Annotated in this window: 105 protein-coding genes (2 of these 105 running past the window's edge); 61 read left to right on the top strand and 44 right to left on the bottom strand. The window is 33.0% G+C overall.

The genetic code is table 11. The features are described from left to right. On the bottom strand, positions 1–473 hold the 5' portion of the coding sequence (gene katG, locus JOOMADRAFT_RS18285) for a catalase/peroxidase HPI (protein ID WP_008616058.1). It extends 1735 nt beyond the left edge of the window; the window shows 473 of its 2208 coding nt (coding positions 1–473); the start codon lies at positions 471–473; its stop codon lies off the left edge, out of view. A gap of 234 nt (positions 474–707) precedes the next feature. Between katG and JOOMADRAFT_RS18280 the strand changes: the two genes are divergently transcribed. After that, the gene (locus JOOMADRAFT_RS18280) at positions 708–1871 is read left to right on the top strand and encodes a PepSY-associated TM helix domain-containing protein (protein WP_008616057.1); all 1164 of its coding nucleotides are present in this window, start codon (positions 708–710) and stop codon (positions 1869–1871) included. A 281-nt stretch (positions 1872–2152) separates the two neighbouring features. Here the strand turns inward: JOOMADRAFT_RS18280 and JOOMADRAFT_RS18275 are convergent, their stop codons facing one another. Both JOOMADRAFT_RS18275 and JOOMADRAFT_RS18270 read right to left on the bottom strand, forming a co-directional pair. After that, complete coding sequence (locus tag JOOMADRAFT_RS18275; RefSeq protein WP_008616056.1) at positions 2153–3367, bottom strand: efflux RND transporter periplasmic adaptor subunit; 1215 nt, start codon at positions 3365–3367, stop codon at positions 2153–2155. Between the two features lie 50 nt (positions 3368–3417). Further along, on the bottom strand, positions 3418–7824 hold the full coding sequence (locus JOOMADRAFT_RS18270) for a CusA/CzcA family heavy metal efflux RND transporter (protein WP_008616055.1): 4407 nt from the start codon (positions 7822–7824) through the stop codon (positions 3418–3420). Between the two features lie 76 nt (positions 7825–7900). Between JOOMADRAFT_RS18270 and JOOMADRAFT_RS18265 the strand changes: the two genes are divergently transcribed. After that, on the top strand, positions 7901–8779 hold the full coding sequence (locus tag JOOMADRAFT_RS18265) for an IS982 family transposase (RefSeq protein WP_008610872.1): 879 nt from the start codon (positions 7901–7903) through the stop codon (positions 8777–8779). A 172-nt stretch (positions 8780–8951) separates the two neighbouring features. Here JOOMADRAFT_RS18265 and JOOMADRAFT_RS20245 read toward each other — a convergent pair whose 3' ends face one another. Next, the gene (locus JOOMADRAFT_RS20245; protein WP_008616053.1) at positions 8952–9260 is read right to left on the bottom strand and encodes a DUF6660 family protein; all 309 of its coding nucleotides are present in this window, start codon (positions 9258–9260) and stop codon (positions 8952–8954) included. A gap of 120 nt (positions 9261–9380) precedes the next feature. On the opposite strand from JOOMADRAFT_RS20245, the gene JOOMADRAFT_RS18260 reads away from it, so the two are divergent. From JOOMADRAFT_RS18260 to JOOMADRAFT_RS18220, 10 genes are all read left to right on the top strand, one after another. Further along, entirely contained in the window at positions 9381–9794 is a 414-nt protein-coding gene (locus JOOMADRAFT_RS18260) for an HYC_CC_PP family protein (RefSeq protein ID WP_008616052.1), read from the top strand. 101 nt (positions 9795–9895) lie between these two features. Next, positions 9896–10378: an efflux RND transporter permease subunit gene (locus JOOMADRAFT_RS20780; RefSeq protein WP_394359005.1), complete on the top strand. Its 483-nt coding sequence runs from the start codon at positions 9896–9898 to the stop codon at positions 10376–10378. Positions 10379–10424: 46 nt separating this feature from the next. Then, entirely contained in the window at positions 10425–13583 is a 3159-nt protein-coding gene (locus JOOMADRAFT_RS20635) for an efflux RND transporter permease subunit (RefSeq protein ID WP_394359007.1), read from the top strand. 275 nt (positions 13584–13858) lie between these two features. Continuing rightward, a complete protein-coding gene (locus JOOMADRAFT_RS18250) occupies positions 13859–15085 on the top strand; it encodes a TolC family protein (RefSeq protein WP_008616050.1) in 1227 nt (408 codons plus the stop codon). Positions 15086–15095: 10 nt separating this feature from the next. Beyond that, entirely contained in the window at positions 15096–15602 is a 507-nt protein-coding gene (locus JOOMADRAFT_RS18245; protein WP_008616041.1) for a DUF3347 domain-containing protein, read from the top strand. A gap of 392 nt (positions 15603–15994) precedes the next feature. Then, positions 15995–16873: an IS982 family transposase gene (locus JOOMADRAFT_RS18240; protein ID WP_008610872.1), complete on the top strand. Its 879-nt coding sequence runs from the start codon at positions 15995–15997 to the stop codon at positions 16871–16873. A 53-nt stretch (positions 16874–16926) separates the two neighbouring features. Further along, positions 16927–18228 (top strand): metal-dependent hydrolase family protein, encoded by a 1302-nt coding sequence (locus JOOMADRAFT_RS18235; RefSeq protein WP_008616040.1) that lies wholly within the window; start codon positions 16927–16929, stop codon positions 18226–18228. 204 nt (positions 18229–18432) lie between these two features. Then, the gene (locus tag JOOMADRAFT_RS18230; protein WP_008616039.1) at positions 18433–18990 is read left to right on the top strand and encodes a helix-turn-helix domain-containing protein; all 558 of its coding nucleotides are present in this window, start codon (positions 18433–18435) and stop codon (positions 18988–18990) included. Positions 18991–19060: 70 nt separating this feature from the next. After that, positions 19061–21565, top strand: coding sequence for a heavy metal translocating P-type ATPase (locus JOOMADRAFT_RS18225; RefSeq protein ID WP_008616038.1), 2505 nt, complete (start codon positions 19061–19063; stop codon positions 21563–21565). A 355-nt stretch (positions 21566–21920) separates the two neighbouring features. Further along, positions 21921–23150 (top strand): efflux RND transporter periplasmic adaptor subunit, encoded by a 1230-nt coding sequence (locus tag JOOMADRAFT_RS18220; RefSeq protein WP_008616037.1) that lies wholly within the window; start codon positions 21921–21923, stop codon positions 23148–23150. 79 nt (positions 23151–23229) lie between these two features. On the opposite strand, the gene JOOMADRAFT_RS18215 is transcribed toward JOOMADRAFT_RS18220, so the two are convergent. The 6 genes from JOOMADRAFT_RS18215 to JOOMADRAFT_RS18190 form a co-directional block, all read right to left on the bottom strand. Beyond that, positions 23230–24393, bottom strand: a complete 1164-nt coding sequence (locus JOOMADRAFT_RS18215) for a sigma-54-dependent transcriptional regulator (RefSeq protein WP_008616036.1) — start codon at positions 24391–24393, stop codon at positions 23230–23232. Positions 24394–24749: 356 nt separating this feature from the next. Continuing rightward, a complete protein-coding gene (locus JOOMADRAFT_RS18210; protein ID WP_008616035.1) occupies positions 24750–25598 on the bottom strand; it encodes a mechanosensitive ion channel family protein in 849 nt (282 codons plus the stop codon). A gap of 43 nt (positions 25599–25641) precedes the next feature. Next, on the bottom strand, positions 25642–26979 hold the full coding sequence (locus JOOMADRAFT_RS18205) for an ABC transporter permease (protein WP_008616034.1): 1338 nt from the start codon (positions 26977–26979) through the stop codon (positions 25642–25644). Further along, positions 26980–27906: an ABC transporter ATP-binding protein gene (locus tag JOOMADRAFT_RS18200; RefSeq protein ID WP_008616031.1), complete on the bottom strand. Its 927-nt coding sequence runs from the start codon at positions 27904–27906 to the stop codon at positions 26980–26982. Between the two features lie 197 nt (positions 27907–28103). After that, complete coding sequence (gene dnaJ, locus JOOMADRAFT_RS18195) at positions 28104–29237, bottom strand: molecular chaperone DnaJ (RefSeq protein WP_008616027.1); 1134 nt, start codon at positions 29235–29237, stop codon at positions 28104–28106. Between the two features lie 100 nt (positions 29238–29337). Next, complete coding sequence (locus JOOMADRAFT_RS18190) at positions 29338–29889, bottom strand: nucleotide exchange factor GrpE (protein WP_008616026.1); 552 nt, start codon at positions 29887–29889, stop codon at positions 29338–29340. Positions 29890–30107: 218 nt separating this feature from the next. Between JOOMADRAFT_RS18190 and JOOMADRAFT_RS18185 the strand changes: the two genes are divergently transcribed. Continuing rightward, positions 30108–30776, top strand: a complete 669-nt coding sequence (locus JOOMADRAFT_RS18185; RefSeq protein WP_008616025.1) for a YceI family protein — start codon at positions 30108–30110, stop codon at positions 30774–30776. Between the two features lie 24 nt (positions 30777–30800). Here the strand turns inward: JOOMADRAFT_RS18185 and JOOMADRAFT_RS18180 are convergent, their stop codons facing one another. The 3 genes from JOOMADRAFT_RS18180 to JOOMADRAFT_RS18170 form a co-directional block, all read right to left on the bottom strand. After that, positions 30801–31736, bottom strand: a complete 936-nt coding sequence (locus JOOMADRAFT_RS18180; RefSeq protein ID WP_008616024.1) for a TIGR01777 family oxidoreductase — start codon at positions 31734–31736, stop codon at positions 30801–30803. Between the two features lie 108 nt (positions 31737–31844). Next, on the bottom strand, positions 31845–32522 hold the full coding sequence (gene mnmD, locus JOOMADRAFT_RS18175; RefSeq protein ID WP_008616023.1) for a tRNA (5-methylaminomethyl-2-thiouridine)(34)-methyltransferase MnmD: 678 nt from the start codon (positions 32520–32522) through the stop codon (positions 31845–31847). Between the two features lie 2 nt (positions 32523–32524). Further along, the gene (locus JOOMADRAFT_RS18170) at positions 32525–33016 is read right to left on the bottom strand and encodes a DUF4920 domain-containing protein (protein WP_008616022.1); all 492 of its coding nucleotides are present in this window, start codon (positions 33014–33016) and stop codon (positions 32525–32527) included. A gap of 281 nt (positions 33017–33297) precedes the next feature. Between JOOMADRAFT_RS18170 and JOOMADRAFT_RS18165 the strand changes: the two genes are divergently transcribed. After that, the gene (locus JOOMADRAFT_RS18165; RefSeq protein ID WP_008616021.1) at positions 33298–34365 is read left to right on the top strand and encodes a branched-chain amino acid aminotransferase; all 1068 of its coding nucleotides are present in this window, start codon (positions 33298–33300) and stop codon (positions 34363–34365) included. Positions 34366–34549: 184 nt separating this feature from the next. Here JOOMADRAFT_RS18165 and JOOMADRAFT_RS18160 read toward each other — a convergent pair whose 3' ends face one another. Beyond that, positions 34550–34936: a pyrophosphohydrolase domain-containing protein gene (locus JOOMADRAFT_RS18160; RefSeq protein ID WP_008616020.1), complete on the bottom strand. Its 387-nt coding sequence runs from the start codon at positions 34934–34936 to the stop codon at positions 34550–34552. A gap of 493 nt (positions 34937–35429) precedes the next feature. Between JOOMADRAFT_RS18160 and JOOMADRAFT_RS18150 the strand changes: the two genes are divergently transcribed. The 6 genes from JOOMADRAFT_RS18150 (at position 35430) to JOOMADRAFT_RS18125 (ending at position 40356) form a co-directional block, all read left to right on the top strand. Beyond that, positions 35430–35621, top strand: a complete 192-nt coding sequence (locus JOOMADRAFT_RS18150) for a hypothetical protein (RefSeq protein ID WP_008616018.1) — start codon at positions 35430–35432, stop codon at positions 35619–35621. A gap of 95 nt (positions 35622–35716) precedes the next feature. Continuing rightward, positions 35717–36781 (top strand): SRPBCC family protein, encoded by a 1065-nt coding sequence (locus JOOMADRAFT_RS18145; RefSeq protein WP_008616009.1) that lies wholly within the window; start codon positions 35717–35719, stop codon positions 36779–36781. Positions 36782–36794: 13 nt separating this feature from the next. Further along, on the top strand, positions 36795–37166 hold the full coding sequence (gene crcB / locus JOOMADRAFT_RS18140) for a fluoride efflux transporter CrcB (RefSeq protein ID WP_008616008.1): 372 nt from the start codon (positions 36795–36797) through the stop codon (positions 37164–37166). 384 nt (positions 37167–37550) lie between these two features. Further along, positions 37551–37889, top strand: coding sequence for a P-II family nitrogen regulator (locus tag JOOMADRAFT_RS18135; RefSeq protein ID WP_008616007.1), 339 nt, complete (start codon positions 37551–37553; stop codon positions 37887–37889). Positions 37890–37919: 30 nt separating this feature from the next. Continuing rightward, entirely contained in the window at positions 37920–39149 is a 1230-nt protein-coding gene (locus tag JOOMADRAFT_RS18130; RefSeq protein WP_008616006.1) for an ammonium transporter, read from the top strand. Between the two features lie 148 nt (positions 39150–39297). Then, positions 39298–40356, top strand: coding sequence for a porin (locus tag JOOMADRAFT_RS18125; RefSeq protein WP_008616005.1), 1059 nt, complete (start codon positions 39298–39300; stop codon positions 40354–40356). Positions 40357–40676: 320 nt separating this feature from the next. Here the strand turns inward: JOOMADRAFT_RS18125 and JOOMADRAFT_RS18120 are convergent, their stop codons facing one another. Next, entirely contained in the window at positions 40677–41747 is a 1071-nt protein-coding gene (locus JOOMADRAFT_RS18120; RefSeq protein ID WP_008616004.1) for a hypothetical protein, read from the bottom strand. A 100-nt stretch (positions 41748–41847) separates the two neighbouring features. On the opposite strand from JOOMADRAFT_RS18120, the gene JOOMADRAFT_RS18115 reads away from it, so the two are divergent. From JOOMADRAFT_RS18115 to JOOMADRAFT_RS19760, 3 genes are all read left to right on the top strand, one after another. Then, the gene (locus JOOMADRAFT_RS18115) at positions 41848–42750 is read left to right on the top strand and encodes an ABC transporter ATP-binding protein (protein WP_008616003.1); all 903 of its coding nucleotides are present in this window, start codon (positions 41848–41850) and stop codon (positions 42748–42750) included. Positions 42751–42853: 103 nt separating this feature from the next. Continuing rightward, a complete protein-coding gene (locus tag JOOMADRAFT_RS18110; protein WP_008616002.1) occupies positions 42854–43684 on the top strand; it encodes an ABC transporter permease in 831 nt (276 codons plus the stop codon). Between the two features lie 11 nt (positions 43685–43695). Further along, positions 43696–45855, top strand: a complete 2160-nt coding sequence (locus JOOMADRAFT_RS19760) for a T9SS type B sorting domain-containing protein (protein WP_008616001.1) — start codon at positions 43696–43698, stop codon at positions 45853–45855. 9 nt (positions 45856–45864) lie between these two features. Here the strand turns inward: JOOMADRAFT_RS19760 and JOOMADRAFT_RS18100 are convergent, their stop codons facing one another. Both JOOMADRAFT_RS18100 and JOOMADRAFT_RS18095 read right to left on the bottom strand, forming a co-directional pair. After that, positions 45865–47289 carry an L-serine ammonia-lyase gene (locus JOOMADRAFT_RS18100; RefSeq protein WP_008616000.1) on the bottom strand — a complete coding sequence of 475 codons (1425 nt, stop codon included), beginning with the start codon at positions 47287–47289 and terminating at the stop codon, positions 45865–45867. A 606-nt stretch (positions 47290–47895) separates the two neighbouring features. Then, positions 47896–48504: an alpha-ketoglutarate-dependent dioxygenase AlkB family protein gene (locus JOOMADRAFT_RS18095; protein ID WP_008615999.1), complete on the bottom strand. Its 609-nt coding sequence runs from the start codon at positions 48502–48504 to the stop codon at positions 47896–47898. 328 nt (positions 48505–48832) lie between these two features. On the opposite strand from JOOMADRAFT_RS18095, the gene uvrB reads away from it, so the two are divergent. The 4 genes from uvrB (at position 48833) to JOOMADRAFT_RS18075 (ending at position 52048) form a co-directional block, all read left to right on the top strand. Further along, positions 48833–50824, top strand: coding sequence for an excinuclease ABC subunit UvrB (uvrB, locus tag JOOMADRAFT_RS18090; RefSeq protein WP_008615998.1), 1992 nt, complete (start codon positions 48833–48835; stop codon positions 50822–50824). Between the two features lie 265 nt (positions 50825–51089). Beyond that, positions 51090–51332 (top strand): hypothetical protein, encoded by a 243-nt coding sequence (locus JOOMADRAFT_RS18085; protein ID WP_008615997.1) that lies wholly within the window; start codon positions 51090–51092, stop codon positions 51330–51332. Continuing rightward, entirely contained in the window at positions 51314–51628 is a 315-nt protein-coding gene (locus tag JOOMADRAFT_RS18080; RefSeq protein WP_008615996.1) for a type II toxin-antitoxin system RelE/ParE family toxin, read from the top strand. The genes JOOMADRAFT_RS18085 and JOOMADRAFT_RS18080 overlap by 19 nt, the downstream gene beginning before the upstream one ends. A gap of 27 nt (positions 51629–51655) precedes the next feature. Then, the gene (locus tag JOOMADRAFT_RS18075; protein WP_008615995.1) at positions 51656–52048 is read left to right on the top strand and encodes a hypothetical protein; all 393 of its coding nucleotides are present in this window, start codon (positions 51656–51658) and stop codon (positions 52046–52048) included. Between the two features lie 85 nt (positions 52049–52133). On the opposite strand, the gene JOOMADRAFT_RS18070 is transcribed toward JOOMADRAFT_RS18075, so the two are convergent. Further along, positions 52134–53021: a hypothetical protein gene (locus JOOMADRAFT_RS18070; protein ID WP_008615994.1), complete on the bottom strand. Its 888-nt coding sequence runs from the start codon at positions 53019–53021 to the stop codon at positions 52134–52136. 309 nt (positions 53022–53330) lie between these two features. Between JOOMADRAFT_RS18070 and JOOMADRAFT_RS18065 the strand changes: the two genes are divergently transcribed. From JOOMADRAFT_RS18065 to JOOMADRAFT_RS18055, 3 genes are read left to right on the top strand one after another with little or no spacing between them, the layout of a single operon-like run. After that, the gene (locus JOOMADRAFT_RS18065; protein WP_008615993.1) at positions 53331–53885 is read left to right on the top strand and encodes an RNA polymerase sigma factor; all 555 of its coding nucleotides are present in this window, start codon (positions 53331–53333) and stop codon (positions 53883–53885) included. A 4-nt stretch (positions 53886–53889) separates the two neighbouring features. Continuing rightward, positions 53890–54201: a hypothetical protein gene (locus JOOMADRAFT_RS18060; protein WP_008615992.1), complete on the top strand. Its 312-nt coding sequence runs from the start codon at positions 53890–53892 to the stop codon at positions 54199–54201. Then, on the top strand, positions 54188–54421 hold the full coding sequence (locus tag JOOMADRAFT_RS18055; RefSeq protein ID WP_008615991.1) for a hypothetical protein: 234 nt from the start codon (positions 54188–54190) through the stop codon (positions 54419–54421). Before JOOMADRAFT_RS18060 ends, JOOMADRAFT_RS18055 begins: the two co-directional genes overlap by 14 nt. A 104-nt stretch (positions 54422–54525) precedes the next feature. Here the strand turns inward: JOOMADRAFT_RS18055 and JOOMADRAFT_RS18050 are convergent, their stop codons facing one another. Next, positions 54526–54957 carry an Hsp20/alpha crystallin family protein gene (locus JOOMADRAFT_RS18050; RefSeq protein ID WP_008615990.1) on the bottom strand — a complete coding sequence of 144 codons (432 nt, stop codon included), beginning with the start codon at positions 54955–54957 and terminating at the stop codon, positions 54526–54528. A gap of 217 nt (positions 54958–55174) precedes the next feature. Here JOOMADRAFT_RS18050 and JOOMADRAFT_RS18045 point away from each other — a divergent pair, with 217 nt between their 5' ends. After that, positions 55175–56473 carry a DUF2254 domain-containing protein gene (locus JOOMADRAFT_RS18045; RefSeq protein ID WP_008615989.1) on the top strand — a complete coding sequence of 433 codons (1299 nt, stop codon included), beginning with the start codon at positions 55175–55177 and terminating at the stop codon, positions 56471–56473. Here JOOMADRAFT_RS18045 and JOOMADRAFT_RS18040 read toward each other — a convergent pair. Next, on the bottom strand, positions 56470–56874 hold the full coding sequence (locus JOOMADRAFT_RS18040; RefSeq protein WP_008615988.1) for a hypothetical protein: 405 nt from the start codon (positions 56872–56874) through the stop codon (positions 56470–56472). The two genes, JOOMADRAFT_RS18045 and JOOMADRAFT_RS18040, sit on opposite strands and share 4 nt — an antisense overlap. Positions 56875–57045: 171 nt before the next feature. Here JOOMADRAFT_RS18040 and JOOMADRAFT_RS18035 point away from each other — a divergent pair, with 171 nt between their 5' ends. Both JOOMADRAFT_RS18035 and JOOMADRAFT_RS18030 read left to right on the top strand, forming a co-directional pair. Further along, the gene (locus tag JOOMADRAFT_RS18035) at positions 57046–57732 is read left to right on the top strand and encodes a phosphoadenylyl-sulfate reductase (protein WP_008615987.1); all 687 of its coding nucleotides are present in this window, start codon (positions 57046–57048) and stop codon (positions 57730–57732) included. Positions 57733–57917: 185 nt separating this feature from the next. After that, positions 57918–58103, top strand: coding sequence for a CsbD family protein (locus tag JOOMADRAFT_RS18030; RefSeq protein WP_008615985.1), 186 nt, complete (start codon positions 57918–57920; stop codon positions 58101–58103). A 116-nt stretch (positions 58104–58219) separates the two neighbouring features. Here the strand turns inward: JOOMADRAFT_RS18030 and mtaB are convergent, their stop codons facing one another. The 4 genes from mtaB to JOOMADRAFT_RS18010 form a co-directional block, all read right to left on the bottom strand. Continuing rightward, positions 58220–59554, bottom strand: a complete 1335-nt coding sequence (gene mtaB / locus JOOMADRAFT_RS18025) for a tRNA (N(6)-L-threonylcarbamoyladenosine(37)-C(2))-methylthiotransferase MtaB (protein ID WP_008615983.1) — start codon at positions 59552–59554, stop codon at positions 58220–58222. Between the two features lie 330 nt (positions 59555–59884). Then, a complete protein-coding gene (locus JOOMADRAFT_RS18020) occupies positions 59885–61060 on the bottom strand; it encodes a GlmU family protein (protein ID WP_008615981.1) in 1176 nt (391 codons plus the stop codon). Between the two features lie 22 nt (positions 61061–61082). Continuing rightward, positions 61083–61940, bottom strand: coding sequence for a hypothetical protein (locus JOOMADRAFT_RS18015; RefSeq protein WP_008615980.1), 858 nt, complete (start codon positions 61938–61940; stop codon positions 61083–61085). 151 nt (positions 61941–62091) lie between these two features. Continuing rightward, a complete protein-coding gene (locus JOOMADRAFT_RS18010; RefSeq protein ID WP_008615979.1) occupies positions 62092–62343 on the bottom strand; it encodes a type B 50S ribosomal protein L31 in 252 nt (83 codons plus the stop codon). Positions 62344–62515: 172 nt separating this feature from the next. On the opposite strand from JOOMADRAFT_RS18010, the gene JOOMADRAFT_RS18005 reads away from it, so the two are divergent. The 7 genes from JOOMADRAFT_RS18005 (at position 62516) to JOOMADRAFT_RS17975 (ending at position 70096) form a co-directional block, all read left to right on the top strand. Further along, the gene (locus JOOMADRAFT_RS18005) at positions 62516–63037 is read left to right on the top strand and encodes a DUF4199 domain-containing protein (RefSeq protein ID WP_008615978.1); all 522 of its coding nucleotides are present in this window, start codon (positions 62516–62518) and stop codon (positions 63035–63037) included. Positions 63038–63075: 38 nt separating this feature from the next. Next, the gene (locus JOOMADRAFT_RS18000) at positions 63076–64050 is read left to right on the top strand and encodes a glycosyltransferase family 2 protein (RefSeq protein WP_008615977.1); all 975 of its coding nucleotides are present in this window, start codon (positions 63076–63078) and stop codon (positions 64048–64050) included. 39 nt (positions 64051–64089) lie between these two features. Beyond that, entirely contained in the window at positions 64090–65808 is a 1719-nt protein-coding gene (locus JOOMADRAFT_RS17995) for a phospho-sugar mutase (RefSeq protein WP_008615976.1), read from the top strand. A 430-nt stretch (positions 65809–66238) separates the two neighbouring features. Then, complete coding sequence (locus JOOMADRAFT_RS17990; protein ID WP_008615975.1) at positions 66239–68065, top strand: ABC transporter ATP-binding protein; 1827 nt, start codon at positions 66239–66241, stop codon at positions 68063–68065. Between the two features lie 511 nt (positions 68066–68576). Next, positions 68577–69113, top strand: a complete 537-nt coding sequence (locus JOOMADRAFT_RS17985) for an RNA polymerase sigma factor (RefSeq protein ID WP_008615974.1) — start codon at positions 68577–68579, stop codon at positions 69111–69113. Further along, the gene (locus JOOMADRAFT_RS17980; protein ID WP_008615973.1) at positions 69113–69622 is read left to right on the top strand and encodes a hypothetical protein; all 510 of its coding nucleotides are present in this window, start codon (positions 69113–69115) and stop codon (positions 69620–69622) included. The genes JOOMADRAFT_RS17985 and JOOMADRAFT_RS17980 overlap by 1 nt, the downstream gene beginning before the upstream one ends. A gap of 21 nt (positions 69623–69643) precedes the next feature. Then, on the top strand, positions 69644–70096 hold the full coding sequence (locus tag JOOMADRAFT_RS17975) for a hypothetical protein (protein WP_008615970.1): 453 nt from the start codon (positions 69644–69646) through the stop codon (positions 70094–70096). A gap of 14 nt (positions 70097–70110) precedes the next feature. Here JOOMADRAFT_RS17975 and JOOMADRAFT_RS17970 read toward each other — a convergent pair whose 3' ends face one another. Next, on the bottom strand, positions 70111–71145 hold the full coding sequence (locus JOOMADRAFT_RS17970) for a WD40/YVTN/BNR-like repeat-containing protein (RefSeq protein WP_008615968.1): 1035 nt from the start codon (positions 71143–71145) through the stop codon (positions 70111–70113). Positions 71146–71470: 325 nt separating this feature from the next. On the opposite strand from JOOMADRAFT_RS17970, the gene JOOMADRAFT_RS17965 reads away from it, so the two are divergent. Together JOOMADRAFT_RS17965 and JOOMADRAFT_RS17960 are read left to right on the top strand one after the other, a co-directional pair. After that, positions 71471–72682, top strand: a complete 1212-nt coding sequence (locus JOOMADRAFT_RS17965; protein ID WP_008615966.1) for an RsmB/NOP family class I SAM-dependent RNA methyltransferase — start codon at positions 71471–71473, stop codon at positions 72680–72682. Between the two features lie 144 nt (positions 72683–72826). Then, positions 72827–73612, top strand: coding sequence for an endonuclease I family protein (locus JOOMADRAFT_RS17960; protein WP_008615965.1), 786 nt, complete (start codon positions 72827–72829; stop codon positions 73610–73612). A gap of 1 nt (position 73613) precedes the next feature. Here JOOMADRAFT_RS17960 and JOOMADRAFT_RS17955 read toward each other — a convergent pair whose 3' ends face one another. After that, positions 73614–74087 (bottom strand): GyrI-like domain-containing protein, encoded by a 474-nt coding sequence (locus tag JOOMADRAFT_RS17955; protein ID WP_040880275.1) that lies wholly within the window; start codon positions 74085–74087, stop codon positions 73614–73616. Between the two features lie 72 nt (positions 74088–74159). Between JOOMADRAFT_RS17955 and JOOMADRAFT_RS17950 the strand changes: the two genes are divergently transcribed. The 9 genes from JOOMADRAFT_RS17950 to JOOMADRAFT_RS17910 all read left to right on the top strand — a co-directional run bounded on the left by JOOMADRAFT_RS17950 (position 74160) and on the right by JOOMADRAFT_RS17910 (position 87846). Next, the gene (locus JOOMADRAFT_RS17950; protein ID WP_008615960.1) at positions 74160–74843 is read left to right on the top strand and encodes an SGNH/GDSL hydrolase family protein; all 684 of its coding nucleotides are present in this window, start codon (positions 74160–74162) and stop codon (positions 74841–74843) included. 348 nt (positions 74844–75191) lie between these two features. Further along, positions 75192–78851: a phosphoribosylformylglycinamidine synthase gene (gene purL, locus JOOMADRAFT_RS17945; protein ID WP_008615958.1), complete on the top strand. Its 3660-nt coding sequence runs from the start codon at positions 75192–75194 to the stop codon at positions 78849–78851. A 229-nt stretch (positions 78852–79080) separates the two neighbouring features. Beyond that, positions 79081–80856, top strand: a complete 1776-nt coding sequence (locus JOOMADRAFT_RS17940; protein WP_040880271.1) for an AMP-dependent synthetase/ligase — start codon at positions 79081–79083, stop codon at positions 80854–80856. Positions 80857–81048: 192 nt separating this feature from the next. Continuing rightward, positions 81049–81501: a MarR family winged helix-turn-helix transcriptional regulator gene (locus tag JOOMADRAFT_RS17935; RefSeq protein ID WP_008615938.1), complete on the top strand. Its 453-nt coding sequence runs from the start codon at positions 81049–81051 to the stop codon at positions 81499–81501. A gap of 103 nt (positions 81502–81604) precedes the next feature. Further along, positions 81605–84010: a 3-hydroxyacyl-CoA dehydrogenase/enoyl-CoA hydratase family protein gene (locus JOOMADRAFT_RS17930; protein ID WP_008615930.1), complete on the top strand. Its 2406-nt coding sequence runs from the start codon at positions 81605–81607 to the stop codon at positions 84008–84010. Between the two features lie 27 nt (positions 84011–84037). After that, entirely contained in the window at positions 84038–84397 is a 360-nt protein-coding gene (locus JOOMADRAFT_RS17925) for a four helix bundle protein (RefSeq protein ID WP_008615929.1), read from the top strand. Positions 84398–84432: 35 nt separating this feature from the next. Beyond that, the gene (locus JOOMADRAFT_RS17920) at positions 84433–85617 is read left to right on the top strand and encodes an acetyl-CoA C-acyltransferase (RefSeq protein ID WP_008615927.1); all 1185 of its coding nucleotides are present in this window, start codon (positions 84433–84435) and stop codon (positions 85615–85617) included. 38 nt (positions 85618–85655) lie between these two features. Next, complete coding sequence (locus tag JOOMADRAFT_RS17915) at positions 85656–86009, top strand: four helix bundle protein (RefSeq protein WP_008615919.1); 354 nt, start codon at positions 85656–85658, stop codon at positions 86007–86009. A 37-nt stretch (positions 86010–86046) separates the two neighbouring features. Continuing rightward, positions 86047–87846 (top strand): acyl-CoA dehydrogenase family protein, encoded by a 1800-nt coding sequence (locus tag JOOMADRAFT_RS17910; protein ID WP_008615918.1) that lies wholly within the window; start codon positions 86047–86049, stop codon positions 87844–87846. 352 nt (positions 87847–88198) lie between these two features. Here the strand turns inward: JOOMADRAFT_RS17910 and JOOMADRAFT_RS20240 are convergent, their stop codons facing one another. From JOOMADRAFT_RS20240 to JOOMADRAFT_RS17895, 4 genes are all read right to left on the bottom strand, one after another. After that, the gene (locus tag JOOMADRAFT_RS20240) at positions 88199–88339 is read right to left on the bottom strand and encodes a hypothetical protein (RefSeq protein WP_157136794.1); all 141 of its coding nucleotides are present in this window, start codon (positions 88337–88339) and stop codon (positions 88199–88201) included. Positions 88340–88375: 36 nt separating this feature from the next. Beyond that, on the bottom strand, positions 88376–88834 hold the full coding sequence (locus JOOMADRAFT_RS17905; RefSeq protein WP_008615917.1) for an RES family NAD+ phosphorylase: 459 nt from the start codon (positions 88832–88834) through the stop codon (positions 88376–88378). After that, a complete protein-coding gene (gene parS / locus JOOMADRAFT_RS17900) occupies positions 88834–89349 on the bottom strand; it encodes a type II RES/Xre toxin-antitoxin system antitoxin (RefSeq protein ID WP_008615916.1) in 516 nt (171 codons plus the stop codon). Before parS ends, JOOMADRAFT_RS17905 begins: the two co-directional genes overlap by 1 nt. Before the next feature lie 125 nt (positions 89350–89474). Beyond that, positions 89475–90353, bottom strand: coding sequence for an IS982 family transposase (locus JOOMADRAFT_RS17895; RefSeq protein ID WP_008610872.1), 879 nt, complete (start codon positions 90351–90353; stop codon positions 89475–89477). A 723-nt stretch (positions 90354–91076) separates the two neighbouring features. On the opposite strand from JOOMADRAFT_RS17895, the gene JOOMADRAFT_RS17890 reads away from it, so the two are divergent. Next, positions 91077–91505 carry a GNAT family N-acetyltransferase gene (locus JOOMADRAFT_RS17890; protein ID WP_040880345.1) on the top strand — a complete coding sequence of 143 codons (429 nt, stop codon included), beginning with the start codon at positions 91077–91079 and terminating at the stop codon, positions 91503–91505. 21 nt (positions 91506–91526) lie between these two features. Then, complete coding sequence (locus JOOMADRAFT_RS17885) at positions 91527–91760, top strand: DUF1456 family protein (RefSeq protein ID WP_008615914.1); 234 nt, start codon at positions 91527–91529, stop codon at positions 91758–91760. A 51-nt stretch (positions 91761–91811) separates the two neighbouring features. Here JOOMADRAFT_RS17885 and JOOMADRAFT_RS17880 read toward each other — a convergent pair whose 3' ends face one another. Both JOOMADRAFT_RS17880 and mnmA read right to left on the bottom strand, forming a co-directional pair. Beyond that, positions 91812–92762 carry an NAD(P)H-dependent flavin oxidoreductase gene (locus JOOMADRAFT_RS17880; RefSeq protein ID WP_008615913.1) on the bottom strand — a complete coding sequence of 317 codons (951 nt, stop codon included), beginning with the start codon at positions 92760–92762 and terminating at the stop codon, positions 91812–91814. A 153-nt stretch (positions 92763–92915) separates the two neighbouring features. Then, positions 92916–94103 (bottom strand): tRNA 2-thiouridine(34) synthase MnmA, encoded by a 1188-nt coding sequence (gene mnmA, locus JOOMADRAFT_RS17875; RefSeq protein ID WP_008615912.1) that lies wholly within the window; start codon positions 94101–94103, stop codon positions 92916–92918. Positions 94104–94419: 316 nt separating this feature from the next. Here mnmA and JOOMADRAFT_RS17870 point away from each other — a divergent pair, with 316 nt between their 5' ends. Continuing rightward, entirely contained in the window at positions 94420–96246 is a 1827-nt protein-coding gene (locus JOOMADRAFT_RS17870) for a fasciclin domain-containing protein (RefSeq protein ID WP_008615911.1), read from the top strand. A gap of 120 nt (positions 96247–96366) precedes the next feature. Then, complete coding sequence (locus JOOMADRAFT_RS17865; protein ID WP_008615909.1) at positions 96367–97326, top strand: fasciclin domain-containing protein; 960 nt, start codon at positions 96367–96369, stop codon at positions 97324–97326. A 358-nt stretch (positions 97327–97684) separates the two neighbouring features. On the opposite strand, the gene yidC is transcribed toward JOOMADRAFT_RS17865, so the two are convergent. The 10 genes from yidC to JOOMADRAFT_RS17815 form a co-directional block, all read right to left on the bottom strand. After that, on the bottom strand, positions 97685–99565 hold the full coding sequence (yidC, locus tag JOOMADRAFT_RS17860) for a membrane protein insertase YidC (protein ID WP_008615908.1): 1881 nt from the start codon (positions 99563–99565) through the stop codon (positions 97685–97687). 110 nt (positions 99566–99675) lie between these two features. After that, positions 99676–101292 carry a CTP synthase gene (locus JOOMADRAFT_RS17855; RefSeq protein WP_008615905.1) on the bottom strand — a complete coding sequence of 539 codons (1617 nt, stop codon included), beginning with the start codon at positions 101290–101292 and terminating at the stop codon, positions 99676–99678. A gap of 138 nt (positions 101293–101430) precedes the next feature. Further along, positions 101431–101658, bottom strand: coding sequence for a DUF3820 family protein (locus JOOMADRAFT_RS17850; protein WP_008615903.1), 228 nt, complete (start codon positions 101656–101658; stop codon positions 101431–101433). A 149-nt stretch (positions 101659–101807) separates the two neighbouring features. Beyond that, positions 101808–102212, bottom strand: a complete 405-nt coding sequence (locus JOOMADRAFT_RS17845) for an OsmC family protein (RefSeq protein WP_008615902.1) — start codon at positions 102210–102212, stop codon at positions 101808–101810. Then, positions 102169–104142: a LysM peptidoglycan-binding domain-containing protein gene (locus tag JOOMADRAFT_RS17840; RefSeq protein WP_008615901.1), complete on the bottom strand. Its 1974-nt coding sequence runs from the start codon at positions 104140–104142 to the stop codon at positions 102169–102171. The genes JOOMADRAFT_RS17845 and JOOMADRAFT_RS17840 overlap by 44 nt, the downstream gene beginning before the upstream one ends. Positions 104143–104213: 71 nt before the next feature. Continuing rightward, positions 104214–105743, bottom strand: a complete 1530-nt coding sequence (guaA, locus tag JOOMADRAFT_RS17835) for a glutamine-hydrolyzing GMP synthase (protein WP_008615900.1) — start codon at positions 105741–105743, stop codon at positions 104214–104216. Between the two features lie 126 nt (positions 105744–105869). Beyond that, positions 105870–107246 carry an ArnT family glycosyltransferase gene (locus JOOMADRAFT_RS17830; protein WP_008615899.1) on the bottom strand — a complete coding sequence of 459 codons (1377 nt, stop codon included), beginning with the start codon at positions 107244–107246 and terminating at the stop codon, positions 105870–105872. 1 nt (position 107247) lies between these two features. Then, on the bottom strand, positions 107248–107613 hold the full coding sequence (locus tag JOOMADRAFT_RS17825) for a DUF1801 domain-containing protein (protein ID WP_008615898.1): 366 nt from the start codon (positions 107611–107613) through the stop codon (positions 107248–107250). A gap of 24 nt (positions 107614–107637) precedes the next feature. Then, complete coding sequence (locus JOOMADRAFT_RS17820) at positions 107638–109038, bottom strand: M20/M25/M40 family metallo-hydrolase (protein WP_008615897.1); 1401 nt, start codon at positions 109036–109038, stop codon at positions 107638–107640. Between the two features lie 5 nt (positions 109039–109043). Then, positions 109044–109922: a PPK2 family polyphosphate kinase gene (locus JOOMADRAFT_RS17815; protein ID WP_008615890.1), complete on the bottom strand. Its 879-nt coding sequence runs from the start codon at positions 109920–109922 to the stop codon at positions 109044–109046. A gap of 122 nt (positions 109923–110044) precedes the next feature. On the opposite strand from JOOMADRAFT_RS17815, the gene JOOMADRAFT_RS17810 reads away from it, so the two are divergent. From JOOMADRAFT_RS17810 to JOOMADRAFT_RS17785, 6 genes are all read left to right on the top strand, one after another. Next, positions 110045–110890 carry a hypothetical protein gene (locus JOOMADRAFT_RS17810; protein ID WP_008615889.1) on the top strand — a complete coding sequence of 282 codons (846 nt, stop codon included), beginning with the start codon at positions 110045–110047 and terminating at the stop codon, positions 110888–110890. A 133-nt stretch (positions 110891–111023) separates the two neighbouring features. Further along, positions 111024–111719, top strand: a complete 696-nt coding sequence (locus tag JOOMADRAFT_RS17805) for a DUF3575 domain-containing protein (RefSeq protein WP_008615887.1) — start codon at positions 111024–111026, stop codon at positions 111717–111719. 89 nt (positions 111720–111808) lie between these two features. Beyond that, positions 111809–112093, top strand: a complete 285-nt coding sequence (locus tag JOOMADRAFT_RS17800) for a 4a-hydroxytetrahydrobiopterin dehydratase (RefSeq protein ID WP_008615886.1) — start codon at positions 111809–111811, stop codon at positions 112091–112093. Between the two features lie 156 nt (positions 112094–112249). Next, entirely contained in the window at positions 112250–112609 is a 360-nt protein-coding gene (locus JOOMADRAFT_RS17795; protein ID WP_008615883.1) for a type II toxin-antitoxin system RelE/ParE family toxin, read from the top strand. Beyond that, entirely contained in the window at positions 112596–112904 is a 309-nt protein-coding gene (locus JOOMADRAFT_RS17790; protein WP_008615882.1) for a helix-turn-helix domain-containing protein, read from the top strand. Before JOOMADRAFT_RS17795 ends, JOOMADRAFT_RS17790 begins: the two co-directional genes overlap by 14 nt. Before the next feature lie 219 nt (positions 112905–113123). Beyond that, entirely contained in the window at positions 113124–113843 is a 720-nt protein-coding gene (locus JOOMADRAFT_RS17785; RefSeq protein ID WP_008615880.1) for a YebC/PmpR family DNA-binding transcriptional regulator, read from the top strand. Here the strand turns inward: JOOMADRAFT_RS17785 and JOOMADRAFT_RS17780 are convergent. Together JOOMADRAFT_RS17780 and JOOMADRAFT_RS17775 are read right to left on the bottom strand one after the other, a co-directional pair. After that, positions 113840–114391, bottom strand: a complete 552-nt coding sequence (locus JOOMADRAFT_RS17780; protein ID WP_008615878.1) for a 1-acyl-sn-glycerol-3-phosphate acyltransferase — start codon at positions 114389–114391, stop codon at positions 113840–113842. The two genes, JOOMADRAFT_RS17785 and JOOMADRAFT_RS17780, sit on opposite strands and share 4 nt — an antisense overlap. Continuing rightward, positions 114391–115343, bottom strand: the 3' portion of a protein-coding gene (locus JOOMADRAFT_RS17775; protein WP_008615876.1) for an iron-containing alcohol dehydrogenase family protein. The gene runs 130 nt beyond the window's last position; 953 of the gene's 1083 nt are visible here — the last part of the coding sequence; its start codon lies off the right edge, out of view; the stop codon is at positions 114391–114393. The genes JOOMADRAFT_RS17780 and JOOMADRAFT_RS17775 overlap by 1 nt, the downstream gene beginning before the upstream one ends.

Below are 115343 nucleotides of genomic sequence, written 5' to 3'. Positions count from 1 at the left end.
ATTTTCTTTCCATATTTTTGTTTTATAGGCCATAAAAGTCTTCTTGCTTTATCTAAACTTGCATTATCTGGCCAACTATTTAGCGGTGCAAAACGCTGTTGCCCAGAGCCTGCTCCTCCTCTTCCATCTCCAATTCTATAGGTACCTGCACTATGCCAAGCCATACGAATAAATAATCCTCCATAATGCCCAAAATCTGCTGGCCACCAATCTTGAGAATCTGTCATTAATGCATGTAAATCTTTTTTAAGGGCTTGGTAGTCTAGTTTTTTAAATTCTTCAGCATAATTAAAGTTATCTCCCATTGGGTTTGATAATGAAGAATGCTGACGTAAAATATTTACTTTAAGCCTATTTGGCCACCAATCTTTATTGGATGTTCCTCCTCCTGCTGAATGTTTTGGAGCTGCCCCAGAGAATGGGCATTTTCCAGAACCTGTAGAACCATGTGAAAAATTGTTGTCGGAAGTCATATTTTGATATATTTATAAATTAGTATTCTATTATCCTTTCTTCAAAAATACATAACATTAAACTATGATACGCTTATATGTTATCGAATTTACTTATACAAGTATAGATGTTAATTTACTCAATATTTTAAACTTTTAAAAGCTAATTATCTATATTTTAATTTAATATAAATAATAATAATCTGGATTCCCTCGAATAGTTATATTTGCCGCTTTAATTGCTTGCTATTTTAAATGAAATCTGTAAAAAAGAAAAAAACGAAAAGTATCTTCCGAATTATAAATGATGAAATTCATTTATGGTTAGGTTTAATTTCTGGAATTATCGTTTTTATTGTAAGTATAACTGGCTGTTTTTATGCCTTCGAAAGAGAAATAAAAGACGCTATAGAACCATGGAGGTTTGTTGAGCAAGAAAACAAGTTGTTTGTTCCTCCTAGTGTTTTAATAGATACTGCCGCTGTTTATATGCCCAATTATACACCAACAGGTCTTACCTATGCCAATAAAAATGGAGCTGCAGCTGTAGGATACAGCTATATGGTGGATAATAAACCTAATTTTTCTGTTGTTTTTATGAATCCATATTCTGGAAAATTCATAAAAAAACAGCATACAATGGGAGCTAATGAATTCGATTTTTTTACTTTTATTATTAACGGACATAAATCGTTATGGTTACCAGAAAAAATTGGTCGCCCTATTGTAGGAATAGGTACTTTACTATTTATTGTTTTACTCATTTCGGGGATTGTAATGTGGTGGCCAAAAAGATGGAATAAAGCCAATCTTAATAAAAGTTTTAAAATAAAATGGAAAGCTAGTTTTAAACGCGTTAACTACGATTTACATAATGTTTTAGGATTTTATAGCCTTATTCTTGCTTTTATAATTGCTGTAACTGGACTGGTGTGGAGTTTTCAATGGTTTGCAAATACGGTGTATTATCTTACTTCTGGAGGAGATCTCATGGCTGCCCATAGTCACCCGCACTCTAATTTAAAAAATATAGAATTCAAACCAAACGATAGCATTCCTGCAATTGATAAAGCTTGGTATAAGGTAGTTACAAAGGAACCTGACTTTCAAGGAATGTATATTACACCTACTTTATATGAAGAGGACGATTCCTACGAAATAATAGCATATCAAAGTGATAAAACTTACTACAACCGAAATGAATATTATTTTGATCAATACACCCTTGAATTATATCGAAATAAAGCCGATAGATATGAAGAAGCCAATTTTGCTGATCAACTTTATATGCTTAATTACGATATCCATATTGGTGCAGTATTAGGTTTAACAGGAAAAATAATAGCATTTTTGATCAGTTTAATATGTGCTAGTTTACCTATTACTGGCTTCTTAGTTTGGTGGAATAAAAGGAAGTAATTTTTGTGCAAATGCAGGAAGCTACATGATATAATTATTAGTCTTCTGCCCTTCTCTTTACAACATAACTATACTCATTAAAACTCAGTATTAATTAATAAAACTCCAGCCATATAACATATAACTGAAGTTTTATTATTGAATTTTTCATGAAATTAAATCAACTACCTCGAGGCAAGCCTACGAGGTATTCAAAGGAAAAATATTTTAATCCATTTCGACGTAGAATCCTCCAAAATATTCAGGACAGGCTCTGGGGAATAAAACCCCAAATGAGGGATTTAGTGACTGTGCCCTGTTTCTCCTTTACTCATTTCTGCCATTAAATAATAAGCTTGGTTGCTAATAAATTGTGTGCTTTTAGGGTATTCTTCTAAAAACTTTACTTCTACCCATCCATCGTGAGAAATCCCTGTTTTAATCTCTATCGGAGTGAATTTCCATATGTTTTTACCATTTTCTACTACTTCTTCAGAAGAAAAGGTATATTTTTTCCCATTTTCTTCTACAACAGCTTCCTCTGGAAGTGCATATACCATGGTTTCTTCCGTATGAATTTTTCCATTTACATACATTCCTGGAATCAAATTTTCATCTGTATAATCAATCTCTGCATGTACATGAATAGCTTTTGGAGCAGTTTCAAATTGCTTTCCTATAGAATAAATTTTTGCCTTTAATGTTTTATTCAGAATAGATTGTACTTGTACATCAATTTCCTGTCCTTCTTTCAGTTTAAAAACATCTTTTTCAAAAACCATTAAATCTGCATGAACATGATCGTTATCTACTATCATAAACATTTTATCCTGCGGATTTACATACTGACCAATATTAACGGTTACCTTTTCTACAAAACCTTTTATGGGACTCACAACGGCTACTTCTTCCACTATGTTTCCGTTGCGAATTTTAGCTGGACTAATATTTAAATGTCTCAATTGAGACTCGTACCCTTTAACAAGTCCTTTTATAGAAGTAACTTCCGAATTTGATTTTTGATACGCCTTCCCAGAACCTACTTTGGCTTCGTATAATCTTTTCTGCCGCTCATTTTCTTGTTCCAAAAAGACCATATCGCTATACGCTTTTATATAATTTGTCTGTAAAGTAATTAAATCTGGATGCGAAATAGTCCCTAATACTTGTCCCTTTTTAACTTCATCTCCTTCTATAACTTTAATATCCATTACATTGGCACCAATAATTGCGGTTACCGTTGCCTCGTATTGTGGCGGAACTTCTAACTGGCCATTAGCCTCTATAATTCCAGATAAGGCCTTTTTGGATAAAGTATCTACCTGAATTCCTATACTCTTAAACTTTAATTCTGAAAGCTCTAAAGTCCCATTTTCATGCTTTTCCTCCCCTGCTTCTGCTACTTCATTAGCTTTTTTATCTCCGTCTGAAGTCTCTTTTGTTTTGCCTGAACAAGACGCTAATATTCCTACTATTAGCGTTGCAAAAAACATTGTTTTTAATAATTGATTTTTCATGTATTTATTTTTATTTTTTTTATAAACTCCTCTTTATTATATTCTGAAGATTAGTTAATTGTAGTGGATTTTAAATAATATGCCAATTGATATCTACTTGTAAAATAATCCTTAAAGGCAGTCCAAGAATCTACTTCAATCTTAATTGCATCTCGTGTATTTTGTAAGAAAGAAACATAGTCCAACGCACCTTCTTTATACGCTATTATAGCTCCATTTATTTGCTCGTCGGCCAATGGCAAGGCTGTTTCTTTATAATAAAACCATGCATTTTGCCATTTTAAATAATCTTGTAATTGCTGCTGATACTGAGTTTTTAATTCTATTTTTTTCTGAATAAAATTTTCCTGCGCTATTTGCTGTTTAATTTTAGTTTGCTGACTCTCTCCTAATTGTGGACCAAAAAACAATGGAATTTCTAAGCCTACTTGAAATTGATAAAACCCAGATTGCCCCGCTATTTCTTGCTGAGCGTATTGCCCTTGTAACTTAGGAAGAAAAGAAGCTTTAGCATTCCCATTCATTGCATTGGCAACTTCTATTTGCTGTTTTGATACACTTAAAATTGGATGATCTGTTAAAGAATCTACCTTATAATCAAACGGTTTATCCAGTGTATTTACAGAAATCTCGGGAATAGTGTACAACGTATCACTTACCAACCACATATTCAAATATTGAAGAGAACTCAAGTAATTACGGTATGCTTTTTCTTGCTGAATTTTAACTTGACTTGCTTGATTTGAAGTTGCCAAATATTCTAATTTGGAAGTTTCTTCAATTTCATATCTCAACTTTGATGCACTTTCTATACTTGTAAATAAAGAATCTAACCTCTTATAAACATCAAATATTTTTTTTGCTACATACACATCAATCCAAGCTTTACTTACGTCTCGCTCCACTTCTATTTTACTCAGTCCGAGCATATCTTCAGCCAAGATAACTCGTTCCTTTTGAAGTTTTAGCTTAGATGGGATCCCAAAAACGTCTATTCCTTGCTGCTGAATTCCAATTTTATTAAATACTCCATCCGAACTATTTCCCACTTCTTCTTTTCCTGTAAAAACTTGAGTTCTCCCAAAATTCCAAGCAGATTTACGCATTACTTCTTCACTTCTAATAGCGAGTTTAGCTACTTTTAACTTCGGATAATTCTTTAGAGCCATCGCTTGGGCTTCTTCTAAACTAATTTCCTGTAATGGAGCATTCTCATTTGTATCATTTTGGGCTACACCACTAAAACCAATCGTTAAAAAGCCGACAATAAGCAACGTAGTTTTATTAAAATTCAATTTCATCTTCTTTTTATTTTTATTTCTTCCTTCAATCAACGCATATAAAACTGGAAGCACTACCAAAGTCAATAAGGTTGCTGTTAACATTCCGCCAATTACTACAGTTGCAAGTGGTTGTTGTACTTCGGCACCTGCAGAACTCGAAAATGCCATCGGAAGAAAGCCAAAAATATCGGTGGTAGCAGTAAGCATAATCGGTCGAATACGCTCTTTTGTTCCTTTAAAAATTTGCTCATTAATATCTGTAACCCCTTCTTCTTTTAAAGAATTAAAACGATTTATCAATACGAGTCCGTTTAAAACGGCTACTCCAAAAAGCACAATAAAACCAACTCCAGCCGAAATACTAAAAGGCATATCTCGCAACCAAAGTGCTAGTATTCCACCAATTGCTGCTAGTGGGATTGCCATATAAATCATAACAGATTGTGAGAATGATTTCAATGCGAAGTACAATAACACAAAAATTAAAAACAACGCTATTGGAACCACAATGGCTAATCGAGATTTGGCATTTTGCAGATTCTCAAATTCCCCTCCATACGTAATATAATAACCTGGAGGCAACGAAAGTTGTTCATCTAATTGCTGTTGAATATCCTTTACTACAGATTCTACATCACGACCACGTGTGTTTACTCCTACATAAGTTCTTCGGTACGTATTATCACGCGAAATCTGCATCGGCCCTGGCTGATAACTAATATCTGCTACTTCTTTTATTGGAATTTGTGTTCCGTTGGGTAAATCGATAAACAAATTTTGTAGATCGGTTATACTCTTTCTATTTGATGAATCCAAACGAACCACAAGTTCAAACCTTTTTTCTCCTTCAAAAATCTGCCCTGCTACTCCCCCAGCAAAAGCAGTGCTTACATACATGTTTAATTTTTCAATATCCAATCCATATTGTGCCACTTTTTGACGATTGTATCGTACAGTCATTTGTGGTAAGCCAGAAATTCGCTCCGCATTAACATCGCCCACACCAGGAACTGTTTGAATAATCTCTGCCATTTGCTGTACTTTTTTTGAAAGAACATCGAGATCTTCTCCATAAAGTTTCACAGCTACATCTTCTCGAACTCCAGTAATTAACTCATTAAAACGTAATTCTACAGGCTGACTAAAAACTAAATTAACTCCCGCTAAAATATCCAGCTTCTCCTTCATTTTTTCTATAAGTACATCTTTACTTTCCGCTGAAACCCAATTACTTTTATCCTTATCAAGAATAATATACATATCTGCAATATCCATTGGCATCGGGTCCGTAGGAATATCGGCAACTCCTATTCTAGCCACAACGGTTTCTATTTCTGGGAAATTATCTAAAAGAATGTTTTCAATCTTTTTAGAAACAGCAACAGATTCACTTAAACCACTTCCGGGACGAATAAGTGCTTGCATGGCGATATCTCCTTCATCTAACTGCGGAATAAACTCACCTCCCATTCGAGAAAAAACAAATCCGCTAATAATTAATACTACAAATCCGATGCTTAAAACTGCTATTTTAAATTTTAAAGCTAATTGAAGTAACGGAAGGTATGCGGTATGGATAGCGTTAATAATTTTACTGCTGAAATTTTCTAACTTAACTTCAAATCTTCCGAAAGCACTTTTTTTATTTTGAATGGGTTTCATAAACAATGAAGCCATCATCGGGACATAGGTTAAGCAAAGAAAAATAGCTCCAATCATTGCAAAACCAAAGGTATATGCCATTGGTTTAAACATTTTTCCTTCTACTCCTGTTAAAAATAAAATAGGGGTAAATACAATCAGAATAATTATTTGTCCGAAAAAAGCGGAATTCATCATCGTACTTCCTGCGTTATAAGCAAGCGTATCCATTTCTCCTGCTGTAATCATACTTTTCTTGGCTCGTAGTCGCTTCTGAATTTCATGCACAGTTCCTTCAATAATAATAACTGCTCCATCGATAATTATTCCAAAATCAATGGCTCCTAGACTCATTAAATTTGCCCACACATTGAATTGCTTCATCAAAATAAAAGCAAATAATAAGGATAGCGGAATTGTGGTTGCAGTAATAATCCCCCCTCGAAGACTTCCTAATAAAATAACCAATGCAAAAATTACGATAAGTGCCCCTTCTAGTAGGTTTTGTTTTACCGTACTGGTGGTACGCTCTATCAAGGAACTTCGGTCTAAAAAAGGTTTGATTTCTAGGCCCTCAGGAAGCGACTTCTGTACTTCTTTTATACGTTCCTGAACATTTTTTATTACCATATTAGGATTTGCTCCTCGCAACATCATTACCATTCCTCCTACAGCTTCTCTTCCATCTTGAGTAAAGGCTCCATAACGTGTCTGACTTCCATATTGAACTTTTTCGGCTACATTTTTTATCAAAACTGGAATTCCATTTTCAGTTTTTATAACAATTTGTTCAATATCTTCTAGAGATCGAATCAATCCCTCTCCACGAATAAAATTTGCCATTTTATTCTTTTCTATATAAGCGCCACCCGTATTTACATTGTTTTTCTCAAGGGCTTCAAAAACTTCAGCAATAGAAACATTTGCTGCATTTAATTTATTAGGGTTGATAGATATCTCATATTGCTTTACATTTCCTCCAAAGGCATTTACTTCTACAACACCCTCGGTGAGTGCTAATTGGCGTTTTACAATCCAATCTTGAATAGTTCGTAAATCGGTAGGAGAATACTTATCTTCAAATCCTTCTTTCGGACTAATAGTATATTGGTATATTTCTCCAAGTCCTGTAGTAATAGGTCCCATGGTTGGGCTTCCAAATTTTTCTGGAATTTCAGCTTTTACTTCATTCAGCTTTTCTTGGACTAATTGCCTAGGCAGATAGGTTCCTTTTTCGTCTTTAAAAACAATTGTCACCACCGAAAGTCCGAATCGAGAAATCGAACGAATTTCTTCTACTCCAGGTAAATTAGCCATTGCCAGCTCTACAGGATAGGTTACAAACTGCTCAATATCTTCGGTAGCCAAATTTTGAGAAACCGTAATTACTTGTACTTGGTTATTGGTTATATCGGGAACCGAACCTAAATTAATAGTACTCATAGACCAAATTCCTACGCCTATAAGTGCCAACATTAATAGTCCGATTATAAACTTTTGCTTTATAGAAAAAGCAATGATTTTATTAATCATAACCCGTTGTGCATTTAGAAAAAGTTGTGCAAACTGCTAAAATGCAGTAAATTGTAGTAACCACACTATAATTTATATGCACAACTTTCAAGCAAATTACGACAAAATCCTCAAGGTTTTAAAAGAATTGGATTGTAAAATGGATTATTTACATCAAATCCGTAAACCTAAATTAAGAGATAAAGAGCTTATAGCTATTGATTTAACATCAGAATATATGAGTGTTGATAGTGAATGCCAGCTTTTTCGAATGTTACCTGCTGGTCTATCCAGCAAAATAGAGCGCAGTGTCTACAATAGAAGAAAGCGTAAGTTGTTTTCTTTTAGAGAATCACTTCGCAAGGCATTAGTGAGAAAGTTGAATAAATCTGAGCATTGTTATATTGTTGACAGTATGCCGTTAGAGGTCTGTAAATTATCAAGAAGCGCTAGAAGTAAGATATGTAAAGAACAAAACTACAGTCTGCCCGAAAAAGGATATTGTGCAAGTCAATCAAGCCATTATTATGGATATAAATTACATGCTGTCTGTTCTGCTCAGGGTGTTATCGAAAGTATGGATATTAGTCCAGCCTCTGTGCACGATATTAATTATTTAAAGGATATAAAGCATCAATTAAGTGATTGCATATTACTTGGTGATAAAGGGTATTTGTCGGCTGAATATCAATTGAATTTATTTGAATATCATAATATTAGACTTGAAACCCCTATGAGAACAAACCAGCATAACTATAGGGAGCAGCCGTACGTTTTTAAGAAATCCAGAAAGCGTATTGAAACATTGTTTTCTCAACTTTGCGACCAATTTATGATTCGAAGGAATTATGCTAAATCTTTTGAGGGATTCAAAAACAGAATATTATCTAAGATTACGGCTATGACGGTCATTCAATATATAAACATATTTGAATTCAACAGAAATATCAATAACCTAAAAATCAATATTGCCTAAATGCACAACGGGTTAATCATAATCGTATACTTCTTTAATAATGATTTTTGAATATTGAAATGAAAATTTTATGCTTCAATCATAAAGCATAAGAGGTATTGCCATTGAAATTTTAGAAGAAATACTTTTATAATACTTCTGAAAAAAAATCAATACCAATAAAAAAAGTATACTATACCCGAGGGGGTTGCAAAATGGAGTTTTGAAACTGATCTTCAATATGTTTTGTATGAAGATTTACTTCTGAAGATATTTCCGGTGAAATAATAGTATAACCTACTAAAGAGGAAGGAGTAACATGAACATGACAACAATTACATTGGCAAAACGGAGAGCAAAAATCAATTTCCAATCCACCATCTGTATGTGATGTAGCTACTTCTGTAACAGACACATCGTTTGTATTTACCGCATCATCACTGCAACTCACTAAATTTAGTGAGAGAAAATAAACAGACAATATGGTTAAAAATATCTTCAAAATGTATGTTATACTAGTATTCAGTTTATTAGAATAATAACAAGGTTTGATACAAAAATAGCATTAAAATTAAGTTAACTCAAAATATCATATCTATTTTTTTCTTAATTTTGCGCTTGTATGAAATCCGTATTACAAAATATTGCTACTTTTTTAATGGCTATGGTTGTGCTTTTATCAACCATGTCGTTCACTATAGATATGCATTACTGCGGAAGTGAACTTGTTGATATTGCATTAATAAAGCCCGCTAAAGATTGTGGGATGGAAATGCAAAAAAGCACTTCTTCTTCGGAAGATATAATGAAAAGCCACTGTTGTACCGATGAGCATATTGTGATTGAAGGACAAAAAGAACTTAAATCTTCATTTGAAAAAATCTCTTTCCATCAACAGGCATTATTGGTTTCGTATGTGTATACTTTTTTCAATGTTTTTGAAGGTTTAGAAGAAAACATTGTTCCTTTTAAAAACTATACCTCTCCCCTGCTGGTCTCCGAAATACAACTGGAGAACAGTACTTTCTTAATTTGATTTTTTAAACAATTGTGTTGTAGAAACGGCTATAAGCAAATGCTTGTAAGCTGCTGTTTTATTATATCTCAAACTCATTAATTGTTTAAATTCTGTTTATAATGCTACATAAAAGCATCAAATTTTTAATCGAAAACAAGCTAGTTGCAGTTTTATTACTTGCCTTTATTGTAGGATGGGGCGTTATAAATGCACCTTTTAGTTGGAATACTGGTTTTATCCCGAATGATCCTGTGGCAGTAGATGCCATTCCAGATATTGGTGAAAATCAGCAAATTGTATCCACCGAATGGAATGGAAGGTCTCCACAAGATATTGAAGACCAAATTACGTATCCGCTTACTTCTGCCCTTTTAGGAGTTCCAGGAGTAAAAACCATTAGAAGTTCCTCTATGTTTGGACTCTCTAATATTTACATCATTTTTGAAGAGAATGTAGATTTCTATTGGAGTCGTAGTAGGATTATAGAAAAACTCAATTCTCTCCCCAATAATTTACTCCCGAGTGATGTCAATCCATCATTAGGACCAGATGCTACAGGGCTAGGGCAGGTTTTTTTGGTATACCTTAGAAGGAAGAGATGAGAACGGAAATGTTACTGGAGGCTGGGACTTAAATGAACTCCGAAGTATCCAAGATTATTATATCAAATTCGGACTTTCTAGCGCTAGTGGGGTTTCTGAGGTAGCTTCTATCGGTGGATTTGTACAAGAATATCAAATCGACATCAATCCAGAATTGATGCGACAATACAATATTAATTTATCACAAATTGTAAATGCAGTAAAAAATAGCAATCGAGAAATTGGCGCACAGACTTTAGAAATTAATAAAGCTGAGTATTTGGTACGTGGATTGGGGTATGTAAAATCTATTTCAGATATTGAAAATGCTGTTATTACCGCAAAAGATTACACTTCTATAAAGGTAAAAGATGTAGCCAAAGTCTTTCTCGGACCTGAAGCTCGAAGAGGTATTCTAGATAAAGAAGGCGCTGAAGTTGTTGGGGGTGTTGTAGTAGCTCGACATGGAGCTAACCCAATGGAAGTTATAACAAATGTCAAAGAAAAAATAAAAGAAATAAGTGTAGGGCTTCCCACAAAAACCCTTAAAGATGGTACTGTCTCAAAACTTACAATTGTTCCGTTTTACGACCGGAGTACACTTATAAAAGAAACGCTAAACACACTAGACGAAGCGCTAACACTAGAAATATTGGTTACCGTACTGGTTATTGTTATGATGGTGTTTAATTTACGAGCTTCTATCCTAATTTCTGGATTGCTTCCAGTTGCCGTACTTATGGTTTTTGTTGCAATGAAACTCTTTCATGTAGATGCTAATATTGTAGCGCTTTCTGGAATTGCCATTGCCATTGGAACGATGGTCGATGTAGGGGTTATTTTATCTGAAAATATTATTCAACATTTGGAAACTTCCGAAGGAAAAAAATCCATAAACACCATTGTTTACAATGCAACTACAGAAGTCTCTGGCGCTATTATAACAGCAGTTCTTACTACTATAATTAGTTTTATCCCTGTGTTTACTATGGTAGGCGCTGAAGGAAAATTATTTCGCCCACTAGCGTTTACAAAGACTATGGCATTAGCCGCTTCTATTGTTGTAGCGCTGTTTTTAATTCCACCTTTTGCTGCTATTTTATTCAAAAAAAGAGCTTGGAAAAAGAAGAGTTCTTTCCTAATTCATATCTTCAGTATTTTAATAGGAGGGGTTGCTATTTTCTATGGATATTTTATTGGACTAGCACTTGTTGCTTTTGGTATCCTATCTATTCTAACCATCAAAGAAAAAGTTAAAAAAGAACATACCAAATGGTGGCAACTGGGAATTATCATATTCACTATCACAGCTCTTTTGGCCTCTTATTGGCGACCCTTAGGGTTTCAAGAAAATTGGATTTTAAACTTTGTTTTTGTAGCCTTAATTTGTTTTGGACTACTAGGAGTTTTCAAAATTTTCAGTAACTATTATACTCGAATTCTTACTTGGGCAATGGAAAATAGAATTCTTTTTCTTTCCCTTCCTACCTTAATAATTGTATTAGGAGTTAGTATCATGCTGAATACTGGAAAAGAGTTTATGCCTTCCTTAAATGAAGGAACCTTCTTACTAATGCCAACTTCCCTTCCTCATGCTGGCGTTGAAGAAAATAAACGAGTGTTACAACAGCTCGATATGGCTGTTGCAAATATTCCAGAAATCGAAACAGTAGTTGGAAAGGCAGGACGAACAAACTCTGCTATTGATCCTGCTCCACTTTCCATGTACGAAAATATTATTCAGTATAAATCAGAATATATATTGAACGAGAGCGGAAAGCCTCAACGTTTTAAAGTAAATAGTGAAGGTTTATTTGAGCTTAAAAATGGAAAATTTACAAAAGATGGAAACCATTCATCAGAAAAATTAAATATAACTTCAGACAATTTAATTGTTGATGATGAAGGAGCATATTTTAGAAATTGGCGTCACCATATCAATTCTCCAGACGATATTTGGACTGAAATTGTAGAAGCTACAAAGCTTCCAGGGATTACTTCTGCACCAAAATTACAACCCATAGAAACGCGTTTAGTTATGTTACAAACAGGAATGCGAGCACCAATGGGGATAAAAGTAAAAGGAAATGATTTAAAAACCATAGAAGCATTTGGAGTACAGCTAGAAGAGATTTTAAAAAATACTAAAGGTGTTAAAAAAGAAGCTGTATTTGCAGATAGAATTATTGGAAAACCATATTTATTAATAGATATTGATAGAGAAAAGCTGGTCAGATATGGTATTTCTATTGAAAAAGTACAAGAAATTCTTGAGGTAGCTATTGGTGGAAAAGTGTTAAGTAAAACCGTGGAAGGTAGAGCGCGGTATAATATCCGCGTACGTTACCCAAGAGAATTGCGAGCTAGTACAGCCGATTTAGAAAAAATATATGTTCCAGTAGCAAATGAAAACCCTGTTCCATTAAACGAATTGGCAAGCATTAGATTTGAAAGAGGACCGCAAGTAATTAAAAGCGAAGATTCCTTTTTAGTTGGCTATGTTTTATTTGATAAAATGGAAAATTTTGCTGAAGTTAATGTAGTTGAAAATGCGCAACAAAGCATTTTAAAACATATTGAATCGGGCGAGTTAAAAGTACCAGAAGGGATTAGCTATAAATTTACAGGAACTTATGAAAACCAGCTTAGAGCTGAGAAAACTTTATCTTTTGTTGTTCCATTAGTTTTAATCATCATCTTTTTAATTTTATATTTTCAGTTTAAATCGGCTACTACATCTTTTATGGTTTTTAGCGGAATTGCAGTAGCTTTTGGCGGTGGTTTCATACTAATTTGGCTCTATGGGCAGTCGTGGTTTATGAACTTTTCTTTCTTTGGAGAAAACCTTAGAGAGCTCTTTCAAATGCATCCTATAAATTTAAGCGTAGCCGTTTGGGTTGGATTCATAGCGCTGTTTGGCATTGCAACCGACGATGGGGTAGTTATGGCCACCTATTTAACACAAACTTTTAAACGAGAACAACCAACAACAGTAAAAGAAGTTAGAAGTGCTGTTATTCAAGCAGGAGAAAAACGTATTCGACCTTGTTTAATGACTACCGCTACTACCCTTTTGGCATTGCTACCTGTTTTAACTTCGTCTGGAAGAGGAAGCGATATTATGATTCCTATGGCTATTCCTAGTTTTGGAGGCATGCTCATTGCATTAATTACGCTATTTGTTGTGCCTGTTTTATTTGGATGGAAAAAGGAAAAAGAATTATAAACTATGAATTTTGAATCAAGAATCAAGAATTAAGAATCAAGAATTAAGAATTAAGAATTAAGAATTAAGAATTAAGAATTAAGAATTAAGAATTAAGAATTAAGAATTAAGAATTAAGAATTAAGAATTAAGAATTAAGAATTAAGAATTAAGAATTAAGAATTAAGAATTAAGAATTAAGAATTTTAAAAGTTATTGAGCATGAAAAACATACAAAACAGTTTAACGTTTTTAACTATTTCACTTTTAACTTTTTTAACTACAACAAGTTACTAATGATACATATAAAATACATCATAACAATTGGATTGCTTGTTATAACAAGTGTAAGTTATGCGCAAAGTCTAAACGATTATATCGAAGTGGCTTTAAAAAACAATCCTGAAATTCAATCTTTTGAGTTAAAACATCAGATTGCTGAGGAAAAAACTAATGAATCGGTTACACTTGCAAATACAGAATTTGGCGCAGGCTATTTTGTAAGTGAACCAGAAACAAGAACAGGCCCTCAACGCTTTAAATTATCGGTAAAGCAAATGCTCCCTTGGTTTGGAACAATTACTGCTCGAGAAAATTATAGTAGTTCTCTAGCAGATGCTTCGTATACTGAAATTACTATTGCTAAACGAAAATTAATGCTAACTGTAACAGAATCTTATTATAAATTATATGCATTACAAGCCAAGCAAGAGGTTTTAAAAGAACAAATAGACTTATTAAAACATTACGAACAAATTGCTTTAACAGGAGTTGAAGTAGGAAAAACTTCTGCAGTAAAAGTATTGCAGCTACAAATTCGGGAAAATGAATTAGATGAAAAGAGAAGAGTTTTTGAGCAGGAATATTTAGGGGAATTAGTAGCCTTCAACTTACTTCTAAATCAGGATAAAGAAAATAATGTGGCGGTAATCTCCGCCTTGGAAATTCCAACGCAGACAGAAGAAATAGAAATAGATAATCTACAACTTCATCCAGAGCTCTTAAAATATGACGCTTTGTATAATTCGGTCACCCAAGCAGAGCTACTCAACCAAAAAAGTAATGGTCCTAATTTAGGAATTGGACTGGATTACATTAATGTTTCTGAACGTACAGATATGGATGTTCTCGATAATGGAAAAGATATTTTTATGCCTATGGTTTCCATTTCTGTTCCTATCTTTAATAAGAGTATTCGTTCTAAAACCCTTCAGAACAAATTACAACAAGAAGAAATTGAAATGCAAAAAGCATTAAAAATAAACCAGCTTACTACGTATTTAGAAATAGCTTCAAAAAACAGAACTAATGCTAGAATTAGCTATGAAACACAGCAAAAAAATATGGAACAAGCAGTAAATGCTGAAGAAATTCTGATAAAGAATTATGAAACTGAAACCATAAATTTTAATGATTTATTAGATATTTTAGAATTACAACTTAACATTCAACTCAATGAAATAGAAGCCATTAAAAACTACTATTTGCAAAGCGCACTAATTAATTATATTACAAACAATTAAATATTATATCATGAAAAAAATGAGAATTATACCACAAATCGGAATTTTAGTAGCTATTGGAATATTTGTTATTTCATGTAAAGATTCCAATTCTAAATCGTCTGAAACAAAGACAGTTGCTATTGCTTTTAAAAATGATTTAGCAGACAAAGCTTTTCAACATTATACCCACATCAAAACGGCACTTACTAATGGCAATGTAAGTGAGGCTAAAAAAGGAGGTAAAATGCTCTCGGAAACCATCAGCAATAATTATATAGATATTTCAAATCTCAGTAAAAAAATTGCTGTAAGTGAAAATCTTGAAGAGCAACGTCAAGCATTTTCTGAGCTTACTAATGCCATTCAACCGTTTATAGAATCGAATCTTGAAAATGGAGAAATATATAAACAATACTGCCCAATGGCTTTTAATAATGCAGGGGGCTATTGGTTTTCAAAAGAAGAAGCTGTTAGCAATCCATATTTTGGAGAAAAAATGCTGAAATGTGGTACTGTTAAAGAAGTGATTAAATAATATTGTTGTCCGATAAAAGCAGACAGCGTTTATTGCATTCCACATATATCAAGGGTTAATAGAGGTTTTAAAATAGCCCCCTTGCTATTAAGAAAAATGAATAAAAAGAGGAGTTTATTAATATTATTTTTTTAAACTACTCACTTTGTAATAGTTAAGATTTAGTCTTTGTTCTTTTCTCTTACAGCGAAGCAGTCTTGTATTTTTAATCGGACATTAATGATAAAATAATTTATTTAGAGCGTAAGCTTTTTTTAAAATACAATTAACTACCTCGGAATAAACACACGAGGTAGTTAAAAAAATAACTTAACTTTACCCGTTGTGCATTTAGAAAAAGTTGTGCAAACTGCTAAAATGCAGTAAATTGTAGTAACCACACTATAATTTATATGCACAACTTTCAAGCAAATTACGACAAAATCCTCAAGGTTTTAAAAGAATTGGATTGTAAAATGGATTATTTACATCAAATCCGTAAACCTAAATTAAGAGATAAAGAGCTTATAGCTATTGATTTAACATCAGAATATATGAGTGTTGATAGTGAATGCCAGCTTTTTCGAATGTTACCTGCTGGTCTATCCAGCAAAATAGAGCGCAGTGTCTACAATAGAAGAAAGCGTAAGTTGTTTTCTTTTAGAGAATCACTTCGCAAGGCATTAGTGAGAAAGTTGAATAAATCTGAGCATTGTTATATTGTTGACAGTATGCCGTTAGAGGTCTGTAAATTATCAAGAAGCGCTAGAAGTAAGATATGTAAAGAACAAAACTACAGTCTGCCCGAAAAAGGATATTGTGCAAGTCAATCAAGCCATTATTATGGATATAAATTACATGCTGTCTGTTCTGCTCAGGGTGTTATCGAAAGTATGGATATTAGTCCAGCCTCTGTGCACGATATTAATTATTTAAAGGATATAAAGCATCAATTAAGTGATTGCATATTACTTGGTGATAAAGGGTATTTGTCGGCTGAATATCAATTGAATTTATTTGAATATCATAATATTAGACTTGAAACCCCTATGAGAACAAACCAGCATAACTATAGGGAGCAGCCGTACGTTTTTAAGAAATCCAGAAAGCGTATTGAAACATTGTTTTCTCAACTTTGCGACCAATTTATGATTCGAAGGAATTATGCTAAATCTTTTGAGGGATTCAAAAACAGAATATTATCTAAGATTACGGCTATGACGGTCATTCAATATATAAACATATTTGAATTCAACAGAAATATCAATAACCTAAAAATCAATATTGCCTAAATGCACAACGGGTCTTAACTTTCTTGTTGCATACATTCAAAAAATACAAACGCATGTTTAGAAATCTTATTTTATTAATTATAATTCTTATTTCCTCAGAAGAGCAATTAATAGGGCAGGAAAATAGTATTTACATCAAGGCTGGCTTATTATATGATAGTAAAGAAAATAAGTTGGTAAAGAACAAGCTTATACATATTCGAGGAACAAAAATTATATCAGTCAGTGAATTTGAATCTTTACCTAAAAATAGCCAAGCCATTGATTTAACTGGGTATACTGTTCTTCCGGGGTTAATTGATGCACATACACATGTCCTTTTTTCTCAAGATGCCAACGAAGATTTTTCAGAACATAGCATACAATCTCTAACTATGGAAAGTGATGCGTTAAGAGTACTTCGGGGTTCTAAAAGAGCTAGAAGCTATTTAGACCAAGGAATAACGAGTATTAAAGATTTAGGAAATTCAGGATTATATCTTGACGTAGCCCTTCGTGATGCCATTAACGAAGGAACAGTTGAAGGCCCACGTATTTTTGCTACTGGACCTATTTTGGCCGCAAATGGTGGACAAATTTATAATGTACTACCTGAACACCAAAATATAATCGATTTAGAATATCGAATAATATCTAGTCCTGTAGATGCAAGAAATGCTGTCCGTGAACATGTGAATCAAAATGTTGATTTAATTAAAATATGTGCCGATAATCTTCCAAATAAAACATTTTTAACAACAGATGAAATAAAAGCTATTGTTCAAACAGCACACTCATATAATTTAAAGGTAACAGCTCATTGTGTTACAAACCAATCTGCGTGGAATGCAGTCGAGGCGGGTGTTGATGGTATTGAGCATGGGTTCAATCTAGCTGATAGCACATTAACTAAAATGGCAGAAAAACAAGTTTATATGGTGCCAACAGAAAACAGTAAAGATTATATGAATACTTATGTTAAACTTGCTGGTTATAATGCGAATGAAACTGAGTGGATTGATACGTATCTAAACAAAATGAAGGATAGGCTAAAAAAGGCTATTGATAAGGGAGTCCCAATAGTAGCAGGGTCTGATAATTATACAGATATAAAAGTATCTAGAGGAGAATCGTCTACTGATATGTTTCGGTATTATTTCGAAGCTGGAATGAAACCATTAGATATATTACAATCTAGTACATACATTTCTGCTTTTCATTTAAATAAAGAGAATGACATTGGCTATATAAATCCTCAAGCTAATGCGGATATTATAGCTGTAAAAGGAGACATTATTAATGATTTTATTTCTACAATAGAAAATGTTGAATTTATAATGAAAGATGGGAAGATTTATGAAAATACAACTGATTAAGATGTAATTTGAAGTGAAAAAACTATGCAAACATCAACTATATCAAATACAAACTACCGTGCTAAAAAATAGTAATTACATAAAAATAAACTAATTGCTATACGAAAAGGAAAGTATTTTTAAAATCCCGCACTTGCCATAGTCGTGAGTCTAAATGAATAATTAAACCCTCTATGAAGGATTAAAAATCTATAATATTTTGAAATGACAAAAACCATTCACATAAAAAACATGGTATGTAACCGATGCAAAACCGTTCTTAAACAAGAGCTGGAAGCTATTGGTGTTGAAATTATCAATGTAGAATTGGGGAAAGTAACCTTCAAAATAAACTCAGAAATAAGTCTTTCTACCATTAAAAAAATTGTAGATACCAATGGATTTGAAGTTATTTTAGACGATAATGAACTCATTCTTGAAGAGATAAAAATAGCATTGATCTTACTCTTAGATAAATCTAATGATGAAAGTTTATCTTCTTATTTAACCCAAAAAATTGGAAGGGAATATTCTAGTTTGAGTAAATTATTCAGTAAAAAAGAAGGTATTACTATTGAAAAATATTTTATCAATCTAAAAGTTGAAAAAGCCAAGGAATTCATACAAATGGGAAACCTTAACTTCTCGGAAATTGCTTACAGTTTAGGTTATAAAAACAGTAGCCATTTAGCACAGCAATTTAAAACAATAACTGGAATGTCTATGAGCGACTATAAAAATATAAAAAACTGGGAAAGAAAGCCTTTTGACCAAATAATATAAATATCTCCCATAATTATAATAAGTGCTTTTTTAAGTTAAGCTTAATTTTATATCATAAAAATGGTTTAAAATGAAACATACATATAACATACAAGGAATGAGTTGCAATGGTTGTAAAAACCACGTTGAAAAAACATTAGCTTCTGTAAAAGGAGTTGATGGAGCATATGTGGATTTAGAAAATGCAACTGCAGAAATAGAAATGCAATCTCATATTCCTATTGAAGAGTTTCAGGAGGCACTTAAAAAAGATGGTGGAAGTTATAGCATTACTACAGAAGAAAAAAGATCCTGCTGTAGTTCTCATTCTCAAAAAAAGGTAGAAAAAGGACAAGGGACGGGTATTTTTTATTGTCCGATGCATTGCGAAGGGGATAAAACTTACAATAAACCAGGAGACTGCCCTGTTTGCGGGATGGATTTAGTAGAAGAGCAAAGTATAAATACTTCACAAAATACTACTTATACCTGCCCTATGCATCCTGAGGTTGAAAAAGATGAGCCAGGAGACTGCCCTATTTGTGGCATGGATTTAGTTCCTAAAACTCCCGATTTATCTTCAGAAGAGAAAAACTACCTATCTCTAAAACGAAAATTTTGGATAGCACTCGGATTTACACTTCCCATTTTTCTAATTGCAATGTCGGAAATGCTCTCCAACAATCCGCTATATAATATGATGTCTCTTAAATATTGGAATTGGGTCCAATTTGCACTTTCTATTCCTGTAGTATTTTGGGCTACTTGGATGTTCTTTGAACGCGCTTATAAATCTGTAAAAACATGGAACTTAAACATGTTTACACTCATTGGTATTGGAGCGGGAGTAGCTTGGTTGTTTAGTATTATTGGATTGTTATTTCCAGATTTTTTTCCTCCACAATTTAAAACTGAAAGTGGAATTGTCCATGTCTATTTTGAATCGGCCACCGTTATTTTAACTTTAGTATTATTCGGACAATTATTGGAGGCTCGCGCGCACAGTAAAACAAATTCTGCAGTGAAAGAATTATTAAAGTTAGCTCCCAATAAAGCAATTCGAGTAAAAGATGGAAAGGAAGAGGAAATTGCTATTGATAAAATTGTTTTAGACGATGTTTTACGGGTAAAACCAGGAGATAAAATTCCAGTTGATGGAATAATTACAGAAGGAGAAACAAGTATTGATGAATCCATGATTACAGGAGAACCTATTCCTGTTTCAAAAACAGAAGGCGATTTGGTTAACAGCGGAACCATTAATGGAAATCAATCCTTTTTGATGAAAGCCGAGAAAGTTGGCAATGAAACCTTGCTTTCTCAAATCATAACCATGGTTAATAATGCGAGTCGTAGTAAAGCTCCTATTCAGAAATTAGCCGACAAAATATCCTCTTATTTTGTTCCCATTGTAGTTGGAATTGCTGTCATTACTTTCATTGTTTGGGCCATTTTGGGACCTGCACCAGCGTATGTTTATGCTTTAATAAATGCTATTGCAGTATTAATTATTGCTTGTCCGTGTGCATTAGGTTTAGCAACTCCAATGTCTGTTATGGTAGGAGTAGGTAAAGGTGCGCAATCTGGGGTATTGATTAAAAGTGCTGAAGCCTTAGAGACTATGGCAAAAGTTGACACCTTAATTATTGATAAAACTGGAACTATTACCGAAGGAAAACCTACAGTAGAAAAAATAGTTGTTTTAGATGATGGAACTACAGAGGATGAGGCTTTAAAATATATCATCTCGGTAAACAATAATAGTGAACATACATTAGCAGAAGCAACCCTAAAATACGGAAAAGAAAAAGGTATAAAACCTGAAAATGCTCATAATTTTAATGCTGTTACTGGAAAAGGTGTTGAAGCAACTATAGATGGTAAAAAAATAAGTTTAGGAAACAATAAACTTATGGAAAGTATTGACACCTCCCTAACGGAAGAAGTTAAAAATGAAGCAACTACCTACCAAAAGCAAGGAAAAACAGTTTCTTATTTAGCCATTGATAAAAAAGTAATTGGTTTTGTGGTAATTGCCGATAAGATTAAAGAAACTAGTAAAAAAGCAATTCAAGAGCTTCAAAAAAGTGGAATTGCAGTAATTATGCTTACTGGCGATAATAATAATACCGCAAAAGCTGTAGCAGAAGAACTCAATTTAACCGATTATAAAGCACAAATGCTTCCAGAAAACAAACAGGAAGAGGTAAAACATTTACAAAGCAAAGGAAAAATTGTTGCGATGGCTGGAGATGGTATAAACGATGCCCCTGCCTTAGCACAAAGTAATGTAGGAATTGCTATGGGAACAGGTACCGATGTTGCCATAGAGAGTGCCTCCATAACACTTGTAAAAGGCGATTTACATGGAATTGTAAAGGCAAGAATATTGAGCCACAAAGTCATGAAAAACATACGTCAGAATTTATTTTTTGCTCTTATTTACAACACCATTGGAATTCCAATTGCTGCTGGGGTTTTATTTCCAGTATTCGGTTTATTGTTATCTCCAATGATTGCCGCTTTAGCAGTGAGTTTTAGTTCTGTGTCGGTTATAGCAAATGCTTTAAGGCTAAGAAGTGCTGATGTTAGTTGAGAGCCTGAAGATTGGAAGATTGGAAGATTGGAAGATTGGAAGATTGTAAAGATTGAATGATTGAAAGATTGAAAGATTGAAAGATTGAATGATTGAATGATTGAATGATTGTAAAGTTTGTAAAGTTTGTAAAGTTTGTAAAGTGAAAAAGTAAAAAGTTAATGAGTTAAAGGAAAGAAGTTAGAAGATTAAAAGATTGAATGATTGAAAGATTTGAAGATTTGAAATATGTACTTTAATTTACTCATTTTCAAATTAGCAAATTTATAACTTTGACCCTTTGACCCTTTGACCCTTTGACCCTTTGACCCTTTGACCCTTTGACCCTTAAAGTAAAAAATGAATCTATACTAATATGAAAAAAAATAATATATACGTCATAATTGCAGCGCTGGTTGGCTTAGGATTAGGATATCTTTTCTTCGGAAGCTCAACAACATCAACTTCTGAGGATGATAATAAACATACCCACGCAACTGCAGATGAGTTATGGACATGCTCCATGCATCCGCAGATACTTAAAAACGAACCGGGCGACTGTCCCATTTGCGGGATGGAACTAATTCCAGCATCAGGAGAGAATGATTCTACAGACACTAATCAGTTTAAAATGACTGAAAATGCCATGGCATTGGCAAACATTCAAACAAGTATTGTAGGGAATTCAACTGTAGGGAATTCAGTAGTAAAACTTTCAGGAAAAATCAAACCTAACGAAGATAAAACTTATACGCAATCGGCGCACTTTAACGGAAGGATTGAAAAACTTTATATAAAGTCGTTAGGAGAAACTGTACAAAAAGGGCAGCCTATTGCTGTGGTATATTCTCCAGAATTGGTAAGTGCTCAACAAGAACTAATTACTGCTTCTAAAATGCAAAACTCGCAACCAAAGTTATATGAAGCTGTAAAGAATAAGTTTATGAATTGGATGATTCCAGAAAAAGAAATCAACGATATTATAAATTCTGGAAAAGCTAAATCAAGATTTACAATCTATGCGCATATATCTGGGGTTGTAACAAGTTTAGATGTTTCTGAAGGCGGACATATGATGGATGGAAAACCTATATTCCAAACTGCCGATCTACAAACTGTTTGGGCTGTATTTGATGCTTATGAAAAACAAATTCCGATACTAAAAGTAGGGCAAGAAATTAATATTACCTCCAATTCTTATCCAAATAAAATCCTTACAGAAAACATAACATATATAGATCCTATATTAAATACAGAAACTCGTACTGTTGAAATTCGAACTGTATTAAATAATAAAGATAATCTACTTAAACCAGGAATGTTTGTAGAAGGCGAGATAGCAAATACAGACAAAACTATCGGCTCCCAATTAAATATCCCTACTACTTCGGTAATGTGGACAGGAAAACGATCTGTAGTATATGTAAAACAAGCTGGAGAAACTCCAATTTTTGAAATGCGAGAAATTGAAATTGGAGCAAATAATGGAACCTCTTATACCGTTATAAGCGGTCTAAAAAATGGAGAAGAAATTGTTACTAATGGAACTTTTACAGTTGATGCAGCGGCACAATTACAAGGGAAACCTTCCATGATGAAACCATAAGTTTTAATAACTTTATTGAGCATAAAAAAAGTCCAGCTACAAATTGTAACTGGACTTTTTTAAAATTTTTATTTGCAGATTATTTACTTGCAAAAAGTTCTACATCTCCTTTTGTAACTTCTTTTCCTCCTAAAATAATTAAGCGTTCTACCACATTTCTTAACTCTCTAATATTTCCAGTCCAATCATACTCCTGGAGTAGTTTAATGGCGTCTTTAGAAAATGCTTTTTGAGCATTTCCTTGCTCTGTTGCTATTTTATTAGCAAAATGTTCTATTAGTAGTGGGATATCCTCACGACGGTCGTTGAGTGGCGGAACATCTATTAAAATAACTGCCAAACGATGGTAAAGATCTTCTCTAAACTTTCCGTCTTCAATCTCCTTTTTCAAATCTTTATTAGTAGCTGCTACTACCCTTACATCTACTTTTATATCTTTATCGCTTCCTACTCTAGATATCTTATTTTCTTGCAAAGCACGTAATACTTTAGCTTGAGCTGAGAGACTCATATCTCCTATTTCATCTAAAAAAATAGTTCCTCCATTTGCTGCTTCAAACTTTCCTGCTCTATCTTTAACTGCAGAAGTAAACGCTCCCTTTATATGTCCAAATAATTCACTTTCTATAAGTTCAGAAGGGATTGCAGCACAATTTACCTCTACCATAGGTCCTTTAGAACGCTCGCTTTTTTGATGAAGCCAGTGCGCAACCAATTCTTTTCCTGTTCCATTGGGACCTGTAATCATTACACGGGCATCTGTAGGAGCCACTTTCTCTATCATTTCTTTAATCATTGAGATGTTCTTACTCTCGCCAATCATTTCATAATTTTTTCCTACTTTCTTTTTAAGCAATTTATTTTCTACTACCAATTGCTGCTTATCAAAGGCATTTCTAACGGTATTTAGTAAGCGATTTAAATCTGGTGGTTTTGAGATATAATCATAAGCCCCCATTCTCATTGTATTTACAGCGGTATCTATATCTCCATGTCCAGAAATCATAACAAAAGGTAATTCTGGTTTTATTTTTTTTCCCGCCTGCAATACTTCAACACCATCCATTTTTGGCATTTTTATATCGCAAAGCACTAAATCGTACTCATTTTTTTTAATCAACTCAATACCTTCTAACCCATCGCTAGCTTCTTCAAGTTCATATGCTTTATTTTCTTCAGAAAGTATTTTTATAAGCACTCGGCGGATAGCCGCTTCGTCTTCAATAACAAGAATTTTTGCCATTTTATGTTTTTTTTATCCTTCAGCAAAGAAGAACATTTATATTTTTACTCAAAAGGTATTTATACACTAAATAAAGATTCATTTAAATACAACACCTTACAGAATAAAAATAAAACAATAAATGCGCATTAAAAAAATGTAAGCATTATAATATTGTTTATTTATTAATAATTATTGAACTCCACTTATATTAAGATTCAAATGATGTTTTCAAAAATAGACCCCTTGCTATTAATAAAAATAAATAAAAAGAGGGTTTTAGTAATGTTTTTTCTTTAAACTACTTATTTTATGGTAGTTAAAATTTAATCTTTACTCTTTTTTTAGCGAAGCGGTCTTATATTTTTACTCGGACATTATTTATTAATAATATGGATATCTCTTTGTGGGAATGGAATACTAATACTATTTTCTCTAAATAAACTATCAATTCTAAAACGTACTTCACTTTTAATACGTGGTTCAGAAAAACTATCGTTTAAAAAGAGGTTAAGGTCAAAAACTAAAGAAGAATCTCCAAAGTCTTTAAAAATAACATTTGGTTTTGGATTTTTTAAAACTCCTTTTTGTTCATCAGCGCTTTTTAAAAGCAACTTTTCTACAAGTTTTGTATCGCTTCCATAAGCTACCCCAACCGTAACAGTCTCTCTTGTTATTTTATGATTTTGAGTATAGTTATAAACCACTTGAACTAAAAAAATATGGTTTGGAATAATAACAATTTTATCATCGCGAGTTATAGCTCTAGTGGTTCGGAGTCTGATATCTATTACCTTTCCTACTTTTCCATTAATTTCTATAACATCGCCTATATGAAGTGATTGGTCTAAAATAATAAGAATCCCAGAAATTATATCCTGAAATAAATACTGAAGGGCAAACCCTAAACCTACAAATAAAGCTGCAGAGGCCGTTAATAAAACAGTTAAATCAATACCAGAAGTACTCATTACTGCTATAATAACTAAAATGTAAACTATATAATTAGCAAACTTAAAAACACTTACAAACTTTCGTTTATCTTCCAAAGGAAGTTTTGCGGTAACAAACCTTCTAATAAGTTTTAGAATATAATATGCTAAAACACAGCTAAAAATAATAACTAATAATGTCCCTATGGTTATAAAAGCTTTCTCTCCTTTGTATAAGGGATAAGTAAAAAAAGACTTTAAACCATTTATTAAATTTTCAATAAATTCTCTCATTTGCAATTTGTTTTAAATAATAAATTGCAATATAGAATATTATCTATTTATATTTTAACCATTTGTAAATTTCTTTATAGCTAGGCTTCTTTCCGTACATTAAAATCCCTACTCTATATATTTTTGCTGCTATCCACACTATGAATAAAAAAGTCATAATCAAAAATATAATCGATGTTATAAGTTGCCACCAAGGAACTCCAGCACCTCCTACTCCACTTGGTAAACGCATCATCATAACAATTGGTGAGGTAAGCGGAAATAAGGAAAATGCCACTGCAATTGGCCCATGTGGATTCTCAAATACAGAGAAAAATCCAACATAAATACCTAACATTAGTGGTGTAATTACAGGAAACATAAACTGCTGTGTATCTGTTTCATTATCTACTGCTGCTCCAATAGCTGCATAAATAGAACTGTAAATTAAATAGCCTAAAGAGAAATATAGCAAAAAACATATAATTAATGTTCCCCATGGAATTTTAACCAATTCATTTACATATAATTGAATTGTATCTTGAGAAGCAGTTGTATTAAAAGTCTCCATAGCTTCGGGAGAAATATTTGCTTGATTATGAAAGGCATCTACTTCAATCCCCATAACCGACAAAACTCCGTATGTTAATAGTCCCGCAGAAATTATCCATATAACAAATTGAGTAATTCCAGCTAAAGAAGTTCCTAATATTTTACCCAACATTAATTGAAACGGACGTACAGAGGAGATAATAACTTCTATAATTCTAGTGGTTTTTTCTTCAATAACGCTTCGCATTACAAAAGCTCCGTAAATAATAATAAACATCATTATTAAATACCCAAATCCTCCACCAATAAAGGCTTTTAATTCACTAATACCCTTTACATTTTTCTCTCCACTAAAGTTTACAATTCTCATTTCGTAATTACTCTCCAATTCATTCATCACTTCAGGAGAAATATGCAATGCTTGTAATTTAAACTCTCTAACTTTATGTTCTATTTTTCCTTCTATACTCCCTAGAATATCCATACTTGGCGATTCTTTTGTATAAAACTGAATTTTATCAGCAACTATATCAATTTTATCTCCCTCTGGAATATGTATCAATCCATAATATCCTGCAGCATGAACAGAATCAATAGCTTTTTCTAAAGAGATATTGGAGAAATCTATATAAGAAGCTTCGGTTCCTTCTGTAAATTGGTGACTAAAAAACGGACTTTCATCGAGAACCGCTACAATTCTTTTCTCTTCACTATTAACTTTAGCTAAATAAACAACCAAAGCAATCATGGCTACAATTATAATAGGACTCAAAACTGTAAGAACAATAAAAGATTTGTTCCTAACTTTGGCCATATATTCACGCTTTATTATAAGTAATAATTTGTCCATTTAATTACGTTTTACCGTTTCAATAAAAATTTCATTAGCTGTAGGAATTACCTCCACAAAATGGGTTACCAATCCTTGAGTAGTAAGATACATTAAGAGGTCGTTTGCAGTATGACCTTCTTGAAGTTGAATTCTAAGTTTTAACTCGTCTCCTAAAGAGCGAAATTGAGCTTTTGTTACAGTAAACTTAGTCGCCAATTCCTTTTTTAAAACATCTGGATTAGCTGTTTCTATTCCCACTTCGTACGTACCATTTCTAAAATCTCTTTTTATGTCGATAAGTTTCCCGTCTAATATTTTATTGGACTTATTAATCAACGCAATATGATCGCACAGCTCCTCTACAGACTCCATTCGGTGTGTAGAAAAAATAACTGTAGAACCATTTTCTTTTAGGCGAAGGATTTCATCTTTAATCAAATTAGCATTTATAGGATCAAATCCACTAAAAGGCTCATCAAAAATTAAGAGTTTAGGCTCATGAAGAACGGTAACTACAAATTGGATTTTTTGTGCCATTCCTTTAGAAAGCTCCTGCACTTTTTTATTCCACCAGTCGCCAATTTCTAGACGTTCGAACCAATATTTTAGTTTCTTTTGAGCTTCACTTTTACTCATGCCTTTCAATTGAGCTAAATATAAAGCTTGCTCTCCCACTTTCATACTTTTGTAAAGTCCGCGTTCTTCTGGTAAGTAACCAATCATTTGAACGTGTTCCGATTTTAAATCTTCACCATTAAAGATTACTTTTCCAGTATCTGGATATGTAATTTGATTAATAATACGTATAAAAGTAGTTTTACCAGCTCCGTTTGGCCCTAGGAGTCCGAAAATAGTTCCTTCTGGAATTTCCAAAGAAACATTATTTAGTGCCGTATAATCTCCAAAACTTTTGGAAACATTCTGAGCGACTAACAAATTCGCCATATTCAAATTGATTTTTTCAAATATATTGGTTAATAAAGTACTATAAAAGATAATACCTCTATTTATAAAAAATAAAAACCCACCCTTAAAAAAAATCAAGGATGGGAAAAAATTGCTATGAAAAAGAAAAAATTAACACTAGGTTAGAACCAGTGTTATTACAAAGATATATTTTTTTGTATAACACAAAAGTTAAATTATGAAAACATATCTTTTACTTTTTCAAAAAACGATTTATCGTTCTTCTCTGGATTTGGAGAAAAATTATCATCTCCTACCATTCTTTCGAAGAAATCGCGTTGTTCTTTATTCAATGTTTTTGGAGTCCAAACATTAATATGTACTAAAAGGTCTCCTTGTCCGTACCCATTAATACTTGGAATTCCTTTTCCTTTAAGGCGAAGAATTTTTCCAGATTGAATTCCTTCTTCCAATTTAATCCGAACCTTTCCGGTTACGGTATCTATTTCTTTTGAAGTTCCTAAAACAGCTTCTGCAATACTTACATATAAATCAAAGTGAAGATTATCTCCTTCTCTTTTTAATGTATTGTGTTCTTGCTCCTCAATAGCCACCAATAAATCTCCTGAAATTCCATTACTTCCTGGAGCTTCATTTCCTTTACCAGTAACTTTAAGCTGCATTCCTTCCACTACTCCAGCAGGAATTTTAATAGAAACCGTTTCTTCTTTAACTACAAGTCCTTGTCCGTCTGCTTCTGAAGAACGTTTGTCTATAACCTCCCCAGCTCCACCACAAGAATTACAAGTTGTAGCAGTTTGCATTCTACCTAAGATAGTATTGGTAACTCGCATCATTTGTCCAGTACCATTACAGGTAGGACATGTTTTATAGGTTACATCGTCAGCTTGTATTTTTCTTCTTACTTTTACTTTCTTCTCCACTCCATTGGCAATTTCTTCCAATGTAAGCTTTACACGAATACGGAGATTAGAGCCTTTAACTCTAGCTCGTCCGCCGCCGCCAAATCCACCAAAACCGCTGAATCCGCCGCCACCGCCAAAGGCTCCTCCGAATATATCTCCGAACTGACTAAAGATATCGTCCATATTCATATGTCCGCTACCGCCACCAAAGCCTCCAGCTCCATCAAAAGCAGCATGCCCATATTGGTCGTAACGCTGTTTCTTATTTGGATCGCTTAAAACTTCATACGCTTCTGCAGCTTTTTTAAACATCTCCTCAGCTTTCGTATCCCCAGGATTTTTGTCAGGGTGATGTTGTATAGCTTTCTTACGATATGCTTTTTTTATTTCTGCAGCCGATGCACTTTTATCTATTCCTAATATTTCGTAATAATCTTCCTTCATGTAACTATCTTAGAAAGGCTTTTCCTTTCGATTTATATAAATATTTTATAAAAGTTCTATTCAATTGAAAGTCAAAAAATTTTATGACAAAACGTCTTTTCTATTGCCCTACAATAACTTTTGGATGACGAATTACTTTATCTCCAAGTTTGTATCCTTTTTCTATTACATCAACCAATTTTCCTTTTAAGTCGTCTGTAGGTGCAGGAATTTGTGTAATAGCTTCATGCAAATCTGCATTAAAAACATCTCCAGTTTTTGTTTCTACTTGCTCTAAACCTTTAGCATTTAAAGTATTTCTAAGCTTATTACTAATAAGTTCTACTCCTTTTAGAAGTTCTTTATCCTCGGTTTTAGAAATTTCATTTAAAGCACGATCAAAATCATCTAAAACAGGAAGCATAGAAACCATAATATCTTGCCCTGCCGTTTTAAAAAGCTCCACACGCTCTTTGGAAGTTCTTCTTTTATAATTTTCAAATTCAGCAAAAAGTCTTAAAAACTTATCTTTTTCAGAAGCTAATTCTTCTCTTAACTTCTCCTCTTCACTTATTTCTTCAACCGCTTCCGTGGTTTGCTCTACTTCTTGCTCAACCGCTGTATTCTCTTCAGCAGCAAACTCTTTATTTATTTCTTCCTCTTTCTTTGACATAAATTTCATTTTTTATGACAATAAACCTGTCATTTATATTTTGCACGTTCAATTAAGAATCGTATTGCGTTGTTTCTTTTAAGTTCCTATAGGGAGGCAAAAGTATTGCCATTTATTTTAAAATGTCAAAATGTCACCAAAAAAAATTATTATAATTTTAATAGAGATGTAAATCGCTATTACTATTTTTGAGCACTAATCACTAAAAATTAATCAAAATGAAAAAGAATATTTTATCGCTTTCATTGATTGCATGTTTAACAGTTTTTACTGCATGTAAAAATGAAAAAAAGAACGAAACTACTACAGGAGAAGCAGAAGCTGCTAAAGAAGTAACTGCTGCTGCCGTTAAGTATAAAGCGGTTCCTGCAGAAAGTACAATTAACTGGAAAGGTGCTAAACCAACAGGAGAGCACACTGGTACAATTGCAATTGAATCTGGAGTTGTTTCTTTAAAAGATGGAAAAGTAGACAGTGGAAACTTTTTAATCGACATGAACTCTATTACCGTAACAGACCTTGAAGGCGACCAAAAAGCAAATTTAGAAGCGCATTTAAAAGGAACTGTTGAAGGAAAAGAAGATCATTTCTTTAACACAAAAGAACATCCAACTGCTTATTTTGAAGTAACTGGAACTGAAACTAAAGAAGGTAAAACTTACCTACAAGGAAATTTAGCAATTAAAGGAACTAAAAAGAACATCTCTTTCCCTATAAGTGTTACTGAAAATGGAGATTCTGTAACAGTAACTAGTGAAACGTTTACTATTGACAGAACAGAATGGAATGTAAATTACGGTTCTAAATCTGTTTTTGATAATTTAGGAGACAAATTTGTAAATGATGAGATTGAATTAACTGTAACAGTAAAAGCAAATAAAGCTTAATTCACTACAAATTTTAATAATTATTTAGGCCAATTCTTCATGGAATTGGCTTTTTTCGTTTAAAACATCTTTTAATGCTAAAGAGATGTTAGAATACGAAAAATTGTATCCAGAAGCCTCTATTTTTTTAGAACTCACACGCTGACTAGCATATAAAAGGTACGCCATATCACCTAAAATAAATTTCATAACCCCCATAGGGATATTTGGTAAAATAATAGGTTTTCTATAAACGTCTGCTATTTCATGTGTTAATTTATTATTCGTTACAGGGTTTGGTGCTACCCCATTAAAAACTCCTTCTAACTGATTTTCTATTACATGCAAGTATATTTTTGCTATGTCGGTAATATGTACCCAACTTTGCCACTGCTCCCCATTGCCAAAAACTGTACCGCCATAATAACGAATTGGTTTTGCCATTTTAGGCAACGCTCCTCCGTGAGAAGATAATACCAAACCAGTCCTTATTTTTGCTACAGAAAACTCATGCTTTTTTAATTTATCAGCTTCACTTTCCCATTTTTCTACAACATGACCAAGAAAAGAGTTATCTACCCCTGTATTGTCCTCCAAATAATAATTTGTGTAGGAATTAGGATAAATTCCAATTGCGGAAGCAGATACAAAAGATTGTATAGAATGGTTTACTTTTGAAATGGAATCATCTAGTAATTGAAGAGACTTTACGCGACTGTTAAGAATTTTCTTCTTATTTATTTTATTCCAGCGTTTGGAAATACTTACACCAGATAAATTTATAACAGCATCAACATCTTTAAAACATGCTAAGTCTATTTTTCCTTTAGCTGGATTCCAATAAAAACCTTTGTAGTTATTTTGATCTTCAATTTTTTCTTTACTTGTAGATAAATAATGTACAGTATAATTCCTGTTGTGACATATTCTCACAATCTCCTCCCCAATCAAACCAGTAGCTCCTGCAATTAAAATCTTCATAATTAAATTTTATTGTCTAAAAATAGGGATTTAATTTCTCTTAATGAGAAGCATTAATTTAGCTTTAACAATCTAATTACAAGTATTTAACGTTATTGAAGAAAATTCCTATCCTTTTTTAACAGCTCTTAACATTTCTCGCTTTCCTGGAGGTCCTGGCAATCTTTCTACTTCAAACCCCACTTCTTGCATGGCTCTTCTTACACTGCCTTTAGCTGCATAAGTTACCAACACCCCATTAGCCTTTAAAGCATTGTACATTTTCTGAAAGATAGAAACTTCCCAGAGTTCTGGTTGGACTCTAGCCCCAAAAGCATCAAAATAAATCAGATTAAAAGTGTTTATATTTTCAATCTCATCAAAAAACTGTTTTCTTTTTTTAAGCTGAAAATTTTCAGAAATAAATTGATAAGTCTCCCACTCAGATTCATGCATCTTCAAGAAAATACTTTGCTTATCTAAAACTTTTAACTCTTCTACATAATTTAGCAACTTTACCTCTTCCATAGAAACAGGATAGGCTTCTACACCATCATACTTAACTTTCACCTCCAAATTCTCTGCTTCAATAAAGGTTATAAAAGCATTCAAACCAGTTCCAAATCCAATTTCCAAAATAGAAAGCTCCTCTATTTTATTATTTTTCAGAAAAGGAAAAAAACCACTCTTAAGAAACACATGGTAGGCCTCTTGAATAGCTCCATGTTTAGAATGGTAATGCTCATCTAAATCTTTAATATAAATTGTAGAAGAACCATCTGAAGTTTGTATTATTTCTCTCTTCAAAACTATTTTTTTAGCAATACCCCATTAGCTTCAAAAGAATACGTTTTAGAAGGAGTGGTTATTTTTTCTATTTCACTTTCGGTAGCTCCTCCATCTTCTGCATAGTGTTTTTGATCTTCTACAGACATCATATCTACATATGCCTTACCGCTCAAAACCACTTCTTTTCCAGTAATATCTTTAGGAACAAAAAAACTATAATCCTTAAATTTTACCATTGCTTCTTCTCCATTTTCTAAATCTAGTTTCATCCAACATCCTTTGGCTTTACATACATCAGTAACTTTAGCCTTAAATGTTATTACAGATGTATCTCCTACTTTTAAGTTCTGATATTCGGCTTGAGTTTTCTCAGCAGAAATTATTTTTTCTACGGAAATTGTATCTCCATATATATTATAATTAGCTGCTATTTCTTTTTTCTGATGCTCACTTTTTGCATTACAAGAACACAGTATGAGTCCAATTCCTATGGCTAAAAATTTAATTTTCATATCTTATAGTATTTAATACACTCTCTTGGAGTAAGATTAAATTGTCTCAAAAAAAGAAAAATTATAACATTCCTACTAAGTATAGAAACATTAATTCTAGATTATTGAGCAAAAACTGTCTACAAAATAACTTATTTTTGTATTAAATAATCTGATTTTTGCTAGAATATTTTCTAATTTAGCAAAACGCAATAACCTGTAAGGTTTTTAGAACAATAAAATTAATCTTAAGAAGCAAAAATCTTAAGGGTTTCACCCAAAAAGGGGATTAAAGTTGAGTTATGAGCAAGGAAACTATTACGAATATCAAAATTGAAAAAGCTAGTACTTCAAAAATAAACGAAGTAGATTTTAGCAACTTAGCGTTTGGAAATGTTTTTACAGATCATATGTTTGTCTGTGATTATGAAAATGGAGCATGGCAAGAGCCACAAATTACTCCATATCAAAAAATATCTCTAGATCCTTCTGCACGTGTATTTCATTACGGGCAAGCAGTTTTTGAAGGGATGAAAGCATATAAAGATGAGCAAGATGATATTTGGTTGTTTAGACCAAAAGAAAATTTTGAGCGTATCAATAAATCTGCGGCTAGATTAGCAATGCCAGAGTTTCCTGAAGATTTTTTCTTTGAAGGACTTAATACCTTATTAAAACTTGAAAAAGATTGGATTAAAAAAGGGTTTGGCAATAGCTTATATATCCGCCCTTTTGTAATTGCTACAGAATCTGGAGTTTCAGCATCTCCTGCCAATAAATATAAATTCATGATTATTTGTTCGCCTGCACAATCGTATTATGGTGGAGAAGTTCGTGTTAAAATAGCAGACCATTATAGTAGAGCAGCTAGCGGAGGTTTTGGATTTGCAAAAGCTGCTGGGAATTATGCTGGTCAGTTTTACCCAACAAGTATTGCAAATAAAGAAGGTTTTCAGCAAATTATATGGACCGATGCTAATACACATGAGTATTTAGAGGAAGCTGGAACCATGAACATCTTTTTTAGAATTGGAGACAAATTAATTACTTGCCCAATTAGCGACCGAATTTTGGATGGAGTGACTAGAAAAAGTGTGATAGCAATGGCTAAAGACTTGGATATAGATGTAGATATAAGACCTATAAAAGTTACCGAAGTAATTGAAGCAGCAAACAATGGTTCTTTAAAAGAAATTTTTGGAAGTGGAACTGCTGCTGTTATAAACCCTATTGCTGGTTTTGGATTTAAAGGAGACACTTGGGAACTTCCAAAAATAGAAAATTCCTTTGCTTCTAAAATCAAACAAGCTATCATGGATATTCAATATAATATTTCTGAAGATAAGTTTGGTTGGCGAGTAAAAGTATAAGCATAAAATTATCATACTTAGTTGGAGGCTGTTTAAAAATTAATTTTTAAACAGCCTCCTTTTTTATAGTACATCAGCCCAAAACAAGCTCTCGAAAGAAATAAAAAAGAAATTTATTTTACAAAACCTGCTATAAACTTAGAACAGCCAATAGAATAATCAAATCTCGATTATGAAGTAGCCCTTATTTATTTATTATTTTTTTAATATCTGGTTTAAAATAATTAGGGCCTTTTAATACCTTTCCATCTTCTCTATAAATTGGTTTTCCATCTGCTCCTAATTTACTCATATTACTCAACTGTATTTCATTAAAAACATCTTCAATAATGTGTTGCATCCCATGTTCCAGAATAGTTCCACATAGTATATAAAGCATATCTCCTAGTGCATCTGCAACCTCCACTATATCATTATTTGTTGCGGCTTCTAAGTATTCATCATTTTCCTCAGCCATTAAATTGTGTCTTAAAACAATTTTAGAGGCTTCTAATTTTGCTATTGGAAAGTTAGCCACTCCCAATCCAAATGCGTTATGAAATTCTTCAACGGATTTTAATTTATTTTTCATCTAAAATATTTTGTTTTTTATATTATGAAAGTAATTTATAGATAGCTTTTGATATAGAACCCATCTTAACTTTTTTTATCTGCTACGAAATAGTCTTTTTATCCTCTAATTTTATAATTTTTGTTCAAACACAAAAAGTCATGATGAGTTAATAGCTAATTTGACTAATTTTGCTAAAAATAAAAAATAATATGTTCAGTAACGGTCAATTAGTTTTTGCAGGCTTATTTGCAATTGCTTTTATAATAATAATGATTATTAGCTATAAAAAAGATAATAAAACTCATAAAAAACAATATAAAGGTACAATTTGGGTTCTTATTGGCTTTATCATTTTCTTAACTAGCCTAATAATTATTAAGTTTTTAACAAAAAACTAACCTTAAATAGACAATAACCTCATATTTGACTACATTACGTTAATTTTTCAACACAATATGAGAATTTATCTTATATTTTTCTTAAATTTGCTCTAAAGCAATCAACTTAAGCAATGATGATTTTCTTTACAATCTTATTTAGTCTGTTAATAATTAATGTGGTGTTATTATTATTCAGCGTTAACAAACTTCCAAAAGCAACTACAAAAACAACTGCTATTTACAATCAGCAGTATAAAGATGTAACTGCTAAAAAAGAAGTTGCTAACAAAGAATATGACGTAGTTTTGAAAGAAGCCATATAAACCATTTTCTATTATTTACATTCATTGTGTTTAAATATTCTTAATACGAATGTACATTTTTTGTATCTTAGGTTTATTTTACATAAAGCATTCCTATGAGAATTTTAAAATACCTTATATTCTTATTTTTAATTGTAGCAATTGGTTTATCTATCTATGTAGCCATCCAACCCGATGATTACAAAATAGTTAAAACCCGAATAATTAATGCTCCAAAACCAGTAATTTACGAGTATGTAAATAACTTGAAGGAATGGAATAAATGGTCTGTTTGGTTTGACCATGATCCGCAGATGGTAATTGATTATGGCGCTACAACGGAAGGAAAAAATGCTTCTTTTAAATGGAATAGCAATATTTTAGGTAAAGGCACCATTACTACAACCTATATTTCTAAAGATTCCATCCGTCAACGTTTAGATTTTATCAAACCAAAAGAGACTATTGCGCATCGTTTTTGGTCGTTTGTTGAGACCTCTAGTAAAAATGGAGTATTAGTAACTTCTGGAATTGAAGGAAAACTCAGCTTCACTGATAAGTTTATGATTTTGTTTCAGAATAGTATGGAGCACAAATTTGAAACAGACTTTGCCAACGGTCTTATTAAACTAGACAGTGCTATTACAGCCGATATGAAAAAATACACCATTTCTACTATTGGTAAAACCGAATATGGAGGAGGTTATTATTTATATCAAACCACAAGTGCAAGAATAAATGAAACGAATATAGCCTCTGAAAAGATGTTTCAAGAAATTGAAGCCTTTATGGAACAAAACTATTTACACCCTTCTGGAGATGAGTTTACTCTATATCAACAAACGGACACTTTAAACAATTCTGTTATTTTTTCTGCAGGTGTTCCTATTAAAGAAAAAGTAATTACTCCAGTTGGCAGTACAATTCTTTGCGGTTTTATTCCCTCTGGAAGTTATTTTAAAACTGTAATGAAAGGGGATTATATTAATATGAATGAAGCTTGGAGTAAAACAAGAGAAGCTATTAAAAATAATAATTTCGAAGTAGATCCTCAAAGGGATTCTTTTGAGAGTTACGTTGTTACAGAAGACGAAACAGCAAACCCAGCAGCGTTAATTTCTGAAATATACATCCCAATTAAAGAAAAAGTAGAAATTTATCCTGATACTATTGAGAACTAAAAAATAGTTTGAAATGAAACAGTTGATTTTAGTTTTTATTGGTGGTGGCTTAGGGAGTTCCCTCCGCTATTTAATTAGTAAATTTCTAAATTCGTCTGAAACAGGAATTCCGTATGATACCTTTGCAGCAAACATTATAGGTAGCCTATTTATAGGAGTTATTTTAGGATTTGCAGTAAAACATGAATCGCTTAACAACAATCAACTTTTATTTATTACTACTGGATTTTGCGGAGGTCTTACCACTTTCTCCACATTTGCATATGAAAATCATGTGTTCTTAAAATCTGGAGATTTTCTTAATTTTCTTTTATATACTACAATTACATTTGTTACAGGAATAATAGCTGTGTTTATAGGTATTTTCTTAGTCAAATTCATATAAGTTAACTCCTACAGAGATTTTCTTTATAATTTATAGTTCATACACAAAAGTGTAGCACTTTTCTATTACTTAATTCTTCCTTATAAAACATTTTAGGCAGCTTTTGCTTTTAAAAGGATTTCTCAACCTATACACATCAGCTTAAAACTTTAAATAAAAAACTATTCAATTTGAATTAACCTGTCATGATATTCTTATATAAAAAATCTCTTCCTACATTATAATTTTCATCCTTTGATATTTAAAAAATATACATTTTAAATACTTACCCCTAATTTTAAAGGGGTATATTTTAATAATTTAATAAAAATTACCAACTACCCCCCTATTTTTTTTCTGGTAACAATTATTTAACATAGTTTTAAGCAAACAAATCATTTAAATATGAAGAAAATTGAAGCCATTATTCGTAAATCAAAATTTGATGACGTACGAGATGCGTTACATCAAGTAGAAGTAAACTTTTTTAGTTACTGGGATGTTACGGGAGTAGGTAACGAGAAAAAAGGCCATGTGTATCGTGGTGTAAGTTACAGTACTGCCGATATCCAAAGACGGTATTTGTCAATCATTGTTTCAGATGAATTTGCTGAACGTACGATTGAAGCCATCCTTAAATCAGCATATTCAGGAAATGTTGGTGACGGTAAAATAATAGTATCTCCTGTAGAAGAAGCCTACCGAATTAGAACGAGGGAAAAAGGCAAAGAATCATTAAAGTAAACCAACTAAACTAATTTAAAAAAACTTTTTATGGAAACAAACGTTATAGAAGTGAACGCAGTTCTAGATATAATGTGGATAATGATCGCGGGGATTCTCGTGTTTTTTATGCAAGCAGGTTTTACACTTGTAGAATCTGGTTTCACAAGATCTAAAAATGTAATCAATATAGTAATGAAAAACTTTGTGGATCTCGCTGTAGGTTCTTTAGCTTTTTGGTTTATTGGTTACACATTAATGTATGGAGAATCTATCAGTAGTTTTATTGGTACTCCTTCATTATTTTACAATGTGCGAGAAGACATGCACAACTTATTCTTTCAAACAGTATTTTGCGCAACAGCAGCTACCATAGTTTCTGGAGCCGTAGCAGAAAGAACAAAGTTTACTACCTATGTTATTTTTTCGCTAATTATGACAACATTAATCTATCCAATATCTGGCCACTGGGTATGGCAAGGTGACGGATGGTTAACAAAACTTGGATTTATAGACTTTGCAGGTTCTACAGTAGTACACTCCGTTGGAGGATGGGCTGCATTAGTTGGAGCAATTTTAGTAGGTCCAAGAATAGGGAAATACACAGAAGGAAAATCGAATGCTATCCCAGGACACAACATGATGTTTGGAGCATTAGGAGTATTTATCCTTTGGTTAGGATGGTTCGGTTTTAATGCTGGATCTGAGCTAGCAATTAGCGGAGAAAGCTCTTTCAACGCTGCTGGTATTATTATTACTACAAACCTTGCCGCAGCTGCTGGTGCAGTAACTGCTTTAGCGCTTACATGGATACGCTACGGAAAACCAGAAGTATCTATGACTCTTAACGGTGCTTTGGCTGGTTTAGTTGGAATTACTGCTGGATGTGCTGCTGTAAGCCCTGGAGGTGCAGCCATTATAGGAATCCTTTCTGGATTAACAGTGGTATTCTCTATTGAATTTATCGACAAAACTCTAAAAATTGATGATCCTGTTGGAGCAATTTCTGTACATGGAGTTTGTGGAGCTTTAGGAACTTTATTAGTTGGTGTTTTTGCTACTGATGGAGGACTTCTTTACGGAGGAGGATTTAGTCAACTTGGAATTCAAGCTATTGGAGTTGTAGGAATCGGTGTATGGGCATTAGTTACATCGTTCATTGTATTATTTATCCTGAAAAAAACATTGGGATTAAGAGTTACAAAAGAAGAAGAAATAGAAGGATTGGATATGCACGAACATGATGGTGCAGCTTATCCAGACTTCACTATAGATCGTTAGTTAGTTAGTTTTTATTTTAAAGGGTAAAAAAGAACGGAGCGGTATTTGGCGGTACGCTCCGTTCGGTAACCCACTTTTGTAAAAATTAATATTCTAATTATCTGACCAATTCATTAATAAACCAAACAACAAATTAACTTTTAATATTATGAAAGCGATTACACTTACAAATGTCGTAAAAAATATATTTTTCCTAGCGGTTTCATTAGCTAGTTTAAGCACTTTTGCTCAAGAAGATAAAAAATTTAATTTTAGTGGATCTGCAGACGTTTACTGGAAAACAAATTTAACCGGAACTAATGAGGCAGATGGAGACGGAATGTTTAACACCCCTCCTACTTCTTTTGCTAATAGAAGTGGATTTGCACTAGGTATGGCAAACCTTATAGCTTCTTATGAAGGGGAAAAAGTAGGTTTTGTAGCCGATTTAGTTTTCGGACCTCGTGGAGAAGATGCTGTTTTCTTATCTACTGGTTCTGCAAATATTGTAAATCAATTATATGTATACTGGAATGTAAGCGAAAAAGTAAGATTGACAATGGGGAACTTCAACACCTTTTTAGGATATGAAGTTATTTCTCCTGTAGGTAACTTTAATTACTCTACTTCTTATATGTTCTCTTACGGACCATTCTCTCACACTGGAATAAAAGCAGATTTTACACTTTCTGATGATTTTTCTTTAATGTTGGCTGTTATGAACAGTACAGACTTTACAGAAATAAATCTTGACGGAAGCTATACAGCTGGAGCTCAATTAGGATATAAAGGTCAGTATTTAAACTTTATTTACGGGGCTCAAACAGGTTTACCAGGAGAAACTTTTCAAGTAGATTATACAGGTGGATTTGATTTATCTGACGCTTTTTACTTAGGAATAAACACTACTTACAACACTACCGATGGTTCTGGATTCTATGGTTTTGCACTATACCCTCAATATGCAACATCAGAAAAATTCTCTGTCGGACTTCGTGGAGAATATTTTAAAGAATTTGATGGTGGTGTTGGAGTATTTGGCTTAGCACCAGATAGTGATGCTGATGTATTTGAATTTACATTAACAGGAAACTATAAAATTAGTGATTTAACTATAAAACCAGAATTAAGATTTGATAGCGCTTCTGAGGACATCTTTTTAGACGGAGATGACAATCCTACAGGAAGCCTAGCATCCTTTTTAGTAGCGGCGGTATATGCTTTTTAATTAACCAACAAACCATTCTTTGAATTCTATATAAAATGAACCCTAAACAATGTCATTACATACACAGAAAACAAAGAATAATACCTCAAAAATGAGGATAAAAGAAATTTAAAAGTAGCCGTTTACTCGTTCTAAGTTGTAACCCTAGGGTTACGAAGCCTGGTGGTGGCTCCGCCAGGCTTTTTTTTAATTAACTAATCAACTGCCTCGAGGCAAGCCTACGAGGTATTCAAAGGAAAAATATTTTAATCCATTTCGACGCAGAGCGTTGGGGAATTAGACCCTCAATGAGGGATTAAATAACCCCATAAAAATTTAGTTTAGCTCCCGTGCAATAATCTTTTCATACTTACATCTTCATAATTTCTTCTAACAAATTCCAAAGCCACTCTCACAACTTGCCCCATAGAACGACAGCGTTTAAACTTCACATCCAGGGTATAATTATAAAGTTCTTCTTTTAGCTCTTCTAAATTTTCAGGAGTTGTAATATGGTCGTTTATCATACATCTCAATAAGGCTTTTAAGCGCTTTTTTGAAGTTAGAATTCGCTTAGCCAACAGGGAGCGTTCTTCTTTTTTATATTGCTCAATAGACGCTGGCTTTAACCTCTCCTGAACCATTTGCACCATTTTATTATTTTCTTTGAAAAACTGAGGTTTGTAAACCTTAAAATTCCCCTCATAAGATTGTTGGTCAAAATCAATAGCTCGAATTTTAAAAATTACATTGTCAAAATCGTGTACAGGAATAATTACGTAGTTATAAGAACGCATATCTCCTAATAAACGAATCATACAGCGCTCATTAAACTTAACAAACTCTTTTGCAATCTGACTTTTCTGAATATCGGTACAACTAGGCAAAGCACTTTTTATAAACTCATCTCCAGGAATTCCAGAAATATGTTCTTCAATTAAAGTATCGTGATACACCGCAAAATTCATCCGATTAGGAGACAATATATGCTCTAATTCTAAGCCATAAATACGCGAAGCATCTGCTTTTTTAACATAAATGTATGTATAGTTATCATTTAAAACATTCCTCACTTTTATACGAAAAGGCTGCGAATTTCCAAACGTACAAAAATCAATTGCGTCTATATTTAAATACTGAAAAGTATCTTCATTTCCATCAGAAAAAATAAGAGTGTACACTTGCTTTAAATGATAATCTATTTCTGGTCGTTCAAATTCAGAATAATATACACGAATCCATAGGGTGTCGTTATCATCTTCATCATAAACCACTACCGAACCCGAAAAACGTAATAAATCATCATAAGATATTGGAATTTTGGTAGTTCTATTATACCTTTCCAAATACATTAAAAAACGCTCGTTTACGGGATACGACGGTTTTTTTTTCGACATTAATTTCTCGCTCATATACTTTTTCTTATTATTTAATCAAATTTAATCTATATTATTGTAACAATTCTATATAGAATTCGTCAAGTTAATAGAATCAACTCGAAAAAAGAAAAATTTGGAAACTATTCTCACCGTAAAAAATCTCACTAAAAAGTTTAATTTTTTAACTGCAGTAAACGACCTTTCTTTTACTATTGAAAAAGGAAATGTATACGGAATTTTAGGCCCTAATGGGAGCGGAAAGTCTACTACACTTGGGATTGTGCTCAATGTAGTTAACAAAACAAATGGAGATTTCTTTTGGTTTGATGGTAATACCTCAACCCACCAAGCATTGAAAAAAGTAGGCGCCATTATAGAGCGACCAAACTTTTATCCATATATGACGGCTGTCCAAAATTTAAAATTAGTCTGCAAAATAAAAGATGTTCCAGATTCTAAAATTGAAGAAAAGTTGGAATTGGTTGGTCTTTTGGATCGAAAGGACAGTAACTTTAGAACCTATTCTTTAGGGATGAAACAACGTCTTGCTATTGCTTCTGCCTTGTTAAACGATCCTGAAATTTTAATTCTCGACGAACCAACAAACGGACTTGACCCGCAAGGGATTCACCAAATTAGAGAAATTATAAAGAAAATTGCTTCTACAGGAACTACCATCCTTTTAGCTTCGCATTTGTTAGATGAAGTAGAAAAAGTATGTTCCCATGTAATCATTCTTAGAAAAGGGGTTAAACTTTATAGCGGCCGTGTAGATGAAATGATTGCTAGTCACGGATTCTTTGAGTTAAAAGCAGGGAATGAAAAGGCGCTAATAGATTTACTCCATAATAATCCTGCTTTTGGTTCTATAAAAAATGAAAACGGACTTATTACCGCATTTTTAAATGAACCGATGGATGCTACCACTTTTAACGAATTTCTATTTAAAAATGGGATTATTCTTTCTCATTTGGTTAAAAGAAAAGAAAGTTTAGAAGAACAATTTTTAGCGCTTACAAAAAACCAAAGCAACTAAAAAAGCATCTCTGCCTAAGCTCTTCTAAATACTCAGAACAGCTCAGAAGTTTTAAAACATAAACCAAAAACCTACTACTAATTAGGATATAAAAAACTAAAAAATGAAACGACTACTCCAAATAGAATTTATAAAATTGTGGAATAATCGCGCAAGCAGAATTTTAATCATCGCATATTTTATCCTTCTCACCTTTATAGCGCTTTTTGCTACTATAAATTTTGATATAGGAGAAGTTCATTTCCAACTAGCCGATCAAGGAATTTTTAACTTTCCTTACATATGGCATTTCAATACTTACATAGCTGCATTTTTTAAACTGTTTCTAGCCATCGTAATTGTATCGATGATGTCCAACGAATACAGTAATAAAACTATTAAACAAAACCTAATTGACGGTCTTAGTAAAAAAGAATTTATCCTTTCTAAATTTCTTACAGTTGTAGTTTTTTCAGTAATCTCTACGGTTTTTATCTTTGTAGTTTCTTTAGTTTTAGGATTGTTTTATTCTGATTATAATGAATTCAGCATTATTTTTTCTGATTTGGAATACCTAATCGCCTTTTTTGTAAAACTCTTAGGTTTTTTCTCTTTTTGTTTGTTCTTAGGGATCTTTGTAAAAAGATCTGCTTTTGCTCTTGGTTTTTTAATTCTATGGCAAGTATTTGAAGGTATTTTTTACGGACTTGTACGCTGGCAAACCGATGGAAATATTGCCAATAGCATTTCACAATTTTTACCATTAAGCGCTATGAGCAACTTAATAAAAGAACCTTTTAGCAGACTAAATGCTGTACAATCTGTAGCTAATCAAATTGGAGAATCATACATTAAAGACTATGGTGTGCATTGGTATGAAATACTTATTGTGCTATTATGGACTTATCTGTTTATTTATTTATCTTATGCCCTGTTAAAAAAGCGAGATTTATAAACCAACCCTAAATGCTAGCCCCCAAAAAATACCTATTTATACTTTTTCTGTTTTTTCTGATTGACTTTATTAGTGCACAGACAGTAAATAAGCTCCCTAACGATTGTGTTAATGCAATAACAGTTTGCGGAGGAGGTATTTTCACTTCCAATGCTAATGGAAGTGGAATACAAGAAATAAATACTACAAACTCATGTAATAGTGAAGAACACAACAGTGTTTGGTTAAAAATATCTATTATCCAAGCAGGTACATTAGGATTTACTTTAACACCTTCTAGTAGCAAACTTGAAGTTGATTATGATTTTTTTGTATATGGTCCAAGTGCTACTTGCGGAAATATTGGGCAAGCAATTCGTTGTTCTACCACAAATCCATTAGCAGCAGGGCAAACAAGTAATTCAACAGGAATGAATGGCTCAGAGTCCGACGCTTCTGAAGGACCTGGAGAAAGTGGCAATGGATTTGTTAAATGGTTAAATGTAGCTGTTGGAGACTCCTATTTTATTGTTATAGATAGACCCATCGGAGATGGTGGATTCGATCTTCAATGGACTGGAAGTGCTACCACTGGAAAATCTCCCTTCCCTCCGGCTCCTACTGCTAATAAAATTTTAAATAAAAAAGAATGTACCATTGACGGAAAGTTTGATTTTGATTTAAACACCTATAAAAATCAAATTAATTCTGATAGTAATAATACTGTAGATTTTTTTGCTTCATTAAACGATGCTTCTGATAATATAAATCCTATTCCAAATACTCAAAATATTTCAGAAGAAGAAAAAACAATTTACAGTAGAGTTACTAACCCTAATGGATGTTTTGACATTACAGATTTTAAAATTTCAGCTTACAAAGAGCCAATTTTCAACAACAACACATTAGTACAATGCGATCTCGATAACAATTCTACCGATAAAACCACATCCTTTAATTTAACACAAGCTGAAGCTCAAGGGATAAATAACAATCCTGATTATTCAATGTTTTATTACAAATCTATAGCTGACAGAAATTCGGGGGGTTCTATTATAAATCCTGAGAACTTTACAGCAAAAGACGGGGAGACTATCTATGTAAAAGTTATAAATAAAAATGGTTGTGAAGCTGAAGGAGAAATTAAGTTAAAAGTTAATCCAACACTTGCCGGTCTTGATAAAATAGGTCCATTTTACGTATGTGCAAACAATGAGAGTAGCATCACTCCAGAGGGAACTTTCGACTTAAAATATATTAAAGATACCCACTTTAAAAATTTAGATATTGCTTTATATAATTCTTTAAATGATGCTTCTTTAGAGCTCAATAAAATTACTAGCGACCAGATTACAACTGCAAGTAAAACAATTTATGCACGTATTGAAAAAAATAATGAATGCCAAGATGTAAAACAATTTGATTTAGTAGTTAATAAAAAGCCTATCGTTAATCTTCCTAATCCGCTACCGCTAATATGTCTGAATGATCCTGAAGCTTTTATTACAGCAGAATCTGGTTTTGATGAATATAAATGGGTAAAGATTGATGATACTGGAAACGAAACTACCGTTGGTACTAGTCGAAATGTCACCATTACTTCTCCAGGGAATTACAAACTTATTTTGAAGAATATATATAGTGATGCTGCGGGAGTTATTCAAAATGAATGTTCCAACTTTAAAACATTTACAATCAACACCTCTAATATTGCCACTTTTACTCCTGATCCAGAAGTAGAAGATATTTATGAAAATAATAGAGTTACGGTTTTTGTAGAAGGAAAAGGAGACTATTTATATGCTATTGAAGATATTGTAGGCCCATACCAAACAAGTAATGTTTTTGAAAACGTTCCAAAAGGTTTTGCTACTATTTATGTGCGTGATAAAAATGGCTGCGGAACTGTTTCTAAAACGATTTCTATAATTGGTTACGATAAATTTTTCACTCCAAACAACGACAACCATAATGATTACTGGAGAATCAGCGGAATTAATAGTTCAACCCAATCGGGGTCTTATGTTTTTATATTCGACAAATACGGAAAACTAGTAAAGCAACTCAACCCTTTAAGCAGAGGCTGGGATGGAACTTTTAACGGGATTCCACTACCAGCATCCGATTATTGGTTTAGGGTAAAATTAGATGATGGTCGCGATTTTAAAGGACATTTTACCTTAAAAAGGTAAGATTAAAATCTAGCAGTCGCTTAAATTTACTCCAACAGCCAATCCTCCTTCAGAGGTTTCTTTATATTTAGAATTCATATCTTTTGCTGTTTCCCACATGGTATTTACCACTTTATCCAAAGGAACTTTTGTGTTTTTCGGGTCGGTTTCCAAAGCTAATTCTGCCGCATTAATTGCTTTTATAGCCCCCATAGAATTCCGTTCAATACAAGGTATTTGCACAAGCCCCCCAATAGGATCACACGTAAGCCCTAAATGATGCTCCATTGCTATTTCAGCAGCTATTAAAACTTGCTCTGGAGTTCCTCCTAAAAGTTCCGTAAGTGCTCCAGCAGCCATAGCCGAAGAAACTCCAATCTCTGCTTGGCAACCACCCATAGCTGCTGATATAGTAGCTCCTTTTTTGAAAATACTTCCAATCTCTCCAGCCACTAAAAGGAATTTCTTGATTTCATCAAATCCAGCATCATGATTTTCAATTACCATATAATACATTAAAACAGAAGGGATTACACCAGCACTTCCATTAGTAGGTGCTGTAACAACTCTTCCTAAAGCAGCATTCACCTCATTTACAGCAATAGCAAAACAACTCACCCATTTTAGGATTTGCCTAAATTTTACTTCTGTTAGTCTAATAGCTTCCAACCATTCTTGAGGCGAATTATACTTTATCTCTCCTATCAATTTTTTATGGGTATCAAAAGCTCTTCGTCTTACATTTAAGCCTCCAGGTAAATTTCCTTCTGTATGGCAACCCGTATACATACACTCAAGCATGGTATCCCAAATACGGTGCAATTCTCTATCTATTTCTTCCTCAGAACGTAAGGATCGTTCGTTTTCTAAAACAATTTCAGAAATGCTTGCGTTTTCTTGGTGACAATAATCCAACAATTCCGTTCCTTTTTGGGTTGGAAAAGGAAAGGTTTTAAGAGTTTTTAAATTCTCCTTCGCATGAATAAGCTCTTCTTTTACTACAAAACCTCCTCCAATAGAATAATACGTTTCTGAAGATGTAGCGCCAGAATCTAGTCTTGCTTCAAATGTGAGTCCGTTTGCATGAAATGGTAAAAAATCTCTATGAAAAACAATTCCTTCTTTAAAATTAAAATCTAATTGTCTCTCCCCATTAAAATTGATGATATGTTCCGTTTTAATAGTATTTACAATCCCATCAATAGTATCAATAGGAATATATTCTGGATCGGCTCCAGAGAGGCCAAGTAAAATAGCCAAGTCTGTAGCATGACCTTTTCCTGTTAAAGAAAGAGAACCGTAAACATGAACCTTAATAGAAGTTACTTGCTCAAACAAGCCTTCTTCTTTTAATTCAGCTATCCAACGCTCTCCAGCTCTCCACGGGCCTAAGGTATGAGAACTCGATGGTCCCACGCCTATTTTCAACATATCGAAAACACTAATACACTCCATTTACGCAATCGTTAAAGATTGGTGGCAAATATACATTTTGTTAGGAAAGAATAAAGAATTTCTTATAAAGTTATATTTCGGTTGATAGTTGATGGTTATTTGTTAAATGTAAGAAAGTTTGTGAAGCTGGAAGCAAAAAAGGAGACAAGAGACAAGAGACAAGAAATGCAGTGTTCAGTTCAGTAGGCGTACATTTTCAATCAAGAGTCAGGAATCAAGAGACAAGAAAAAATGCAAAAAAAGACAAGAATAGAGAGAAGAGAATATAGATTTTGCATCTAACTCTTTTTCGAATTTGTAGTTAACCATAAACTAAAAAACTGCTGCTTATTGAAAGAAGTCGGAAGACGGAAGTCGGAAGCAAAAAAGGAGACAAGAGACAAGAAAAAAAGCAAAAAAAATGACAAGAATAGAGAGAAGAGAATATAGATTTTGCATTCTAACTCTTTTCGAATTTGTAGTTAACCATAAACTGAAAAACTGCATACTGTAACTGCCAGCTGAACACTCCCGTCTTCGGTCTTCGGTCTTCCGACCTTTTTACTCACATTTCCAAATCTTCAAATTGACACATTTTTCAACTTTGAACCTTTGAACCTCTAAAAATTAACACTCAATAGTTCTAAAAGTAAGATTAATTCTAGGCTTTAAAGTCTGTTTGGTAGGTGGGAGTCGGTGTAACCAATGCGTTTGTGTAAGTCCTTTCATTTCTAAAAGACTCCCATTTTCAAGAATTATATCTATTTTTTCTTTGGTTGATTTATGTTTAAAAGAAAATTTCCTTACCGCTCCAAAACTCAAGGAACCAATCGCTCCATTTGTTTTAAGTGCTGTTTCTCCATCACTATGCCAAGCCATTCCTTCACTCCCATCATGATACAAATTTAGTAAGCAAGAGTTAAAAGTCTCTCCCGTAACTTCTTCTGTTTTTTTCTTTAATTCTAATAATACTTTTGTCCACGGAAGTGCAGATTTAGTTGTTTTAGAATACGTATACTGAAAAGGCTCATCTCCATACCAAGCTACTTTTCGTTTTGTTATTATTCTTTTCCCGAAGATGATAGCTTCATCATTTTTCCAATGGATATTATTGAATAACTCTTCATAAAAAGCTATCGCCTCTTTATTATTAAATATTTTTCCGTAGTAATAAACCTCTCCATCTTTGTTTAAAATATTACGTTGACTTTGAGGTGTTGCATCAAATAAATCCATTTATTTTCATGTAAAAAACTTACTTATATACAAAGATGAATAAATTATCCTAAGCAAGAAAACTACGCTTAAAAAACCAAACATAATCCATCCTTCAGATTATTATTAGAATTAAAAGTATAGAGATCTGTAATAGTTTATAAAGGAAAGTATAATGTTTCCCTATTAAAAATAGAAAGTAGATTTACTGAAATAATTTCATAACTCTTACCATATAATCTTTACCCTATTTTCTTTCAGCAAAGCGGTCTTACACCTCAAGATGTTATAAATAAATTTTCACAAAACATAAACAACATGCTACCATATTGTTTGTTAAATTTGTAAGATGCGATTCACTATAAAATCAGACTACAAACCAACGGGAGATCAACCAAATGCAATCAAACAGTTGGTTGAAGGAATTGATTCCGAAGAAAAATACCAAACCCTTTTAGGAGTTACAGGATCTGGAAAAACTTTTACGGTTGCCAATGTTATTGAAACGGTACAAAAACCAACCTTGGTTTTAGCGCACAATAAAACATTGGCTGCACAATTATATTCAGAATTCAAACAATTCTTCCCCGATAATGCGGTAGAATATTTTGTTTCTTATTATGATTATTATCAGCCCGAAGCCTATATTCCAGTAACTGGAACCTATATTGAAAAAGATTTATCTATAAATGATGAAATTGAAAAACTCCGATTAAGCGCTACTTCTTCCTTACTTTCTGGACGAAGAGATGTATTGGTTGTAGCTTCTGTTTCTTGCTTGTATGGTATTGGAAATCCTGTTGAATTTCAGAAAAATGTAATTTCTATTGAGAGAGATCAAGTAATTTCTCGTACTAAACTTTTACACCGACTAGTACAAAGTTTATACGCACGTACTACTGCAGAATTTACTCATGGAAGTTTTAGAGTAAAAGGAGATGTTGTAGATGTGTATCCTAGTTATGCTGATGATGCTTTTAGAATTCATTTTTTTGGTGATGAAATTGAAGAAATTGAAGCTTTTGATCCGAACACAAACAAGGTTTTAGAAAAATACGACCGACTCAATATCTACCCTGCAAATATGTTTGTTACCTCGCCAGATGTGCTACAAAATGCTATCCATCAAATTCAAGATGATATGGTAAAGCAAGTGGATTATTTTAAAGAAGTAGGGAAACCTTTGGAAGCAAAACGTTTGGAAGAACGTACTAATTTTGACTTAGAAATGATTCGCGAATTAGGGTATTGCAGCGGTATTGAAAACTACTCTCGTTACCTAGATGGAAGACAACCAGGAACTCGCCCTTTCTGTCTATTAGATTATTTTCCAGATGATTACTTAATGGTTGTAGATGAAAGTCATGTTACCATTCCTCAAGTACATGCCATGTATGGCGGCGATAGAAGTAGGAAAGAAAACTTAGTAGAATACGGATTTAGGCTACCCGCAGCAATGGACAATAGACCCTTAAAATTTGAAGAATTTGAGGCATTACAGAACCAAGTTTTATATGTTAGCGCAACGCCAGCAGATTATGAATTGCAACTAAGCGATGGAGTCTATGTAGAGCAAGTAATTAGGCCAACAGGCTTATTAGACCCTGTTATTGAAGTTCGTCCAAGCGAAAATCAGATTGACGATTTAGTAGAAGAAATCCAGCAACGAGTGGAAAAAGATGAACGTATTTTGGTTACGACTCTTACCAAAAGAATGGCCGAAGAGCTTACAAAATATTTAAGTCGGATTCAAATTCGTTGTCGTTATATCCACAGTGATGTAGACACCTTAGAGCGGGTAGAAATTATGCAAGATTTACGAAAGGGAATTTTTGATGTCCTTATTGGTGTAAATCTTTTAAGAGAAGGACTTGATTTACCAGAAGTTTCTCTTGTTGCTATTTTAGATGCTGATAAAGAAGGTTTTTTACGTAGTGCACGTTCATTAACGCAAACAGTAGGGAGAGCTGCTCGAAATTTAAATGGTAAAGCTATTATGTATGCTGATAAAATAACGACGAGTATGCAAAAAACTATAGACGAGACCACCTACCGTAGAGAAAAACAAATAAATTATAACACCAAACACAATCTTGTTCCTACAGCACTTAAGAAAAACCTTGATAGTGCCTTAGGAAAAAACTCAATCTCCACTTATCAACTAGAAAAAGAAGCTGCAAGACAAGCTGCAGAACCTGAATTAGATTACTTACCAAAAGAAAAAATCGAAAAGATTATTCGAGATAAACGTAAATCTATGGAAAAAGCAGCCAAAGAACTCGATTTTATGGAAGCTGCAAAATTACGAGACGAAATAAAAAGCTTGCAAGAACGTATTTAAATTAGAATAATGCCGAAACAATTTATTACAAATAAACTAAAGAAGACTATATCAAGAATTGGAATGTAATTTAGAATACTGAAAAAGGCAAAGAGCAAATAAAAAAATAACATTACTCAATAAATACGGTTATAGTTTATTGCTAGCTTCGGTTTACGACGTAAAATCCTCGCAGATTCTCAAGTAGCAAACCGAAAACAAGTACAATAGATGGCATTAGGAAAAACATGTAAATTTTCGGATATTTAAAACAAATTATGATACTATGGCAACAGTAGATACTATAAGAAACGGATTGATAGATAAAATACTATCCATTAAAGATAAAGATTTTTTAGTTGCTCTTGACAAATTAATCGCTTCCAGTTCTTGCGAATCAGAAATGATAGAATTGACTAAAGAACAAAAAGCAATTTTGGAAATGAGCGAACAAGATATTACAAATGGAGAACTGATTTCTCAGGAAGCAATGGAGAAAAGAAATATAGAATGGCTAAACGCAATATAATTTGGACACGAACTGCTGACATTCAGTTTGTAGGAATTCTAGAATATTGGGTTAAGAGAAATAAATCCAACACTTATTCAAAAAAACTAGTAAAGCTAGTCTCCGATCGAACAAAGCAAATTGCAGATGAACCTCTTATTTATAAAGCAACTGATTTTAAAGACATAAGAGTTACTTCGGTAGGAAATTTCAGTATTTATTATAAAGTTAAATCCAAAGAAATTATAATCACAGCTTTTTGGGATAATAGACAAAACCTGAAAGAACTATTGGAAATATTGAATCATAAAAAATAACGTTGCCAATAACAATAAACTATATAAATGCCGAAACAATTTATTATCAATGGGGACAAAATTCATGATATTCCTTCTTTTTACAAAGAGATAAATCGGTTATTTATGAGCGCTGAAAACTGGAAAATTTCTGAAAGTTTAGATGCTTTAAACGATTTGTTTTATGGTGGTTTTGGCGCATTAAAGTCCGTTGAAAAATTTGATTTGATTTGGAAGAATATCAGTAAAAATAAATCTGATTTAGGAATAGAAGCTACATTAAATTTTTATAAAAAGAAACTCGAAGAACCTGCTGTATTTAATATTGATTTCATTAAAAAAAAGATAACCGCATTAGAGCAAGGGACTGGTCAAACCTACTTTGAAATTATAATGGAAATCATTAAAAATCATCCAAGAATTAATTTAATCGAAGTATGATTTTTAAAGTTATGGAAACGTCTTAACTATTTAAATCAATAATATAATAAAATACTAATAATCAATACTTTACACGGTTTAAATACTATTTATTAATTCCAAGAATCCTATCTTTGAATTCTTTATTTACCGCTACATAATCTACCACATGGTCTGTATTGAACTCCATTTTTTCATTTTTGCCTCTTTTTGCTTTTTTATTAATGATAGATAAGTAACAATCATTATGTCTAGAAGTGTATAATATGAAAATACTATGGCTTCTTTGGGGATTTATTTGTAATGATATAGTCTCTAAAACTTCAAGATTTGACTCTTCAATTTTAGCTACAGTTTTTTTATCATTTACAATATAATCGAAGGGCTTTAACTTTAGTTCTTTATACCAACAATTCTCTCTTTCACAAAACGGTTTTCTATATTTATTTATTGTCATTAAGCAAACCACTAAAACTATAAGAAACTCAATAAACCATACAATATATAAAAAAGTTCCGTTAACACTATTACTAGAACTTCCCCCAACAGACCAAGTACCGGTTTTAGTGATTTCGCTAATTATACTAAATAAAATCTCTGGATTGCTCAATAGAAATAATAATTGAGAATAATTAATATTACTTACAGTTATACCTAATCGAGAGGTTCCATAACTTTCTCCAGCATTTACAACAAGATCGACCCAAATAAGCCAGTGAAAATATAACGCAATACATGATCCAATAAAACCAAAAATAATAGACAACCAAAAATTTCTAACTTTACCTATACCAATTACAAACTTATCTATTGAATAACCTATTGCGAATCCAAAAAGAATTGTAATAATAAAATTAATATAAACAAAAGGTATATACCATATACAATAAGCGTAAATAAAGCCAAGAAGCGGAAATATTGTTATCGATATTAATAAAAAATATAAAATAGAGCCATAAGAAAATGCTCCAGATGGAGAGTAATACTTTACCATACTATATAAATGTAGGATTAATAAAACGCAATTAAATATAGCAAATAATTCTTATACTTAATCTAAAAACAGTGAATCCTCCCATTGTCCCAATTTGTTAAATGTTATGACGAATCAATATCTCGGACTTGCCTACGCAATAATTAAACGAAACTAATTTAACTCATCTAAACAGAGACCTTCAATATAGTCACAAAAGAAGTTTTAGGGACTTATCACTATAAATTGAATAAAATTCAATAAAAAACGAAAATGGTTAAAATATTTTCCTTTCTCATCCGACTATATAGTATAACGCATCCCAACTAAATGAATCAAAAGGAAAAAAATAGTTTTATAAAGCGAGTATCTGTTTCCGAAGAAGGGAAACTGATTTACTTTCTAAAACAATGGATTCCTAATAGAGAGGATGCAAAAGATATTGTACAAGATGTGTTTTACAATTTGATACTTGGTTTTGAAGAAATAAAAGATCTGGACAAAATTACATCGTGGCTATACAGCACCGCTAGATTTAAAGCTATTGATTTTATTAGGAAAAAGAAACCAACTAACGCCTCAGATTTGACTAGAAAAGAAGATGATGATAATGAAATCTTTGAATGGATACAAGAACACACCCCTCCCGACCAAGAAACAGAATTATGGAAAGAAGAAGTTTCCAAAGTTCTTGAAAATACCTTAGAGAAACTCCCCCAAGAACAACGAGATGCTTTTGTGCTCTATGAACTAGAAGGGTTTCCAATTGCACAAATAGCTGAATTAAAACAAACATCGGTCAATACCATTTTATCGAGAAAGCGCTACGCCGTTTCCCGTTTAAAAATAGCATTACAAGAATTATACAACGAATTAAACGATTAAGGATATGAAAGGATTAAAAATTATTGGATTTATATTTTTTAAAGTAGCCATTATTGCGCTCTATGTTTTTATAGTAATGCATTTATGGAATTGGCTTATGCCAGATATTTTTGGAATAACAACCCTCACTTTTTGGCAAACCCTAGGTGTATTATTGCTTTGCAAGCTTCTGTTTTTAGGAAGTGGCTGGGGCGGTTACAGAGGCAAATTTAAAGGAAGACGAGGTCGACCATCTAGAAAACCTTGGGAAAACGGAATTAAACAACGATTAAGAGAAAGATGTAAAAACCATAAAACCAACAATGATGAACAATAGAAGCACATTAGAAATATTAGTCTTTGCCACTAATATACATTCTACCGAGCAAATAAACCGTGTACTAGAAAAGCTATTAATCCACCCTGGAATTAAACAGGCAAATTTTGACCTTGAAGATATTGACAAGATTTTAAGAGTTGTTTCTTGTGGTATTACCGAAAAGGAAGTTGAAGAAATATTACAAACTCTAAACATACAATGCTTAGCACTTGTATAGACAGACTTACATATAAAACCCTAACTAAAACACATAAATGCCCCGAATTTATCGGGGCATTCCTTAATTAACTAACTAACTTAAACATTATGAAAAACTAATCCTTACGCAATATCTATAAGCCTTTTTGGTTTTGGCAAGGCCTCATCTTTTTTAGGCAATGTTAATGTTAACACTCCCGCTTCGTAAGTAGCATTTATTTCATCACTATTTACTGTTTTTGGCAATGTAAAGAGTCTTTTAAATGAAGAAAAACTAAACTCTTTTCTACTATACATTTCAGTTTTATCTTCAGATTCTTTTTCTGTTTTTACTTCAGCAGAAACAGTTAATACCTCTTTATCTACCTCTATTTTAAAATCTTCTTTTTTAAATCCAGGAACAGCAAGCGCTAACGAAAACCCTTTATCGTTTTCTAAAATATTTACTGCTGGAACAAAAGATTTTTTGTTCTCCATTCCCCCAAACCAATCTGGATTTAATACCTCATCAAAAAAAGTTGGGAACATTACGTTGTTTCTTTTTACTAAACTCATAATTCTATATTTTTTAATTAAACTGTAATTTTTAATAATCGTTTGATAGCCTTAAAACAATTTCAATTCCAAGTTTAATTAAATGTCAAAATGTCTTGTTTGCTTAGTTTAACAATGACAAAATGTCCTTTTTGAATTTTTTTAATGTGCTATTTCAATAAAAATAACTGTCATCTGCCTTTAAAACCATATTTTTAAATGAAGAAAAACATGATTAATGAAGCAACTATTTAGAAAATTAAGAACCTTTCTTAATACCATTGAAAGTCAGATTGCCTTTTATCCTACAATTATTGCCATTTGCGGTTGCTTATTCGCTTTTATATTAATTTATTTAGAGAGTCTAGGAATTTCAAGGTATTTAAGAGAAAACCTACCAATGCTAGTATTGGACAATGAAGAAACCGCCCGCTCTTTATTAAGTGTTTTTATTGGCGGATTAATTTCTCTTATGGTTTTTAGTTTTTCTATGGTAATGGTATTACTCAATCAAGCATCTAGCAATTTTTCTCCTAGAATATTACCAGGACTTATTTCCAACCGTAAACATCAACTAGTTTTAGGCGTTTTTTTAGCTACTCTCCTCTATTGTATTTTTATTTTAGTATCTATAGCTCCAACAACAGACAAAGATAAAATACCCGGTTTTTCAGTATTGATAAGCATTATATTAACTGTTTTCTGTCTCGCAGCTTTTGTATATTTTATCCATTCTATCTCCCAATCAATTCAAATAAACAATATTTTAGAAGGGATTTTTAATACTTCAAAAGTCAGACTTATGGATATTATTAAAAATCAGGAATTAAATAAAAATAAGTTTCCAGACACCTCAAACTGGTATTCCTACAACTCCAATAGATCTGGATACTTCCAAAATACTTCTATTGATGCGCTCCTTAAAATTTCTCAAAAAAAGGAGTCTAAACTTAAAATTTTAGTTGCCAAAGGAAATTTTGTATTGCATGGAGTTCCTTTATTTTCTTCTGAAAAAGAATTAGATGAAGAAACTATAAACGACATTCTAAGCACTTTTATTTTTGGCAAAGGAGAACTTATTGAAAACAACTATGTCTTAGCATTTAAACAAATTACAGAAATTACCGTCAAAGCTATGTCTCCAGGTATTAATGACCCTGGAACTGCCTTGAATGCTATAGATTATTTAACAGAGCTCCTTGCCATTAGAATGAAAAAGGAGGACGTAAGCATTCATTTTATTGAAGACGAAGCACTTATTTATCAAACCTCCATAAGTTTTGAAGAATTACTTTACAATATAATGGCTTCTATTAGATTGTATTGCAAACACGACATTATTATTATTCAGAAACTAATGGTTATGTTTAGATTTTTACATTTCCAAGAATGCATTGATAACACCTATAAAAAAGTAATTTTAGAGGAAGTTAAAACTTTAATTAATGATGCTGAAAACAACCTAACTAGCAATAGAGATAAAGAAGCATTGAGCAAACAATTAAATTTTTTCAACATAAAAATGAAAAACACCTAATTGTAATAAGTCTTAAAAATATCCACCAGAACCTTAGGAGGAACTACCCGATTTGGATAATTATCCATAACTCCTAAAACCCTGTCTATTGCAAAAGGACTAAGTCCCATTCGGATTCCAAACTCTTTTAAACGCTGTATCTCATTAGGATGGTTTTCCTTATCTATATTCATTAACAAAACCAGCCTATGGAATTGTAAAATCCGTTCAGATTCTGGTGATGGCGGAATGTAGCGAGTGTTTTTTGTTTTAAAAAGCGCATCCAAATCGTCTTTCTCTACTTCCATATGTTTGGCAATAGTGTAAATAAAATTATACTCCTGTTCATTTACCGTATGATCCGCTTGAATTAAGGCTATCATTTCTGAAAGCAAGCTAAGTTTTTGTTCTTTTTCACTCATAAAAATGGGGCAATTTTGAGTTTATAATGACAACTAAAATATGGAATTTTTAATATAAATCTTAAAATCTCCTTAATTTTCATCAAGAAATCCCCTCCTTTTTCAAAAGAAAAAATTAAAAAGACTATCTTGCGCCATTAAACTAATAGTCTATCGAATAAATAGATTTTTATGATTCAAACTGAAAAGAGATTATATACTGACGAAGAAATTCAGCAGTTAAACAAAAAATACAAGCCGCTAACTATTCACGAAAGAGTTGCGGAACTATATAACGATTTTGATGAAGCCGAAATCATGCTTACCAGTTCTTTTGCTTCTACTTCCGCTTTTTTACTACATCTTTTTTCTGAAGTAAATAAAAAACAAAAAGTTTATTTTATCGATACTGGATATCATTTTCCAGAAACTTTAGACTACAAAACTAAACTAACACAGCTTTACGGATTAAACGTAGCTTCTATTAGTGCATTAAAAGACGAGTATGAATTTACTGTTCAAGACGAAACTTACAGAAAGAATCCTGAATTTTGCTGTAGCATCAATAAAGTAAAACCTTTAGATTTAATCAAAAAGAAATATAATGTCTGGGTTTCTGGCCTGATGGAGTGGCAAAGCGACCACAGAGCTACTTTAGATATTTTTGAAATGCGAGGGGAGATTTTAAAGTTTTATCCTTTGTTAGATATTTCAAAAGAAGAAAGAGATTTATACATTAAAGAGCACACCCTACCATTCCATCCATTAGTTGCAAAAGGATATAATTCCATTGGTTGCAAGCATTGTACTGTGCCTGGCGAAGACCGAAGCGGCAGATGGAATAATAGTCCGAAAACAGAGTGTGGACTTCATCTCTAAAACCTTATAATACATCTTCATTTTAAGACACCTTAACTTTTCTTTCTAAAAAATAACATTTATTATGATAAGCTTAGGAAGGATTTGTAACATTTTCAATGATTAAAACAAGATCTTTAGTAAACTCCCTTAAGGCATGTTTGCAGAGGGATTAAAGAAAACTATTAATCATTAAAAAAATTATTATGAATACTGAAGAATTAAAAGGAAAGTGGAATCAAGTTAAAGGAAAAGTAAAACAAAAATACGGGGATTTAACTGACGACGATTTAACGGTTGCTGAAGGTAAATTTGATGAAATGCTAGGACGAGTTCAAGAAAAAACAGGAAAAACCAAAGAAGAACTTAGAGAAGAATTCGAAAATTTATAGAATTTTAAAAAGTGGCTGCCTAAAATGCAACTTAGATGCATTTTAGGCAGCCACTTTTTATTTATCTTTTCAATAAAAAAACTTTTTTACAGAATATACAGCATTATCCATCAGACTTACCTCACCAACATCTCATTTGCTACAAATTCAAATCTCACCAAACCATCATCATCAATTTTATCAAGCTTTACCGTTTGTAATGTATTTACTAATGCTGGATCCCAAGGAGCTTTCACTTTTACATAATTCTCTGTAAATCCATGGATATATCCTTCTTTATTTTCTCCTTCAAATAATACGGTTCTTTGCGTATTTAACTGACTCTCATAAAAAGCCCGTCTTTTCTTTGCAGACAACCCTCTAAGCATTTTACTGCGTTTAGCACGAACTTTACCAGGAACCACCCCTTCCATTTCTGCCGCCACTGTATTATCTCTTTCAGAATAAGTAAATACATGCAGATAAGAAATATCTAATTCATTTAAAAAATTATAAGTTTCAAGAAAATGTTCATCTGTTTCTCCAGGAAAACCAACAATTACATCCACCCCAATACAAGCGTGAGGCATTGTTTTTTTTATCTGACTCACCCTATCAACATAAAGCTCACGCTGATACCTTCTACGCATTAACCCTAAAATATGATTACTTCCGCTTTGTAATGGAATATGAAAATGAGGAACAAAAGTTCTACTTTGAGAAACAAAATTGATGGTTTCATTTTTCAAAAGGTTAGGCTCTATAGAAGAAATACGGAGACGTTCAATCCCTTCTACTTTATCTAAAGCTGTAACGAGCTCATAAAAAGTATGTTCGTGTTTTTTATTTCCAAACTCCCCTTTTCCATAATCGCCAATATTTACTCCTGTAAGGACAATTTCTTTTATCCCTTGATCAGAAATTTCTTTAGCATTTGTCAAGACATTCTCTAAGGTATCACTTCTTGAAATCCCACGAGCTAAAGGAATAGTACAATACGTACATTTATAATCACAACCATCTTGGACTTTTAAAAAGGCACGCGTTCGATCGCCAATAGAATAACTCCCTACATAAAAATCGGCTTCTTCTATTTCACAACTATGCACTTCTCCAAAATCATTTTTAGAAAGGTCGTTTAAATAATCGGTTATTTTGAATTTTTCGGTAGCCCCTAAAACCAGATCAACACCATTTACATCAGCAAGCTCTTCTGGCTTTAATTGTGCATAACAACCTATAGCCACAACAAAAGCATCAGGATTAACTTTCTGAGATTGTTTTACAATAGATTTAAAGCGTTTATCTGCATTTTCGGTTACAGAACATGTATTGATAACATAAATATCTGCTTCTTCAGAAAAATCGACTCTATCAAACCCTTCTTCCGTAAAATTACGAGCAATAGTAGAGGTTTCTGAAAAATTCAGTTTACAACCAAGTGTATAAAATGCAACTTTCTTTCTTTCCATTAAGATAAATTTTTCACCTATTCTTCAGCTTAAAAGCGGCTACTGAAAAAAGCGTACAAATATACCAACTTATTTGGAAGTATTAAAGGATTAGCCGCTCAGTCGAATATTTTTCTCTAAAAAGAAACAATATAAATAACTGAATATTATAGTTTTGTATTAAAAATTTTAACCAAACAACTATGGACTTAAAGTCTGTTTTGCCACGAATACACAAATGATTGTAAAACCAATATATATTAGTGTATTCGTGGCATATAATAAGTTTTTAAAAGCTGAAGCGGATGTAATGAATGCATAGTTTCGACTAAATTTGAAACCAATGAATAATTACTCTTTACGCCACCTTTTTGTTATTTCAAAAACATGATTTAAAATAGCTTCCTCTTCAGCATTAAACTCATAACCCCGACGCTCCATCATTGCTTTTGCGGTAGCATATGCCTTTTTGGGCTGGTAAGTTGTAAAACCACCTGTTCCACCCCATTGAAAACTTGGAATAAAATTTCGTTGGTAACCACTTCCAAAAATATTTGTGCTTACCCCTACCACTGTTCCTGTATTAAACATTGTATTGATTCCACACTTGCTATGATCTCCCATCATAAGTCCACAAAACTGCAAACCTGTTTTTGCAAAATTTTCGGTTTCATAATTCCATAAACGCACTGGTGAATAATCATTCTTAAGATTAGAGCTATTAGTATCTGCACCAATATTACACCATTCGCCTAAAACAGAATTTCCAAGAAAACCTTCGTGCCCTTTATTAGAGTTAGCAAAAAGTACCGAATTATTTACCTCTCCTCCTATTTTACAACCAGGACCAATAGTAGTTGGTCCGTATATTTTGGCGCCCATTTTTACAATAGCATTTTCCCCAAGTGAAAATCCACCACGGATAATACTGCCTTCCATTACTAAAGAGTTTTTCCCTAAATAAATAGGCCCATTAGCAGCATTAAGCGTACAGAATTCGACAGAAACCCCTTCTTCTAAAAATATATTTTCAGCAGCAATAACATTGTTACTACTAGGAATTGGCTGACTAGCTCTATCTGAAGTTATTAAATTAAAATCGGCTTCTATAGCTTCTCCATTTTTTGAAAAAATATCCCATGTATTTTGAACTTGAATACATTCTCCCTCATATTCAATAGCCTCGTATTTAGACAAATCTACCTCTTCTTGAGCTTCTGTTGTGTAAAAAGCAATAACCTCTTCTCCTAAAAATATAGCTTGATTATTCTCTAAGTTTTTAACTAACTCGATTAAATCTTCATTTGGTAAAAAAGACGAATTAATAAGAATATTTTGTTCCATTTCTACCATTGGAAATTTTTCAGCTAAATAATCTTCTGTAATTGTAGTGGTAGTGTAACCCAAAAATCTCTCCCATTTTTCACGAATAGTAAGTATTCCTATTCTAATATCAGCAACAGGACGAGTATATGTAAAAGGCAACAAGGCGTTGCGCGAAGGACCATCAAAAAGAATATAGTTCATGGTAAATAATTTTAAAATATATTTATTTCAATTCAATTAATACAACTCCATTACTCCCATTATATCCATATATAGCAGTCGAATTGTTGTTTGGCTTTAGAATTTCAAATTTAGCAATTTGCTTGTTCGTGTATTTATTTAAATCTGAAATCTTAGCTGTTTTTTTATCTACAAGTATTAATGGAAAATTCCAATGATCGGTTTTGTCAGTAATATTTAACTCCCTTCTCATCCTCTTCCCGGCTCTATAGTAAAAATCTGTTTTGGATACGTCTTTATCTAAAAATCTATCAATCCGAATACTCGTCATTCCCCACCGATAACTCCCAGAAGATAAAGAGTTTAAAAACTCACTCTTTAAATTTCCTGTGTCAACAGTTTTATCAAGCATGCCAAGAATTTGAACAACCGTTTTACAGTTGTCACTTCTTTCTGAACTTGGCGACCAAAAACTAACTATCTTATAACTATTTTTTGTTGAAATTTCAATGAATACAAAACCCCCATCAACCCCTCTATAATCCTCATTTTCAAGATTCATTACTCTTGAAACTAACAAGGAATCCATTATATTCTTAGAAATTTGCTCTGATATTTTAAACGTCTTAAATACTAATTTTTCATTAGTAGTGTAGATTTTGTAATTAGAAAAAGTAGCGTTATTATAATTTATAGTAAAGACTTCGTGAGTTTGCCAAATCCTAATATTCAAAGAATCTGTTGATGTCCTTAAATCTTTCAAATCGAGTTCCCTTATTTTTTTTGGTAAAGTTTTAATAAAACTTTCCACTACTCGAGTTTTTGGTATATCCAACCGTTTCTGTCCAAATGTTGGATGCAAAATAAAAATCAGACCAAACAGTATCAATATCTGTTTCATATTAACAGTATGTTAGCATTCCACACAATAAAGGAATAAAGATAGTTTAATGAATGTTATTTAAAAAAGAGATTACAGTTAAAAAAAACTGTATTAAAAACAAAAAAACCTCTGAAAAAATCAGAGGTTTCTGTATACGTATAAAAGTTCTTTATTTTTTGAACTTTGAATATTTGTTTTTGAACTTATCAATACGTCCTGCCGTATCAATTAGTTTAGACTTACCAGTATAGTAAGGGTGCGATGATCTAGAAATCTCCAATTTAATCACAGGATATTCAACACCATCAACCTCTATAGTCTCTTTTGTTTCTGCTGTAGATTTAGTAATAAAAACGTCATCGTTAGACATGTCTTTAAATGCAACTAATCTATAATTTTCTGGATGTATACCTTTTCTCATCGCTATATATTTTAAACTTCACAATTTTTTCGAGGTGCAAATTTATCAATTTATTTTAGATAACCAATACTTTTTACTCAAAAATTGTAAGTATTTTTTTTATTTCTATTTTATGTAACAAATATACAAGAATATCTACTAATTTTATATAAAACTATTCAACTATAAAAAAATGGAAAACACACAACCAACAACAGGGAAATTTGCAATAAGGTTTGGTCTTATTCTTGGTGGTATTGGAATTATTTTTAGCCTAATGCTTTACTTTATGGATATGCAATATGACCAAGGAATGGGGAAACAAATAGTTTCTACTGTTTTCTTAGTCGCTATTATTGCTCTAGCAATTTTTCAATTTAAAAAAGCAAACGGAGGTTATTTAACCCTTGGTGAAGCTTTGAAAACTGGTATCGGAACTGCTCTTATAGGTGCAGTTATTACAGTTATATATCTATTATTATATGTAAATGTTATCGACCCCGATTTTAGCACGAAAATAGCAGATATAGCTAGAGCAGGAATGATTGAAAACAATCCTGAATTAACTCAAGAACAAATCGATACTGCGGTAGAAATGCAACAGAAGTTTTTCTGGGTAACCTATCCTATTATTTTCATCTTTAATATTTTTATTGGATTTATTGTTTCTTTAATAACAGGACTTATCTTGAAAAAATCTGAAAATGAAATGTAATTCATATCTTTGATTTTTATTTTAGATATAAAACATTCATGGATATATCAGTAGTTATACCACTACTCAACGAACAAGAGTCTTTAATAGAATTACACGATTGGATTGTAAAAGTTATGCAATCCAATCGTTTTTCTTATGAACTCATTTTTATAGATGATGGGAGTACAGACAATTCTTGGGAAACCATTCAAACCCTTTCTGCAAATAACAGTTCTGTAAAAGGGATTCGCTTTTTAAAGAATTTTGGGAAATCACAGGCACTACATGCTGGTTTTGAAATGGCGCAAGGCGATGTAGTTATTACAATGGACGCAGACCTTCAAGACAATCCTGAAGAAATTCCCGAACTATTCAACCTCATAAAAGATAACAATATCGACTTAGTTTCTGGATGGAAAAAAGTGCGTTATGACTCGGTTATTTCTAAGAATTTACCTTCAAAACTTTTTAATTGGGCTGCAAGAAAAACCTCCGGGGTTAAGCTTCACGATTTCAACTGCGGACTAAAAGCATACCGTAAAGCGGTAGTAAAAACAATAGATGTACACGGAGAAATGCATCGGTACATTCCTGTATTAGCAAAAAATGCAGGTTTTACTAAAATTGAAGAGAAAGTAGTAAAACACCAAGCTAGAAAATATGGAACCACAAAATTTGGAATGGAACGCTTTATAAACGGTTTCCTAGATTTAATTACCATTTGGTTTATTTCAAAATTTGGAAGACAACCCATGCATCTTTTTGGCGCATTAGGGGTTTTAATGTTTATAATTGGCTTTTGTTTTGCCATCTATTTAGGCATTGATAAGCTGTTTTTTAGTCCTTATGGAAGACTCATAACACAGCGTCCTCAATTCTATATTTCGCTTACCGCAATGATTATTGGTACGCAACTTTTTATTGCTGGTTTCTTAGGAGAGCTTATTCTTAGAACCAAAAAACAAGAGAAAAGATACAAAATACAACAGACTATTAATTTAGACAGTTTTAAGGTTGAAATAACATCATAATTTCATACCTTAAAATATATTTGAAAAAATTAGCCAAAAATGATATCAGAAGAAAATTTAAACAACGCAAAAACTTGGTTAACCAACTTCTTTGATGCGGACACAAGAAAAGAGGTTCAAAAACTTATAGATTTAAATTCTGAAGAATTAAACGAAAGTTTCTACAAAAACTTGGAGTTTGGTACTGGAGGAATGCGAGGGACTATGGGGGTTGGAACAAATCGTATTAATAAATATACTCTCGGAAAGAATACGCAAGGACTTAGTAATTATTTAAAAAAGTCGTTTCCAAATGAAGAACTAAAAGTTGTTATAGCTTATGATTGTCGCCATAACAGTGATACATTAGCCAAAGTAGTTGCCGATGTTTTTTCTGCTAACGGAATAAAAGTTTATCTTTTTTCTGAACTCCGTACCACTCCAGAATTATCATTTTCGGTAAGACACTTAGGTTGCCAATGCGGAATTGTTTTAACTGCCTCTCATAATCCCCCAGAATATAATGGTTACAAAGTATACTGGAAGGATGGCGGACAAATAGTTCCACCTGAAGACCATGAAATTATTAAAGAAATTGAAAGCCTATCTTTTGAGACTATTAATTTTAATGCTGACGAAAATAAAATTGAATACATAGACAAAGAAGTAGACGAAGCTTTTATAAACGCCTCTGTTGAAAACGGAAGTTTTGGAGCCAAAGGGAAAGATGATTTCTCTATTGTTTTTACATCACTACACGGAACTTCTATTACTGTGCTTCCTGAGGTTTTAAAACGCGCGGGATACAATAATGTGCATATTGTTGAAGAACAAAGGAAACCCGATGGTAATTTCCCTACCGTAAAATCTCCTAATCCAGAAGAGCCAGAAGCCCTTGCTATGGCCATGAAAAAGGCAGATGAATTAAATGCCGATATGGTTATTGGAACAGATCCAGACAGTGACCGATTAGGAATTGCTGTTAGAGATAACGATGGAAAAATGGTGCTTCTAAACGGAAACCAAACGATGGTTTTAATGACTCGCTTCCTTCTTGATAAATGGAAAAAAACCAATCGTATCAACGGTAACCAATACATTGCTTCTACAATTGTTTCTACTCCAATGATGAGTGCTTTAGCAAAAGGCTATCAAGTAGATTACAAAGAAGCATTAACAGGTTTTAAATGGATTGCCAAAATGATAAAAGACTTCCCTATGCAAGAATTTATTGGCGGTGGTGAAGAAAGTTTTGGATTTATGGTAGGAGATTTTGTGAGAGATAAAGATGCTGTTACCTCTTCCCTACTTGCGTGCGAAATTGCGGCAGATGCAAAAGCAAAAGGGAGTTCGTTCTATAAAGATTTATTAAAGTGTTATGAAGAGTTTGGTCTTTATAGAGAAAAATTGATTTCTCTAACCAAAAAAGGAATCTCAGGAGCGGATGAAATCAAACAAATGATGATTGATTTAAGAGAAAATCCTATAAAAGTTATTGATGGATCAAAAGTACTATACGTAGAAGACTATTTAAGTTCTATCCGTCTAAATTTATTAACTGGAGACAAAGAGGAAATAGAAATTCCTTCTTCCAATGTGTTAATCTATTATACGGAAGACGGCACTAAAATTGCTGCTAGACCGAGTGGGACTGAACCAAAAATAAAATTCTATTTCAGCACAAAAGGAACGCTCAAAAATGCTACTGACTATACTGCTGAAGTAAAAAAACTAGATAAAAAAATGGATCGTATTATCAAGGAATTAAAACTGAATTAGGCTTTAGTTAAAAACAGTGTTGATGGCTAGCGCAGCTAAAACCTTTATCCTCAGAATAGCAACCGAAAGCTCTGAGATTAGGAGTGCAGCGACACAGCGTTTCGGTTACGATTTTTAGACCCCGTTGTCGAAAAAATTTATTGGATAAGGCGTCTTTTTCTTTGTTTCGTTTCTTTTGGGCGAGCAAAAGAAATGAAAAGCATGAAGTCACTAGCATTTAGATTGGTATTAGAGCTAACAAATAATCAACGCAATTCTAAACTAGAACCTCGAATTAATCGCTCTAATTTTATCTTAATAATTATAACATCTCATAAGCCTGCCTCTAAAAAAGGCAGGCTTAATTTCATAATTAAGTGTACCTTTGTACCCTGTTATATTACCATATAAAGTTTGAAAATACCTTATAGGTTTCTCTTAAAAATATTAAATGAATTACTTCAAAAAAATAATCCGTTTTGCTAAGCCCTACAAAAAATTTGCTTATCTAAACATCTTTTTTAATATCCTCTACGCCCTTTTTAGCACCTTATCCTTTGTGGCGTTAATTCCTGTGCTTCAAGTTATTTTTGGAGATAATAAACTAATCACAAAAAAGCCAGTATTTAAAGGAATTACACATATAAAAGATTTTGCACAAGATTCTCTTAACTATTTTTTGTCAGATTTAATTAATGAAAAAGGAAGCTTTTATGCGCTTATGGTTATGGTTTCTGTAATTATAACCTTGTTTTTACTAAAAAACCTCTCCAATTATATGGCGATGTTTTACATTACTTTTTTAAGAAATGGCGTTTTAAAAGATATTAGAACCAATATGTACAACAAAATAGTCTCTTTACCACTTTCTTTTTATTCTGAAAAGAAAAAAGGTGATACTATTTCTAGAGTAAGTGGAGATGTTGAAGAGGTTAGGAACTCTATACTTTCCGTTTTAGAAATGGTAGTAAGAGAACCATTAACAATATTATTTTCTCTAATTTTCATGTTTTTCTTCAGCATGAAATTAACCCTTTTTGTATTTATTTTTATCCCTATTGCTGGTTTTGTAATTTCTAAAATTGGAAAATCCTTAAAAAGGAAATCTATAAAAGTTCAGCAAGAACAAGGTTTTTTTCTGTCAATTTTAGAAGAAACCATGTCGGGACTTCGGGTTATTAAAGCTTTTACTGCAGAAGACACTTTCAACAAACGCTTTTCAGAATCCAACAATCGTTATTATAAATATTCTAACACGGTATTAAACAGACAAAATCTAGCTTCCCCAATGAGCGAATTACTTGGAATTATTGTAATTGCTATTTTATTGGTTTACGGTGGATATTTAGTTTTTATAGACCAAAGTATGCAAGCAAGCTTTTTCTTAGGATACATTATGCTTGCCTATAATATTTTAACTCCAGCAAAAGCAATCTCAAAAGCTAGTTATAGTCTAAAAAGAGGTAATGGAGCTGCGGAGCGTATTTTAGAGCTTTTGGAAACCGATAACATTATAAAAGATGCTCCAAATGCTATTAATAAAACGAGCTTTGATAAAGAAATAAACATTAAAAATATCTCTTTTAAATATGAAGATGAACTCGTTTTAAAAGAGTTTAATCTAACCATTCCAAAAGGAAATACCGTTGCTTTAGTTGGACAATCTGGTAGCGGAAAAAGTACGATTGCTAATTTAGTAACTCGTTTTTACGATGTTAACAATGGAAGTATTGAAATAGATAATGTTGACATAAAAGATGTTTCTATAAAGAGTTTGCGTAGCTTGATGGGGATTGTTACTCAAGATTCTATTTTGTTTAATGACACAGTAGCAAACAACATCCGTATTGGAAAACCAGATGCTACTAAAGAAGAAATTGAAGCAGCAGCCAAAATTGCTAATGCCTTTGAGTTTATAAAAGAACTCCCAGAAGGTTTTGACACCAATATTGGAGACGCTGGAGGAAAATTAAGTGGCGGACAAAAACAGCGACTTTCTATTGCTCGTGCGGTACTTAAAAATCCGCCAATCATGATTCTCGACGAGGCCACTTCGGCACTGGATACAGAAAGTGAAAAGCTTGTACAAACAGCCTTGGAAAACATGATGAAAAACAGAACTTCTATTGTTATTGCTCACCGTCTTTCCACTATACAGAATGCAGACACTATAGCCGTAATGCAAAAAGGAGTTATTGTAGAACAAGGAACTCATCAAGAATTATTAAACCACAAAGGAGTTTATCAGAAATTAGTAGAAATGCAGTCGTTTGAGTAAAGAAAAAAAAGAAACAAGACCGCTTCGCTGTAAGAGAATAGAACAAAGATTAAAGAAACAAAACCGCTTCGTTTTAAGAGAATAGAACAAAGATTAAAGAAGCAAGACCGCTCGTTTTAAGGGAATGGAACAAAGATTAAATTGTAATTATTACAAGGTTTTTAGTTTATAAAGAAACCTCTTTTAAATTCTACTTTATTCTTGTATTGATAAATAACAATGAGAGGGTCCTTGATATTAATATACTTCAGTATTTATACTCATTTTTTATCGGAGAATAAGTGATGCAGAATCCAAAAAATCAAAAACTTATAAAATCAACTACCTAGAGGCAAGCCTACGAGGGATTCAAAGAAAAATAATTTAATCCATTTCGACATAGAACCCTTCAAGATATTCAGTACAGGCTCTAGGGAATAAAACCCTCAATGAGGGATTTAAGTTTTAAACAAATCCACCTTCAAATTAAACCTTTTTCATAACTTAGAGTCTAAGAGTTAAATAAACGCTATTGCAAGAAGATATTTTAATTAAAAACTTAAAGAATGTTGCCACACAAGAAACAGCATTCAGTGAGCTTGTATCCAATTACAAGGAGCGTTTGTATTGGCATATTCGTAGAATTGTTTTAGACCACGATGACACTGATGATGTATTGCAAAACACTTTTATTAAGGTTTTTCAAAACATTAATTCTTTCAAAGAAGAAAGCGCTGTCTACACTTGGTTATATAGAATTGCAACGAATGAAGCGCTCAGTTTTTTAAAGAAAAAAGCTACTATTTTTAATACTTCAAGTGAAGAATTACAAAGCTTTTTGGTTGAAAATCTAAAAGCTGATGTTTATTTTGATGGAGATGAAATTCAGTTAAAACTACAGCAAGCAATTGCTAGTTTACCAGAAAAACAGCGTTTAGTATTTAACATGAAATATTATGAGGAGATGAAATATGAAGATATCTCTAAAATATTAGACACCTCTGTTGGTGGATTAAAAGCCTCCTACCATCATGCCGTAAAAAAGATTGAAGCATTTTTAAAAGATTAATGGAAAAAGATAAACTACATATGAAAAAGAGTGGATTTAAAGTTCCTGAAAACTATTTTTCAGAGTTCGAAAACCATTTGTCTGATAGCATAACCTCAAAAACTATGCTTCCTAAAGAAAGTGGTTTTAAAGTTCCTGAAAGTTATTTTGACACCTTAGAAACTAGCATTGTATCTAAAGTACTTCCGAAGAAGAAAACGAAAGTTATAAAAATGTCTTGGTTCTATAATGCCGCTGGTATTGCCGCTATTTTTGTTATTGGATTTTTTATTAACAATACCCTTTCAAAACAGAATAATACTGAGATAAACAGAATAGCAGTATCAGAAATTGACGCATATATTGACGAGGGTTATTTTTCCTTAAATACATTCGAAATTACGGAAGCTTTTAATGATGTCTCGCTTTCTGAAATTGATATGTCAAGTGCCCTTAATGAGGATGATATTTTTGATTATTTAGAAGAAAATATGAATACCTATGGAGGAACTATTACAGAAAATAAATAATTTTTTTTACACAAAAAAGCAATGAAAAAATACATCCTTCTTATACTACTATGCCTTTTTGCATTTAAATCTAATGCACAAAAAGGCAGTAAAAAAGACCATATAAAATCGCTTAAAATAGCATTCTTAACCGATAATTTAGAACTTTCTTCTCAGGAAGCCGAAAAGTTTTGGCCTATCTACAATGCTTATTTTGAAGAAATGCATAAAGTTAAATACTTAGAATATAAAAAGATTAAGCATCAATTAAAAGAAGAAGGTTTTGAAAATCTTTCCGAAGAGGAAGCTAAAGTTCTATTGAAAAAATTAGAAGAAATCGAGAAAAACGAGTTCGAACTTAATAAAAAGTTTGTTGCTAATTTAGAAACTGTACTTTCAGCAAAAAAAATCATCCTCCTAAAAAAATTAGAAGACGACTTTAACAGAAAACTTTTAGATCGTTTAAGAAAAGAATACCATCGTAATAAAGAGTAAAAATAAAACGCTACTTATTTAAACCTCAACTTTGCTATTCTATTTTTACCTGCGGCATACGCAGTACTGTCGTCTATAAAACGGATGGTATAAAAAGCTTCATCAGAGAGTTGCTGCCAAGTTTGTCCAGCATCATTAGAGAAAGAAACTCCATTAAACCCTACTGTTACAAGCTCTTTTGCTTCTCTCCCTGGAAGATACTGTACGCAAGAACGGTAATCTGGATTTTGCCCTTCTGCAACTAAATTCCATGTCTTACCTCCATCTGTAGTAACCGCTTTATTTGCTTTATTTTCATCTGGCTTGGTATAATCTCCTCCAATAATAAAACCTTTCATTTCATCATAAAAATCGACTGAATATATTCCTTGAGTAGCTTCTCCTTGCACTATTGGCGTATCAAAAACTTGCCATGTTTTTGCTTTGTCTGGAGAATAAAAAATTCGTGCTTTTTTACCTCCAGTAGCTATCCAAGTATGATTATCAACAATAGAAATATTAGTATTACTAGCCGCAAAAGCTGCTTCTCCTTCTACACCTTCTGGCAAAACATTACAGTTTAATTTATTCCATGTTTTTCCACCATCTCGAGTTACAATAACCGACAAACACCCGTCGGTTGGGTCGCCCATAGCAATGCCTTCATCATCATTCCAAAACTGCATTGAATCATAAAAAGCAGCTTTATGATTCTCTCTATAAACAACCTCCATTTTACCTGTGTCGCCCGTTTTAAAAAGTAAAGCTGGACTACCAACACTCATCATATAAAAATCCGTATTAGTTGTCGCTACTGCTCTAAACTCAAGTTTTAATGAATCTAATTTCATTTTTTGAGTTACCATACTCCCTTCCGAAGCATTATAAATTCCAAAAGTATTATTAGAACCCGCAAATCCTAAATTTCCTTGCATAAGAGTAATTGCACGGATACTTACCGAATCCGAATAAATCTCTTCCACTTCCACTTTAGTATAGTTATGAGGTGTAAACTGTTCCTTTCCGCAGGAAACTATCAGCAATAAACAAACAATAAATATTTTCTTCAAAACAATATATTTTGCTCTAAAAATAAGTTTTATCCCTTACAAAGCAATACCTTTGCAAATAATTATTTTTAGACTCAAATTTTGTAACTATTTTTATTTGTAAACACCTTGAGTTTTTTAAATAACTATTTCGAGAGTTGTCCATACTAAGCTATATGTACAACCCCTCGAGTTATACAAACAAAAAATATTATATTTCGATGCAAAGCCTTTAGTACAACTCAAGGTCAACTTCGAAGAATTACTCTTTATAGAGATTAAAAAAAGTACTAGAATCATTGCTAAGAAATACCTTAAATGATTCTTTTTTATAAAATAGAATTTTATGCGTCTTCACAGAAATCTTGTATTTGCCGTAATCGATGGGCTTCATCTTATCTTTAATGAAAATAAATATGCCGATAAAGTTGTTGAACAACTTCTTAAACGCGATAAAAGATGGGGATCTCGAGATAGAGGTTTTGTTGCTGAAACAACTTATGATATTGTTCGTTGGAAAAGATTATACGCTGAAATTGCTGAAGTAAAAGAACCCTTTACTAGAGAGAATTTATGGCGAATTTTTGCTGTTTGGGCTACACTTAAAGGTATTAAACTTCCAGATTGGAAACAATTAGAGGGAACTCCTTCTAGAAAAATAAAAGGTCGATTTGATGAATTTTCTAAAACTCGAAAATACCGTGAATCCATTCCAGATTGGTTAGATAATGTAGGGGAAAAAGAGTTAGGAAATGATGTTTGGACAAAAGAATTACATGCCTTAAATGAGCAAGCAGATGTAATTATTAGAGTAAATACCTTAAAAACTACCAAAATTGCTTTACAAGATTTGTTAATGGATGAAGGGATAGAAACTTTACCCCTTAAGGACTACCCTGATGCATTGCAATTAAAAGAGCGCGGAAACATTTTTAGAACTGAAGCTTTTAAAAATGGATTCTTTGAAGTACAAGATGCCTCTTCTCAATTGGTTGCCGATTTTCTAGATGTTCAACCAGGAATGCGAGTTGCAGATACTTGTGCTGGAGCTGGAGGAAAATCGTTACACTTGGCTTCAAAAATGGATAATAAAGGTCAGGTTATAGCTTTAGACATCTATGGAAATAAATTAAAAGAGTTAAAAAGAAGAGCTAAAAGAAATGGAGCTCATAATATAGAAACTCGCGAAATAGACTCTACTAAAGTTATTAAAAAACTCCATGATAAAATGGATCGTGTGCTTATAGATGCTCCTTGTAGCGGTCTTGGAGTTTTACGTAGAAATCCAGATGCTAAATGGAAGTTACAGCCTGAGTTTATTGAAAATATAAAAAGTACACAGCAACAGATTTTAAACGATTACTCTAAAATGGTAAAATCAGGAGGAAAATTAGTCTATGCTACCTGTTCAATTCTTCCATCAGAAAATCAAAACCAAGTAGCTAGCTTTTTAAAGTCTGAAAATGGAAAAGATTTCAAGCTTGTAAAAGATAAAAAAGTATTAGCCTCTGAAAGTGGATTTGACGGTTTCTATATGGCACTTTTAGAGAAAAAATAGACTAATTGTTGACAGTGTTCAGTGTTCAGTGTTCAGTGTTCAGTGTTCAGTGTTCAGTGTTCAGTGTTCAGTAAAGTAATTTTTCCTTAAACCCTGTAACAACATAACTCTTTAACTTTAAAAACTTTTAACATTCTTCTTTTTATGCTCAAAAAGTTTTCAATTCTATTCCTTATAATTTCAGCATTTGGTTGCAAGCAAAATTCGCTTAAAACAGCAGAAGTAGTTTTGGTTAATCCAAACCAAGATTCTACTTTGCTTTCTATTCCGAAGGAATTAAAAAACTATTATAAAGACATAGATTTTAGCTTAAGAAGTATTGAGTTGTATGAAGCTTTAGCTACCACAACAATTGCAAAGCACACCAATATATTAACCTATAGAGAACGCCATAATTTTTTGTACGACATTGACGCCAGCCCTACAAACAATAAAAATGTAGTTTTAATATATTCTGGAGAAGAACGGTATTGGAAAGAATATGTTTCAGGAAAAAATCCATATAAAAAACAGACTTTTAATACCGAACATGTATATCCACAATCGCTAATTGAAAATACCGCTAAAGGCGATTTACATCATTTAAGAGTTTGCGACCAAACCGTGAATACTCGTAGAAGTAACAATAAATTTATTGACGGTAGCGGGAGCTACAAACTAGAATATAAAAGTTGGTTTCCTGGAGATGAATGGAAAGGAGATGTGGCAAGAATGATTTTGTATTTAAACCTCCGCTATAACGAATCTATAAAAGACGTTGGAAGTATTGAACTCTTTCTAAAATGGAATGCAGAAGACCCTGTTTCAACTTTTGAAATCGATAGAAATAATAAAATTGAAAAAATTCAAGGTAACAGGAATCCTTTTATAGACAATCCTTTTCTAGCTACTTTAGTGTGGGGCGGACCTCAGGCAGCTAATAATTGGTAATCTATTTAATAGGAATCCAAATTTCTTCTTCTGAAGACGGATCATCATTCTTATATTTTTCTCCCATTACTGCAAAGTGAGGTCTATTATCCAAAGAGTTTCCCGATAAAGAAAGCCATTCTCCATAAATATATTGATAGAGTTTAAATGCTTCGGAAGATTTTCCTTTATAATTAAACACCGCATATTTCCCTTCAGGAACACGTAATTGTTTAATATCTGCTGGAAGTTCATCAAAACTCCCTACCGCTACGGCTGCCCATTTTTCAAAAGATTTTTGAGGCACAAATTCATTAAAATAATCTGTTGGATAAACTTCTACTGAAAATAAATCTTCAGAAATTATATTTTTAATTTTCTTAAGTTCAGGCATAAAACCCTTCCACAACAGTGCTGTTTTATTTTCAAGGATTGACATTGACAGTGATTTTCCTACCAAAAAATATTCTTCTAAAACTTCAACTCTATATTCCATAATAAAAATGTATCTCTCAAAGATAAATAGGTTCCTTATATTTGAAAAAGACATTAACCAAAATTTATAAAAATGAAAAATATTCTCCTTTTAGTTTGCATCCTTTCAGGAATTAATAGCTATGCTCAACAAACGGCAGTTGAATTTGCCAATTTCGAAAAATATGCTGCTGAAAACAAAGCATTACTAGCCCCGGACGCTACCGAAAATCTGGTTGTTTTTATGGGAAATTCTATTACAGAAGGATGGAAAAATATGCATCCCGATTTTTTTGAAAACAATCCGTATATCGACAGAGGGATTAGCGGACAAACAACTTCTCAGATGTTGTTAAGATTCCGTCGAGATGTTATAGACCTCAAACCAAAAGCTGTTACATTTTTAGCAGGAATCAATGATATTGCCGAAAACACAGGCCCAATTGAGCTTGAAGATGTTTATGGTAATATAATTTCGATGGTAGAACTTGCACAGGCAAACAATATTATTCCTATAATTTGCTCAACACTTCCTGCCAATCATTTTCCGTGGAGAGAACATATCAATCCAACTGAAAAAGTTATTGAACTTAACAAAATGCTAAAAGCCTACGCCAACCAGAATTCTATTATTTATGTTGATTATTACACTGCTATGGTCGACGATAAAAAAGGACTCAGTGAGGAATTAGCTTCGGATGGGGTTCACCCAACATCTAAAGGCTATGATATTATGGAACCAATGGTGCAAGAAGGTATTAAAAAAGCTTTAAAATAACCACTTTACACATAAAGTTGAAGAAACCTTTAGCAAATTATAAAGTATGTTTACCACAGATTCACAAATATATCTTTTCCCATAGAAGGGATGCTAAATATCTGTGAATTTGTGGACAATATTTATAGCGCATAAAGAACATTTTGATGTAAACTCTTAACAAACTCAAAAGAATACTTATATAAATTAAGCACACAAAAAGAGAATATAAAATTGCTTTTTATATTTTGTCTCCCTCCCAATAATAAATGCTTCATTATTACGATAAAAAATAAGAAGTAATTTCTTAAATTTGCGCTTTAATTCAAACAGACGTCTGTAATCATTAAGACACAAACACAACAAAGTATGATCCTTTTCTTCGGAAACCCAGAAATCAAGGTATTTGCCGTTCAAACAAACAGCAAAATTTCACAAGAAAATATAACTAAATTATCATGGTTATTTGGCGATCAGCCACAAATCGAAGCGGCGTCTGTAGACGCTTTTTTTATTGGTCCGCGTGCAGCAATGATTACTCCATGGAGTACAAATGCTGTTGAGATTACACAGAATATGTGCATTGAGGGGATTATACGAATTGAAGAATTTCATGCCTGTTCGAGTGATACGGTAGATTTTGACCCGATGCTCTCACAAAAATACAATAGCCTAGATCAACATATTTTCGATATCAATATTGAGCCGGAAGCTATTAAGGAAATTAATGACGTTGCTTTGTTTAACCAACAAGAAGGTTTGGCTTTAAATGATGAAGAAATAGATTATTTAAATGAACTTTCTGAAAAACTAGGAAGAAAATTAACCGATTCTGAAGTTTTTGGATTCTCTCAAGTAAATTCAGAACATTGTCGTCATAAAATTTTCAATGGAACTTTTGTGATTGATGGAGAAGAAAAGCCGACTTCATTATTTAAAATGATTAGAAAAACTTCCGAAGAAAATCCTAACGGAATTGTTTCTGCCTATAAAGATAATGTTGCTTTTGTAAAAGGCCCAAAAGCAGTTCAATTTGCTCCTAAGACTGCCGATCAACCTGATTTTTATCAAGAAAAAGAATTCAATGCTGTTTTATCTCTTAAAGCAGAAACACATAACTTCCCTACTACAGTAGAGCCATTTAATGGTGCTGCTACAGGGGCTGGAGGAGAAATTCGCGACCGTCTAGCTGGTGGGAGAGGCTCTTTACCTTTAGCAGGAACTGCGGTTTATATGACTTCTTATTCCCGCTTAGAAGAAAATAGACCATGGGAAAAAGCTATGGAAGAACGTAATTGGCTTTACCAAACCCCTATCGATATATTGATTAAGGCTTCTAATGGAGCTTCCGATTTTGGAAATAAATTTGGACAACCGCTAATTGCTGGTTCGGTACTTACTTTTGAACATGAAGAAGAAGCTCGTAAACTTGGGTTTGATAAAGTAATAATGCTTGCTGGAGGTATTGGTTACGGCAAAGAAGAGCAAGCTTTAAAAGCAACTCCAAAAGCAAGCGATAAAATTGTTGTTCTTGGAGGAGAAAATTATAGAATTGGGATGGGAGGAGCTGCGGTTTCTTCTGCCGATACTGGTGAGTTTAGCAGCGGTATTGAATTAAATGCAGTACAACGTTCCAATCCAGAGATGCAAAAGCGTGTTGCAAATGCAGTTCGTGGAATGGTTGAAAGTGATGAAAACGAAATTGTTTCCATCCACGATCATGGCGCTGGTGGGCACCTAAATTGTCTTTCTGAGCTTGTTGAAGATACTGGAGGAAAAATTGACCTTGATAAATTACCTGTTGGAGATCCTACACTTTCTGCAAAAGAGATTATCGGTAATGAAAGTCAGGAAAGAATGGGGCTTGTTATTGCTAAAGAACATACCGAAAAACTTAGAAGAATTGCAGAGCGAGAGCGTTCTCCAATGTATGAAGTGGGAGAGGTAACTGGCGATGATGTTTTCTGTTTTGAATCGGCTACCAAAGGAGATAAACCAATGGATTTGGCTTTAGAAGATATGTTTGGAAGTTCTCCAAAAACTATCATGACCGATAAAACCATAAAAAGAAATTATAAAGATGCTTCTTATAGCATTGAAAATATACAATCCTATTTAGAGCAGGTGCTCCAACTGGAAGCTGTGGCTTGTAAAGATTGGCTTACAAATAAAGTCGACCGTTGTGTAGGTGGACGTGTTGCAAAACAACAATGTGCTGGTCCTTTACAATTACCTCTTAACAATTGTGGGGTTATGGCACTCGATTTTAAAGGAAAAGAAGGCTTGGCAACTTCTATTGGGCACTCCCCTATTTCTGCGCTTATCGACCCTGTTGCTGGAAGTAAAAATTCTATTGCAGAATCGCTTACTAACATTGTATGGGCTCCTTTAGAAGAAGGTTTAAAATCGGTTTCTTTGTCTGCTAACTGGATGTGGCCTTGTAAAAATGAAGGGGAAGATGCTCGTTTGTATGAAGCTGTACAAGGATGCTCGGAATTTGCTATTGAATTAGGAATTAATATCCCTACAGGAAAAGATTCGCTTTCAATGAAGCAAAAATACCCTAATGAAGAAGTTATTTCTCCAGGAACTGTAATTATTTCTGCTGGAGCACATTGTAGTGATATTACAAAAGTAGTTGAGCCTGTTTTACAGAAAAATGGAGGAAGTATTTATTACATCAACCTTTCTAATGACAACTTAAAATTAGGAGGTTCTTCTTTCGGACAAATACTAAACAGCGTTGGAAATGATGTTCCAACTATTAAAAGTGCTGAAAATTTAAAAACAGCTTTCAATACAATTCAGGCATTAATAAAAGAAAATCAAATTCTTGCAGGACATGATGTTGCTAGTGGTGGATTTATAACTACCCTATTAGAAATGTGTTTTGCTGATATTAATTTGGGAGCACAACTAGATTTGTCTGCTATTGGGGAAAAAGATTCTATAAAATTATTGTTTAATGAAAATGCTGGTATTGTTTTCCAAGCGAAAGAAAATACTGTTGTTGAAGAAACCCTTGCTAAAGCTGGAATTGCTTTCCATAAAATAGGAGCTCCACTAGAAGGCGATCGTTTACAAATAATAAATAACAATGATAGTTTTTCTTTTAGCGTGAGTCAGTTAAGAGATGTTTGGTATAAAACTTCTTTCTTATTAGATCAAAAACAAACACAAAATAACGTTGCAGAGGCACGTTATAACAACTATAAAAATCAGCCATTAATCTATAAATTTCCTAAACAGTTTACAGGGAAACTACCTGAGGTTAGTGGAAAACGACCAAAAGCTGCTATTATTAGAGAGAAAGGAAGTAACTCTGAGCGAGAAATGGCAAATGCTATGTATTTAGCAGGTTTTGATGTTAAAGACGTGCATATGACCGATTTAATATCGGGGCGTGAAACGCTAGAAGATATTCAGTTTATTGGCGCCGTTGGAGGTTTCTCTAATTCAGATGTTTTAGGTTCTGGCAAAGGTTGGGCTGGAGCATTTTTATACAACGACAAAGCAAAACAAACGCTAGAGAATTTCTTTAAAAGAGAAGATACACTTTCTATCGGAATCTGTAATGGTTGTCAGCTTTTTGTTGAATTAGGATTAATTAATCCTAACCATACTCAAAAACCGAAAATGCTTCATAACGAAAGTGGTAAACACGAGAGCATTTTTACTTCCGTAGAAATTCAGAAAAATAATTCAATCATGCTTTCTACTTTAGAAGGAAGTAAATTAGGAATTTGGGTTTCTCATGGTGAAGGTAAATTTAGCTTCCCTCTAGAAGAAAACAATTACAATATAGTTGCTAAATACGGTTATGAAGGCTATCCATCAAATCCAAATGGATCGGATTTCAACACGGCTATGTTAGTTTCAGATGATGGTAGACATTTGGTTACCATGCCACATTTTGAACGTTCTATTTTTCAATGGAACTGGGCACATTACCCTGAAGGAAGAAAAGATGAAGTTTCTCCATGGTTAGAAGCTTTTATAAATGCTAAAAAATGGCTAGAAAATAAATAATTCTGTTTTAAATCATATATAATTAAGGAGTTGCCAACAATCAACTCCTTTTTTTATGAGTTCTTTTGAAAATAGTCCGCAAATTTCATAATTTGCAATTCAGTAACCAATCTCAGAAAAGTCATATTTTCGACTTTTAAGTGAACAAAAAAAGTGTCCCGATGTATTTCTGTACACTCTATCTCAATAATTTGGGACTCACTTTGTGAGTAATAACATATATAAAGCTATGATGAAAGTAACTCGTTTGTTTGATTTTCCATACTATCAATTGGAAAAATATAATTTAGATATTGCCTTTTCAACAAAATATGGAGACGAATGGGTACATACTTCTTCTCAAGAATATGTTGACAAAGCAAATCAATTCAGCAGAGGTTTATTGCGTTTAGGTATTCAGCCTAATGAAAAAATTGCAGTTATTACACACACAAATAGAACTGAGTGGCATATTGCAGACATTGGAATCTTACAAATAGGAGCCCAAAATGTACCAATTTACCCTACTATTTCAGAAGAAGATTATGAGTATATTTTAAATCATTCTGGAGCTTCTTATTGTTTTGTTTCTGATAATGAGATCTTGGAGAAGCTAAATGCTATCAAGCAGAATGTTCCTACATTAAAAGAGGTATATGCTTTTGGAGACATTCCAAATACTAAGAATTGGGAAGAAATTTTAACCTTAGGAGACGATAAAAGCAATCAAGATGAAGTAGAAGCTCGAAAAAAGGCAGTAACTACAGAAGATTTAGCTACAATTATATATACCTCTGGAACTACAGGGCGACCAAAAGGTGTAATGCTTTCTCACAAAAATATAGTTTCAGATGTTTTAGCAAGTGAAGAACGGGTTCCGTTAGACCCTAGAGATGTTGCTTTGAGCTTCTTACCTATTTGCCATATTTTTGAACGCATGGTTGTGTACCTCTACCAACATTGCGGAATTAAAATATACTTTGCTGAATCTATTGATAAAATGAGTGACAACCTTAAAGAGGTTAAGCCTCATGTTATGACAGTAGTTCCACGACTCCTAGAAAAGGTATATGATAAGATTTACGCAAAAGGAGCAGATTTAACAGGAATTAAGAAGAAATTATTCTTTTGGGCGATAGAATTAGGACATAAATTTGAGCCCTACGGAGCCAATGGTGCATGGTATGAGTTCCAATTAAGTATAGCCAGAAAGCTAATCTTTAGTAAATGGCAAGAAGGTTTAGGTGGGAATTTAAAAGTAATGGTTTCTGGGAGTGCCGCATTACAACCTCGTCTATCTAGAGTGTTTGGAGCAGCTGGAATTCCTGTTATGGAAGGTTACGGATTAACAGAAACCTCTCCTGTTATTTCTGTAAATGACCAGAAAAATAGAGGATGGAAAATAGGGACTGTAGGAAAGATGCTTCCAGGGGTAGAAGTTAAAATTGCAGAAGACGGAGAAATTATTTGTAAAGGGCCTAATGTTATGATGGGGTATTACAATGACGAAGAAAAAACAAATGAAGCCATGGAAGGTGGCTATTTCCATACTGGAGATATTGGAGAAATTGATGAGGACGGTTTCTTAAAAATTACCGACCGTAAAAAGGAAATGTTTAAAACTTCTGGAGGTAAATATGTTGCGCCTCAATTAATTGAAAACCTAATGAAACAATCACGATTTATAGAACAGATTATGGTGATTGGAGAGGGAGAAAAAATGCCAGCAGCTTTTATCCAACCAAATTTTGAATTTGTTGAAGAATGGGCAAAACGACATAACATAGAAGTAAATGGTGACTATAAAAAAATGATAGCCAACCCTGAGGTTATTAAAAGAATACAAGAAGAAGTAGACCACTACAATGAAAAGTTTGGACGTTGGGAACGCATTAAATTGTTTGAACTTACTCCAGATGAATGGAGTGTTGAAGATGGACACCTTACTCCTACACTAAAATTAAAGCGAAGAATTATAAAAGAAAAATATAGCGATTTATACAATAAGATATATGATCATAAATAGATCCCTTCTATACTCAGCAATTGAGTAACAGAATCTTAACATAAATTTTTATTAAACTCTCCTTTTTTGGGGAGTTTTTTTATTACCTTAATATTTTAAACGCCTTCACTTTGTGATTTAACAAATTTTACCTTATTTTACTATGCATGCATAATAAAATATTTGTATATTTGATTTCACCACTACAAGAAAATGAAGGATATAACTATAGATTACGCATTAAGAGCAACTTGGCAAGCTGTTGCTAAAATGTATAATGAAGAAGCTGGAAAAGAAGATAGCACAATGGCTACTGGTTTTACACTTCTAAGCATCGACCCAGAAAAGGGATCTCCCTCTACAGCATTAGGCCCAAAAATGGGAATGGAAGGAACTAGCTTATCTAGAACCCTAAAAAGCATGGAAGAAAAAGGTCTTATCATTAGAAAACCTAATCCAAAAGACGGACGTGGAGTTCTTATATGTCTTACCGATTTTGGAAAAGAAAAAAGAGACTACTCTAAAGAAGTTGTTTTGAAGTTTAACGAAACCATTAGAGACCATGTTACCGATTCGGATTTACAAGGTTTTTATAATGTTATCGATGTAATCAATGAATTTATTTCAGAAAAGAAAATATATAAAGAAAACGTTTCAAAAAAGTAATTTCAATACAGAGAATAAAACATTTATGATTAATTCTATGCACACAGCAGAATGATTAAATAAATGTTCTATCTGATCTTTAAAAGATAATAAATATAAACAGATGAAAAGAATAATCAAAAAAGTTGCAGTTATTGGTTCTGGTATTATGGGAAGTGGGATTGCATGCCACTTTGCAAATATTGGCGCTGAAGTTTTACTGCTTGATATTGTACCAAGAGAATTAAACGACAAAGAAAAAGCAAAAGGTCTTACCCTTCAAGATAAAGCGGTAAGAAACAGAATGGTAAACGATAATCTTACTTCAGCTTTAAAATCGAAGCCCTCTCCTATCTACAACCAGAAATTTGCTAGTAGAATTTCTACAGGTAATTTGGAAGATGATATTTCTAAAATTAAAGATGTAGATTGGATTATTGAGGTTGTTGTGGAAAGATTAGATATTAAAAAAAGTGTTTTTGAGAATATAGAAAAACATAGAACCCCAGGAACACTTATTACTTCTAATACTTCGGGGATTCCAATTCATTTTATGAATGAAGGAAGAAGTAAAGATTTTCAGGAACATTTTGCGGTGACTCACTTTTTTAATCCGCCACGCTATTTAAAACTTTTTGAGGTAGTTCCTGGTCCAGATTGTAAAAAAGAAGTAGTAGACTTTTTAATGATGTATGGCGAGAAATTCCTAGGAAAAACTTCGGTTCTTGCTAAAGATACTCCTGCCTTTATTGGTAATCGTATTGGAATATTCGGAATTCAAAGTTTATTCCATCAAGTAAAAGAACTTGGAATGACGGTAGAAGAAGTGGATAAACTTACAGGGCCTGTTATTGGTCGCCAAAAATCGGCAACTTTTAGAACCGTAGATGTTGTTGGTTTAGATACGCTTGTGCATGTGGCAAATGGAATTTATGAGAATTGCCCAGAAGACGAGGCACACGATCTATTTAAACTTCCAGAATTTATCCAAACTATGATGGATAATAAATGGCTTGGAAGTAAAACTGGTCAAGGTTTTTATAAAAAGGTAAAAGGAGACGATGGTAAAAGTGAAATCCTATCCTTGGATCTCGATACCATGGAATATACCGAAAGTAAAAAAGCAAAATTTGCTACGCTAGAAGAAACTAAGACCGTTGATAAAGTTGCAGATAGATTTCCTATTCTTGTTAACGGAAAAGACAAAGCTGGAGAGTTCTACAGAAAAAACTTCGCTTCGCTGTTTGCTTACGTTCAACATAGAATTCCTGAAATTTCTGATGAACTATACCGAATTGACGATGCCATGAAAGCTGGTTTTGGCTGGCAACACGGGCCATTTGAAATATGGGATGCTATTGGAGTTGAAAAAGGAATTGAATTAATAAAAGCTGAAGGAAAAGAACCTGCAAAATGGGTTACAGAAATGGTAGCTAGCGGAAGTAATTCTTTCTATTCTGTAAAAGACGGAGCTACTTATTATTATGACATTCCTTCTAAAAAACAAGTAAAAAAACCTGGTCAAGATGCCTTTATCATTTTAGATAACATCAGAAAATCTAACGAAGTTTGGAAAAATAGCGGAGTTGTTGTTGAAGATCTAGGAGATGGAATTCTAAATGTAGAATTTCAATCTAAAATGAATACCATTGGAGGCGATGTTCTTGCAGGAATTAATAAAGCAATAGATTTAGCTGAAAAAGATTTCCAAGGCTTAGTTGTTGGAAACCAAGCCGCAAATTTCTCTGTAGGAGCCAATATCGGGATGATTTTTATGATGGCTGTGGAACAAGAATATGATGAGTTAAATATGGCTATTAAAATGTTCCAAGATACCATGATGCGTATGAGATACTCTGGTATTCCAACTATTTCTGCGCCACATGGTATGGCTTTAGGAGGCGGCTGTGAACTTTCGTTACATGCCGATAAAGTGGTAGCGGCAGCAGAAACTTATATGGGACTTGTGGAGTTTGGTGTAGGTGTAATTCCTGGTGGTGGAGGTTCTAAAGAAATGACGCTTAGAGCTTCAGACCTCTTTAGAAAAGATGATGTTGAAACTAATGTGCTTCGTGAGCATTTCTTAACCATAGGAACTGCAAAAGTTTCTACTTCAGCATACGAAGCCTTTGATTTGAATTTACTTCAGAAAGGAAAAGATATTGTGGTTGTAAATAAAGACCGACAAATAGCAGAAGCAAAAAAACACGCCGTTTTAATGGCTGAAGCTGGCTATACACAACCTCCAAAACGCAACGATATTAAAGTGCTAGGAAAACAAGCATTAGGAATGTTCTTAGTTGGAACAGACTCCATGAATGCTGGACATTATATCTCAGAACACGATAAAAAAATAGCAAATAAGCTAGCCTATGTAATGGCAGGTGGCGATTTATCTGAAGCTACCAAAGTATCAGAACAGTACTTACTAGATTTAGAAAGAGAAGCTTTCTTATCGTTATGTACCGAACGTAAAACATTAGAACGTATTCAGCACATGTTAAAAACAGGAAAACCTCTTAGAAATTAATTATGAATTTTGAATTATAAATTTTAAATGACCGCTAAAAAGGAAAATATCATTGCTGAAAAGTCTTTCAAATTTGCTCTAAGCATTATTTCCCTTTTTAATCAACTTACAAAAGAAGAAAATGAGTTTGTTCTTTCAAAACAATTAATAAGATCTGGAACTAGCATTGGAGCTAATATTCAAGAAGCCACAGCGGCACAGTCAAAAAAAGACTTTATTCATAAAATGTCTATAGCATCAAAAGAAGCTAGAGAAACTAAATATTGGTTACGACTTATAAACGAAAGTAATGTCACTAAAATAGATGTTAGCAGTTATTTAATTGAGATAGAGCATATAATTAATATCATTACAAAAATTATTATAACCTCAAATAAAAGCAGTTAACACATTCAAAATTCAACATTTAAAATTCAAAACAAATGAAAACAGCATATATAGTAAAAGCATACAGAACAGCGGTTGGGAAAGCTCCTCGTGGGGTGTTTAGATTTAAAAGACCAGATGAGTTGGCTGCAGAAACCATTCAATTTATGTTGGATGAAATTCCACAACTCGATAAAACCCGTATTGATGATGTTATGGTAGGAAATGCCATGCCAGAAGCAGAACAAGGATTAAATGTAGGGCGACTCATCTCATTAATGGGACTAAAGATTGATGATGTTCCTGGTGTAACCGTTAATAGATATTGTGCATCTGGGATAGAAACTATCGGAATGGCATCGGCTAAAATTCAAGCAGGAATGGCAGATTGTATTATTGCAGGAGGCGCAGAAAGCATGAGTTATATTCCAATGGGAGGTTATAAGCCTGTTCCCGACTATCAAGTTGCTAAAAATGGTAATGAGGATTATTATTGGGGAATGGGATTAACAGCAGAAGCTGTTGCTAATGAATATAATGTCTCTCGAGAAGACCAAGATGAATTTGCATTTAATTCGCACCAAAAAGCATTAAATGCCATTAAAGAAGGGAAATTTAAAGATCAGATTGTTCCCATTACTATAGACGAAACCTATGTAGATGCTAACGGAAAAAAAGCAACTAAATCGTACACCGTAAATACAGATGAGGGACCACGCGCAGATACATCAAAAGAAGTTTTAGGTAAATTAAGACCTGTTTTTGCTGAAGGAGGAAGTGTTACTGCTGGTAATTCCTCACAAATGAGTGATGGAGCTGCTTTTACACTCGTAATGAGTGAAGAAATGGTAAAAGAATTAAACCTTGAGCCTATTGCAAGATTAGTTTCCTACACTGCTGCTGGTGTACCCCCAAGAATTATGGGAATTGGGCCTATTAAAGCTATTCCAAAAGCATTAGATCAAGCAGGTCTAAAACTAGATCAAATAGATTTAATAGAACTAAATGAAGCATTCGCATCACAATCGTTAGCAGTAATCAGAAAACTAGGACTAAATCCAGATATTGTAAACGTAAATGGTGGCGCTATTGCTCTAGGGCATCCACTTGGGTGTACAGGGGCTAAACTTTCTGTTCAGTTATTTGATGAAATGAGACGAAGAAAAAGCAAATATGGTATTGTTACCATGTGTATTGGAACCGGACAAGGAGCCGCTGGGGTTTATGAGTTTTTAAATTAGATTAAAGATATTATGAGACCCTAGAAACAAGACGCTATATGCATAACTTTAAAAAGTTAAGAATTTGGATAGACGCTATGGATTTAGTTAAAGAAAATTATATTCTAACTAAGTCCTTTCCTAACTCAGAAAAATATTCATTAAGTTCACAAATGAATAGAGCTGTTGTCTCTATCCCATCAAATATAGCTGAAGGTACAAGCAAAAATTCAAATAAACATTTTAAAAAATATCTAGAAGACAGCTTAGGCTCTGCTTTTGAATGGGAAACACAATTAATAATAGCGTTTAACCAAGGATATTTGACAAAAGAAAAGCTTGAAATATTAGAAGATAAAATAACACAAATTCAAAAAATGATATCAAAATTTAAATCCAACTTAGATTTTTAAGTCATGGCTCTTTAATCTTGATTCTTAAATCAACACTATGGAAACAAAACACAACATAACAAGAGGCGGTCAGTTTTTAGTAAAAGAAACAAAAGCTGAAGATATTTTTACGCCAGAAGATTTTACTGAAGAACAAAAAATGATGCGCGATTCTGTAATTGAGTTTGTAGATCGTGAGATTTGGCCTAATAAAGAACGTTTTGAAAAGAAAGATTATGCACTTACGGAAGAAGTGATGCGTAAAGCGGGAGAGCTTGGACTTCTAGGAGTTGCAGTACCAGAAGCGTATGATGGACTTGGAATGGGCTTTGTTACTACCATGCTAGTTTGCGATTATATCTCTGGTGCTACAGGATCTGTTGCTACTGCTTTTGGAGCACATACAGGTATTGGAACCATGCCAATTACACTTTATGGAACGGAAGAACAAAAGAAAAAATATGTTCCTAAACTAGCTACTGGAGAATGGTTTGGTGCCTATTGTTTAACAGAACCTGGCGCTGGTTCTGATGCAAATAGCGGAAAAACAAAAGCGGTTCTTTCTGAGGATGGGAAGCATTATTTAATAAGCGGACAAAAAATGTGGATTTCTAATGCCGGTTTTGCCAGTGTTTTTATAGTGTTTGCTCGTATTGAAGACGATAAAAATATTACTGGTTTTATTGTTGAAAATGATCCAAAAAATGGAATTTCTCTTGGAGAAGAAGAGCATAAATTAGGAATCCACTCCTCCTCTACTCGTCAAGTTTTCTTTAATGAAACTAAAGTCCCTGTAGAGAATATGCTTTCTGAAAGGGGCAACGGATTTAAAATAGCAATGAATGCGTTAAATGTAGGGCGTATTAAACTTTCTGCCGCTTGTTTAGACGCACAAAGACGTATTATTACCGAAGCTGTAAAATATGCAAATGAGCGAGTTCAGTTTAAAACTCCAATTTCAAAATTTGGAGCTATAAAATCTAAAGTTGCCGAAATGGCTACTGCTTGCTATGTGGATGAATCGGCTGCCTATCGTGCCGCAAAAGATATTGAAGATAGAATTGCCATCCGTCAAGAAGAAGGAAACTCTCATCAAGAGGCAGAATTAAAAGGAGTAGAAGAATATGCTATTGAATGTTCTATTTTAAAAGTAGCTGTTTCTGAACATTGCCAAAACACTACTGATGAAGGGATTCAAATTTTTGGAGGAATGGGATTCTCTGCTGACACTCCAATGGAAGCGGCTTGGCGAGATGCCCGTATCTCAAGAATCTATGAGGGAACAAACGAAATTAATAGGATGCTTTCTGTAGGAATGCTTATTAAAAAGGCAATGAAAGGGCAAGTAGACCTTTTAGGGCCTGCAACAGCTGTAAAAGATGAGTTAATGGGAATTCCATCATTCGATACGCCAGATTATTCTGTATTATTTTCTGAAGAAAAAGAAATGATTGAAAAGCTTAAAAAAGCCTTTTTAATGGTTGCTGGTTCTGGAGTACAAAAATATGGCCCTGAGTTAGAAGAGCACCAACAACTACTAATGGCAGCTTCTGATATTCTTATCCAAATTTATATGGCAGAATCTGCTATTCTAAGAACCGAGAAAAATGCTAAGCGTTTTGGAGAAGATACTCAGAAAGAGCAAATAGCTATGGCTAAATTAAATCTTTTCCACGCTGTTGAAAAAATACAAACTAAAGGAAAAGAAGCTATTTCTTCTTTTGCTGAAGGAGATGAGCAACGTATGATGCTTATGGGATTAAAACGCTTTACAAAATACGCTAACCTTCCTAATGTTATTGCATTAAGAAATACAATTGCTGACAAAGTTACAGCAGAAAACAAATATTGTTTCTAAAGAGGATACTAAAATCAACAGGTTTTAGGATTTAGTTGTTTATCCAAAAACGCTCCGAAGGCATCGGAGCGTTTTTTTATAATAGATACTTTATTAAAAAACTAACTCATCTTTACTATTCTATTGATTTTACGTTCAAAATAGATCCTTTTACGTAGCATAACGTAATCGTTTAGGTTTTAAACGTATTCTTTTACGTTGGTTACGTATGCGTTTAAACTAGAGACGTATTTTTTTACGTTGCACAACGTAAACGTTTGGGGCTTATACATATTTTTATACGTTAGTTACGTATACGCATGGATTAAGGTTAAAAACGGATGATTATTTAAAATAACGCAGTTGAAAGTTATTATCTTGTCTGGTTTAGCATTTCACTCACGATAAACATTTGAGCAGCTTCTTCACATTTACTTTGAATTTCAGTTCCAATTTTTACACATTGAATCTCAATTAGATCGTCAAAACCTTTGCTATTTTTATACTTTTCCATATTACTTGTATTGAATATTGAATTGCTGCTGTTAGTTTATTTAAATATCCTTTCATCAAATAAAAAATCTTTAATATCTGATATTGTTATTTTCTTAAAATTATTGTGATATGGATTTATCAAATAATTATAATCCCCTTGAACAACAGCTGAAGGCACTTTTAAGACACAAAAATCTAAAGCATCGATAAATTCATCTCCAATTTTCTGAGTACTAATAGCAGGTGGGTGACTATTCCAATATTGGGGAATATCTTTTTGTTCCAATAATTTTATTTGAATATCATCTGGGATATTAATTTCAATCATTACATAGTCGCTTGGTAAGGTAGCTAACGTCAAATGTACCGCAACTTCAGCCATTGCTAATGCTCTACTCTCTGCAAAATAAATAATCTCTGTGCCTTTAGAGTTCCATCTATTTCCATACTTAGCAGCCCCTTTCCCATTTAATTCTGTTCCGTATTTTTTCTTTGATAACCTATAAGCTCTCATTAAACAAAAATTCCATGGTCAATTCTATTCAATTCGGCCATAACTAATTCTTTTCCATAAGAATCTTTTAATAATTCAGCTGGTTTTAAATTCCCTAATGCAAATGAAGGCGTGTTTAACCATAAATAAAATTGTTCAGAAGAATCAAATACCTCCTTACCAAAGTTTGTAACTTCTGCTAATTCTATTATTTTTTCTGTATGTATTGGTTTAAATAGATAATCGGCGTCATTTCGGTGTCTTTGTAAAGTTTTTTTAGACAAATTCAAATATTCAGCCCAATCATCTTCTGAAAAAGGTGTAATATCTTTTATTTTACTGAATAACTCATATGGCATCCCTTTTCTTATAGCCTTAATAATGAGCATTTTATTGTCAAAAAAATCTGAATAAGTTATGTTATCCGTTCTGACTTGAACATCATTAGACTTCTCAATTTTTCTGACATAAACTTTAATAGCTTTATTTACAGCCGTTAACTCTATATTACTTTTTTTTTGTTCTTCAGTAATCATCCTTTAGACATTTGTACTCAAAAATAAGACTTTTGTCTAAGCATTCAAAGTTTATAGACGTATTTCTCTGATTACAGCGAGCGACTAATACTATGGGGAGCTAATTAGTTTAACCCGTTGTGCATTTAGGCAATATTGATTTTTAGGTTATTGATATTTCTGTTGAATTCAAATATGTTTATATATTGAATGACCGTCATAGCCGTAATCTTAGATAATATTCTGTTTTTGAATCCCTCAAAAGATTTAGCATAATTCCTTCGAATCATAAATTGGTCGCAAAGTTGAGAAAACAATGTTTCAATACGCTTTCTGGATTTCTTAAAAACGTACGGCTGCTCCCTATAGTTATGCTGGTTTGTTCTCATAGGGGTTTCAAGTCTAATATTATGATATTCAAATAAATTCAATTGATATTCAGCCGACAAATACCCTTTATCACCAAGTAATATGCAATCACTTAATTGATGCTTTATATCCTTTAAATAATTAATATCGTGCACAGAGGCTGGACTAATATCCATACTTTCGATAACACCCTGAGCAGAACAGACAGCATGTAATTTATATCCATAATAATGGCTTGATTGACTTGCACAATATCCTTTTTCGGGCAGACTGTAGTTTTGTTCTTTACATATCTTACTTCTAGCGCTTCTTGATAATTTACAGACCTCTAACGGCATACTGTCAACAATATAACAATGCTCAGATTTATTCAACTTTCTCACTAATGCCTTGCGAAGTGATTCTCTAAAAGAAAACAACTTACGCTTTCTTCTATTGTAGACACTGCGCTCTATTTTGCTGGATAGACCAGCAGGTAACATTCGAAAAAGCTGGCATTCACTATCAACACTCATATATTCTGATGTTAAATCAATAGCTATAAGCTCTTTATCTCTTAATTTAGGTTTACGGATTTGATGTAAATAATCCATTTTACAATCCAATTCTTTTAAAACCTTGAGGATTTTGTCGTAATTTGCTTGAAAGTTGTGCATATAAATTATAGTGTGGTTACTACAATTTACTGCATTTTAGCAGTTTGCACAACTTTTTCTAAATGCACAACGGGTTAGTTTAATATATACAACTACTTATGGTCATCAATATCTACTGACTTTATTAACTTTTTAAAATCATCTAGATATAATAATTTCTTCATCATCTATAAGCAAAGGATTTTATTTTAAAAACGCATATTTTTAGTATGCATCAAAACAAGATTATAGCGCATAATACATGAGTATACTCATTTTGTATATTATAAAAAAGTTAAATAGAAATCATATAAATTCTTATTTTTGGATTTAAATTCATTAGTGTCCGATAAAAGTGAATTAATTTTATAAATTTTATCATTTAATGCTAGTTAATTTTTAGTCTTTTTTTTGGAGCGAAGCGGTTTTGTGTTTTTACTCGGACATTAATAAAATCAATTACCTAGAGGCAAGCCTACGAGGTATTCAAACGAAAAATATTTTAATCCATTTCGACGTAGAGCACTTCGGTAAATTCAGAACAGGCTCTGGGGAATAAAACCCTCTCCTCTATGATAAATTTAAAATCGATGCTATTGGTTTTAATGCAAAAAACGTAGAAGGAAGCGGAGGGATAAAAACAAATTTAAGAGAGTATTTAGCACGAACTAAAGTATGTTTAGACCTCCTATTTCAGGTCGAACCAAAATATCTAGGAAAGAAAATAGAAATAAAATAAATACAATGTTGCAGACATCTATAGCACTTCTTAAGGAAGACGCCATTGAAAAAGTTGTAGAACTAACACAACAACTAAACACTACAAAAACAAAAGCCTATTTACTTGAAAAGCACCAAGAAATGTTTAAATATAATGGCTACCACTGCTTCGGCTTACTTTATAATAAAGAATTGATAGGTGTATGCAGCGGATGGAGCACCGTAAAACTCTATTCTGGAAAACAATTAGAACTCGACAATGTAATAATTGACAATAATTTTCAGTCTAAAGGTTTTGGAAAATTATTTGTAGAACAAATAGAAGCTTGGGCTCAAGAAAATAATTATAAAACAATGGAACTTAATACCTATGTAGCTAACGGGAGGTCTCATAAATTTTATTTTAACCAAGGTTTTGAAATTATTGGATATCACTTTCAGAAAAAAATCTAAAACAATCGTTACCTTTGCATCATGGCATTATCAAACAACGACATTTTCAAAAAACTGCGTGTAGCACACAAATTAAGAGACGACCAAATTGTAGAAATTTTAGCGCTGGTTGATTTCAGGATTACAAAAAGTGAATTAGGGGCTTTTTTCAGAAATGAAGACCATCCAAAATATATGGAATGCGGCGACCAAATTTTACGTAATTTCCTAAACGGACTCATTATCCACTTACGAGGTCCGTTGCCTAAGAAGTAGTACAAAATACGTATGTTCAGTAGGCAGTAGGTATTTTAAAAAATTCAAAACTTAAAATTCAGCATTTAAAATTAGAATCTTTTTAGCTTTTTCAAATTCGGTTATCATATTTTCCACTATTTTAGAAACAGGAAGTATGTTATGAATGAGTCCGCTTACCTGCCCAATTTCGAGTTCCCCTTCTTCTAAATCGCCTTCAAACATTCCTTTTTTAGCTCTTGCTCTTCCTAACAATTCTATCAGTTCCTCTTTTGTAGTTCCTTTGGCATATAAAGCTTGAACATCATTATAAAACTTATTTTTCAGCAATCGTACTGGCGCTAATTCTTTTAAAGTAAGCTGTGTATCACCTTCTTTTGAGCCTACTACTAAGTTTTTAAAATTAATATGCGAAGAAGCTTCTTCACTTGCAACAAACCTACTCCCAACTTGTACCCCATCGGCTCCCAAAATCATTGCAGCAAGCATCCCTTGTCCGGTAGCAATACCACCAGCAGCAATTATAGGAATAGTAATTTTTTCTTTTACCATAGGGATAAGCGTAAAAGTAGTTGTCTCGTCTCTTCCATTATGTCCACCAGCTTCAAAACCTTCCGCAACAATAGCATCTACCCCTGCCTCCTTCGCCTTTAAAGCAAATTTAACACTACTTACCACATGCACAACTGTAATTCCATGGGCTTTTAAATGAGAAGTCCATGTTTTAGGATTTCCTGCGGAAGTAAATACAATCTTTACTCCTTCAGAAATAATAATCTCCATCAGCTTATCTATTTCAGGATAAAGCATTGGAATATTTACCCCAAAGGGGTTATTGGTTGCTTTTTTACATTTCTGAATATGCTCACGGAGAATTTCTGGATACATGGAACCAGCACCTATAACCCCCAAAATACCAGCATTTGAAGCTGCCGAAGCTAGCTCCCAACCACTAGCCCATACCATTCCTGCTTGAATAATTGGATATTTTATACCGAAAAGTTGTGTGATTTTGTTTTGCATACTATGGAGTAGAAAAGTTTGAAAAGTTGAAAGTTTTTGGTTTCTTGTTTCTTGTTTAATTAAGAAAAGAAATTATGTATAAAAAATAAAAGGAGTGAATAAATTATCTTAAATCCAAAACAAACACTCCTCATATATTTAAAAAATTAGTTTCTAGCTTATTACTCCAGATCCTATTAACTCTTCTCCTTGATAAAAAGCTACAAACTGACCTTCTGTTATTGCACTTTGTGGTTGATTAAAATCTACATACAAACCACCGTCTACTTGATATAACGTTGCTTTTTGCAATGGCTGTCTGTATCTAATACGCGCCATTACCTCCATTGTTTGATCTACTTTTAAAGCTAAATCTTCTCGTACCCAATGCAATTCATCATTAGTTACAAACAAGGCTTTTCTAAAAAGTCCAGGGTGATTTTTACCTTGACCAGTGTAAATTAAATTTTTATCAACATCAGTTTCAATAATAAAAAGTGGTTCTGGCGTACCTCCAACATTTAATCCTTTTCGTTGTCCTTTAGTAAAATAATGCGCTCCTTGATGTTTTCCTACAACTTTACCATCGGTTGGGCTATAACTTACTTTTTGAGCGTTAAAAGCCAATTCTTCATTTTTAGTATTAAAAGTAGGCGTTGTTCTTTTTTGAAGAACTTCTTCTGCAGCTACCTCTATTATCTGCCCTTCTTTAGGCTTTAATTTTTGCTGAAGAAACTCTGGTAGTCGCACTTTACCTATAAAACACAAGCCTTGAGAATCTTTCTTTTCCGCAGTAATTAAATTATTTTCAGATGCTATTTTTCTTACTTCAGGCTTTGTTAACTCCCCTATTGGGAATAAAGTTCGACTTAATTGCTCTTGAGAAAGCTGACATAAAAAGTACGATTGGTCTTTATTTCCATCTACCCCTGCCAAAAGTCTATGTACAGGCTTTCCTTTAATTTCAATGGTATCTTTTCTACAATAGTGTCCTGTAGCTACATAATCGGCTCCTAAATCTAATGCTATTTTCATAAAAACATCAAACTTAATTTCTCTATTACACAGCACATCTGGATTTGGCGTACGCCCACGTTCGTATTCGTTAAACATATAATCAACGATACGCTCTTTATATTGTTCACTTAAATCGACAGTTTGAAATGGAATTCCCAATTTTTCTGCTACCATTAAAGCATCATTACTATCTTCCAACCATGGACATTCATTAGAAATAGTTACAGAATCGTCATGCCAATTCTTCATAAACAGACCTATAACATCATACCCTTGCTCTTTTAAAAGATAGGCTGTTACACTTGAATCTACTCCTCCCGATAAACCAACTATTACTCTTTTCATTCTAACGTATTGAAATAATATGCAAAATTACAAAATTCATATAGAAGAGGTTAGTCGGATTACTCTTAGGTTGCTTTCAACATAAAAAACAAAAATTTCAAATATTAATATTGTTTATCAATACTACACATATAATAAACAAAATATGTAAAATCAAAAATTTGCATCAAACCATATAAATGATAATTAATCAAGTAATTACATTAAAAATTTAATGTTAAAAAAAGTTAATTATTTTAAATTGTTTAACTTTTATCATAGTTTAGTTAAACAAATTACTTTAACAAGTAATCAAAACCTATAAAAAATAAACAACATGAAAACAATCATCCATTTATCAAAGTATTTTATTGTTTCATTATTATTTCTAAACATAGCATCATGCTCTGATGATGATGACAACAACATGAATCCACCAGAACAAGAAGCTACTATAACAGAAACTGCTACTGCAGATGCTGAACTCAGTATTTTAACTGCTGCTCTTATTAAGACAGGTCTTGATGCAACTCTAAACGAGGAAGGCACTTACACAGTCCTTGCCCCAACTAATGAAGCTTTTCAGGCAGCTGGAATTACTAGCGTTGACAATATTTCCGAAGAAGTTTTGACTAACATCCTTCTAAATCATGTTTTTAATGAAACTATAATGGCTACCGATTTGAGTACTATGTATAAAAACACTTTAGCAACAGGACCAGATGATAATGCAATTAGCATGTATATTAACACTGAAAACAGTGTTTCTTTTAACGGAGTAGCTGCTCCTACCACCATAGACATTACAGCTTCAAATGGGGTGATCCACAAAGTTGATGCGGTCTTAACAATTCCTACAATTGTAGATCATGCAACTGCAAATCCTAGTTTCTCAATGTTAGTAGAAGCTTTAGGAAGATTAGGAAACACTTATACAGATTTACTTTCTGGTACTGATGGTGCTCCTTTTACTGTATTTGCACCAACAAATGAAGCTTTTGAAAATCTTTTATCAATGTTAGGAGCATCTTCTTTGGACGATATTGACGATGCTACCCTTGAGGCTGTTTTAACATATCATGTAGTAGCGGGAGCTAATGCAACTTCTGGAACATTGAGCGATGGTCAAATGATTACTACTGCCCAAGGAGAGGATGTTACAATTATGACCGCTGATGGGGTTAAAATAATGGATTCAACAGATACACCTGCTAATGTAGTTGCAGCAGATGTTCAAGCTGGAAACGGTGTAATTCATGCTATTGACAAGGTATTACTACCACAAACAATAGTAGATGCTATGAATCCTACAATTGCTGGTTTTGTTGCCATGAATAACGATTATTCTTCTTTATTAGCAGCAGTACAGAAAGCAGATTTAGTAGAAACGCTAAACGCTGAAGATGCTGGATTGACAGTTTTTGCTCCAAATAACGAGGCTTTTGCCACCTTTTTATCAGATAATGGATTTGCTTCTTTAGAGGAAGTTCCTACAGATGTTTTAAAACAAGTACTACTAAACCACGTTATTGAAGGAGAGGTTATGTCTGGCGATTTAACAACTATGTATGGAAATACGATGGCTACAAATACAGATGGCGATAATTTAAGTCTTTACATAAATACGGAATCTGGTGTTATGTTAAATGGTGTATCTACTGTAACCACAGCAGATGTAGAAGTTAGTAATGGTGTAATCCATGCTGTAGATGCGGTTATTGGGTTACCTACCATAGTAACTTTTGCTACTGCAGACCCTAATTTCAGTTCTTTAGTTGGAGCTCTTACAGCAGATGGACAACCAGATTTTGTAAGTATTCTATCTGGAACTACCGATGCTCCTTTTACTGTTTTCGCACCTTTAAACTCGGCTTTCGAGGCACTTAGCGCTACCCCAACTGGAGCTACACTTACAGCAGTATTACAGCATCATGTGGTTGCAGGTGCAAATGCAAGGTCAGAAGATTTGACAGACGGAATGATGGTTTCTAGCTTAGAAGGAGACAATATAACTATAGCTTTACCTGGCACTGGAGATGCTATTGCAGATTTAACTGACGGTGCTGGAAATACCGATATTGGAGTTGTTGCTGTAGATGTTCAAGCTACTAATGGTGTAATCCATGCAGTTAATAAAGTTTTAATTCCAGACACTACAAATTAAACTCTTTATTTATTAATCATTGCTTTTTGAAGAAGGGTCGCTAATTGGCGACCTTTTTTTTATTTTATAATACCACTTTATAAAAAACGAATATCTTTACCATACCAAATTTTACAAATCATGAATACAAAAAACCTAAGCTTAAAAGCAATTTTGCTTTTACTAGTATGCGCGTACAATTTTACAGCGTGCAGCGACTCATCAAACGATGAAAACTCTGAAACAGAAACCCCAAATGAGCCCGTAAGTCTTTACACCTACTTTAGCAACGACCCCGATTACAGTCTTCTTGTACAAGCTATCGATCAAATAGGGTATAATAACGCTCTAAATGTGGATGGCGCTGGTTCTTATACTTTTTTCGCCCCGAATAACGAAGCTTTTTCTCGTTATTTAGCTGAAAAAAATATAAATAGCATTCAAAACATTCCTACCAACACATTAACTCAAATAATTTTGAACCATATGTTAAGTGGAAAGGCGAAATTTGCAAGTGAAATTACTGAAGGCTATAATAAAACCCAAGCAAAAGAATATATTACACAAGCTAATATTGATCTATTTGTAGCAAAAAAAAATAGCACAATAACTCTCAACGACGGAATATTAATTACCAAAGCAGACATTGAAGTTACCAATGGGATAATCCATAAAATAGACGATCTAATTATGCCTGCAACCTTGGCTACTTTTATAAAAGTAGATTCTGAATTATCAAACCTCTACAACGCTAGTAAAGAATTAGATAATGAGGTATTTACGAAGCTTAATGATATAGAAGCTGATATAACAGTTTTTATCCCATCTGAAGAAGCATTCTTAGACATGGGAACTGTTACATTAGAATCGCTAAATAAAACCATCAAATACCATATAATTGATGGCGAAATTAATACCTCTAACAACCTTAAAGACGGAGATGTACTCAACACATGGCAAGGAAATGCTATTAAAATAAATACTGGAGACAGCATTATTATTACAGATTCAGCAAATGAAAATGCAACTATAATAGCTAAAGATTTTGTTGCTTGGAATGGTGTTGCCCATATTATAAATAAAGTACTCAAGTACGAGTAATTTATTATAATTTATCATTGTTGTCCAATAAAAACAAATAGAATTTATTAAACTCTAGTTACACTGGCTTATAAGAGGTTTTCAAAATAGACTTCACTATTAAAGCTATTAAAAAGCATAAATAAAACGTTAATTTTAATAACGTATTTTTTGTATAACTTCTTATTTTACTCTAGTTAAAGTATAGACGTTACTTTTTTTTCTTGTAAGAAAGGGATCTTGTGTTTTTAATCGGACATTAATGATGTATTATTATAAATCCGGAATTGTGTCACCTTATTTTAAGAAAGGATAACATAAAAAAATGGGGATTTGAATATATTCAAATCCCCATTTTTTATTAGTAGAATGCTATTTATTATTTCTTTTTCTGAGTTTCTGCCTGCTCCATCATTTCTCTCATTTTCTTCTGAAAACGACTTTCTTTCTTAGGCTTCTTTTTATTCTCTTGAATTTTAGCGTGAATCTTATCATCATTAATAATGTAATTCTTAATTACTAACATAATTACAATAGTAATCAAGTTAGAAATAAAGTAATACAAACTCAATCCACTTGCATAATTATTGAAGAAGAAAAGCATCATTATTGGTGAAATATAAATCATCACCTTCATAATACTTCCCATATCTGGCATCCCCTCTTGTGCTGGTTGCTGCATTGCTTGTTGCTGACCTGTAGTCATTTTCATATAAAAGAAAATTGCAACTGAAGCTAATATTGGGAATAAACTCACGTGATCTCCATAAAACGGAATCTTAAATCCTTCAGGGAATTTATATACAATATCATAAGAAGAAAGATCGTCTGCCCATAAAAACGACTTCTGACGAAGCATTATTGCAGTTGGGAAAAACATGAATAAAGCATAGAAAACAGGAATCTGTAATAACCCTGGCACACAACCACTCATTGGACTTACCCCTGCTTTACTATAAAGCTTCATAGTTTCCTGCTGACGCTTCATAGGGTTGTCTTTATACTTTTGAGAAATCTCTGTAACCTCAGGCTTAATAACCTTCATTTTTGCTTGAGACACATATGATTTGTAGGTAACAGGAGACAACGCTATTCTTACAATAATCGTCATAACAATAATTGCTATTCCGTAAGGAAAAACAGAGCTTAAAAAATCGTATAAAGGTGTAAAAACATGTTTATTTATAAATCCAAATATTCCCCATCCAAAAGGAATAGACTCTGCTAAATCTAAGTCTTTATATTTTTTAAATACTCTAGCATCGGTTGGTCCGTAATACCAGTGCATATTATAATTTAATTCTCCACCTTTAATCTCCAAAGGCGTAGAAGCAGTATATAATTTTACATATTTTTCATTTGGATTTTCATCTTCAAACTGCTGATTTGAAGTCATAGAAACATTTGCAAAACTATCTGGATTAATAAGAATAGAACTAAAGAAATGCTGTCTATATGAAATCCAACTTACATTTGAATCCGTTTCATCATCGGATGTTCCTTGTGATAATTTACTTACACTTCCATCATGAAGATAAGTTAATCTTGTATAACGATTTTCGTACTCTATACTTCTACTATGACGGATTCCATTTAATTTCCAATCCAATTGAGCAGGTTGAGAGCTATTTAGCACCCCGTTTAAACCTTGAGACCTTACTGTAAAATCTACCAAATACTCATCTGGTTTAAGCTCATAACGGTATTCAAGAAACTTCTCATTTGAAACTTTAAGCTTCATGGAAAGCACTTGGTTTTCACCATTTTTTGTTAATGTAGGCTCAAAGAAAAGATCTTGAGTATTTAAATTACGATTATCTGTGGTTGCAAAAGAGATATTAAAAGAAGCGTTTCCATCTTTTACTAAATATACAGGAATAGAATCGAAAGTCTTAAACTTTTTTAATTCGGCTTCTACAATTTGACCTCCTTTATTACTAATTTCAAGACGTACTAAATCATTTTCAAAAGTAGTAGTGTTTTCATTAGCTGAAGGCAAAGCGGCAGAATATGCAAACGCCCCTAAAGAGCCTTTATATTGCGCCAATGCTGTAGAATCTTTCAAGTCTATTGAAGGAACACTTTCTACAACAGCGGCATTTTGCTCTTGATCTTTTGCTTTTTCTACTTGTTCTTGTTTTGCTTTTTCAGCCTTAATCTCTTCTTCTGTAGGCTGATTATTGTACATTACCCAAATTAAAATTGCACCTATAAGTACAAATCCAAGGATCGAGTTAATGTCAAATTTCTTTTCTTCCATTTAATTTCAATTAAAAATAAGTTGCTTCTTTAAAAAAGAAGGGCAAATATCGTTGCTGCATTTAAGCGTGCAAAGATATGCCCAAATTTTATATGTATGTCAAACTGACATTATTTATTCTGTTTATGCGCCAAAGCAGACTTAACAAATCCAACAAATAAAGGATGTGGATTTGCTACCGTACTTTTATATTCTGGATGGTATTGCACCCCTACAAACCAAGGATGTGATGGCAATTCTACTACCTCCACAAGTCCTGTTTCTGGATTTAAACCTGTAGCTTTTAAACCAGCAGCTTCAATTTGCTCTTTGTAATTATCGTTAAATTCATATCGATGTCTATGGCGTTCAGAGATTTTATTAGCTCCGTAAACACTACTAACTAAACTCCCTTCAGCCAAATTACAATCCCATGCTCCCAAACGCATTGTTCCTCCCATATGCGTAATATCCTTTTGCTCCTCCATTAAATCTATAACAGGATTTGCAGTATCTGGATTCATTTCGGTAGAGTTAGCATCTTTTATATTCAGGACATTTCTAGCAAATTCAATCACTGCCATTTGCATTCCTAAACAAATTCCTAAAAACGGAATATTATATTCACGAGCATACTTAATAACTTCTATTTTCCCTTCAATTCCACGCTCTCCAAAACCTGGCGCCACTAACACCCCATCTAATTTTGAGATTTTATTTTGAAGTACGTCTTCATCAATATATTCCGAATGGATGTATTCTACCTTTACTTTTACTTCATTTTCTGCTCCTGCGTGAATAAAAGCTTCTAATATAGATTTATAACTATCTTGAAGCTCTACGTATTTTCCTACTAAACCAATATGAACTTCGTCTTGAGGATTTTTATGGCGATTTAAAAATTGATTCCAACGCGAAAGATCTGGTTGAGAGTCGTCTTTTAACGCTAGCTTTTTAAGCACCACTTTATCAAGACCTTCATCCAACATCATATTTGGAACATCGTATATAGTAGAAGCATCTATAGATTGGATTACAGCTTCTCTTTTAACATTACAAAATAATGCCAATTTCTCTCTTAAATCGTCAGAAAGTTCGTGTTCAGTTCTACATACTAGAATATCTGCTTTGATACCACTTTCCATCAATGTTTTAACAGAATGCTGGGTTGGCTTTGTTTTAAGTTCTCCAGCTGCGGAAAGATAAGGCACAAGTGTAAGATGGATTACAAGTCCGTTATTATCTCCTAATTCCCACATTAATTGTCTTACAGATTCTATATAAGGTAAAGACTCGATATCTCCTACCGTACCTCCTATTTCTGTAATAACGATATCATACTCTCCACTTTTTCCAAGTACTTGAATACGTTCTTTTATTTCGTTTGTAATATGAGGAACTACTTGCACTGTTTTCCCTAAAAACTCCCCTTTACGCTCTTTTTCTATAACGCTTTGGTAGATTCTTCCTGTGGTAACATTATTTGCTTGTGAGGTATTTACATTTAAAAAACGCTCATAGTGCCCCAAATCTAAGTCGGTTTCCGCACCATCATCTGTAACATAACACTCCCCATGCTCGTAAGGATTTAGCGTTCCCGGATCTACATTTATATATGGGTCGAGTTTTTGAATTGTAGTTTTGTAACCTCTTGCCTGTAAAAGTTTCGCCAATGATGCCGCTATAATCCCTTTTCCCAATGAAGAGGTAACACCACCCGTAACAAAAATGTATTTGGTATCTGCCATTATCTTTACTTATATTGAATTGTCTGTATTAAAACAGTTATTGAAAATATCGCGGCAAAAATACAAATAAGAATTAAAAAAACCCTTCTCTAAGAAAGGGTTTTTATGATTGTTTTTATTGAAAAGAAAAAGTTGTATCTATCTTATTTTCCGAATCTTATAGATAAGTTCTTCCAATCCATTAGCTTTTATTTCGTACATCGCCTCTAATTGCTTTCCTAATTTACCACTTGGAAAGCCTTTTTGTCGATACCAAACATAATAAGGTTCTGGAATATCAATTAAATAACGGTCTTTATATTTACCATACGGCATCTTAGCATGCGCTAATTGAAGTAGAAATTCTTTATTTTTATTGATATCCATTTTTTATAGATGTGGATAGTGGATAGTGGATAGTTGATAGTTGATAGTTGATAGTTGATAGTTGAATTTAAAAAATCTTTTTCTTAACTTTTTAACTCTTTTACTTTCAAACTTGCAAACTTTTCAACTAAATAACTTTCTTCTCTTTTCTACCTCCAATTAAAAGTAATTACTTTTTCAATATCGGGATGCAGGCTATAATGCACAGGACAAGTATTGGCTGTTTTTTCTAGAATTTTTCTAGTTTTTTCATCAACATGAGCTGGGATATCAAAAACAACTTCTATTTTAGAAATTCTCCTTGGATTAACATCCATAGTTTTGGTAACGGTTGCAGTTGTTTCCGTAAGATCAACTTCCATATCTCGTGCTTTAATTCCCATTACCGTTAACATACAACTAGCCAAAGAGGTAGCTACTGTATCGGTTGGCGAAAAAGCCTCTCCTTTACCATTATTATCGGTTGGAGCGTCTGTTATGAATGAATTATTACTTTTTAGGTGGACACACTTAGTTCGAAGTGCTCCCAAGTATGTTACTATTGAGGTTGGCATCGTTTTTTGCTTCTTTAATTTCTAAATTATCGTATTTAACTATATAAAGTGCGGTGTTATAATACCCACCAGAAAGTCCTTTTTTATAGTCAAATTTATTCTCTACATATTCTGTTTCGCTAACTTTTGCCGAAACATAATCTAAATTTTTATTGTAAGCCAAACGCAATATTACATCCATAGTAAGGTCAAAACCTCGGGTAGCATATCTATTTGGTGTAGTCCCATACTTTGCATCAAACTGTTTACTAAAATTAGCATTAACATCTGAAAGCTTATCTATTGTTGGGAAATGAAAATGCAAGTTAGATAAATGCATGTTAGAAATATTATCACTATCGTAAGCATCTCCTTTTAAAGTTGTTAACAATGTAATTTTATATTCTGGAGTTTGTGCTGAATTTACTACACCTGTTATATTGGTTAACAACGGAATGCTATTGGTTTCTACAACTACCCAGTTTTCTTTTTCTGAAGAAAGAAAAGGATTTATTTCATCCAAACGGATAAATTTATCTTCTATAGGATTAATCACTTTAGCACCAGGAACTAATGCTTGTAATTTTGATTTTATAGCCGCATTATTTTTATCGGCTATAATAATTACATTTTTATTAGTGGCATTGTTTTTTATATACTTTAGCATCTTTTCTCTAAGCAAATCATCTGGTGGTAATGTTTGGTACACATTACTATACATCTGTAATCCTTTATTAGAAAAAGGTGCAAAAATTGGAGTATTAGAACTTCGTACAGCGCTAGAAACTCTATTAAAAGTAGAAGGTAAAATAGGCCCAATAATAGCATTTACATTAGTTAATTTTCCGCTGGAAGCAAGTTGCCCAACTTTAGCATCGTTAGCACCACTATCAAACACTTTTACATCTAAAGAAAGCCCTAATTTTTTAACAGAATCTATAGCCATTAAAGCTCCTGTATAAAAATCTAAAGAGACACTCAACAATTTATCTCTCTTTATTTTCTCCTTATTACTATCAATATTTTCAAAATTTAGCTCATCTAATTTAAAAGGAAGTACAATTGCTAACGTAGATTTCTGGTCGTAATTTAAACTATCTAATAAAGAAAACTTTTCAATAAGCTGCCCATTATTTACAGTTAACTCTCCCATTTTATTTTTTGGAAGTTTTATAACCATTCCCGCTTTAAGTCCGTCTGTTTTCACTTCTGGATTAAGAGCTTCTACCTCTGCTTGCGTTACTCCAAGCTTTACTTTCAATCTATAAAAACCTTCTTTTGGTAAAACTGTATAATAGTTATAAGCATCTACCTCAACAGGCTTTTTATTATTTCCAGCTACAAAAGGAACCCACAAAGTATCTCCTTCTTTTAAAACTTCTTTCATAGATGGATTGATAGTTTTCAAAGAATCTACCGTAATTCCATGCTCATAGGCAATACGCCAAGGTCCTTCTTTTGGTGCAACTCTATGTGCTACCAAACCTTCTCTTACTTGAGGCACAGAGCCCGTATTAGCTACAGCACTAAATACTGGAATTTGCACTATTTCATTCCTTTTTAATTGGCGACTGTAAAGCTCTTTATTGTAACGCTTAATATCGTCAACAGAAATATTGTACTCCTTTGCAATACTGTACAACGTTTCCTTCCTTTTAGCTTTATGCTCAATAAAGCGCTCTACATTTCCTTCTGGGCCAGCAATATTGCTATTCCCTCCAGGCTGTGTTTGCGACTTTTCTGAAACAGGAATTACAACAATAGTATTTGCCTTAACGCCATTTTTTACTTCGGGATTTAACTTTAGAATTGCATACGGGGTTACTTGATATTTTTTTGCAATACTCTCTAAGGTTTCTCCTTGTTTAACTGCATGCGTTTCAAATTTTTGTGCTTGTAAGGTAACACAAAACAGAAATGCTAGAATAAAAATGACTTTATTAAAATTCATGCTATTGTTTTAAGTTCTTAGGTATTAGATTTTTATATTTTAAAATCTAATCGTTATAAAATGCTACAAAATTATTCCCACTCAATTGTTGCTGGTGGTTTTGAACTAATATCGTACACTACTCTATTAACGCCTTTTACTTTGTTTATTATATCATTAGACGTTTTTTGTAGAAATTCATATGGTAAATTCACCCAATCGGCTGTCATTCCATCTGTACTTTCTACGGCACGTAAAGCTACACATTTTTCATAAGTACGTTCATCTCCCATAACTCCTACAGAGTTTACTGGCAACAACATAGCTCCTGCTTGCCATACCTTATCATACAGTCCCCAATCTTTAAGTCCGTTTATAAAGATAGCATCTACTTCTTGCAAAATACGAACTTTTTCAGCAGTAATATCTCCAAGAATACGAATTGCCAAACCAGGACCTGGAAAAGGATGCCTTCCTAATAATTCAGGATCAATCCCCATAGAAGCACCTACTCTACGAACTTCATCTTTAAACAACATTTTAAGAGGCTCTACAACTTTAAGCTTCATAAAATCTGGAAGTCCACCTACGTTATGGTGACTTTTAATAGTTGCTGATGGTCCGTTTACAGAAATCGATTCGATTACGTCAGGATAAATAGTTCCTTGACCTAGCCATTTTACATCATTAATTTCATGTGCTTCATCGTCAAAAACTTCGATAAAAACACGACCAATTGCTTTACGTTTTAATTCTGGATCTTCAACACCAGCTAAGGCATCAAGAAAACGTGCAGAAGAATCTACTCCCTTTACGTTCAGCCCCATCCCTTCATATTGGTCTAAAACATTTTGAAATTCATTTTTTCGTAACAATCCATTATTTACAAAAATACAATACAGATTATCTCCAATTGCTTTATTCAATAAAACAGCCGCTACAGTAGAATCTACTCCTCCAGAAAGTCCTAATACCACACGGTCGTTTCCTAATTTTTCTTTTAGCTCGGCAACCGTCATGTCTACAAAATTATCTGGAGTCCATGATTGTTCAACTCCAGCAATTTTTACTAAGAAATTTTCTAGCAATTGCTTTCCGTCTGTAGAATGATATACTTCTGGATGAAATTGGATAGCATAGGTTGTTTCTCCTTCTATTTTATAAGATGCATTTTGAACATCGGTAGTGCTAGCCAAAATAACTCCATTTTCTGGAAGTTTCTTTATGGTATCACTATGACTCATCCATACCTGACTTCCAACAGAAATATTTTGAAAGAAAGGTTCATTATCAGCAATAAAAGAAAGGTTAGCACGACCATATTCTCTTGTGTTTGAAGGCGCCACTTCTCCTCCACCAAAATGCGCTAAATACTGCGCTCCATAACACACTGCCAACATTGGCACTTTACCTCGTATTTGCGATAAATCTGGGTGCGGTGCATCTTCTGCTCTTACTGAAAATGGACTTCCGGATAATATTACTGCCTTATATGAAGTAAGGTCTTCCGGTAAATTATTGTAAGGATAAATTTCGCAGAATATATTTAACTCCCTAACGCGTCTTGCAATTAGTTGAGTGTACTGCGAACCGAAATCTAAAATGAGTACGTTGTTTTGCATGCGCAAAAATACTATTTATAAAGAAAATGAAAAGGGTTGAAGGAAGTATTTTTTTCTGTTGTTAAGATGTTTATAATTGAATCTTCATAACAACTCTTATTTTTAGTGAAGTAAACCTCCATTAAATTAATTTTGTTTTAAACAGAAATACACAGTTTCTTTGGCTTCCCCAAATCCATTCACACTATCTTTTACGAGAAAACCTTTCTGCTTTTCTTTTAACACAAATATAGTGTTACTACTATCTATTTTTGTTCGAGGCAGAGTAAAATCGTCTGCAGAGTAAACAATTTTATTAGGTCGCTCAAATTTCACACTTCCAGCGTAAGTAACATCTGGAAGATTCCATTGCTTTTCTGAAAATTTATCCAATTTATCAGCAATAATACTAAATGAATGATGCACAGAAGAATCTATCCCTACTATTTTTTCTACTGGAGTTCTGAATATCTGTAAAAAAATAATAAATATAAATACTCGCATACTCCATTTTTTCCAAGCTTCTATTTTTTTAAACTGAAAGCAATTCAGTAATAAAATAAAAAACGGTAAAAAAAGAGGCAACAACCACCTGTCTGATATTTTAGAAGAATTAATTCCTACAAAAATCAAAATTGTAACGGAAAGCTGAATTATAAATAATTTAGAAAACCAATCTCTTGAAATACTTTTTAATACAACCCCTTTTCGAAAATAAGCTATCGAAAACAATAAAATTGATAGTGCTATTAAATTAATAAAACTCTTTAAAAATGAAAAAAATGGGGTTATGATAACAACACCTCTTAAAGTATTAGATTTTGTTTTCACCTCCATACTCTCTTTTAAAAGCAATAAATACTCCTTATTTTCAAACAACCAATATAAATGTGGGCTTATTAAAACACATGTCAATAAAACACTTAATAATATTTTTCTATTCCACAATACTTGTTTAGCCTCAACATCAAACAAAGCAATAATTCCAAAAGCTGGAAGTATCAATAAAAAATTATACTTTGTTAAGATTCCACCAGCAAGGATTACTCCAAATAAAATGTAATTTTTATAGCTTTTTGATACTATTAACAATGAAAATACATAATATAAAGACACTGAAAAGAAGCAGATCATGGATGTATGAGATAATCTTCTGAAATTGAAATCTATAAAAACTGGAATTAAAAACAGGAGAAAAACACCAACTTCTGCTTTAAGCTTATCTCCAACAAACTTCGTAACTAATTTATAAAACATTATTAATGTCCCTGAGAACCAAAAAGCTCTTAATCCAGCTAAAGAAAATCGGTTAAGTCCAACACATTTATTAATAAGTATCTGCACCCAAGTATAAAGTGGCGGCTGATCATCATACCCCAATCGAAACCACTGCGAATAATATGCCTGCTCTGCATCCTCCCATTCTAAAGCTACTTTCAAAAAAGATATTAGAATTATTGCCACAAAACAAAAAAGAGCAATAACTTTCACCTTTCTCGAAACCACTGCATTTACTTTATTCACATTATTTTGTTTTTATAATTCCATTTCTATACAAATCCAACGCACTATTTAATAAGCTTGTAATTTTATCAATAACAATATCTGCGTTAGGATTCACTCTAAAAATTTTCATTCTAGAACGATTTCCTTCTTCTAATTCTGGAGCTTCCAAATATTTTCCTTCTACAAATAAAACATAAGGTTCGTTTGTTTTTTTATCCGTCCATAAATAACAAAATGCCTTATTCTTATAACAGAAACAAGGCATTCCATATTTTTTAGTTTCAGAAATATTATCGTCTTGCTTTAAAATTATATTTTGCAAGGTTAACAAACAACTTCTAAATGGTTCTTGTTTGCTTAAATAATAGTTATCTATTTCCTTCATAAAGTCAAAACTATTCCAGTATTTCTACCCCTTAATATTGGAGGCTTGCACAGTTCCGTATTTATCAATTAAATAAACCAAGGAAGCCATTGTTGCAGCTCCAAGTTCCAACTCTCTTTTATTTACATGCTCAAAAGTATCGTTCTCTGCATGGTGATGATCAAAATAACGCTGAGAATCTGGTCGTAAACCTGCTAAAACCGTACCATTTCCTTTTAACGGACCAACATCTGCCCCACTTCCTCCTTGCTCAAAATAATGAATTAAATAGGGCTTAAAAAGCGACTTCCATGAAGTGATTTGTGCAAAGTTTGCCTCATCACAATCAAATGAAAATCCTCTTGGTGTAAATCCGCCAGCATCACTTTCCAAAGCAAAAACATGATACTCGCCTTTTTCCTTCGCTACTTCTGCATACTTAGTTGCCCCTCGTAATCCATTTTCTTCATTCATAAACAAAACAACACGAATGGTACGCTTTGGCTTATAGCCTGTTTCTTTTAACAACCTTAAAACCTCCATACTTTGTACACATCCTGCGCCATCGTCATGAGAACCATCTCCTAAATCCCAAGAATCTAAATGACCACCAACTGTAATAATTTCATTTGGAAATTCACTTCCTTTTATTTCTCCAATTACATTATAAGATTGTACATCTGGAAAAACTTTACATGTTTGGCGGAAATATAATTTCACGTCCTTATTTAATGCCAATACAGTACTTAACATTTCAGCGCCATTGGTACTAATTGCCGCTGCAGGAATACGCTTTTCCACTGGCAAATCTCCATAACTCATACTCCCAGTATGCGGATAGTTGTCTAAACGTAAATTCATGGAACGAACCATCACTCCTACAGCTCCATATTTTGCAGCTTCTGCAGCACCCGAATAACGTTGATCAACACAACCTCCATAGGCTTCAAATGTCTGAATAAGATCCGCCTGCATCGGTCGGTTAAAGAAAACTATTTTTCCTTTTATTTTTTCTTCCCCTAAAGCTTCTAATTCTTCAATCCCTTTTACCTCAATAACACTCGCTTTGAGTCCGCCACTAGGAGTAGCCACCGACCCTCCAAGCGCACAAATATCTAAATTTGTTGTTTCTCCTGGAGCATTCTCTAAGTAAGAAAATTCCTTTATCCCTCTTGTCCATTTAGGAACCATTACTGGCTGCAACCACACCCTATCCAGCCCCAAAGAATCCAATTCAGCTTTGGTGTAATTAACCGCCTGCTCCGCATTAAACGAACCCGATAAGCGACCCCCAATTTGATTAGAAAGGTAGCTTAGCCAATTATAGCTTTCGCCATTTGTTAGAGAAGTTGTATATATTTCTTTTAATTGCTTTTCGTCTTCAGATTGAGAAATTCCTATAAAAGGAAGAAAGAATAGGAGAAATAAAATTTGTCTGTTAATCATTAGTATTATTCTTTGTTTAATTGTTCTTTATACTGATTTAAATGTTCTTTAATTACTGGATTTAATTCTGGGTACTCAACGTCTTTATAATCCTTTAACTCATCATATAAAATATCTGCCACAATAACACGGGCTGCTTTTTTATTATCCGCAGGAATTATAAACCATGGCGCATAAGGAGTAGAAGTAATATTTATTGCCTCTTCATAACAGGCTTGATACTTATCCCACAAAGCACGTTCTTTTAAATCTGCTGGAGAGAATTTCCAATTTTTATCTTCCAAATTCAACCTCCTTAAAAGTCGATTTTTCTGCTCGTCTTTAGACAAATGAAGGAAAAATTTAAAAATTATCGTTCCATTCTCTACCAAATGTTTTTCAAAATTTTTAATCTGCTCAAATCGTCTATGCCAAAAAGCTTCGTTTACATCTTCAACACTTTTTACTTCAGGAAGATTTTCAGCTAAAATATATTCTGGATGCACACGTGTTACCAAAACATTTTCATAGTGAGTACGATTAAAGACACCAAACTTACCTCTTGCTGGCAACGCAATATAATGACGCCATAAAAAATCGTGCTTTTTCTCTAATTCTGTAGGCACTTTAAAGCTATGCACTACTACTCCACGGGAATTGAAGTCTTTAAAAACCTCACGAATTAAACTGTCCTTTCCAGCAGTATCAATTCCTTGTAAACAAATTAACACGCTATATTTACCATGCGCATAAACAACGTCTTGAAACTTCCCTAACTTTTTTCTGATATCTTTTAAATGCTCTTTAAGCTCGTCATCTGTAGCATTGAGATTGCTTAAAGTAGCTATCTCTTTTAATTTCACCGACTTATCAACTCTATAATGCGAAGTTTTTATTGAATCCATATATTTTACAGTATAAATAAAGTAGTAGACCACATCTTAAAATAAGTTTACCACAAAGTTTTTTAAAAGTACAATTTATATTGTAATATTGCTTTGCCCAAATTTAACAAATCTTATTACTCATGAAGAATCTTACACTCGTTGTCTTATTCGTTTTACTTTCTAATTTCGGAATTTCTCAATGCACCTCTGCATATTCGCAAGCTAGTTATGCTTTAGCCCACACAAAAAAGTCATTAAGTTCAGATAATTTTGATCATCAAAAATACTATGCTGGTCGTGCTATAGAAGCTTTAGAAAAAGCCAAAACTCTAGTTGAAAGTTGTGGTTGCAATGAAGCCACAAGTTCAATAATTGATGCTTTGGATAATATGACTCAAGCAGAAGACCCTGTAGATTGGGAAGCTGGTCGGTTTTATGCAAAACATGGGTATGAGTACTTACAAACACTTATGAGTAAACTAGACATTTGCACTAGTAGTTCTGCAACAGTAAATTACGAAACTACCAGTACTCCTGCCAGCCCTACAGAAACAACATCTTCTACTACAACCACTCTTACAGCAAACACCTCTAACACAGAGGGAAGCTTGCAGGCGCAACAGCAACAGTTGGAATTAGAGAAACAAAAATTATTGGAGCAGCAACGTCTTTTAGAAGAAAAAATTCAGAAGCAACAACAATTAGCAGAAAAAGCTAGGGTAAACAGACAATTAGAGCTCGAAGAGCAACTAAAATTAAAACATTTAGCAGAGCAATCGCTCTTTAATCTTGAACGTGAATACAAAGAATTAGCACACACTCTTAACTGCTCAAACGTGGAAGCGTTATTAAAAGGAGGTTATTCTAGAGAAGATGAAGTTTTAAATAACGAGACTTTAGCTCAAACTCGTGCATATTACTTAAAGCTTACCACAGAGACACAACAAAAAATAGTAGATGCTTTGAGCGCTTGTTCAACAAAATAATTACACCCTCGGTTAAGTCATTAGTTTTTAGCAATTAATCTTTACTATACAGAAAATTAACATTAATTAAATGTAAAAACTCCATAAAGGAATGCTTTTTGATATTCATTTTTAAATCATTAATCCCATTAAAATGAAAAACAAATTACTTTTTACATTCTTAATTTTAGCTATTTTTAGTGCTAACTCTCAAATTGAAAGAACAAATGAAAAAGCATTTATCCCAAAAGGTAAGTGGATGACTAGCGGGACTATTTCAGTCAATTTTTTTGATAATAAAACCACGGATATTAATAATGATGAAGAGGCAAATGGAGAGTCAGATTATATCAATTTTAATTTCACACCGAAAGTAGGTTATTCTATTGCTAAAAATTGGGTAGCTGGTATTGGTTTAGGTTATACATATTCGAGAAACAAGGGTAAATCTTTTGAGAAAGATAGTTTAACTAGCCACTATCAATATACAACTAATGCCTATTCCATAAATCCTTTTGTAAGAAGATATGTTTCTACAGGTAAAAATCTGCTTTTCTTTTTTCAAGGCGAGACGAAATATCAATACTCTAAATCTAAAGATATAAATAACTACCCAAGTGAGAATAACGATTACCATACGTCCGCTAATCTATTTTTTATAGGAATAAGGCCAGGACTAAACTTTTTCCTGAATAATCATTGGGCTCTGGAAACAACTATTGGAAGAGCAGGTTATGAATACACAAAATCATCATCAGACAGTTCCAACATACATGACCAACAATCTAATAATTTCTTTATTGACTTAGATTTAAGTGATGTTTATTTCGGTATCTCATATTTCTTCTAAATAGAAATTATAGATAGAACATTAAAGGTAATGGAAGTTTACAAAATCAACTATCTTCCTTACCTTTATTATATTAAAATTAAAGAACAATGAAAACACTTACTGAAGAACAAATAAAAGAACGTTTAGAAAAATTAGAATATTGGGATTTAGAAGAAGGTTTTTTAGTAACCTCCTTAGATTTTAAGGATTTTGCTGACGCCTTTGCCATGATGACGCGCATTGCTTTTGAAGCCGAAGCGCTACAACACCATCCAGAATGGAGCAATGTTTATAACAATCTTACCATTAGGTTAAACACACATGATGCTGACGGTATAACAGAAAAAGATTTTAAATTAGCTACAAGAATTGAAGAAATAATTAAAGGATAAAATTAATCCCCCAGGCAAGCCCTTAAGGTGATTAAGCAAAATAACTTTAAATTATCTCAATACAGAAACCCTTCGCTATACGTTAGCATAGAATGAAATTCCCATCTCACTATTGTTTCCTAAATAAGAAACATTCATCTTTATCAAAAGATCTAAATGAACGAATATAAATTTCGAGTTAAGTTTTTAGATGATACCAAGGAATTTCTCGACTCAATCGACGAAAAGAGTCGAGAGAAAATCATTTACAATATTTGGAAAGCACAAAGTAAGAATAACAAAGAATTATTTAAAAAATTACAAGATGAAATTTGGGAATTTAGGACAAAATACAACGAAACTCACTACCGATTTCTTGCTTTTTGGGACAAAACAAATAAACATGACACAATTGTTATCTCAACACACGGAATAATAAAAAAAATTAATAAAACTCCAATAAAAGAAATTGATAAGGCAGAAAGACTAAGGCAGCAATATTTCAACAATAAAACAAAGGATAATGAAAACATATAGCTTAGAAGAACTTACCAATAATTACATTGGAAAAAAGGGAACTAAAAAAAGAGATGAATTTGACAATGAACTACGACTTGACTTACTAGGTTACGAAATTAAAAAGGCAAGAAAAGCAAGAAAGCTAACACAAGAGCAACTCGGAGAACTTGTCGGTGTTAAAAAAGCACAGATTTCTAAAATTGAAAGCAGCACATCGGACGCAAGGTTTTCAACAATTTTAAAAGTATTCAAGGTTTTAGGAGCAAAAGTAAAATTTGATGTAGAACTGAATGACCATAAATTAGCATACTAATTGGCAGGAATACAAACACAAAAAATCATATATAATTAATCAGAGCTTAAATTCTTCATTTAAAGAAAATAACAAAAAAGGTATTATACACGGGGTAAAAAGACAAACAATGGATAAACCTTAAAGAATTAAGCTCTTTATATAGGATTAAGTCAACAACATCTATGTAATTTTCTTTTTTTATTTATTTTTGCTATCAAATTATAATAATAAAATTTTATGGGAAGAGCTTTCGAATTTAGAAAAGCAAGAAAGATGAAACGCTGGTCGGCTATGTCTAAAGCCTTCACTCGCATTGGAAAAGACATTGTAATGGCAGTAAAAGAGGGTGGTCCAGACCCAGATAGTAATGCTCGTTTGCGTGCTGTTATCCAAAACGCCAAGGCTATTAACATGCCTAAAGACAATGTGGAAAGAGCAATAAAGCGTGCTTCTGATAAAAATACAGAAGATTATAAAGAAGTTTTATTTGAAGGATATGCCCCACATGGAATTGCTATTTTAGTAGAAACTGCTACTGATAATAATAACCGTACCGTTGCAAACATCCGTAGTTATTTTAATAAATGTAATGGAAGTTTAGGAACTAGTGGCTCGGTAGAATTTATGTTTGACCATACCTGTAATTTTAGAATTCCTGCTGAAGGCATTGATCCCGAGGAGCTTGAATTAGAAATGATAGATTTTGGAGCTGAAGAAGTGTTTGCCGATGAAGATGGAATCCTTATTTATGCCCCTTTTGAAAGTTTTGGAGCCATTCAAAAAGAATTGGAAAGTAGAAACATTGAAATTTTATCATCTGGATTTGAAAGAATTCCACAAGTAACAAAGAAACTTTCTGGAGATGATATTGCCGATGTAGAAAAGCTACTAGAAAAAATTGAAGAAGATGATGATGTACAAAACGTATATCACACCATGGAAGAATCTGAAGATTAATCTTCTTTTTTATAAGAATACGCAGGGATTTTCCCTACAACACCCGAAAAATAATTTTGCATAAAATCGAAATCAGTTTTTATGCTTTCTGAAGGATAAAAAGGAGGTTCCACACGAACCTCTTTCTTTTTATAATCAAATGCTACCATTACAATTGGAACCTTTGCTCCTTTTGCTATATGATAGAATCCTGTTTTCCATGTAGCAACCTTTTTTCTTGTTCCTTCTGGAGCAATTGCCAGCCTAAACTCTTTTCTTTCTTCAAATAAAGATAGTATAGCATCTACAGTATTGCTATTTTTAGAACGATCTATAGGTGCGCCTCCACTCCATTTAAAATACCAGCCTAGTGGAGAGTCAAATAATTCTTTTTTTGCCACATAATTCATAGGAGCTTTAACCATACTTCTCACCAACACCCCTAAATAAAAATCGTGCCAGCTGGTGTGCGGCACGACTATTATGATGTATTTTTTTAAGGAAGGAAAATCTCCTTTAAGCTTCCAACCTAATACTTTATTAAAAATCCACTTAGAGAGTTTTGCCATTACATTTTCTCGTATAGGCTTCTAAGTTTCTCTGGAGTAATTGTATCCTTCCAGTTCTTCCCACAGGCATTTTCCCACAAAGGCTCCATCCCCATAGACACATTAATCATAGTATCAAATTCTTCATCTGTAAGATTTGCACAAAGTCCAGTTGGCAATTCAATTCCAAATCTTGCTTTCATCTTTTTGAACATTGCAACTCCTTCAGGATAAAACTCTTCTAAATGATCAAAAACAATGCAATTACCAATTCCGTGTCTTGTTCCTAAAAGATAAGAAAGTCCGTAACTCATTGCATGCGCAACACCTACTTGAGAATACGCTATACTCATTCCTCCATGCCAGGAAGCCATCATTAATTTGTCTTGAGATTCTTCTTCAGAAAGATTTCCATCATAAAAAACCTCATGACATAATTCCCCTGCTTTCTCCCCGTAACTTTGACTAAATGCATTTAAATAAGTTCCGTTTAAAGACTCCACACAATGAATATAACAGTCCATTCCTGTATAAAACCATTGATCTTTTGGAACTCCATTTGTAAGCTCTGGATCTAACAGTACTTGATCAAAAGGAGTAAAATCTGAATTTATTCCTAGTTTTTTATCTGGTCCAGTTAATACCGTTGTTCTGGATACTTCGGCCCCTGTTCCACTAATAGTTGGAATTCCAACATGATACAAGGCTTCATTTTTTACCAAATCCCAACCTTGATAATCTTCTGTTTTCCCTGTGCTGGTTAACATAATAGCTACCGCTTTTGCCAAATCCATTACAGTTCCTCCTCCTATCCCAATTATTCCAGATGGGATTTCGTTAGATTCGTTTCGAATTTTCTCTACCAAAACATCCACCTGATCTGTCTTTGGTTCTTCTTCTGTTGGAATAAAAATTATCTGATCGTTAAACAATGTAGGTATCTGAGAGGTGATTTTCTTATTGTTCTCAAAAA

Source organism: Galbibacter orientalis DSM 19592 (assembly GCF_000260115.1).
Taxonomy (GTDB): Bacteria; Bacteroidota; Bacteroidia; order Flavobacteriales; family Flavobacteriaceae; genus Galbibacter; species Galbibacter orientalis.
This window is presented reverse-complemented; position numbering and strand designations above follow the sequence as displayed.

What these genes read in the sequence shown, in the direction of transcription:
- JOOMADRAFT_RS18145 (WP_008616009.1), top strand. Translation starts at nt 35,717, where the DNA reads ATGAGAATTTTAAAATACCTTATATTCTTATTTTTAATTGTAGCAATT.
- JOOMADRAFT_RS17965 (WP_008615966.1), top strand. Translation starts at nt 71,471, where the DNA reads ATGCGTCTTCACAGAAATCTTGTATTTGCCGTAATCGATGGGCTTCAT.
- JOOMADRAFT_RS18010 (WP_008615979.1), bottom strand. Translation starts at nt 62,343, where the DNA reads ATGAGAAAAGGTATACATCCAGAAAATTATAGATTAGTTGCATTTAAA.
- JOOMADRAFT_RS18085 (WP_008615997.1), top strand. Translation starts at nt 51,090, where the DNA reads ATGGCAACAGTAGATACTATAAGAAACGGATTGATAGATAAAATACTA.
- JOOMADRAFT_RS18235 (WP_008616040.1), top strand. Translation starts at nt 16,927, where the DNA reads ATGTTTAGAAATCTTATTTTATTAATTATAATTCTTATTTCCTCAGAA.
- JOOMADRAFT_RS18250 (WP_008616050.1), top strand. Translation starts at nt 13,859, where the DNA reads ATGATACATATAAAATACATCATAACAATTGGATTGCTTGTTATAACA.
- parS (WP_008615916.1), bottom strand. Translation starts at nt 89,349, where the DNA reads ATGATTACTGAAGAACAAAAAAAAAGTAATATAGAGTTAACGGCTGTA.
- JOOMADRAFT_RS17975 (WP_008615970.1), top strand. Translation starts at nt 69,644, where the DNA reads ATGAAAAAATACATCCTTCTTATACTACTATGCCTTTTTGCATTTAAA.
- JOOMADRAFT_RS17795 (WP_008615883.1), top strand. Translation starts at nt 112,250, where the DNA reads ATGAACGAATATAAATTTCGAGTTAAGTTTTTAGATGATACCAAGGAA.
- crcB (WP_008616008.1), top strand. Translation starts at nt 36,795, where the DNA reads ATGAAACAGTTGATTTTAGTTTTTATTGGTGGTGGCTTAGGGAGTTCC.
- JOOMADRAFT_RS18120 (WP_008616004.1), bottom strand. Translation starts at nt 41,747, where the DNA reads ATGAGCGAGAAATTAATGTCGAAAAAAAAACCGTCGTATCCCGTAAAC.
- JOOMADRAFT_RS18160 (WP_008616020.1), bottom strand. Translation starts at nt 34,936, where the DNA reads ATGAAAAATAAATTAAAATCCGTTGAAGAATTTCATAACGCATTTGGA.
- purL (WP_008615958.1), top strand. Translation starts at nt 75,192, where the DNA reads ATGATCCTTTTCTTCGGAAACCCAGAAATCAAGGTATTTGCCGTTCAA.
- JOOMADRAFT_RS18190 (WP_008616026.1), bottom strand. Translation starts at nt 29,889, where the DNA reads ATGTCAAAGAAAGAGGAAGAAATAAATAAAGAGTTTGCTGCTGAAGAG.
- JOOMADRAFT_RS18050 (WP_008615990.1), bottom strand. Translation starts at nt 54,957, where the DNA reads ATGAGTTTAGTAAAAAGAAACAACGTAATGTTCCCAACTTTTTTTGAT.
- JOOMADRAFT_RS18150 (WP_008616018.1), top strand. Translation starts at nt 35,430, where the DNA reads ATGATGATTTTCTTTACAATCTTATTTAGTCTGTTAATAATTAATGTG.
- JOOMADRAFT_RS18220 (WP_008616037.1), top strand. Translation starts at nt 21,921, where the DNA reads ATGAAAAAAAATAATATATACGTCATAATTGCAGCGCTGGTTGGCTTA.
- JOOMADRAFT_RS18185 (WP_008616025.1), top strand. Translation starts at nt 30,108, where the DNA reads ATGAAAAAGAATATTTTATCGCTTTCATTGATTGCATGTTTAACAGTT.
- JOOMADRAFT_RS19760 (WP_008616001.1), top strand. Translation starts at nt 43,696, where the DNA reads ATGCTAGCCCCCAAAAAATACCTATTTATACTTTTTCTGTTTTTTCTG.
- JOOMADRAFT_RS17895 (WP_008610872.1), bottom strand. Translation starts at nt 90,353, where the DNA reads ATGCACAACTTTCAAGCAAATTACGACAAAATCCTCAAGGTTTTAAAA.
- JOOMADRAFT_RS18210 (WP_008616035.1), bottom strand. Translation starts at nt 25,598, where the DNA reads ATGAGAGAATTTATTGAAAATTTAATAAATGGTTTAAAGTCTTTTTTT.
- JOOMADRAFT_RS18015 (WP_008615980.1), bottom strand. Translation starts at nt 61,940, where the DNA reads ATGAAACAGATATTGATACTGTTTGGTCTGATTTTTATTTTGCATCCA.
- JOOMADRAFT_RS18200 (WP_008616031.1), bottom strand. Translation starts at nt 27,906, where the DNA reads ATGGCGAATTTGTTAGTCGCTCAGAATGTTTCCAAAAGTTTTGGAGAT.
- JOOMADRAFT_RS17810 (WP_008615889.1), top strand. Translation starts at nt 110,045, where the DNA reads ATGAAGAATCTTACACTCGTTGTCTTATTCGTTTTACTTTCTAATTTC.
- JOOMADRAFT_RS17930 (WP_008615930.1), top strand. Translation starts at nt 81,605, where the DNA reads ATGAAAAGAATAATCAAAAAAGTTGCAGTTATTGGTTCTGGTATTATG.
- JOOMADRAFT_RS18110 (WP_008616002.1), top strand. Translation starts at nt 42,854, where the DNA reads ATGAAACGACTACTCCAAATAGAATTTATAAAATTGTGGAATAATCGC.
- JOOMADRAFT_RS18005 (WP_008615978.1), top strand. Translation starts at nt 62,516, where the DNA reads ATGGAAAACACACAACCAACAACAGGGAAATTTGCAATAAGGTTTGGT.
- JOOMADRAFT_RS17995 (WP_008615976.1), top strand. Translation starts at nt 64,090, where the DNA reads ATGATATCAGAAGAAAATTTAAACAACGCAAAAACTTGGTTAACCAAC.
- JOOMADRAFT_RS17845 (WP_008615902.1), bottom strand. Translation starts at nt 102,212, where the DNA reads ATGCCAACCTCAATAGTAACATACTTGGGAGCACTTCGAACTAAGTGT.
- JOOMADRAFT_RS18055 (WP_008615991.1), top strand. Translation starts at nt 54,188, where the DNA reads ATGATGAACAATAGAAGCACATTAGAAATATTAGTCTTTGCCACTAAT.
- JOOMADRAFT_RS18230 (WP_008616039.1), top strand. Translation starts at nt 18,433, where the DNA reads ATGACAAAAACCATTCACATAAAAAACATGGTATGTAACCGATGCAAA.
- JOOMADRAFT_RS17980 (WP_008615973.1), top strand. Translation starts at nt 69,113, where the DNA reads ATGGAAAAAGATAAACTACATATGAAAAAGAGTGGATTTAAAGTTCCT.
- JOOMADRAFT_RS17890 (WP_040880345.1), top strand. Translation starts at nt 91,077, where the DNA reads ATGTTGCAGACATCTATAGCACTTCTTAAGGAAGACGCCATTGAAAAA.
- JOOMADRAFT_RS18045 (WP_008615989.1), top strand. Translation starts at nt 55,175, where the DNA reads ATGAAGCAACTATTTAGAAAATTAAGAACCTTTCTTAATACCATTGAA.
- JOOMADRAFT_RS17910 (WP_008615918.1), top strand. Translation starts at nt 86,047, where the DNA reads ATGGAAACAAAACACAACATAACAAGAGGCGGTCAGTTTTTAGTAAAA.
- JOOMADRAFT_RS17790 (WP_008615882.1), top strand. Translation starts at nt 112,596, where the DNA reads ATGAAAACATATAGCTTAGAAGAACTTACCAATAATTACATTGGAAAA.
- guaA (WP_008615900.1), bottom strand. Translation starts at nt 105,743, where the DNA reads ATGCAAAACAACGTACTCATTTTAGATTTCGGTTCGCAGTACACTCAA.
- mnmA (WP_008615912.1), bottom strand. Translation starts at nt 94,103, where the DNA reads ATGAAAAGAGTAATAGTTGGTTTATCGGGAGGAGTAGATTCAAGTGTA.
- JOOMADRAFT_RS18225 (WP_008616038.1), top strand. Translation starts at nt 19,061, where the DNA reads ATGAAACATACATATAACATACAAGGAATGAGTTGCAATGGTTGTAAA.
- JOOMADRAFT_RS17785 (WP_008615880.1), top strand. Translation starts at nt 113,124, where the DNA reads ATGGGAAGAGCTTTCGAATTTAGAAAAGCAAGAAAGATGAAACGCTGG.
- JOOMADRAFT_RS17800 (WP_008615886.1), top strand. Translation starts at nt 111,809, where the DNA reads ATGAAAACACTTACTGAAGAACAAATAAAAGAACGTTTAGAAAAATTA.
- JOOMADRAFT_RS17935 (WP_008615938.1), top strand. Translation starts at nt 81,049, where the DNA reads ATGAAGGATATAACTATAGATTACGCATTAAGAGCAACTTGGCAAGCT.
- yidC (WP_008615908.1), bottom strand. Translation starts at nt 99,565, where the DNA reads ATGGAAGAAAAGAAATTTGACATTAACTCGATCCTTGGATTTGTACTT.
- JOOMADRAFT_RS20780 (WP_394359005.1), top strand. Translation starts at nt 9,896, where the DNA reads ATGCTACATAAAAGCATCAAATTTTTAATCGAAAACAAGCTAGTTGCA.
- JOOMADRAFT_RS17925 (WP_008615929.1), top strand. Translation starts at nt 84,038, where the DNA reads ATGACCGCTAAAAAGGAAAATATCATTGCTGAAAAGTCTTTCAAATTT.
- JOOMADRAFT_RS17960 (WP_008615965.1), top strand. Translation starts at nt 72,827, where the DNA reads ATGCTCAAAAAGTTTTCAATTCTATTCCTTATAATTTCAGCATTTGGT.
- JOOMADRAFT_RS18275 (WP_008616056.1), bottom strand. Translation starts at nt 3,367, where the DNA reads ATGAAAAATCAATTATTAAAAACAATGTTTTTTGCAACGCTAATAGTA.
- JOOMADRAFT_RS18260 (WP_008616052.1), top strand. Translation starts at nt 9,381, where the DNA reads ATGAAATCCGTATTACAAAATATTGCTACTTTTTTAATGGCTATGGTT.
- JOOMADRAFT_RS17885 (WP_008615914.1), top strand. Translation starts at nt 91,527, where the DNA reads ATGGCATTATCAAACAACGACATTTTCAAAAAACTGCGTGTAGCACAC.
- JOOMADRAFT_RS18095 (WP_008615999.1), bottom strand. Translation starts at nt 48,504, where the DNA reads ATGGATTTATTTGATGCAACACCTCAAAGTCAACGTAATATTTTAAAC.
- JOOMADRAFT_RS18060 (WP_008615992.1), top strand. Translation starts at nt 53,890, where the DNA reads ATGAAAGGATTAAAAATTATTGGATTTATATTTTTTAAAGTAGCCATT.
- JOOMADRAFT_RS18065 (WP_008615993.1), top strand. Translation starts at nt 53,331, where the DNA reads ATGAATCAAAAGGAAAAAAATAGTTTTATAAAGCGAGTATCTGTTTCC.
- JOOMADRAFT_RS17805 (WP_008615887.1), top strand. Translation starts at nt 111,024, where the DNA reads ATGAAAAACAAATTACTTTTTACATTCTTAATTTTAGCTATTTTTAGT.
- JOOMADRAFT_RS18125 (WP_008616005.1), top strand. Translation starts at nt 39,298, where the DNA reads ATGAAAGCGATTACACTTACAAATGTCGTAAAAAATATATTTTTCCTA.
- JOOMADRAFT_RS17905 (WP_008615917.1), bottom strand. Translation starts at nt 88,834, where the DNA reads ATGAGAGCTTATAGGTTATCAAAGAAAAAATACGGAACAGAATTAAAT.
- JOOMADRAFT_RS18035 (WP_008615987.1), top strand. Translation starts at nt 57,046, where the DNA reads ATGATTCAAACTGAAAAGAGATTATATACTGACGAAGAAATTCAGCAG.
- JOOMADRAFT_RS18135 (WP_008616007.1), top strand. Translation starts at nt 37,551, where the DNA reads ATGAAGAAAATTGAAGCCATTATTCGTAAATCAAAATTTGATGACGTA.
- JOOMADRAFT_RS17820 (WP_008615897.1), bottom strand. Translation starts at nt 109,038, where the DNA reads ATGATTAACAGACAAATTTTATTTCTCCTATTCTTTCTTCCTTTTATA.
- JOOMADRAFT_RS17850 (WP_008615903.1), bottom strand. Translation starts at nt 101,658, where the DNA reads ATGGATATCAATAAAAATAAAGAATTTCTACTTCAATTAGCGCATGCT.
- JOOMADRAFT_RS18280 (WP_008616057.1), top strand. Translation starts at nt 708, where the DNA reads ATGAAATCTGTAAAAAAGAAAAAAACGAAAAGTATCTTCCGAATTATA.
- dnaJ (WP_008616027.1), bottom strand. Translation starts at nt 29,237, where the DNA reads ATGAAGGAAGATTATTACGAAATATTAGGAATAGATAAAAGTGCATCG.
- JOOMADRAFT_RS17955 (WP_040880275.1), bottom strand. Translation starts at nt 74,087, where the DNA reads ATGGAATATAGAGTTGAAGTTTTAGAAGAATATTTTTTGGTAGGAAAA.
- JOOMADRAFT_RS17815 (WP_008615890.1), bottom strand. Translation starts at nt 109,922, where the DNA reads ATGGATTCAATAAAAACTTCGCATTATAGAGTTGATAAGTCGGTGAAA.
- JOOMADRAFT_RS18100 (WP_008616000.1), bottom strand. Translation starts at nt 47,289, where the DNA reads ATGGAGTGTATTAGTGTTTTCGATATGTTGAAAATAGGCGTGGGACCA.
- JOOMADRAFT_RS17855 (WP_008615905.1), bottom strand. Translation starts at nt 101,292, where the DNA reads ATGGCAGATACCAAATACATTTTTGTTACGGGTGGTGTTACCTCTTCA.
- JOOMADRAFT_RS18270 (WP_008616055.1), bottom strand. Translation starts at nt 7,824, where the DNA reads ATGATTAATAAAATCATTGCTTTTTCTATAAAGCAAAAGTTTATAATC.
- JOOMADRAFT_RS17915 (WP_008615919.1), top strand. Translation starts at nt 85,656, where the DNA reads ATGCATAACTTTAAAAAGTTAAGAATTTGGATAGACGCTATGGATTTA.
- JOOMADRAFT_RS17865 (WP_008615909.1), top strand. Translation starts at nt 96,367, where the DNA reads ATGAATACAAAAAACCTAAGCTTAAAAGCAATTTTGCTTTTACTAGTA.
- mtaB (WP_008615983.1), bottom strand. Translation starts at nt 59,554, where the DNA reads ATGGAAAGAAAGAAAGTTGCATTTTATACACTTGGTTGTAAACTGAAT.
- JOOMADRAFT_RS18040 (WP_008615988.1), bottom strand. Translation starts at nt 56,874, where the DNA reads ATGAGTGAAAAAGAACAAAAACTTAGCTTGCTTTCAGAAATGATAGCC.
- JOOMADRAFT_RS17870 (WP_008615911.1), top strand. Translation starts at nt 94,420, where the DNA reads ATGAAAACAATCATCCATTTATCAAAGTATTTTATTGTTTCATTATTA.
- JOOMADRAFT_RS18165 (WP_008616021.1), top strand. Translation starts at nt 33,298, where the DNA reads ATGAGCAAGGAAACTATTACGAATATCAAAATTGAAAAAGCTAGTACT.
- JOOMADRAFT_RS18020 (WP_008615981.1), bottom strand. Translation starts at nt 61,060, where the DNA reads ATGAACTATATTCTTTTTGATGGTCCTTCGCGCAACGCCTTGTTGCCT.
- JOOMADRAFT_RS17920 (WP_008615927.1), top strand. Translation starts at nt 84,433, where the DNA reads ATGAAAACAGCATATATAGTAAAAGCATACAGAACAGCGGTTGGGAAA.
- JOOMADRAFT_RS17950 (WP_008615960.1), top strand. Translation starts at nt 74,160, where the DNA reads ATGAAAAATATTCTCCTTTTAGTTTGCATCCTTTCAGGAATTAATAGC.
- JOOMADRAFT_RS18170 (WP_008616022.1), bottom strand. Translation starts at nt 33,016, where the DNA reads ATGAAAATTAAATTTTTAGCCATAGGAATTGGACTCATACTGTGTTCT.
- JOOMADRAFT_RS18070 (WP_008615994.1), bottom strand. Translation starts at nt 53,021, where the DNA reads ATGGTAAAGTATTACTCTCCATCTGGAGCATTTTCTTATGGCTCTATT.
- JOOMADRAFT_RS18205 (WP_008616034.1), bottom strand. Translation starts at nt 26,979, where the DNA reads ATGGACAAATTATTACTTATAATAAAGCGTGAATATATGGCCAAAGTT.
- JOOMADRAFT_RS20240 (WP_157136794.1), bottom strand. Translation starts at nt 88,339, where the DNA reads ATGGAAAAGTATAAAAATAGCAAAGGTTTTGACGATCTAATTGAGATT.
- JOOMADRAFT_RS18240 (WP_008610872.1), top strand. Translation starts at nt 15,995, where the DNA reads ATGCACAACTTTCAAGCAAATTACGACAAAATCCTCAAGGTTTTAAAA.
- JOOMADRAFT_RS18130 (WP_008616006.1), top strand. Translation starts at nt 37,920, where the DNA reads ATGGAAACAAACGTTATAGAAGTGAACGCAGTTCTAGATATAATGTGG.
- JOOMADRAFT_RS18075 (WP_008615995.1), top strand. Translation starts at nt 51,656, where the DNA reads ATGCCGAAACAATTTATTATCAATGGGGACAAAATTCATGATATTCCT.
- JOOMADRAFT_RS18080 (WP_008615996.1), top strand. Translation starts at nt 51,314, where the DNA reads ATGGCTAAACGCAATATAATTTGGACACGAACTGCTGACATTCAGTTT.
- uvrB (WP_008615998.1), top strand. Translation starts at nt 48,833, where the DNA reads ATGCGATTCACTATAAAATCAGACTACAAACCAACGGGAGATCAACCA.
- JOOMADRAFT_RS18215 (WP_008616036.1), bottom strand. Translation starts at nt 24,393, where the DNA reads ATGGCAAAAATTCTTGTTATTGAAGACGAAGCGGCTATCCGCCGAGTG.
- JOOMADRAFT_RS17940 (WP_040880271.1), top strand. Translation starts at nt 79,081, where the DNA reads ATGATGAAAGTAACTCGTTTGTTTGATTTTCCATACTATCAATTGGAA.
- JOOMADRAFT_RS17880 (WP_008615913.1), bottom strand. Translation starts at nt 92,762, where the DNA reads ATGCAAAACAAAATCACACAACTTTTCGGTATAAAATATCCAATTATT.
- JOOMADRAFT_RS17825 (WP_008615898.1), bottom strand. Translation starts at nt 107,613, where the DNA reads ATGAAGGAAATAGATAACTATTATTTAAGCAAACAAGAACCATTTAGA.
- JOOMADRAFT_RS18030 (WP_008615985.1), top strand. Translation starts at nt 57,918, where the DNA reads ATGAATACTGAAGAATTAAAAGGAAAGTGGAATCAAGTTAAAGGAAAA.
- JOOMADRAFT_RS18180 (WP_008616024.1), bottom strand. Translation starts at nt 31,736, where the DNA reads ATGAAGATTTTAATTGCAGGAGCTACTGGTTTGATTGGGGAGGAGATT.
- JOOMADRAFT_RS17840 (WP_008615901.1), bottom strand. Translation starts at nt 104,142, where the DNA reads ATGAATTTTAATAAAGTCATTTTTATTCTAGCATTTCTGTTTTGTGTT.
- JOOMADRAFT_RS17990 (WP_008615975.1), top strand. Translation starts at nt 66,239, where the DNA reads ATGAATTACTTCAAAAAAATAATCCGTTTTGCTAAGCCCTACAAAAAA.
- JOOMADRAFT_RS18245 (WP_008616041.1), top strand. Translation starts at nt 15,096, where the DNA reads ATGAAAAAAATGAGAATTATACCACAAATCGGAATTTTAGTAGCTATT.
- JOOMADRAFT_RS18265 (WP_008610872.1), top strand. Translation starts at nt 7,901, where the DNA reads ATGCACAACTTTCAAGCAAATTACGACAAAATCCTCAAGGTTTTAAAA.
- JOOMADRAFT_RS17780 (WP_008615878.1), bottom strand. Translation starts at nt 114,391, where the DNA reads ATGGCAAAACTCTCTAAGTGGATTTTTAATAAAGTATTAGGTTGGAAG.
- JOOMADRAFT_RS18000 (WP_008615977.1), top strand. Translation starts at nt 63,076, where the DNA reads ATGGATATATCAGTAGTTATACCACTACTCAACGAACAAGAGTCTTTA.